Origin of the sequence: Pseudomonas khavaziana (genome assembly GCF_019145205.1) — a bacterium.
GTDB lineage: Bacteria > Pseudomonadota > Gammaproteobacteria > Pseudomonadales > Pseudomonadaceae > Aquipseudomonas > Aquipseudomonas khavaziana.
The window spans coordinates 390,351-505,693 of record NZ_JAHSTT010000004.1; the positions used below are offsets into that span (position 1 = coordinate 390,351).

At 61.2% G+C, this 115,343-nt stretch carries 100 protein-coding genes (2 of these 100 cut by a window edge); 29 read left to right on the top strand and 71 right to left on the bottom strand.

All coding sequences use genetic code 11. The annotated features are described in order from the left end of the window. Nucleotides 1-398: the beginning of a sensor histidine kinase gene (locus KVH01_RS12910; protein ID WP_217881710.1), read on the bottom strand. It extends 925 nt beyond the left edge of the window; 398 of the gene's 1,323 nt are visible here — the first part of the coding sequence; its start codon is at nucleotides 396-398; its stop codon lies off the left edge, out of view. Continuing rightward, nucleotides 395-1,075: a response regulator gene (locus KVH01_RS12915; protein ID WP_057011751.1), complete on the bottom strand. Its 681-nt coding sequence runs from the start codon at nucleotides 1,073-1,075 to the stop codon at nucleotides 395-397. Before KVH01_RS12915 ends, KVH01_RS12910 begins: the two co-directional genes overlap by 4 nt. A 177-nt stretch (nucleotides 1,076-1,252) precedes the next feature. Here KVH01_RS12915 and dsbD point away from each other — a divergent pair, with 177 nt between their 5' ends. The 3 genes from dsbD to dsbG are packed head-to-tail and all read left to right on the top strand — an operon-like array spanning nucleotide 1,253 to nucleotide 4,577. Next, nucleotides 1,253-2,980 carry a protein-disulfide reductase DsbD gene (dsbD, locus tag KVH01_RS12920; RefSeq protein ID WP_217881711.1) on the top strand — a complete coding sequence of 576 codons (1,728 nt, stop codon included), beginning with the start codon at nucleotides 1,253-1,255 and terminating at the stop codon, nucleotides 2,978-2,980. Next, nucleotides 2,980-3,825 (top strand): TlpA disulfide reductase family protein, encoded by an 846-nt coding sequence (locus KVH01_RS12925; protein WP_043049825.1) that lies wholly within the window; start codon nucleotides 2,980-2,982, stop codon nucleotides 3,823-3,825. The genes dsbD and KVH01_RS12925 overlap by 1 nt, the downstream gene beginning before the upstream one ends. Beyond that, nucleotides 3,801-4,577 (top strand): thiol:disulfide interchange protein DsbG, encoded by a 777-nt coding sequence (gene dsbG / locus KVH01_RS12930; RefSeq protein ID WP_217881712.1) that lies wholly within the window; start codon nucleotides 3,801-3,803, stop codon nucleotides 4,575-4,577. The genes KVH01_RS12925 and dsbG overlap by 25 nt, the downstream gene beginning before the upstream one ends. A 911-nt stretch (nucleotides 4,578-5,488) precedes the next feature. Here dsbG and KVH01_RS12935 read toward each other — a convergent pair. Then, nucleotides 5,489-18,385: a non-ribosomal peptide synthetase gene (locus KVH01_RS12935; RefSeq protein ID WP_217881713.1), complete on the bottom strand. Its 12,897-nt coding sequence runs from the start codon at nucleotides 18,383-18,385 to the stop codon at nucleotides 5,489-5,491. A gap of 67 nt (nucleotides 18,386-18,452) precedes the next feature. Beyond that, on the bottom strand, nucleotides 18,453-19,205 hold the full coding sequence (locus tag KVH01_RS12940; protein ID WP_217881714.1) for a thioesterase II family protein: 753 nt from the start codon (nucleotides 19,203-19,205) through the stop codon (nucleotides 18,453-18,455). Nucleotides 19,206-19,505: 300 nt separating this feature from the next. Between KVH01_RS12940 and KVH01_RS12945 the strand changes: the two genes are divergently transcribed. Beyond that, a complete protein-coding gene (locus KVH01_RS12945) occupies nucleotides 19,506-20,057 on the top strand; it encodes an RNA polymerase factor sigma-70 (protein ID WP_043049829.1) in 552 nt (183 codons plus the stop codon). Nucleotides 20,058-20,243: 186 nt separating this feature from the next. On the opposite strand, the gene KVH01_RS12950 is transcribed toward KVH01_RS12945, so the two are convergent. Then, a complete protein-coding gene (locus tag KVH01_RS12950; RefSeq protein WP_217881715.1) occupies nucleotides 20,244-21,032 on the bottom strand; it encodes a substrate-binding periplasmic protein in 789 nt (262 codons plus the stop codon). Between the two features lie 93 nt (nucleotides 21,033-21,125). Continuing rightward, nucleotides 21,126-21,749, bottom strand: a complete 624-nt coding sequence (locus KVH01_RS12955; RefSeq protein WP_043051074.1) for a TetR/AcrR family transcriptional regulator — start codon at nucleotides 21,747-21,749, stop codon at nucleotides 21,126-21,128. Between the two features lie 153 nt (nucleotides 21,750-21,902). Between KVH01_RS12955 and KVH01_RS12960 the strand changes: the two genes are divergently transcribed. The 8 genes from KVH01_RS12960 to ppnP all read left to right on the top strand — a co-directional run bounded on the left by KVH01_RS12960 (nucleotide 21,903) and on the right by ppnP (nucleotide 31,210). After that, on the top strand, nucleotides 21,903-23,681 hold the full coding sequence (locus tag KVH01_RS12960; RefSeq protein ID WP_217881716.1) for an acyclic terpene utilization AtuA family protein: 1,779 nt from the start codon (nucleotides 21,903-21,905) through the stop codon (nucleotides 23,679-23,681). Nucleotides 23,682-23,693: 12 nt separating this feature from the next. After that, a complete protein-coding gene (locus KVH01_RS12965; protein WP_217881717.1) occupies nucleotides 23,694-24,566 on the top strand; it encodes an SDR family oxidoreductase in 873 nt (290 codons plus the stop codon). Between the two features lie 4 nt (nucleotides 24,567-24,570). Beyond that, entirely contained in the window at nucleotides 24,571-26,187 is a 1,617-nt protein-coding gene (atuC, locus tag KVH01_RS12970) for a geranyl-CoA carboxylase subunit beta (RefSeq protein ID WP_043051077.1), read from the top strand. A gap of 23 nt (nucleotides 26,188-26,210) precedes the next feature. After that, nucleotides 26,211-27,368 (top strand): citronellyl-CoA dehydrogenase, encoded by a 1,158-nt coding sequence (gene atuD, locus KVH01_RS12975; RefSeq protein ID WP_217881718.1) that lies wholly within the window; start codon nucleotides 26,211-26,213, stop codon nucleotides 27,366-27,368. Continuing rightward, nucleotides 27,365-28,126, top strand: a complete 762-nt coding sequence (locus tag KVH01_RS12980) for an enoyl-CoA hydratase/isomerase family protein (protein WP_043051079.1) — start codon at nucleotides 27,365-27,367, stop codon at nucleotides 28,124-28,126. Before atuD ends, KVH01_RS12980 begins: the two co-directional genes overlap by 4 nt. A 101-nt stretch (nucleotides 28,127-28,227) precedes the next feature. Next, nucleotides 28,228-30,111: an acetyl-CoA carboxylase biotin carboxylase subunit gene (locus tag KVH01_RS12985; protein ID WP_217881719.1), complete on the top strand. Its 1,884-nt coding sequence runs from the start codon at nucleotides 28,228-28,230 to the stop codon at nucleotides 30,109-30,111. A 75-nt stretch (nucleotides 30,112-30,186) separates the two neighbouring features. Continuing rightward, a complete protein-coding gene (locus KVH01_RS12990) occupies nucleotides 30,187-30,729 on the top strand; it encodes an exonuclease domain-containing protein (RefSeq protein WP_043051081.1) in 543 nt (180 codons plus the stop codon). Nucleotides 30,730-30,925: 196 nt separating this feature from the next. Continuing rightward, complete coding sequence (gene ppnP, locus KVH01_RS12995) at nucleotides 30,926-31,210, top strand: pyrimidine/purine nucleoside phosphorylase (RefSeq protein ID WP_003226701.1); 285 nt, start codon at nucleotides 30,926-30,928, stop codon at nucleotides 31,208-31,210. Between the two features lie 48 nt (nucleotides 31,211-31,258). On the opposite strand, the gene KVH01_RS13000 is transcribed toward ppnP, so the two are convergent. Together KVH01_RS13000 and KVH01_RS13005 are read right to left on the bottom strand one after the other, a co-directional pair. Then, entirely contained in the window at nucleotides 31,259-32,062 is an 804-nt protein-coding gene (locus KVH01_RS13000; RefSeq protein WP_217881720.1) for an MOSC domain-containing protein, read from the bottom strand. A gap of 38 nt (nucleotides 32,063-32,100) precedes the next feature. Continuing rightward, nucleotides 32,101-33,036 carry a chemotaxis protein CheV gene (locus KVH01_RS13005; protein ID WP_046071813.1) on the bottom strand — a complete coding sequence of 312 codons (936 nt, stop codon included), beginning with the start codon at nucleotides 33,034-33,036 and terminating at the stop codon, nucleotides 32,101-32,103. A gap of 550 nt (nucleotides 33,037-33,586) precedes the next feature. Here KVH01_RS13005 and KVH01_RS13010 point away from each other — a divergent pair. The 3 genes from KVH01_RS13010 to KVH01_RS13020 all read left to right on the top strand — a co-directional run bounded on the left by KVH01_RS13010 (nucleotide 33,587) and on the right by KVH01_RS13020 (nucleotide 35,933). After that, nucleotides 33,587-34,036 carry a hypothetical protein gene (locus tag KVH01_RS13010; protein WP_200893594.1) on the top strand — a complete coding sequence of 150 codons (450 nt, stop codon included), beginning with the start codon at nucleotides 33,587-33,589 and terminating at the stop codon, nucleotides 34,034-34,036. A gap of 347 nt (nucleotides 34,037-34,383) precedes the next feature. Further along, nucleotides 34,384-35,277, top strand: coding sequence for a sensor histidine kinase (locus KVH01_RS13015; RefSeq protein WP_217881780.1), 894 nt, complete (start codon nucleotides 34,384-34,386; stop codon nucleotides 35,275-35,277). After that, nucleotides 35,274-35,933, top strand: a complete 660-nt coding sequence (locus KVH01_RS13020) for a response regulator (RefSeq protein WP_217881721.1) — start codon at nucleotides 35,274-35,276, stop codon at nucleotides 35,931-35,933. Before KVH01_RS13015 ends, KVH01_RS13020 begins: the two co-directional genes overlap by 4 nt. Here the strand turns inward: KVH01_RS13020 and yegS are convergent. From yegS to KVH01_RS13100, 16 genes are all read right to left on the bottom strand, one after another. After that, entirely contained in the window at nucleotides 35,892-36,812 is a 921-nt protein-coding gene (gene yegS / locus KVH01_RS13025) for a lipid kinase YegS (protein ID WP_124378865.1), read from the bottom strand. The two genes, KVH01_RS13020 and yegS, sit on opposite strands and share 42 nt — an antisense overlap. 321 nt (nucleotides 36,813-37,133) lie before the next feature. Next, complete coding sequence (locus KVH01_RS13030; RefSeq protein ID WP_046071807.1) at nucleotides 37,134-37,526, bottom strand: DUF2802 domain-containing protein; 393 nt, start codon at nucleotides 37,524-37,526, stop codon at nucleotides 37,134-37,136. After that, a complete protein-coding gene (locus tag KVH01_RS13035) occupies nucleotides 37,527-38,009 on the bottom strand; it encodes a chemotaxis protein CheW (RefSeq protein ID WP_005790025.1) in 483 nt (160 codons plus the stop codon). It lies immediately after the preceding gene. Between the two features lie 80 nt (nucleotides 38,010-38,089). Continuing rightward, entirely contained in the window at nucleotides 38,090-38,881 is a 792-nt protein-coding gene (locus tag KVH01_RS13040; RefSeq protein WP_217881722.1) for a CheW domain-containing protein, read from the bottom strand. Next, a complete protein-coding gene (locus KVH01_RS13045; RefSeq protein WP_124378868.1) occupies nucleotides 38,881-39,669 on the bottom strand; it encodes a ParA family protein in 789 nt (262 codons plus the stop codon). The genes KVH01_RS13040 and KVH01_RS13045 overlap by 1 nt, the downstream gene beginning before the upstream one ends. A gap of 51 nt (nucleotides 39,670-39,720) precedes the next feature. Further along, nucleotides 39,721-40,608 carry a flagellar motor protein MotD gene (motD, locus tag KVH01_RS13050; protein ID WP_124412812.1) on the bottom strand — a complete coding sequence of 296 codons (888 nt, stop codon included), beginning with the start codon at nucleotides 40,606-40,608 and terminating at the stop codon, nucleotides 39,721-39,723. A 151-nt stretch (nucleotides 40,609-40,759) separates the two neighbouring features. Next, nucleotides 40,760-41,500 carry a flagellar motor protein gene (locus KVH01_RS13055; protein WP_043051091.1) on the bottom strand — a complete coding sequence of 247 codons (741 nt, stop codon included), beginning with the start codon at nucleotides 41,498-41,500 and terminating at the stop codon, nucleotides 40,760-40,762. Next, complete coding sequence (locus KVH01_RS13060) at nucleotides 41,500-42,624, bottom strand: protein-glutamate methylesterase/protein-glutamine glutaminase (RefSeq protein ID WP_217881723.1); 1,125 nt, start codon at nucleotides 42,622-42,624, stop codon at nucleotides 41,500-41,502. Before KVH01_RS13060 ends, KVH01_RS13055 begins: the two co-directional genes overlap by 1 nt. Before the next feature lie 48 nt (nucleotides 42,625-42,672). Beyond that, nucleotides 42,673-44,880, bottom strand: coding sequence for a chemotaxis protein CheA (locus tag KVH01_RS13065; protein ID WP_217881724.1), 2,208 nt, complete (start codon nucleotides 44,878-44,880; stop codon nucleotides 42,673-42,675). 11 nt (nucleotides 44,881-44,891) lie between these two features. Next, complete coding sequence (locus KVH01_RS13070; protein WP_043049702.1) at nucleotides 44,892-45,680, bottom strand: protein phosphatase CheZ; 789 nt, start codon at nucleotides 45,678-45,680, stop codon at nucleotides 44,892-44,894. Nucleotides 45,681-45,698: 18 nt separating this feature from the next. Further along, complete coding sequence (locus KVH01_RS13075; RefSeq protein ID WP_005790040.1) at nucleotides 45,699-46,073, bottom strand: chemotaxis response regulator CheY; 375 nt, start codon at nucleotides 46,071-46,073, stop codon at nucleotides 45,699-45,701. A 169-nt stretch (nucleotides 46,074-46,242) separates the two neighbouring features. Next, on the bottom strand, nucleotides 46,243-46,983 hold the full coding sequence (gene fliA, locus KVH01_RS13080) for an RNA polymerase sigma factor FliA (RefSeq protein WP_043049701.1): 741 nt from the start codon (nucleotides 46,981-46,983) through the stop codon (nucleotides 46,243-46,245). Continuing rightward, nucleotides 46,980-47,813 (bottom strand): flagellar synthesis regulator FleN, encoded by an 834-nt coding sequence (gene fleN, locus KVH01_RS13085; RefSeq protein WP_003192912.1) that lies wholly within the window; start codon nucleotides 47,811-47,813, stop codon nucleotides 46,980-46,982. Before fleN ends, fliA begins: the two co-directional genes overlap by 4 nt. Nucleotides 47,814-47,918: 105 nt before the next feature. After that, a complete protein-coding gene (gene flhF / locus KVH01_RS13090; RefSeq protein ID WP_005790047.1) occupies nucleotides 47,919-49,235 on the bottom strand; it encodes a flagellar biosynthesis protein FlhF in 1,317 nt (438 codons plus the stop codon). An 11-nt stretch (nucleotides 49,236-49,246) separates the two neighbouring features. Then, nucleotides 49,247-51,361, bottom strand: a complete 2,115-nt coding sequence (flhA, locus tag KVH01_RS13095) for a flagellar biosynthesis protein FlhA (protein WP_043049699.1) — start codon at nucleotides 51,359-51,361, stop codon at nucleotides 49,247-49,249. 313 nt (nucleotides 51,362-51,674) lie between these two features. After that, the gene (locus KVH01_RS13100) at nucleotides 51,675-51,875 is read right to left on the bottom strand and encodes a cold-shock protein (RefSeq protein WP_217881725.1); all 201 of its coding nucleotides are present in this window, start codon (nucleotides 51,873-51,875) and stop codon (nucleotides 51,675-51,677) included. A 516-nt stretch (nucleotides 51,876-52,391) separates the two neighbouring features. On the opposite strand from KVH01_RS13100, the gene KVH01_RS13105 reads away from it, so the two are divergent. Further along, on the top strand, nucleotides 52,392-52,646 hold the full coding sequence (locus tag KVH01_RS13105) for a DUF6124 family protein (RefSeq protein ID WP_043049696.1): 255 nt from the start codon (nucleotides 52,392-52,394) through the stop codon (nucleotides 52,644-52,646). Between the two features lie 158 nt (nucleotides 52,647-52,804). Here KVH01_RS13105 and KVH01_RS13110 read toward each other — a convergent pair whose 3' ends face one another. The 38 genes from KVH01_RS13110 to KVH01_RS13295 all read right to left on the bottom strand — a co-directional run bounded on the left by KVH01_RS13110 (nucleotide 52,805) and on the right by KVH01_RS13295 (nucleotide 90,885). Continuing rightward, nucleotides 52,805-53,014, bottom strand: coding sequence for a cold-shock protein (locus KVH01_RS13110; RefSeq protein ID WP_217881726.1), 210 nt, complete (start codon nucleotides 53,012-53,014; stop codon nucleotides 52,805-52,807). A 403-nt stretch (nucleotides 53,015-53,417) separates the two neighbouring features. Then, the gene (locus tag KVH01_RS13115; protein WP_217881781.1) at nucleotides 53,418-53,621 is read right to left on the bottom strand and encodes a cold-shock protein; all 204 of its coding nucleotides are present in this window, start codon (nucleotides 53,619-53,621) and stop codon (nucleotides 53,418-53,420) included. Nucleotides 53,622-53,993: 372 nt separating this feature from the next. Further along, on the bottom strand, nucleotides 53,994-54,170 hold the full coding sequence (locus KVH01_RS13120) for a cold-shock protein (RefSeq protein ID WP_124421754.1): 177 nt from the start codon (nucleotides 54,168-54,170) through the stop codon (nucleotides 53,994-53,996). A gap of 226 nt (nucleotides 54,171-54,396) precedes the next feature. Beyond that, nucleotides 54,397-55,533 (bottom strand): flagellar biosynthesis protein FlhB, encoded by a 1,137-nt coding sequence (gene flhB, locus KVH01_RS13125; RefSeq protein ID WP_043049695.1) that lies wholly within the window; start codon nucleotides 55,531-55,533, stop codon nucleotides 54,397-54,399. Nucleotides 55,534-55,536: 3 nt separating this feature from the next. Next, nucleotides 55,537-56,322 (bottom strand): flagellar biosynthetic protein FliR, encoded by a 786-nt coding sequence (gene fliR / locus KVH01_RS13130; protein ID WP_217881727.1) that lies wholly within the window; start codon nucleotides 56,320-56,322, stop codon nucleotides 55,537-55,539. 4 nt (nucleotides 56,323-56,326) lie between these two features. Beyond that, nucleotides 56,327-56,596: a flagellar biosynthesis protein FliQ gene (gene fliQ, locus KVH01_RS13135; RefSeq protein WP_003175300.1), complete on the bottom strand. Its 270-nt coding sequence runs from the start codon at nucleotides 56,594-56,596 to the stop codon at nucleotides 56,327-56,329. Nucleotides 56,597-56,614: 18 nt separating this feature from the next. Next, nucleotides 56,615-57,358: a flagellar type III secretion system pore protein FliP gene (fliP, locus tag KVH01_RS13140; RefSeq protein ID WP_043049693.1), complete on the bottom strand. Its 744-nt coding sequence runs from the start codon at nucleotides 57,356-57,358 to the stop codon at nucleotides 56,615-56,617. Next, on the bottom strand, nucleotides 57,358-57,795 hold the full coding sequence (gene fliO / locus KVH01_RS13145) for a flagellar biosynthetic protein FliO (RefSeq protein ID WP_043049692.1): 438 nt from the start codon (nucleotides 57,793-57,795) through the stop codon (nucleotides 57,358-57,360). The genes fliP and fliO overlap by 1 nt, the downstream gene beginning before the upstream one ends. Nucleotide 57,796: 1 nt before the next feature. Then, nucleotides 57,797-58,264 carry a flagellar motor switch protein FliN gene (fliN, locus tag KVH01_RS13150; protein ID WP_043049691.1) on the bottom strand — a complete coding sequence of 156 codons (468 nt, stop codon included), beginning with the start codon at nucleotides 58,262-58,264 and terminating at the stop codon, nucleotides 57,797-57,799. 42 nt (nucleotides 58,265-58,306) lie between these two features. Then, the gene (gene fliM / locus KVH01_RS13155; protein WP_043049690.1) at nucleotides 58,307-59,275 is read right to left on the bottom strand and encodes a flagellar motor switch protein FliM; all 969 of its coding nucleotides are present in this window, start codon (nucleotides 59,273-59,275) and stop codon (nucleotides 58,307-58,309) included. 9 nt (nucleotides 59,276-59,284) lie between these two features. Next, nucleotides 59,285-59,788: a flagellar basal body-associated protein FliL gene (gene fliL, locus KVH01_RS13160; RefSeq protein ID WP_043049689.1), complete on the bottom strand. Its 504-nt coding sequence runs from the start codon at nucleotides 59,786-59,788 to the stop codon at nucleotides 59,285-59,287. A gap of 221 nt (nucleotides 59,789-60,009) precedes the next feature. Beyond that, complete coding sequence (locus KVH01_RS13165) at nucleotides 60,010-61,317, bottom strand: flagellar hook-length control protein FliK (RefSeq protein ID WP_217881728.1); 1,308 nt, start codon at nucleotides 61,315-61,317, stop codon at nucleotides 60,010-60,012. Between the two features lie 161 nt (nucleotides 61,318-61,478). Then, nucleotides 61,479-61,835, bottom strand: coding sequence for an Hpt domain-containing protein (locus tag KVH01_RS13170; RefSeq protein WP_043049687.1), 357 nt, complete (start codon nucleotides 61,833-61,835; stop codon nucleotides 61,479-61,481). 30 nt (nucleotides 61,836-61,865) lie between these two features. Beyond that, nucleotides 61,866-63,584, bottom strand: a complete 1,719-nt coding sequence (locus tag KVH01_RS13175; protein ID WP_217881729.1) for a fused response regulator/phosphatase — start codon at nucleotides 63,582-63,584, stop codon at nucleotides 61,866-61,868. Continuing rightward, a complete protein-coding gene (locus tag KVH01_RS13180; protein WP_043049685.1) occupies nucleotides 63,581-63,886 on the bottom strand; it encodes an STAS domain-containing protein in 306 nt (101 codons plus the stop codon). The genes KVH01_RS13175 and KVH01_RS13180 overlap by 4 nt, the downstream gene beginning before the upstream one ends. Before the next feature lie 200 nt (nucleotides 63,887-64,086). Continuing rightward, nucleotides 64,087-64,536, bottom strand: a complete 450-nt coding sequence (gene fliJ / locus KVH01_RS13185; protein WP_043049684.1) for a flagellar export protein FliJ — start codon at nucleotides 64,534-64,536, stop codon at nucleotides 64,087-64,089. 3 nt (nucleotides 64,537-64,539) lie between these two features. After that, the gene (fliI, locus tag KVH01_RS13190) at nucleotides 64,540-65,898 is read right to left on the bottom strand and encodes a flagellar protein export ATPase FliI (protein ID WP_043049683.1); all 1,359 of its coding nucleotides are present in this window, start codon (nucleotides 65,896-65,898) and stop codon (nucleotides 64,540-64,542) included. Further along, a complete protein-coding gene (gene fliH / locus KVH01_RS13195; protein ID WP_124378884.1) occupies nucleotides 65,888-66,652 on the bottom strand; it encodes a flagellar assembly protein FliH in 765 nt (254 codons plus the stop codon). Before fliH ends, fliI begins: the two co-directional genes overlap by 11 nt. 10 nt (nucleotides 66,653-66,662) lie before the next feature. Further along, nucleotides 66,663-67,679, bottom strand: a complete 1,017-nt coding sequence (gene fliG, locus KVH01_RS13200) for a flagellar motor switch protein FliG (protein WP_003192957.1) — start codon at nucleotides 67,677-67,679, stop codon at nucleotides 66,663-66,665. Beyond that, nucleotides 67,672-69,447: a flagellar basal-body MS-ring/collar protein FliF gene (gene fliF, locus KVH01_RS13205; protein ID WP_043049681.1), complete on the bottom strand. Its 1,776-nt coding sequence runs from the start codon at nucleotides 69,445-69,447 to the stop codon at nucleotides 67,672-67,674. Before fliF ends, fliG begins: the two co-directional genes overlap by 8 nt. 16 nt (nucleotides 69,448-69,463) lie before the next feature. After that, on the bottom strand, nucleotides 69,464-69,793 hold the full coding sequence (gene fliE, locus KVH01_RS13210; RefSeq protein ID WP_005790083.1) for a flagellar hook-basal body complex protein FliE: 330 nt from the start codon (nucleotides 69,791-69,793) through the stop codon (nucleotides 69,464-69,466). Nucleotides 69,794-70,052: 259 nt separating this feature from the next. Further along, nucleotides 70,053-71,429, bottom strand: coding sequence for a sigma-54-dependent transcriptional regulator (locus tag KVH01_RS13215; protein ID WP_217881730.1), 1,377 nt, complete (start codon nucleotides 71,427-71,429; stop codon nucleotides 70,053-70,055). A 7-nt stretch (nucleotides 71,430-71,436) separates the two neighbouring features. Further along, nucleotides 71,437-72,648, bottom strand: a complete 1,212-nt coding sequence (locus KVH01_RS13220; protein WP_225924173.1) for a sensor histidine kinase — start codon at nucleotides 72,646-72,648, stop codon at nucleotides 71,437-71,439. Nucleotides 72,649-72,916: 268 nt separating this feature from the next. Beyond that, nucleotides 72,917-74,389 carry a sigma-54 dependent transcriptional regulator gene (locus tag KVH01_RS13225; RefSeq protein WP_043049678.1) on the bottom strand — a complete coding sequence of 491 codons (1,473 nt, stop codon included), beginning with the start codon at nucleotides 74,387-74,389 and terminating at the stop codon, nucleotides 72,917-72,919. Nucleotides 74,390-74,558: 169 nt separating this feature from the next. Then, on the bottom strand, nucleotides 74,559-74,855 hold the full coding sequence (locus KVH01_RS13230; RefSeq protein ID WP_043049677.1) for a hypothetical protein: 297 nt from the start codon (nucleotides 74,853-74,855) through the stop codon (nucleotides 74,559-74,561). A gap of 25 nt (nucleotides 74,856-74,880) precedes the next feature. Next, on the bottom strand, nucleotides 74,881-75,270 hold the full coding sequence (fliS, locus tag KVH01_RS13235; protein ID WP_217881731.1) for a flagellar export chaperone FliS: 390 nt from the start codon (nucleotides 75,268-75,270) through the stop codon (nucleotides 74,881-74,883). Nucleotides 75,271-75,398: 128 nt separating this feature from the next. Further along, nucleotides 75,399-76,766 (bottom strand): flagellar filament capping protein FliD, encoded by a 1,368-nt coding sequence (gene fliD / locus KVH01_RS13240; protein WP_057023034.1) that lies wholly within the window; start codon nucleotides 76,764-76,766, stop codon nucleotides 75,399-75,401. An 82-nt stretch (nucleotides 76,767-76,848) separates the two neighbouring features. After that, nucleotides 76,849-77,196 (bottom strand): flagellar protein FlaG, encoded by a 348-nt coding sequence (locus KVH01_RS13245; protein WP_217881732.1) that lies wholly within the window; start codon nucleotides 77,194-77,196, stop codon nucleotides 76,849-76,851. A gap of 76 nt (nucleotides 77,197-77,272) precedes the next feature. Next, nucleotides 77,273-78,991, bottom strand: a complete 1,719-nt coding sequence (locus tag KVH01_RS13250) for a flagellin N-terminal helical domain-containing protein (protein WP_057023036.1) — start codon at nucleotides 78,989-78,991, stop codon at nucleotides 77,273-77,275. Between the two features lie 399 nt (nucleotides 78,992-79,390). Further along, nucleotides 79,391-80,320 carry a ketoacyl-ACP synthase III gene (locus KVH01_RS13255; RefSeq protein ID WP_046071783.1) on the bottom strand — a complete coding sequence of 310 codons (930 nt, stop codon included), beginning with the start codon at nucleotides 80,318-80,320 and terminating at the stop codon, nucleotides 79,391-79,393. 276 nt (nucleotides 80,321-80,596) lie between these two features. Further along, nucleotides 80,597-82,207 carry a flagellar hook-associated protein 3 gene (locus KVH01_RS13260; RefSeq protein WP_217881733.1) on the bottom strand — a complete coding sequence of 537 codons (1,611 nt, stop codon included), beginning with the start codon at nucleotides 82,205-82,207 and terminating at the stop codon, nucleotides 80,597-80,599. 14 nt (nucleotides 82,208-82,221) lie between these two features. Beyond that, nucleotides 82,222-84,267: a flagellar hook-associated protein FlgK gene (flgK, locus tag KVH01_RS13265; RefSeq protein WP_217881734.1), complete on the bottom strand. Its 2,046-nt coding sequence runs from the start codon at nucleotides 84,265-84,267 to the stop codon at nucleotides 82,222-82,224. 10 nt (nucleotides 84,268-84,277) lie between these two features. Beyond that, nucleotides 84,278-85,543 carry a flagellar assembly peptidoglycan hydrolase FlgJ gene (gene flgJ / locus KVH01_RS13270; RefSeq protein WP_124378893.1) on the bottom strand — a complete coding sequence of 422 codons (1,266 nt, stop codon included), beginning with the start codon at nucleotides 85,541-85,543 and terminating at the stop codon, nucleotides 84,278-84,280. A gap of 4 nt (nucleotides 85,544-85,547) precedes the next feature. Continuing rightward, on the bottom strand, nucleotides 85,548-86,636 hold the full coding sequence (locus KVH01_RS13275; protein WP_162252765.1) for a flagellar basal body P-ring protein FlgI: 1,089 nt from the start codon (nucleotides 86,634-86,636) through the stop codon (nucleotides 85,548-85,550). A 27-nt stretch (nucleotides 86,637-86,663) separates the two neighbouring features. Beyond that, entirely contained in the window at nucleotides 86,664-87,359 is a 696-nt protein-coding gene (gene flgH, locus KVH01_RS13280) for a flagellar basal body L-ring protein FlgH (RefSeq protein ID WP_005790104.1), read from the bottom strand. 52 nt (nucleotides 87,360-87,411) lie between these two features. After that, the gene (flgG, locus tag KVH01_RS13285) at nucleotides 87,412-88,197 is read right to left on the bottom strand and encodes a flagellar basal-body rod protein FlgG (protein ID WP_003192986.1); all 786 of its coding nucleotides are present in this window, start codon (nucleotides 88,195-88,197) and stop codon (nucleotides 87,412-87,414) included. A gap of 57 nt (nucleotides 88,198-88,254) precedes the next feature. Then, entirely contained in the window at nucleotides 88,255-88,995 is a 741-nt protein-coding gene (locus tag KVH01_RS13290) for a flagellar basal body rod protein FlgF (protein WP_043049669.1), read from the bottom strand. 327 nt (nucleotides 88,996-89,322) lie between these two features. Next, nucleotides 89,323-90,885, bottom strand: coding sequence for a sigma-54-dependent transcriptional regulator (locus tag KVH01_RS13295; protein ID WP_217881735.1), 1,563 nt, complete (start codon nucleotides 90,883-90,885; stop codon nucleotides 89,323-89,325). 256 nt (nucleotides 90,886-91,141) lie between these two features. Between KVH01_RS13295 and phhA the strand changes: the two genes are divergently transcribed. The 3 genes from phhA to KVH01_RS13310 all read left to right on the top strand — a co-directional run bounded on the left by phhA (nucleotide 91,142) and on the right by KVH01_RS13310 (nucleotide 93,581). Then, nucleotides 91,142-91,933, top strand: coding sequence for a phenylalanine 4-monooxygenase (phhA, locus tag KVH01_RS13300; RefSeq protein ID WP_217881736.1), 792 nt, complete (start codon nucleotides 91,142-91,144; stop codon nucleotides 91,931-91,933). 98 nt (nucleotides 91,934-92,031) lie between these two features. After that, on the top strand, nucleotides 92,032-92,388 hold the full coding sequence (locus KVH01_RS13305) for a 4a-hydroxytetrahydrobiopterin dehydratase (protein ID WP_217881737.1): 357 nt from the start codon (nucleotides 92,032-92,034) through the stop codon (nucleotides 92,386-92,388). Next, entirely contained in the window at nucleotides 92,388-93,581 is a 1,194-nt protein-coding gene (locus KVH01_RS13310; protein ID WP_217881738.1) for an amino acid aminotransferase, read from the top strand. The genes KVH01_RS13305 and KVH01_RS13310 overlap by 1 nt, the downstream gene beginning before the upstream one ends. An 897-nt stretch (nucleotides 93,582-94,478) precedes the next feature. Here the strand turns inward: KVH01_RS13310 and KVH01_RS13315 are convergent. Continuing rightward, nucleotides 94,479-95,288 carry a UDP-2,3-diacylglucosamine diphosphatase gene (locus KVH01_RS13315; RefSeq protein ID WP_217881739.1) on the bottom strand — a complete coding sequence of 270 codons (810 nt, stop codon included), beginning with the start codon at nucleotides 95,286-95,288 and terminating at the stop codon, nucleotides 94,479-94,481. Nucleotides 95,289-95,425: 137 nt separating this feature from the next. On the opposite strand from KVH01_RS13315, the gene KVH01_RS13320 reads away from it, so the two are divergent. Both KVH01_RS13320 and KVH01_RS13325 read left to right on the top strand, forming a co-directional pair. Beyond that, entirely contained in the window at nucleotides 95,426-96,175 is a 750-nt protein-coding gene (locus tag KVH01_RS13320) for an AraC family transcriptional regulator (RefSeq protein WP_217881740.1), read from the top strand. Between the two features lie 98 nt (nucleotides 96,176-96,273). After that, the gene (locus KVH01_RS13325) at nucleotides 96,274-97,155 is read left to right on the top strand and encodes a DMT family transporter (protein WP_217881741.1); all 882 of its coding nucleotides are present in this window, start codon (nucleotides 96,274-96,276) and stop codon (nucleotides 97,153-97,155) included. Between the two features lie 2 nt (nucleotides 97,156-97,157). Here KVH01_RS13325 and KVH01_RS13330 read toward each other — a convergent pair whose 3' ends face one another. Further along, on the bottom strand, nucleotides 97,158-97,445 hold the full coding sequence (locus KVH01_RS13330; protein WP_217881742.1) for a SelT/SelW/SelH family protein: 288 nt from the start codon (nucleotides 97,443-97,445) through the stop codon (nucleotides 97,158-97,160). Nucleotides 97,446-97,529: 84 nt separating this feature from the next. Here KVH01_RS13330 and KVH01_RS13335 point away from each other — a divergent pair, with 84 nt between their 5' ends. Next, a complete protein-coding gene (locus KVH01_RS13335) occupies nucleotides 97,530-99,719 on the top strand; it encodes a patatin-like phospholipase family protein (RefSeq protein WP_217881743.1) in 2,190 nt (729 codons plus the stop codon). 128 nt (nucleotides 99,720-99,847) lie between these two features. On the opposite strand, the gene KVH01_RS13340 is transcribed toward KVH01_RS13335, so the two are convergent. Further along, nucleotides 99,848-100,282 (bottom strand): MarR family transcriptional regulator, encoded by a 435-nt coding sequence (locus KVH01_RS13340; RefSeq protein WP_043049659.1) that lies wholly within the window; start codon nucleotides 100,280-100,282, stop codon nucleotides 99,848-99,850. Nucleotides 100,283-100,403: 121 nt separating this feature from the next. After that, nucleotides 100,404-102,533 (bottom strand): DNA helicase RecQ, encoded by a 2,130-nt coding sequence (gene recQ, locus KVH01_RS13345; RefSeq protein ID WP_217881744.1) that lies wholly within the window; start codon nucleotides 102,531-102,533, stop codon nucleotides 100,404-100,406. Between the two features lie 275 nt (nucleotides 102,534-102,808). Between recQ and KVH01_RS13350 the strand changes: the two genes are divergently transcribed. From KVH01_RS13350 to KVH01_RS13360, 3 genes are all read left to right on the top strand, one after another. Further along, nucleotides 102,809-103,396 (top strand): UPF0149 family protein, encoded by a 588-nt coding sequence (locus tag KVH01_RS13350; protein WP_005790129.1) that lies wholly within the window; start codon nucleotides 102,809-102,811, stop codon nucleotides 103,394-103,396. A gap of 20 nt (nucleotides 103,397-103,416) precedes the next feature. Continuing rightward, nucleotides 103,417-103,800, top strand: coding sequence for a YbaN family protein (locus KVH01_RS13355; RefSeq protein ID WP_043049656.1), 384 nt, complete (start codon nucleotides 103,417-103,419; stop codon nucleotides 103,798-103,800). Nucleotides 103,801-103,917: 117 nt separating this feature from the next. After that, complete coding sequence (locus tag KVH01_RS13360) at nucleotides 103,918-107,388, top strand: hybrid sensor histidine kinase/response regulator (protein ID WP_217881745.1); 3,471 nt, start codon at nucleotides 103,918-103,920, stop codon at nucleotides 107,386-107,388. Nucleotides 107,389-107,616: 228 nt separating this feature from the next. Here the strand turns inward: KVH01_RS13360 and rmuC are convergent, their stop codons facing one another. Beyond that, nucleotides 107,617-108,981, bottom strand: a complete 1,365-nt coding sequence (gene rmuC / locus KVH01_RS13365) for a DNA recombination protein RmuC (RefSeq protein WP_217881782.1) — start codon at nucleotides 108,979-108,981, stop codon at nucleotides 107,617-107,619. A gap of 175 nt (nucleotides 108,982-109,156) precedes the next feature. After that, nucleotides 109,157-109,480 carry an SEL1-like repeat protein gene (locus KVH01_RS13370; protein WP_217881746.1) on the bottom strand — a complete coding sequence of 108 codons (324 nt, stop codon included), beginning with the start codon at nucleotides 109,478-109,480 and terminating at the stop codon, nucleotides 109,157-109,159. Between the two features lie 457 nt (nucleotides 109,481-109,937). Here KVH01_RS13370 and KVH01_RS13375 point away from each other — a divergent pair, with 457 nt between their 5' ends. The 4 genes from KVH01_RS13375 (at nucleotide 109,938) to KVH01_RS13390 (ending at nucleotide 113,096) form a co-directional block, all read left to right on the top strand. Further along, on the top strand, nucleotides 109,938-110,243 hold the full coding sequence (locus tag KVH01_RS13375; RefSeq protein ID WP_124412829.1) for a hypothetical protein: 306 nt from the start codon (nucleotides 109,938-109,940) through the stop codon (nucleotides 110,241-110,243). A 440-nt stretch (nucleotides 110,244-110,683) separates the two neighbouring features. Beyond that, the gene (locus KVH01_RS13380) at nucleotides 110,684-110,908 is read left to right on the top strand and encodes a hypothetical protein (RefSeq protein WP_005790139.1); all 225 of its coding nucleotides are present in this window, start codon (nucleotides 110,684-110,686) and stop codon (nucleotides 110,906-110,908) included. 278 nt (nucleotides 110,909-111,186) lie between these two features. After that, on the top strand, nucleotides 111,187-111,669 hold the full coding sequence (locus KVH01_RS13385) for a hypothetical protein (RefSeq protein ID WP_043051626.1): 483 nt from the start codon (nucleotides 111,187-111,189) through the stop codon (nucleotides 111,667-111,669). Nucleotides 111,670-111,815: 146 nt separating this feature from the next. Continuing rightward, complete coding sequence (locus tag KVH01_RS13390) at nucleotides 111,816-113,096, top strand: OmpP1/FadL family transporter (protein ID WP_217881747.1); 1,281 nt, start codon at nucleotides 111,816-111,818, stop codon at nucleotides 113,094-113,096. Nucleotides 113,097-113,161: 65 nt separating this feature from the next. On the opposite strand, the gene KVH01_RS13395 is transcribed toward KVH01_RS13390, so the two are convergent. From KVH01_RS13395 to KVH01_RS13405, 3 genes are all read right to left on the bottom strand, one after another. After that, nucleotides 113,162-113,710, bottom strand: coding sequence for a glutathione peroxidase (locus KVH01_RS13395; RefSeq protein ID WP_198720712.1), 549 nt, complete (start codon nucleotides 113,708-113,710; stop codon nucleotides 113,162-113,164). Between the two features lie 150 nt (nucleotides 113,711-113,860). After that, a complete protein-coding gene (locus KVH01_RS13400) occupies nucleotides 113,861-115,060 on the bottom strand; it encodes an MFS transporter (protein WP_161796528.1) in 1,200 nt (399 codons plus the stop codon). 62 nt (nucleotides 115,061-115,122) lie between these two features. After that, nucleotides 115,123-115,343: the 3' portion of a MarR family winged helix-turn-helix transcriptional regulator gene (locus KVH01_RS13405; protein ID WP_217881748.1), read on the bottom strand. 184 nt of this gene lie beyond the right edge of the window; the window shows 221 of its 405 coding nt (coding positions 185-405); the start codon falls outside the window, past its right edge — the gene reads right to left on this strand; its stop codon occupies nucleotides 115,123-115,125.

Genomic DNA, 115,343 nt, shown 5'->3' on the forward strand with positions numbered 1-115,343 from the left:
GTGATCAGCAAGTCACCCCGCGACAAGGTGAAACTGCGCCAGCCCACGCCATCGATCATCTGGTCGCGAAAACCGCTTCTGCGCGACTCCAGCCCTTCCTCCGGCGTGGTGTGGCTGCGCGCCAGGATCTCGCCGCGCAGGGAGCTGACCTGGCACGCCATGCCCCCTGGCACATTCAGCTGTTCAGTGCGCAAATGGGTAGCGGCGCTGACACTGGCCAGCCCCGGCATCTGCTCGGTCAGCCCTGCCACCATGCGCGCCGAAGCCACCAAGCGCTGGTCGAGGGAAAACATCATCTGGTTGCGCAAATCGTTGAGCATCCAGGCGGCCGCCAGCACCCAGATCAGCACAAAAGCGGCGCCCAGCTTGAACGTCAGGCGCAGGCGCAGGCTCTTCACTTGCTGTTCTCTCCAGCATCCGCCGGGCCCAGGCGATAACCGAGGCCGCGCACGGTCTCGACGATGCCATTGCCCAATTTGCGCCGCAGGTGATGGATATGCACATTGAGCGCATTGCTTTCCAGTTCGTCGCTGAACCCGTAGACGCTGTCCTTGAGTTGCTCGCTGGACAGCACGCGGCCCTTGTTGTGCAGCAACGCCTGCAACAGCGCCTGTTCGCGACGGGACAGGTCCACCGGCTGGCCACCCAGGAAGGTTTCACGGCTGCTGGGGTCGTAGGCCAGCCGCCCGTGCTCGATCAGATTGACGCTGCGCCCCGCCACCCGGCGCAACAGGGTTTGCAGGCGGGCGGCGAGTTCGCGCAGGTCGAAGGGCTTGAGCAGGTAGTCATCGGCGCCGGCTTGCAGGCCATCGACGCGGTTAGTGACTGAATCCCGCGCCGTGAGGATCAGCACCGGAATCTCCAGGCCCTGGCTGCGCTGTTGTTGCAACAGCTTGAGGCCGTCTTCGTCCGGCAGGCCGAGGTCGAGCACCATGATGTCGAAGGCCGCCGCCTTGAGCATCGCCCGCGCAGCGGCCGCCGTGGCCACGCGTTCCACGGTAAAGCCCTGGGCGGTGAGGCCGGCCACGATGCCGCTGGCGATCAGTTCGTCGTCTTCGCAGACCAGTACGTGCATGCTGAGCCCTTCATAAAAGATGCGGGTGATTAGAAAAGGCACGGATTAAGCGCGCATTATGCCGTCAAAGTTCACAACATCAGATTATCCCTACACTCTAGAATAGCGTCCGGTTAATCATCGGTTAATCAGCGCCACACATTGTGTGCCTCACTTGCATCGAACTAAGGCTTGACCATGCGGCATCTGTTTATCTTTCTGCTGGTGTTGTTCGCGGGATTCGCCCAGGCAGCGCCGGGCAACCCCTTCGAAACCAAACCTGATTTCCTCCCGGTGGGCAAGGCCTTCACCTTTACCTCCGAACGTCTTGAAAGTGGCGAAACCCAGCTGTATTGGCAGATTGCCGACGGTTACTACCTGTACCAGCAGCGCATGAAGTTCGAGGGTTTGGCCGAGCAACCGGTGCTGCCCCAGGGTGAAGCCCATAGCGATGAGTTCTTCGGCGAGCAGCAGGTGTATCGCCAAGGCCTGGAAGTGAAGATCCCCGCCGGCGCCACCGGCCAGATCAAGCTGGGCTGGCAAGGCTGTGCCGATGCCGGCCTGTGTTATCCGCCGCAATCGATTACCGTGGACCTGGGCGGCAACCCGGCTGTAGCCGCCACCGCGCAGGCCCAGGACCAGAGCCTGGCCAGCGGCCTGCAACAGCGCAGCCTGGGCTGGAGCCTGCTGGTGTTCTTCGGCCTGGGCCTGCTGCTGGCGTTTGCGCCCTGCTCGCTGCCGATGTTGCCGATTCTTGCTGGCCTGGTGGTTGGCAGTGGCGCCAGCCCACGGCGCGGCTTTGCCTTGGCCGGCAGCTACGTGGTGTGCATGGCGCTGGTGTATGCGGCCCTGGGGGTGATGGCCGCGTTGCTCGGCGCCAACCTCGCCGCGCTGCTGCAAACCCCGTGGATTCTCGGTAGTTTTGCCGCGCTGTTCGTGATCCTCGCCTTGCCGATGTTCGGCTTCTTCGAACTGCAACTGCCCGCCTTCCTGCGTGACCGCCTCGACAACGTCAGCCGCCAGCAAAGCGGTGGCAGCCTGGTGGGTGCCGGCATTCTCGGCGCATTGTCCGGCCTGCTGGTGGGCCCCTGCATGACTGCGCCCCTGGCCGGCGCCCTGCTGTATATCGCCCAGAGCGGCAATGCGCTGCACGGTGGGCTGATCCTGTTCGCCATGGGTATCGGTATCGGCATTCCGCTGTTGTTGCTGGTCACCGTGGGCAATCGCTTCCTGCCCAAGCCGGGCACCTGGATGAACGTGCTCAAGGGCATCTTCGGCTTCCTGTTCCTGGGCACGGCCGTGCTGATGATTCGCCCGGTGGTCGGCGACAGCCTGTGGATCGGCCTGTGGGGTGCCTTGGCCCTGGTAATGGCTTATTGCGGCTGGACGCTGGCCCGTGAGTCCGGCCTGGCAGCCAAGGTGTGTGGCGCAGGCTCCCTGGTACTGGGCCTATGGGGCGCGGTACTGGTGGTGGGCGCGGCCGGTGGCAGCGATGAGCTGTGGCAACCGTTGAAGGTCTACAGCGGCTCACGGGTCGCCAGTGCCCCGAGCGCCCACGATGCGTTCACTACCATCAACGACCCGGCCGCGCTGCAAAGCCAGCTCGAGAGTGCCAAGGCACAGGGCCAATGGGTATTGCTGGACTACTACGCCGACTGGTGCGTGTCGTGCAAGATCATGGAGAAACAGGTATTCGGCAAACCTGAGGTGATGGCCGCGCTCAAGGACGTGCGCCTGCTGCGCCTGGACGTCACCGCCGACAACGCCGCCAGCCGCGAGCTGCTGGGCCGCTACAAGGTGCCGGGGCCACCGAGCTTCGTGTGGATCGGCCCGGACGGTGAAGAACGCCGTGCCCAGCGCATCACTGGCGAAGTCGATGCCGCTGCCTTCCTGCAACGCTGGACCCAGACCCGAGACGCCCTTTGATGCTGACCTTCACCATCGGCACCTTCGCCATCGCCCTGAATCACCTGCTGCTGATCAGCGCGTTGATGCTCGCCACCCTGGTGGGCTGGCGGGTGGCCAAGCGTGGTGGTGAGAACCCGGAGTCGGTGCTGTTCAGCCTGTTCCTGCTGGGCCTGCTCGCCGCCCGTGTCAGCTTTGTGCTGATGTACTGGAGTTATTACAGCGACGATTGGGTGGAAATGGTCGATCTGCGTGACGGTGGCTTTCTGGCCTGGCCCGGGATCATCACGCTGATCCTCGGCTCGCTGGTCTACGGCTGGCGTCGCCCGGCCCTGCGCAAGCCGCTCAGCGCCGGGGTGGTCACTGGCCTGCTGTTCTGGGGCATGACCAGCCTGTCCCTCAGCGTCTACGAAAAAGGTACGCGCCTGCCGGATATCACCCTGCGCAATGCCAATGGCGAGGTGGTGCAATTGGCGGATTACCAGGGCGGCCCGTTGGTGATCAACCTGTGGGCCACCTGGTGCCCGCCGTGCCGGCGCGAAATGCCGGTGCTGGAAAACGCCCAGCGCATGCGTCCCGACGTGACCTTCCTGTTCGTCAACCAGGCCGAAAGCATGCAAAGCGTCAGCACCTACCTGGCCACCCAGGGCCTGAACCTCGACAACGTGCTGTTCGACGCCAGCGGCCGCCTCGGCCAGGCCGTGGGCTCCATGGCCCTACCCACCACGCTGTTCTACCAGGCCGATGGGCGCCTGATCAACAGCCACCTGGGCGAACTCTCCGATGCCAGCCTGGCCCGCGCCATGGAACCCTTCGACAACACCCAGACAAGGAAACCGACATGCCTCGCCTCCGCCACTTGCTGACCCTGCTGCCTTTGACCTTCTTGTCACTCAGCGCAACCGCCACCCTGGCCCAGGCCGAAGACTGGCCGGCGCCGATCAAGCAGATCGAAGCCAAGGGCGCCAAGATCCTCGGCAAATTCGACGCCCCCAGCGGCCTCACCGGCTACGCTGCCCAGTACCAGAACCGTGGCATGGCCCTATACTTGACCTCCGACGGCAAGAACGTCATCGCCGGCAACCTCTACGACGCCCAAGGCAATGACCTGAGCAGCGCGCCCCTGGAAAAACTGGTGTACGCGCCGATGGCCAAGGAAGTCTGGGCCAAGATGGAAAAAAGCAGCTGGATCCAGGACGGCGATAAAAACGCGCCACGTATCGTCTACCTGTTCAGCGACCCCAACTGCCCCTACTGCAACATGTTCTGGGAGCAGGCCCGCCCGTGGGTCAAGGCCGGCAAGGTGCAGTTGCGTCATATCATGGTCGGCATCATCCGCGAAGACAGCCCAGGCAAGTCCGCCGCCCTGCTCGCCGCCAAAGACCCGCAAAAAGCCTTGCAGGAACACGAAGCCGCCGGCAAGGGTAGCCAGCTCAAGGCGTTGGAGAAGATCCCGGCTGATGTCGAGGCCAAGCTCGATGGGAATATGAAGTTGATGGATGAACTGGAGCTGTCGGCGACGCCGGCGATTTTCTATCTGGATGATAAAGGTGGGTTGCAGCAGCAGCAGGGGGCGCCGTCGCCGGATAAGTTGGTGAAGATACTCGGGCCGAAATAAGCGCTGCCTGAACTGACGCCATCGGGAGCTTGCTCCCGTGGCGGCCTGACAGCCGAGCAGGATGTTGGTTTTCGTCCTCGGTACATATCCGTTATTTGGGCAACGGCCACTTAGGGTTCCGCTTTTACAGCGGCTCACTTTTGAACAGCCGGAATGCCGGCCCAGGCAAAAGTAAGCAAAACGCTCTTGCCCCACCACTCGGCACCTCGCCCAGGCTCGGTGTGCCCTCTCTCCGGCCAGCGTGGTTTAACGGGGCGCCTGAGATCAAGATCAAGCGACTCGCTGCGCATCGCAGATACGCTGGCGGCGCTTCTGCTTTTCTGTAGGAGCGAGCTTGCTCGCGAAAAACCTGAGAACGCCGCGTTCTTTCTGGTTTCCCGCGTCACCGTTAACGACCTTCGCGGGCAAGCCCGCTCCCACAGGGGTACGCGCAAGCTTCAACGATCAGGTCGGCTATAAGGCCGCCTCGCTGTGTTTTTGATCTTAGGCGCCCCGTTAAACCACGCTGGCCGGAATTCGACAGGGATTGGGGGGTAAACCGGCAGGGATGCCGGTTTAGCCGCCCCGCGCCATGGATGGCGCGTGGCGGCGGCCCCCCAAATCAATGTCGGATTACGGGCACACCGAGCCTGGGCGAGGTGCCGAGTGGTGGGGCAAGAGCCTTTTGCTTACTTTTGGGCTCTTTTCAAAAGTGACCCGCTGTAAAAGCGGAACCAATAGTGGCCGTAACCTAAATAACGGATATGTACTCGCCCCAACAACCCAACAACCCGGTCACATCGTCGACGTGGCGCCGTCGTGCAGCAACCTGGGCCGCCTCCAAAATATCCGGCGTTAAGACTAAATTTTAACTTTTTAAAATCAGTAGCTTAATTGAAGTTTGATAAGAGGAGCTTGGCTGGTAACGACTATTACAAGCCCTCCAACTCCGCCATCAGATCACTCAACCGGTCCACCTTCTCGGCACTGATCTCGTTGGCCGCCAACCCGTCGATATACTCGGCCAATTGCGCCACCGTGCTGCATTCGAACATCGCCCGCAGCGGCACATCGCGCTGCAGGTTTTTCTGCACCCGTGACGCAATCTGTGTTGCCAGCAACGAGTGCCCGCCCAGCTCGAAGAAGTTGTCCTGTACCCCAACCCGCTCAACCTTCAACACCTCGGCCCAAATCCCGGCCAGGGTGGTTTCCAGTTCATTGCGCGGCGCCAGGTAGTCCTGGCTGTGCAGTTGGCCGATCTCCAGGGCCGGCAGGGCTTTGCGGTCGAGCTTGCCGTTGGCGTTTAGCGGCAGGCGTTCAAGCCATAGCCAGTGCAGCGGCACCATGTACTCGGGCAGCTCGGCACGCAGGCGCTGCTTGATGCGATCCAGGCGCTCGCCAGCGTTCAACGTCTGGTCGGCTGCCACCAGGTAGCCAACCAGATGCTTGCCGTTGACGCCCTCCTGAACGCCGACCGCCGCGTCACGCACTTCGGGTTGTTCGTGCAGGCGCGCTTCGATTTCACCCAGTTCGATGCGGTAGCCGCGAATCTTCACTTGATGGTCGATACGCCCGACGTATTCCAGCACGCCATCACTGCGGCGCCGCGCCAGGTCACCGGTACGGTATAAGCGCTCGCCCGGCGCACCAAATGGGTTTAGCACAAAGGCCTGGGCAGTGCGCAGCGGATCGCTGACGTAGCCGCGGCCGACACCCGTACCGGCGACACACAGCTCACCGACCGCGCCCTGGGGCACCAACTCAAGCGCACCATCGAGCAGGTACAAACGGTTGTTGTCGGTCGGCGTACCAATTGGCAGGTAGGTGCCACGGGTCGACGCCAGGTCGACGCGGAAGAACGCCACATCATCCGAGCACTCCGCCGGGCCGTAGGCATTGACCAAACCTATATCCGGATAGCGCAACAGCCACTGGTGGGCCAACTCCGGAGGCATGGCTTCGCCTGTCGGCAACATCCAGCGCAGGCCGTCGAGGCTGATGCGCTCCTGGGCCAACATGCCCTGGATCAGCGACGGCACACTCTCCAGCACGGTGATGCCGTGGGCTTGAACGTATTCCAACAAACCTTGCGGATCATGGGCAAGGGTGTTCGGCACAATATCCACCCGCGCGCCAAACAGCGGCGCGGCGAGGAACTGCCAGACGGAAATGTCGAAGCTTTGCGAGGCAGTCTGGGCGATCACATCCGCGTCAGTCAGATCCAGGTACGGCACCTTGCTCAACTGGTTATTAAGCATGCCGCGCTGTTCGACCATCACGCCCTTGGGCAAGCCGGTGGAGCCCGAGGTGTAGATCACGTAGGCGAGGTTGTCCGGGCCGCTGTAGACACCTGGGTTCTCACCACGGGCGGGCACTTCCTCCCACACCAGCAACTGGCAATCAACCCCTTCGAGCAACTCGATGGCCTGTTCGCGGCACGCCTCGGTACAGACCAGCAACGGCGTACGGCTCAGGTCAATGATGCGGCTCAAACGCTGGTTTGGCAGACCCGGATCCAGCGGCAAATAGCCGGCACCGGCCTTGAAGCTGCCGATGATCATGCCCAGCAAATCGAGGCTACGTTCCGCCAGCAACGCCACCGGTTGGTCCAGGCCGACACCCGCCGCGACCAGCGCGTGGCCCAGGCCGTTACTGCGGCGGTTCAGCTCGTCGTAGCTCCATTGCTGGTCGAGACAACGGGCGGCGATACGCTGCGGATGTTGCCCCACCTGTTCTTCGAACAGCTCAATGTAACTGCGCTCCAACGGGTAGCTGCGCTTACTCTGGTTGCAGCCGTTCACCAGGAACTCACGCTCCTGCTCGCCAATCAGCGGCAGCTCGGCCATGTCGCCATGGAAGCCCTGCACCAGCGCCAACAGCAAGCGCTTGAACTCGCCGAGCATGCCTTGCACGGTGCTTTCGTCGAAGTAACGCTGGTCGTAGGACAGGTGCAAGCCAAGGTCATCGCCTGGATAGCACACTGCGGTGAGCGGGAAGTTGGTGTGGGTGCGGCCGGAATCCGAGGTGGCATTCAGGCTTTGCGCACGATCAAGCACCGAGACCTCAACCGGGGCGTTCTCGAACACAAACAGGCTGTCGAACAGCGGCTGCCCCTTGGGCAATTCGCTGTGCTCCTGGATAGTCACCAGCGGCAGGTATTCGTACTCGCGCAGCTGCATATTGCTGTCGAGCAACCCGCTCAACCACTGGCGCACGCTGCAACGCTGGTCATCCTCAGGCAGCTTCACCCGCAACGCGATGCTGTTGATAAACAGGCCGACGGTGCGTTGCATCGGCGGCATGTCTACCGGGCGCCCGGCCACGGTGACGCCGAACAGCACGTCACGCTCGCCGCTCAAACGGCGCAGCACCAAGGCCCAGGCCGCCTGGGCGAAGGTGTTGACGGTGAGCTGGTGGGCCTGGGCCAATTCACGCAATTGCGCACCATCGTGGGCATCGAGACGGGTGTAGCAGTCGCCCACCACCATGCCGCCGCTGCCGCCGGCATGTTCGCGCAGGAACGGGCGGTCGCTGGGGATCGGCGTAGCGCGTTCGAAACCTTGCAGGTTGTGCTGCCACCACTGGCGCGCCTCATTGAGGTCCTGGCGTTGCAGCCAGGCAATGTAGTCGCGGTAGCGTGGCGGCGTGGCCAGTTGCGCTTCGCGACCTTCGCCCAACGCCATGTAGATATCGAAGAAATCATTCATCAGCAGCGAACGGCACCAAGCATCGATAAGGATGTGGTGGTTGCTCATCATGAACCAGTAGCGCGCCTCACCCACGCGGATCAGGCGCAGGTGGAAAGGCGCCTGGTTGAGCAGGTCGAAGCCGGCTTCGCGCTCCGCCTTGAGCAGCGCTTGCAGGCGCGGCTCCTGCTCATCCTGCGGGTCGGCGCTCCAGTCCAGGTACTCAATCGGTGTGCTGCCGGGTTTGTGGATCACTTGCAGCATGTCTTCGCCAACGTTCCAGCAGAACGATGCGCGCAAGGCTTCATGCCGGGCGATCACCGCTTGCCAGGCCTGGGCAAAACGCTCGGGGTCCAGGGCGCTGTTGATGCGGTAGCGGTCCTGCATGTAATACAAGCCGGTGCCCGGTTCAAGCAGGGTGTGCAGCAGCAGGCCCTCTTGCATCGGGGTCAGCGGGTAGACGTCTTCGATGGCGCTGGCTGGCACCGGCAAGGTATCCAGTTGCGCCTGGGTCAGGTGGGCCAGGGGGAAGTCGGACGGCGTGAGGCCGCCGGCATCGTCCTGCAGGCAATGGGCGATCAGGCTGTGCAATTCGGCCAGATATGCCTCGGCCAGATCGGCAATCACCTGTTGATCATGACGCTCACGGCTGAAGGTCCAACGCAGCACCAGCTCACCGCCGAACACCTGGCCGTCGACGCTCAACTCATTGGGTAACGGCGCGTCTGGATCATGGGCCAGCCCGGCGGACTCTTCCAGCGGGTGGAACAATGCATCGGTGCCAAAGCTCTGGTCGAACTGACCCAGGTAGTTGAAGGTAATCGGCGCGCTCGGCAGTGCGGCCATGTTCTGTTTGCACAGGTCATCGGCCAGGTAGCGCAGCACGCCATAGCCCAAGCCTTTGTGCGGCAAGGCGCGCAGTTGCTCCTTGATTGCCTTGATCGAGTCGCCCTGCCCGGCCTGCGGTGTCAGGCGCAACGGATAGGCACTGGTGAACCAGCCGACGCTGCGGGTCAGGTCGATGTCATCGAACAGGGTTTCGCGGCCATGGCCTTCCAGCTGGATCAATGCCGAGTCGTGCCCGCTCCAGCGGCACAGCACGCGGGCCAGGGCGGTCAGCAGCAGGTCGTTGACCTGGGTGCGATAGGCGCTCGGTGCCTGTTGCAGCAACTGGCGGGTGTGTTCGGCATCCAGGCGAACGCTGACGGTTTCGGCATCGCGATTGCGCAGTGCGCCTTGTGGGCGTTGCACCGGCAAGGCCACGGCCGGGCCGGCCAACTGCGCCTGCCATACGCTCAACTCTTCGCGCAGGGATTCACTCTGGGCATAGGCCTGCAAGCGCGCCGCCCAATCGCGCAACGCGCTGGTCTTGGTCGGCAGGCTGACGGACTGGCCTTCACTGAGTTGGCGGTAAACGTTTTGCAGGTCTTCCAGCAACACACGCCAGGACACGCCATCCACCACCAGGTGATGGATCGCGATCAGCAGACGCTGCTGGCCTTGCGGCCCGTCTACCAACAGGGCACGCAACAACGGCCCGTGTTCCAGATCGAGGCTAAGCTGGGTGTCGGTGAACAGTGCGGTGCACTGTTGCATATCACCCACCTGGGCTTGCATCAGCACGCCGCCTTCCGGCACGGCCAGGTGTTCGGCGTGCCACTGCGCTCCGCGCTGGGTGAAGCTCAGGCGCAGGGCGTCGTGGTGTTCCAGCACCGCCAGCAGGGCTCGCTCCAGGCGATGGGGGTCGAGCAGCTGCAGGGGCTTGAGCACCAACGCCTGGTTCCAGTGCTGGCGTGCAGGAATGTCAGTGTCGAAGAACCAGTGCTGGATCGGCGTAAGCCCGGAGCTGCCGGTCAATACACCTTGATCGGCGGTGACCTGCTCCGAACGGGTGGCGACGGCAGCCAGGGTCTGTACGGTCTGGTGCTGGAACAGGTCACGGGGGCTGAAATGAATCCCGGCCTGGCGCGCACGGCTGACCACCTGGATCGACAGGATCGAGTCGCCGCCGAGCTCAAAGAAGTTATCGTCGAGGCCGACTTGCTGCACATTCAACACCGCGCACCAGATCGCCGCCAGGGTGTGCTCAAGCTCATTGCGCGGCGCCACGTAGTATTGGCGATTGGCTTGTGGATCCGGCTCAGGCAAGGCGCGGCGGTCGAGCTTGCCATTGGCGGTCAGCGGCATGCTGTCCAGCACGATCAAATGCGCCGGCACCATATAGTCCGGCAGTTGCGCCTTGAGGTGGGCCTTCAGCGCTTCGCGCAGCGCGCCGTGTTCGACATCGCTGACCAGGTAGGCCACCAGCTGTTTGCCACTTGGCGCATCCAGCGCCAGCACTACCGCCTCGCGCACGGCGGGATGTTCCAGCAGGCGCGTTTCGATCTCGCCCAGCTCGATGCGGAAACCGCGGATCTTCACCTGATGGTCGATGCGCCCCAGGTATTCCACCAGGCCATCGGCGCGTTGGCGCACCAGGTCGCCGGTGCGGTACAGACGCCCGCCATTGGCGGCAAACGGGTCGGCGACAAAACGCTCCGCCGTCATGCCCGGGCGGCGGTGATAACCCTGGGCCAGGCCGGCGCCGCCGATATACAACTCACCACCGGCGCCTTGGGGCACCAGCGCCAGGTCGGCGTCGAGAATGTAGGCCACGCGCTCACCGATGATGCTGCCAATCGGCACGCTGCCCGCGCCCTCCTCCAACTGCTGCGGTGCCAGGCTGGCCAAGGGCATCACCACCGTTTCGGTCGGGCCATAGGCGTTGAAAACCACCTCGGGCATGAACGCCGCCCGGATGCGTTGCAGGTGCTCCCCGGTCAATGCCTCGCCACCGGTGATACACATGCGCACCGGCAAGGTCTGCTGCTGAGTCGCCAGCCACTGGGCCAACTGGCTGCCGTAACTGGGGGTGAAGCCGAGGATATTGATGCGATGGGTGCGAACCAGTGCGCAGATCTCTTCGGCATCCCACTGCCCCTGGGCGCGCAGCACCACCTGCGCACCACTGAGCAGCGGCACCAGCAAACGCTCGGTGGCGGCGTCGAAGTTGATTGAATAGAAGTGCAGTTCGCAGTCATCGGCACGCATGCCAAACCGCTCGATCACCGCCTGACAATGCATGGCGATTTCACCGTGGGACACCACCACGCCCTTGGGCTTGCCGGTGGAGCCCGAGGTGTAGATCAGATACGCCTGGTGTTGTGGCAGGCTGACAAACGGCAGTTCATCAGCAGGGTAATTTGCCAGTACCGGCAGGTCATCTTCCAGGCACCAGCACGCCACCGTCGCCGGCAGTTCGCCGAGGGCTTCGAACATCGCCGCATCACTGAGCAGCAGGCCGATGTCGCTGTCCGCGATCATGTAGTGCAGGCGGTCCAGCGGGTATTCCGGATCCAGCGGCACATAGGCGCCACCGGCCTTCAGAATCGCCAGCAGGCCAATGACCATTTCCAGCGAGCGCGGCAGCGCCAGGCCGACACGCACCTGCGGGCCCACGCCGCGTTCGCGCAGCATCCAGGCCAGGCGGTTGGCGCGGGCGTCCAGCTCAGCATAAGTCAGGGTCACACCGGCAAAGGTCAGCGCCGGTGCATCGGCCCGCTGGCTGGCCTGCTGGCTGAACAACTGATGGATACACTGGTCGAGGCGATGTTCGCCCTTCTCCACCCCCAGGCTGTCTTGCAATGCGCGCTGTTCATCTGTGCTCAGCAACGGCAATTCGCTCAGACGTTGCTGCGGATTGGCGATCAAACCTGCCAACAGATTGCGCCAATGCTCGGCCATGCGAGCAATGCGCGGTTCATCGAACAAGTCGGTGCTGTAGGTCAGGCAGCAACCCAGGCGATGGTCGAGGTCGGTGACTTCCAGGTTGAGGTCGAACTTGGTTGCCCGTGCATCGTTGGCCAGGTACTCGACGCTCATGCCCGCCAGTTGGCGGCGCTGCTGGAACTCCCAGCGCTGCACGTTGCACATCACTTGGAACAGCGGGTTGTACGCCGCGCTGCGCGGCGGTTGCAGGGCTTCGACCAGATGGTCGAACGGCAGGTCCTGATGAGACTGGCCCTCGATCACGGTGTGGCGCACCTGCTCGAACAACTCGGCGACACTCATCTGCCCATTGAGCTGGCAACGCAGCACCTGGGTATTGAGGAACGCGCCGATCAGCCCTTCGCTTTCCGGGCGAATGCGGTTGGCCACCGGGGCGCCGATGCGCAGGTCGGTCTGGCCGCTGTAGCGGTAGAGCAACACGGCCAGGGTCGCGGTCATGGTCATGAACAGGGTCAGGCCGCGCTCGGCATTGAAGGCGCGTACACGGGCGGCCAACTCATCACTCAGGTCGAAGCGGTACAGCTCGCCCTGGTGGCTTTGTACCGCTGGCCTTGGGCGGTCGGAGGGCAGCTCCAGCAACGGGTGTTCAGTGCCCAGTTGCGCGGTCCAGTAATCCAGCTGGCGTTGGCGCTCGCCGGACTCCAGCCACTGGCGCTGCCACACGCTGTAGTCGAGGTACTGCACCGGCAGCGGCGCCAGCGGCGAGTCGCGTTCGTCGATAAAAGCTTCGTACAAGGCGCTGAGTTCACGGGCAAAGATGTCCATGGCCCAGCCTTCGGTGACGATATGGTGCAGGGTCAGCACCAAGTAGTGTTCCTGCTCGCCGGCCTTGACCAGGCAGGCCCGCAACAGCGGCCCGGTTTCCAGGTTGAACGGCGTGTGCGCTTCTTGAGCCGCCAGTTGCTGCAAACGCTGTTGGCGCTCGGTTTCGCTCAGCGCCGAGAAGTCCTGCCAGTCCATGCGCACAGCGGCCTGCGGCGACACCTTCTGGCATGCCACGCCGTCGACGCTCGGGAAGGTGGTGCGCAGGGTTTCATGGCGCATGATCAACGCCTGCAACGCTGCTTCGAAACGCTGCACATCCAGCACGCCGCGCAGGCGCGCCATGCCGCCGACGTTGTAGGCCGGGCTGTCGGGCTCCATCTGCCAGAGGAACCACATGCGCTGCTGGGAATAGGACAACGGCACCGGCGCGCTGCGATCGACCTTGGCGATTGCCGTCTGTTGGTTGCGTTGGCCCGCGGCCTGGATCAGCCCGACTTGCTCGACAAAGGCGCCCAACTCGCTGGCTTCGAACAGGGTGCGCAACGGCAGCTCGACGTCACAGGCCTGGCGGGTGCGGGAGATGATTTGCGTGGCCAGCAACGAGTGCCCGCCCAAGGCGAAGAAGTCATCGCCCAGGCCGATACGTGGCAGGCCAAGCACTTCGCGCCAGATCGCGGCGATTTGCAGCTGCAACGCTGTGTGCGGTTCGATGTGTTCGCGGGTGTGCCAGACCGGCTCCGGCAAGGCGCGGCGGTCAAGCTTGCCGCTCGGGCTCAGGGGCATGGTGTCCAGGCGCATCAGCAGCGCCGGCACCATGTACTCCGGCAACTCGGCGGCCAGGGCGGCCTTGAGTTGTTGTGCGTCCAGTTCGGTGTGGGCGGTGTAGTAACCGATCAATTGCGCATCGCGTACCAGCACCACGGCTTGGGCGATGCCATCAAGGGCCAGCAGCCGCGCTTGAATTTCTTCCGGCTCCACACGGAAACCACGCAGTTTGACCTGCTGGTCCAGGCGCCCGAGGTATTCAAGTACGCCATCGGCATTCCAGCGTGCGCGATCCCCGGTGCGATACAGGCGTGCACCCGGCGCGCCCAAGGGGTCTGCGACAAAGCGTTCAGCGGTCAGCCCGGCACGGCCAAGGTAACCCCGGGCCAGGCCGATGCCGCCGATGCACAACTCACCCGGCACACCGGCCGGCAACGGGTTGAGCTGCTCGTCAAGCACGCGGCAGGTCACATTGCCCAAGGGCCGACCAATCGGCGAGCGTTCGCCATCGGCGGCAGTGCAATGCCAATGGGTGACGTTGATCGCGGTCTCGGTGGGGCCATAACGGTTATGCAGTTGCACTGCGGGTAATTGCGCGAGGACGCGGTTACGCAACTCGGCGGGCAAGGCTTCGCCACCGCAGAACAAGCGGCGCAGGCTGGTGCATTCGGCCACCAACGGCTCGTCGATAAATACCTGCAACAGCGGCGGCACGAAGTGCAACGTGGTCACGCCATGTTCCTGCACCAACTGCGCGATGCGGTGCGGGTCGCGATGCTCACCCGGCCCCGCCAGCACCAGGCGGCAACCGGTGATCAGCGGCCAGAAGCATTCCCACACCGACACGTCGAAACTGATCGGCGCCTTTTGCATCAGCACATCGGTTTCATTCAGTTGGTAAGTGGCCTGCATCCACTGCAAACGTTCGGCCAGCGCGCCATGGGTGTTGCCCACGCCCTTGGGTTGGCCGGTGGAACCGGAGGTATAGATCACGTAGGCAAGGTTGTCGCCGTGCAGGTGCAGGCCCGGTGCCTGGGTTGGCCAACGGTCCAGGTGCAAGCTGTCCATGGCGATCACGCAGACGCCTTCGGCAGTCGGCAACTGCGCCAGCAACGCTGTCTGGGTCAGCAGCAGATGCACGCCGCTGTCCTTGAGCATGTAGGCCAGGCGCTCGGTGGGATAATCCGGGTCCAGCGGCACGTAGGCGCCACCGGCCTTGATGATCGCCAGCAGGCCGACCAGCAGTTGCGGCGAACGCTCGGCGGCGATGGCCACGCACACGTCCGGGCCAACGCCCTTGTCGCGCAAGTAATGGGCCAGGCGATTGGCCTGGGTGTGCAGCTGGGCGAAGGTCAGGCTGCCGTCCTGCCAGACCAGCGCGGTGGCGTCCGAGACCTGTTGGTTGAGCAGCTCGGGCAACCATTGCCGGGCCGGCTCACAAGGTGCTGCGCTCCAGGCGTGCTGTTCGTCGGCCAGCATCAACGGCAGGTCGCCGAGGGCTTGCTGGGGTTGGGCGCACACAGCTTGCAGCAGGTGGATGAAATGCTCGGCCATGCGCTGGATGGTCGCGGTCTCGAACAGCTCGTCGGCGTAGTCGAACGACAGGCTCAAACGCCCGTTGCGGTCTTCTTCGCTGTGCAATTGCAGGTCGAACTTGGCTTCGCGGCTGTGCCATGGCAGTTCATCGGCGAGCAGGCCCGGCAGGCGACGCAAGGCGCTGAGGTCACGTTGCTGGTGGTTGAACATCACCTGGAACAGACCCTGTTCGCGGGCCTGGGGGAAGGCTTCCAGCAGTTGTTCGAAAGGCAGGTCTTGATGGGCCTGGGCGGCCATTGCCGTCTCGCGCGTGGCCGCCAGCAGCTGGTCGAACGGCAAGCGCCCATCCAGTTCGGCACGCAGCACCAGGGTGTTGATAAAGAACCCGATCAGGCCCTGGGTTTCGTGGCGCGGGCGGTTGGCATTGGGCACGCCGATACGGATATCGTGCTGCCCGCTGTAGCGATAAAGCAAGGTCTGGAACGCCGCCAACAACAGCATGAACGGCGTCGACTCGTGGGTCTGGGCGGTCTGGCGGATCGCGGCGCTGAGGCGTGCATCCAGGCGCACGCGATGGCGCGAAGCACTGTGCCGATGCTGGGCAGAACGCGGGTGATCAGTGGCCAGGTCCAGGGCGGGATGCTCTTCACCCAACTGCGTTTTCCAATACGCCAGTTGTCGCTGGCCCTCGCCTTCGGCCAACCATTGGCGCTGCCAACTGCCGTAGTCGGCGTAGTGCAAGGTCAACGGTGGCAGGTCCAGGTTCTGGCCTTGGACGGCAGCGGCGTACAGCCGCGAGAACTCGTCGATGAGGATATTCAGCGACCAACCATCAGCGATGATGTGGTGCAGCGTCACCAGCAGTTGATGGTCTTCATCATCCAGGCGTACCAGGGTGACCCACAGCAGCGGGCCTTTTTCCAGGTCAAACTGGGTATGCGCCTCGTCTTCGCGGATCTGTTGCGCACGGGCTTCGCGCTCGGCGTGTGGCAGGTCGCTGAGGTCGATGACTTGCAGCGCGAAATCCACCTGCGGTTCTACACGCTGGAAGGCTTGCCCACCGCGTTCGTAAAAGCGTGTGCGCAGGGCCTCGTGACGCTGGATCAAGTGCTGGAAGCTTGCGCGCAGCGCGTCTTCATCCAGCTCGCCGCGCAGGTGCAAGGCGCCGGGAATGGTGTAGGCGCTGCCGTGTGGATCCAGTTGCCAGGTGATCCACAGACGGTTCTGGGCCAGGGATTGGGGCAGGTCTTCTTGACGTGACAGCGCGTGGATTGCGCCTTGGGCAACGCCGCCGTCCTGTTGCAATTGCGCCACAGCGGTGGCGAACGCAGCAAGTGTCGGCGCTTCGAACAGCAGGCGCAGGTTCAGCTCCAGGCCCAGGGTTTCGCGCAGACGCGCGACCACTTGCGTCGCAGTGATGGAGTTGCCGCCGAGCAGGAAGAAGTGATCGTCGGCGGCCACGCTGGTCAGTTGCAGTTGCTCACACCAGATCGCCGCGATCTGCTGTTGCAGGTCCGATTCCAGCGCCACTTCGCTCGCCTGCCCCTGCTGCCCGGGGAATTGCGCGTAGCTGTCGAGGCTGCCATCGGCATGGCGAATCGCGCAGGCTGCACGTTGTACCTTGCCGCTGGAGGTCTTCGGCAACGCACCGGGGTTGAGCAACACCACCACGCTCGGGGCTTCTTGATAAGCCTCGGCCACGGCTTGGCGGATCGCCTTGATCAGCGCTTCGGGTGGCAGGATTTTCTGCACGCTGCGGCTGATTTCCGCCGCGATGCCGATGCCTTCCACGCCCTGGTCATTCACCGCAAACGCGGCGACCCGGCCCTTGCGCACCACTTCCACTTCGCGCTCGACGGTCTGTTCGATGTCCTGGGGGTAGAGGTTGTGACCACGCACAATCAGCAGGTCTTTGAGGCGACCGGTGATGTACACCTCGCCGTCGCGGATAAACCCCAGGTCACCGGTACGCAGCCAAGTGTGGCCGGCGTGCTGGACGAAGGTCCTGGCGCTGGCTTCGGGGTTGCGCCAGTAGCCGTGGGCGATGCTCGGGCCCGTGGCCCAGAGTTCACCGACGCGGTTGTCGGCAAGCTCCGCCAGGGTATGAGGATCGACGATCAGCACGGCGTGGTCCGGCTGGCTGGTGCCGCAACTCATGATCGCACTGCCCTGTCCGGGTTCGGCGCGGTTGGCGGCCAGGGCCTGTTCGTCCACGCGCAGCGCAGGGATGCCGCGGCCACGAGTACCGCCGGCGACAAACAGGGTCGCTTCGGCCAGGCCGTAGGAGGCAAAGAAACTGTTCGAGATGAAACCACAGGGGGCGAATTTTTCTGCGAAGCGTTCCAGGGTATCGAGGCGAATCGGCTCAGAGCCAGAATAGGCCACGCGCCAGCGGCTCAAGTCCAGACGCTCCAGGGCCGATTCACTGACCCGTTCGCTGCACAGGCGGTAGGCGAAATCAGGACCGCCGCTGATGGTGCCGCCGTATTCGCTGATCGCTTCCAGCCAACGCAATGGGCGGCCGAGGAAGTAGGCCGGCGACATCAACACGCAGGGCACGCCGCTGAAAATGGGTTGCAACAGGCCGCCGATCAGGCCCATGTCGTGGTACAGCGGCAGCCAGCTGACTATCACGTCATCGGGGTTGAGGTCGATGCCGAAGCCACGTCGGATCAATACTTCGTTGGCGACCAAATTGCCGTGGCTGACCTGCACGCCCTTGGGCAAGGCGGTAGAGCCGGAGGTGTATTGCAGGAAGGCGATGTCGTCAGCTTGCAGCTCGGGCTCGAGCCAGTGCTCGGCCTGCTGTGCATCCAGGCTGTCGACGCTCAATACCGGCGGTGCATTTTCGATCTGCGCCAGGCCTTCGCTGAGGCTGGCAATGGTCAATAGCAGGCGCGGCTCGGCGTCCTGGATGATCGACAGCAAACGCTCCTGGTGATGACGGCGCGTGGACTCCGGCGGATAAGCCGGCACCGCGATCACCCCGGCGTACAGGCACCCAAAGAACGCCGCGACGTAGTCCGGGCCGCTGGGGAACAACAGCACCGCACGCTCGCCCGGGCCGGCCATGGCTTGCAAGGCGGCGGCGATGGTGCGGGCGCGCAGGTCCAGATCACGGTAGCTGAGCACCACGCTCTGCTCGGCCGACTCGGCCAGGAAGCGCAGAGCCACCTGGTCCGGTGTCTGCGCAGCACGGCGTTGAAGGGACTGGACCAAAGTGCGGGGGAGTTCGAAGGCGTCCATCATGGGGTTCCTGCCTGAAATCGGCTTACGGGAAATTCGGCTTACTTGAAAAATCAACAGTGGGGAGCGCTCAGACGGCAAGCCGTTGCCGCGCCGCGTCGATGCGCCAGCGCGCCAGATGTTCCTCGGCATAGCGGCGCACGCAACGCAGCACGGCGCTTTCGTGCTGCACGAGGAAGAAGTGGTGGCCGTCAAACATGTCCAGGGAAAAACCGCTGGCGGTGTCGAGCTGCCAGTCGAGCAACTGATCGGCGCGCACGCTGTCCTGCTTGCCGCCGAACACATGGATCGGCAGGCCCAGGGGCTTGCGCTCGCCATAGGTGAAGCTGCCGCACAACAGGAAGTCGGCGCGCAGGATCGGCAGCATCAACTGCATTAACTCGGGGTTGGCCAGGGCTTCTTCGGCGGTGCCCTGCAATTGGCGCAAGCGGGCGATCAGTTCGGCATCGTTTTTTTCGACGGCGTATTCACTGACATCGCGTCGCGCCGGCCCGGCGGTGCCGGAAGCGAACAGCGCCAGGGGCGCCGGCACATTGCGCGCACTCAAGGCATGGGCCAATTCAAAGGCCAGCAACCCGCCAAGGCTGTGGCCAAACAGGGCATAGGGGCCGTCAAGGTCATGGCTGATTTCCTCGGCCAACTGCACCGCAAGGGCTTTGATATCGCGCTGCAACGGCTCGTCCATGCGCAGACCGCGCCCGGGCAATTCCAGCGGGCACACCTGCAGCCAATCCGGCAGGGCGCGACGCCAGCGGGCGTAAACCGAGGCGCTGGCGCCTGAGTGGGGCAGGCAAAACAAGCGCAGCCGGGTTGGCGTACTCATCGCTTGAGCGCTCCAGACTGAAACGCGCTGTTTGCACGGTAGAAACCCATGTCGCCCTCCTGCGGGTGCTGATCCCTGGCCGTTTTGCTAACGGACCTGTCACCCAAGAGAACGGACGAAGTCAGCAATTAATTAGTAGGAAGGGGCAACCAAGACCAGTTCACACATCTGACGGGAGCGTAAGATTAGTTCGTTTTCTCATTTGACAATCATTATCATTCAGCATAATTTGTTGCCCGATGTGTAGGAGGCCTCAGCAGGGACGCCCTCCCCTAACCTAATAGCAGTAAGGTGATTTCCATGACGGAACAAGTATCCACAGGCAGGTGCGATTCACCCCTTCTCCAGGCGTTTGTCGACAACCGGCTCATGCTGGTGAAGATCGCGGCACGTATCACCGGTTGCCGCTCCCGCGCCGAAGATGTGGTTCAAGACGCCTACTTCCGATTGCAGTCTGCGCCGACGATCACTTCATCGTTCAAGGCCCAGCTGAGCTACTTGTTCCAGATCGTGCGCAACCTGGCCATCGATCACTACCGCAAGCAGGCCCTGGAGCTCAAATACTCCGGGACCGAAGAGGAAGGCTTGAATGTGGTTATTCACGGCGCTTCACCGGAAACCTCCCACATCAATTTCAACACCCTGGAAAACATCGCCGACGCCCTGACGCAATTGCCCCAACGCACCCGCTACGCGTTCGAGATGTACCGCCTGCATGGCGTGCCGCAAAAGGATATCGCCAAGGAACTCGGGGTGTCGCCGACGCTGGTGAACTTTATGATTCGCGACGCGCTGGTGCATTGCCGCAAGGTGTCGGGCAGTCATAGCGATACGTTTGCGCGCAGGGTTTGAACGCGGCGCAAACACATGTGGAAGGAGCGGCGCGGGGACTCAACTGGTCTCTGATAACAGATGTCGAACTCGATCAATGTGGGAGGGGGCTTGCCCCCGAAGACGTCAGCCCAGCAAACATTGACGTTGGCTGACCCACCGCTATCGGGAGCAAGCCCCCTCCCACATTTTGCCCCCCGTGAGATCTCAGGGCAGCGGTGTTACATCAATGCGATAAGGCTCAAAGATCTTCAGCATCTGGCCATTGTCCCGAAGGCCCTTGAGCAACGCGGAAAACGCATCACCCGTGATCGGTGCCTTGGGACGCAGCAATGCGTAATGGTGGTAAACCTGGTCAATGCGCTCCGACACCAGGAACTGCCCGGCCATGCTCGCGTTGCGCACCATGAAATCACTCAGGTAAGAACGGGTGACCAGCGCGATATCCGCACGCCCACGGGCCACCATCAGCAAGTTGCTGTCATGGGAATAGGTCAACGTGGCGTTGAAGTGTTCGGCCATGTTTTTGGGGTCGGGGTTGAAGTTGGCAAAGGCGTAGTGATACCCACTGAATACCGCCAGGCGTTTGCCGGTGAGATCGGCGAAGTAACTCTGGTCGCGCCCGGCCTGGCGTTGGGCGACGAAGATTTCTGCGTCTTCCAGGCCCATGTCGACGCTGGTATGGGCTATCTCCTGCCAGCCCCAGGTGGGGTTTTCGAAGATCGCCATATCGACCCGACCTTGCTCGAAGTCGCGAAAACGCCGGGGGATAGAGGTGGGTACCAGTACAAACTGATAGTCGCTTTGCTCAGCGTTCAGCGCCTCGAGCAATTGCGGCAGCAAACCGGTGTCGGCCCCTTGCTCGGGACGTACGGTGTAGGGCGGAAAGTGCGCCGCACCGACCCTCACCAATTGCGCAGCACCCGCCTGCGTCCAGGCGGCGCTGCCCAGTGCCCATAATGTAAATCCTGCAGCCAGCCGCCATGGCGAAAACATCGAGGCACACACCGTTGAATTCTTTGATGGCGATAAGCTAGGCGTTTTTATCTGGAGAGACAACTTTCGCCATCAAATTTAATAACTTGCGCCTCAGTCTGACTTAAGCACCATCAGCAAGGCCTCTTCAGCCAACTCTTCAAGGGTCAGGCTGCCCTGGGCGCGGAACCAGGTGGTGGTCCACGACAGCGCGCCGGTCAGGAAGCGTCGGGTGATAAACACGTCGCCCCTGATATAGCCGGCGGCCTTGGCCTCACCCAAAACCTGCAGCCAGATCTGCTCGTACACGTCACGCAGGGCCAGCACCTGGGCCTGGCCTTCAGCCGACAGCGAGCGCCATTCGTAGACCAGCACCGCCATGGCCTCGCCACTGCCGCCCATGATCGACTGCAACTCACAGCGAATCAGCGCCAGCACACGCTCGCGTACGTTAGTCGCTTCCTCCAGCGAAGCACGCATCAACGCGGTGTTGTAACGGATGGTTTCTTCCATCACTGCCCGCAGGATCTCATCCTTGCTCTTGAAGTGATGAAAGATGCTGCCGGACTGGATGCCCACGGCGCTGGCCAGATCCCGCACTGTGGTGCGCTCAAAGCCCTTGTTGCGAAACAAGTGAGCTGCGGTTTGCAGCAATTTGCCCCGCGCACTTTCCGGGTCGGTCAATTGGCCACCGTCGACCATGGTGCGCATCACCCCCAGGGCTTTGTGCTCATCCACGCTACTCTCCTTCACTTCTGCTGACGTCTTGGGCGGCAATTTAGGCCGTGGCAGCTACCCAAGCAAGCGCTTGGGTAAAACTTGTGACCGGAGTTTACAAACCAAGCGCTTGCTTGGTAGTCTCGACACCAGCCATTAGAGCAAGGATTTCTCATGAGCAAGACGGTTCGTATCGGCTGCGCCAGCGCCTTCTGGGGCGACACCTGCACCGCTGCCGCCCAGCTGGTGCATGACGGTGCCTTGGATTACCTGGTGTTCGACTATTTGGCCGAGGTCACGATGTCGATCCTGGCCGGTGCGCGCATGAAAGACCCCAAGGCCGGTTACGCCACGGATTTTGTCGAGGTGCTCACGCCCTTGCTGGCGGATATCCAGCGCCAGGGTATCCGCGTGATCAGCAATGCCGGCGGCATCAACCCCCAGGCATGCGCCGCCGCGCTGCAAGCGGCCTGCGACCAGGCCGGCAACGGGCTGAAAATCGCTGTGTTGCTCGGCGATGACCTGCAACCCCAGCTCAAGCACCTGGCCACGGTCACCGACATGTTCACCGGTGCCCCTCTGCCGCCTCTGTGCGTATCCGCCAATGCCTATCTCGGTGCGCCAGGCATCGCCCAGGCCCTGGAGCTGGGCGCCGATATCGTTATCACCGGCAGGGTGGTCGACAGTGCAGTGGTCAGCGCAGCACTGGTGCATGAATTCAACTGGTCATGGCAAGACTACGATCGCCTGGCGCAGGCCGCCCTGGCCGGGCATATCATCGAATGCGGCGCCCAGTGCACCGGCGGCAACTTCACCGATTGGCGCGATGTGCCGGACTACGAGCACATCGGTTTCCCCATCGTCGAAGTCAGCGCCGACGGCCAGTTCACCGTGAACAAGGTCGAGGGCAGCGGCGGACTGATCAGCGAACTGAGCGTGGCTGAACAGCTGCTGTATGAAATCGGCGACCCGCGTGCCTACCTGCTGCCGGACGTGATCTGCGATTTCAGCCAGGTCGAATTGCAGCAACAGGGCAAACACTCTGTACGCCTGCATGGCGCCAGGGGACTGCCACCCACCGATCAGTACAAGGTCAGCGCCACCTACCCCGATGGCTTTCGCTGTACCGCCAGTTGCCTGCTTGCAGGCATTGACGCAGTGGCCAAGGCCGAGCGGGTCAGCGAGGCGATCATCAACAAGACCTCGGAGCTGTTCAGCCAACGTGGCTGGGCGCCCTACTCCGAGGTCAATATCGAACTGCTCGGCAGCGAAGCCACCTACGGTACCCATGCACGGCGTGAGGATTGCCGCGAGGTGGTGGTCAAGCTCGCCGTACGGCACCCGAGCAAGCAGGCGCTGGTGCTGTTCGCCCGCGAGATCGCCCAGGCAGCCACCGGCATGGCGCCGGGGTTGACCGGCATCGTCGGCGGGCGGCCCACGGTGTATCCGCTGATCCGGCTGTTTTCGTTCCTGATCGACAAATCGTGCTGCGAAGTGGTCATCGACTACCAAGGCCAACGCCATACTGTCGAACTGCCCGCCTCTGCCGCCATGCTCACCCCGGCCGCACCCATTGAGCCCGCCAAACCCAAGGGTCGCGCCGACGCCAATGTACCGCTGGTGAAACTTGCCGTGGCGCGCTCCGGTGACAAGGGCAACCACAGCAATATCGGCGTGATCGCCCGCCACCCCGACTACCTGCCGTGGATCGCCGAAACGCTGACCCCGGAGGTGATCGTCGACTGGATGGGCCATGTGCTCGATCCGATCTGTGGCCGTGTAGAACGCTGGTATTTGCCCGGCAGCCACAGCCTGAATTTCCTGCTGGAAAATGCCTTGGGCGGTGGCGGCATCGCCAGCCTGCGCATCGACCCGCAAGGCAAGGCCTTCGCCCAGCAGTTGCTGGAAATTCCCATCGCCGTGCCGCAGCACATCGCCGATCAATTGACCTAAAGGACCCTCGCCGTGGCCTTCAACTCGATCTTCAAAGCCGACCTGTTCCAGGGGCAAACCGTGATTGTCACCGGTGGCGGCAGTGGCATTGGCCGCTGCACCGCCCATGAACTGGCGGCCCTTGGCGCCCTTATCATCCTGGTGGGGCGCAAGACGGACAAGCTGCAGAAGGTCGCGGCGGAAATTGCCGAAGACGACGGCATCGCCCATTGGCTGGCCTGCGATATCCGTGATGAAGAGGCGGTGAAGACGTTAGTCGCCCAGGTCATGCACGATCACGGCCCGATCCATGGCCTGGTCAATAACGCGGGCGGCCAATATCCGTCGCCCCTGGCCGCGATCAATCAAAAAGGCTTTGAAACCGTACTGCGCACCAACCTGGTGGGCGGTTTCCTGATGGCGCGGGAAGTGTTCAACCAGTCAATGAGCCAACACGGCGGCGCCATCGTCAACATGCTCGCCGACATGTGGGGCGGCATGCCCGGCATGGGCCACTCCGGCGCGGCGCGCTCAGGCATGGACAACTTCACCAAGACCGCTGCGTTTGAATGGGGTTATGCCGGGGTGCGTGTGAACGCCGTGGCCCCCGGTTGGATCGCCTCCAGCGGCATGGATACCTATGAAGGCGCGTTCAAGGCGGTGATCCCGACCCTACGCGAACATGTACCGCTCAAGCGTATCGGCACCGAGTCGGAAGTCAGCGCCGCCATCGTGTTTCTGCTCAGCCCGGCCGCGGCCTTCGTCAGCGGCAGCACCCTGCGCATCGACGGCGCCGCCAGCCTGGGCAGCCGGGCGTGGCCGCTGCACAAGGCGCAGGCGCCGAGCGAACCGTTCAATGGTTTCCACCGCGCCTACCTGCCGGATGTACTCAAGGTGGAGCGATAACCCTATGCCAATGATTGAAAGCCTGATCGACACCCACAGCCCGCAGTTCGCGCAAAACCGCGAGGCCATGTTGGCCACCATCGCCCAGTTGCGCCAACTGGAGCACACCCTGCTTGCCAAGGCCCAGGAAGCCAAGCCCAAGTTCGACAAGCGCGGCCAACTGCTGCCCCGCGAGCGCCTCAACCTGCTGCTCGACCCCGGCGCGCCGTTTCTCGAATTGGCCAGCCTTGCCGGCTACAAACTCCACGACGACAAGGATGGCAGCGCCGCCGGTGGCGGGCTGATTGCCGGTATCGGCTATGTCAGCGGTGTACGCATGCTGGTGGTGGCCAACAACAGCGCAATCAAGGGCGGCACCATTTCTCCCTCCGGCCTGAAAAAATCCCTGCGCCTGCAACAGATCGCCATGGAAAACAAACTGCCGGTGGTGACCCTGGCCGAAAGCGGCGGTGCCAACCTCAACTATGCCGCCGAGATTTTCGTCGAGGGCGCGCGCAGCTTCGCCAACCAGGCGCGGATGTCGGCCATGGGCCTGCCGCAGGTCACGGTGGTGCACGGCTCGGCCACCGCCGGCGGTGCGTATCAACCGGGCTTGTCGGATTACGTAGTGGTGGTGCGCGGCAAGGCCAAGCTGTTCCTCGCCGGACCACCGCTGCTCAAGGCCGCTACCGGCGAAATCGCCAGCGACGAGGCACTGGGCGGCGCCGAGATGCACGCGCAAACCGCGGGCACTGCTGAGTACCTGGCGGAAAACGATGCCGACGGTGTGCGCATCGTGCGTGAAGTTGTCGGCTTGCTGGCGTGGAATCAGCGTCTGCCCCTCGCGCCCAAACGGGCCTACGCAGAGCCGCTGTATCCCATTGAAGAGTTGCTGGGGCTGATCCCCGATGATCCGAAAAAACCCTACGACGTGCGCGAGATCCTCGCACGCCTGGCCGACGGCTCGCACTTTCTTGAATTCAAGGGCGAGTTCGACGCCCACACCGTCTGCGGCCACCTGCAGATCCAGGGGCGCGCCGTCGGCGTGATCGGCAACAACGGTCCCATCACGCCCAAGGGCGCGAGCAAGGCCGCGCAGTTTATCCAGCTGTGTGACCAGAGCCGCACACCATTGCTGTTCCTGCACAACACCACCGGTTTCATGGTCGGCACCGAGTCTGAACAACAAGGGGTGATCAAGCACGGCGCAAAGATGATCCAGGCGGTGGCCAACGCCCGCGTGCCGAAGCTCACCATTGTCGTCGGCGGTTCCTACGGTGCCGGCAACTATGCGATGTGCGGCCGCGGCCTGGACCCACGCTTTATCTTTGCCTGGCCCAACAGCCGCACGGCGGTGATGGGCGGCGCGCAGGCCGGCAAGGTGCTGCGCATCGTCACCGAAGCCAAGCAGTTGAAGGATGGCCTGGTACCCGATCCCAAGGTGCTGGACATGCTCGAACAGGTCACCGCGCAGAAGCTCGACAGCCAATCCACCGCGCTCTACGGCAGCGCCAACCTGTGGGACGACGGGCTGATCGATCCACGGGATACCCGTACCTTGCTCGGGTTTCTATTGGATATCTGTGATGAAGCCGAACGGCGGCAACTGCAACCGAACAGCTTTGGTGTAGCGCGTTTCTAACGACGGCCAGGAGAACCATAAAAATGATCTTCACCCAGGAACACCAGGAACTGCGCCGCACCGTGCGCGCCTTCGTCGACCGCGAGATCAACCCCCATGTGGATGAATGGGAAAAAGCCGGGCGTTTTCCTATCCATGAAATCTTCCGCAAAGCCGGCGACCTCGGTCTGCTGGGCATTTCCAAGCCGGAGCAGTTCGGCGGCATGGGCCTTGACTACAGCTATTCCATCGTCGCTGCGGAAGAATTCGGCAGCATTCGCTGTGGCGGCATCCCCATGTCCATCGGCGTGCAGACCGACATGTGCACCCCGGCCCTGGCCCGCTTCGGCTGCGATGAACTGCGCGACGAATTCCTGCGCCCGGCCATCAGCGGCGAACAGGTCGGTTGCATCGGTGTTTCGGAAGCCGGCGCCGGCTCCGATGTGGCCGGGCTCAAGACCCATGCGCGCAAGGACGGCGGCGACTACGTGATCAACGGCAGCAAGATGTGGATCACCAACTCGCCCAGCGCCGACTTTATCTGCCTGCTGGCCAACACCTCCGATGACAAGCCGCACATCAGCAAATCGTTGATCATGGTGCCGATGAACACCCCGGGCATCAGCGTCAGCCCGCCCCTGGAAAAGCTCGGCATGCACAGCTCCGAGACCGCCCAGGTGTTCTTCGACGGCGTGCGCGTGCCGCAGCGCAACCGCATCGGCCAGGAAGGTGCGGGCTTCATGATGCAGATGTTGCAATTCCAGGAAGAGCGCCTGTTTGGCGCGGCCAATATGATCAAGGGCCTGGAGTACTGCATCGACAGCACCATCGCGTACTGCAAGGAGCGCCAGACCTTCGGCAAAGCGTTGATCGACAACCAGGTGATCCATTTCCGCCTGGCCGAACTTGCCACTGAAATCGAATGCCTGCGCGCCTTGGTCTACCAAGCCACCGAGCAATACATCAAGGGCCAGGACGTCACTCGCCTGGCGTCGATGGCCAAGCTCAAGGCCGGGCGGCTGGGCCGCGAGGTCAGCGACAGCTGCCTGCAATATTGGGGCGGCATGGGCTTCATGTGGGACAACCCGGTGGCCCGCGCCTATCGCGACGTGCGCCTGGTGTCGATTGGCGGCGGCGCCGACGAAATCATGCTGGGCATCATCTGCAAACTGATGGGCACCCTGCCCGGTAAAAAGCCATGAACACCTTGCTGCTCGAAGCCCATAACGGCGTGCTGCATATCACCCTCAACCGGCCCGAATGTCGCAATGCGATGAGCCTGGCAATGGTCAAGGAACTGCGTGCGGTATTGGCGCAGCTGGACAGCCAGGTGCGCGCCGTGGTGATCAGTGGTGCGGGCGGGCACTTTTGCGCGGGGGCCGATGTGAAGGACTTGGTCGGCGCAGGCGCTCAGTTGCAAGGGTTGAACCGGGCATTTGGGACTTTGCTGCAAGAGATAGAGGCGCTGCCGCAGGCAGTGATTGTGCTGGTGCAAGGCGCCGTGCTGGGCGGCGGCTTTGGCTTGGTGTGCGTGAGTGATATTGCGATCGCCGACCACCAGGCCCAGTTCGGCTTGCCCGAGACCCGCCTGGGGTTGCTGCCAGCGCAGATTGCGCCGTTTGTGGTCAAGCGTATCGGGCTGACCCAGGCACGCCGACTGGCACTGACGGCGGCACGGTTCGATGGGGTTGAAGCCGAGCGGTTGGGGGTAGTGCATTTTGTCGAGCTCGATGCCCAAGCACTGGCTCAGCGTCTGGACGAAGTGCTTGGACAAGTGCTGCAGTGTGCGCCGGCGGCTAATGCGCGGACCAAATCCCTGTTGCTGGCCAGCGTGGATGAGCCGCTTGGTGCCGTGCTGGACCGCGGGGCGCAGTGGTTTGCCGAGGCAGTGGCGAGCGAGGAAGGGATTGAGGGCACACAGGCGTTTGTGCACAAGCGCAAGCCTCGGTGGGCTCGCTGAATGGGGTGGATATTTACCGGATGTACGCAGACCGAAATGTGGGAGGGGGCTTGCTCCCGATGAGGCCAGAACAGCCAATCCATCCTTCAAGGAATAGACCAATGCCCGCCTTCAGCAAAATCCTGATCGCCAACCGCGGCGAAATCGCCTGCCGCATCCAACGCACCGCCCAGGCATTGGGTTACCGCACCGTCGCCGTGTACAGCGACGCCGACAACCACGCCCTGCACGTGCAGATGGCCGACGAAGCCGTGAACATCGGCCCCGCCCCCGCCCATCAGTCCTACCTGAACATAGCTGCCATCCTCGACGCCGCCCAACGCACCGGCGCCGACGCCATCCACCCTGGCTACGGCTTCCTCTCGGAAAACCCCGACTTCGCCCGTGCCTGCCAGAACGCCAATATCACCTTCATCGGCCCCAGCGTCGAAGCCATCGAACTGATGGGCAGCAAGCGCCTGTCCAAGCTCGCCATGCTCAATGCCGGCGTACCCTGTATCGCCGGCTACCAAGGCAGCGCCCAGGACGATGCCACCCTGCAACGGGAAGCCGAACGCATCGGTTTCCCCTTGATGATCAAGGCCAGCGCCGGTGGTGGCGGGCGTGGCATGCGCCTGGTGCAGCAACCCGAACAGCTGCTGGAGCAACTGCGCACCGCGCGTTCCGAAGCGGTGAACGCCTTTGGCAGCGCTGAACTGATCCTTGAACAGGCCCTGATCGACCCGCGCCACGTCGAGGTCCAGCTGTTCGGCGACAGCCATGGCAACCTGATCTACCTCGGTGAGCGCGATTGCTCGGTCCAGCGCCGCCATCAGAAAGTCATCGAAGAAGCGCCCTGCCCCGTGATGACGCCCGAACTGCGCTACGCCATGGGCGAAGCGGCACTGCAGGCCGGGCGGGCGGTGCATTACGTCGGCGCCGGCACCGTGGAGTTTCTGCTCGACCGCAACGGGCGGTTCTATTTCCTGGAAATGAACACGCGCCTGCAAGTCGAACACCCGGTGACCGAACTGATCACCAGCCTCGACCTGGTGGCCTGGCAACTGCACATCGCCGCCGGCCAGCCCTTGCCGTTGGCACAAGCCGATGTCGCCCTCAACGGCCATGCCATGGAGGTGCGCCTGTACGCCGAAGACCCAACCCAGGGCTTCCTGCCGCAAACCGGTGATGTGCTGCGCTGGGAACCCGCCCCCGACGCGCGCATCGACCATGGCTTACGCGAAGGCGAAACCATCAGCCCGTTCTACGACCCGATGCTGGCCAAGATCATCGCCCACGGCGCCAGTCGCGAAGAAGCACGCCGTAAATTAGTGCGGGCAGTGGAAGACACCGTGCTACTGGGTGTCACCACCAATCAGCGGTTGTTGGTCGATTTGCTCAAGCATCCGGATTTTATCGCCGGTGAGTTCGGCACAGCCTTTATCGCCGAACACTTCGGCCAGATACCGCCCCAGGCCCCATCGACTGAACAGCTCAGCCTGGCAGCGGCGCTGTTTTACCAACACAGCGCCGCCTCACATCCTCAAGGTCTGGCGGGATGGCACAACGGCGCCAATGTTTCGTGTACCTATCGCCTTGAGGTCAATGGCGAAATCCACACCGTGAGTGTCGACGCCCTGCAACTCACCACCGACGGGCGTTGGGCCACATGGGTACTCAATGGTATCCGCCGGCGTATCGCCTACCACCTTGACGACACCCAGTTGTGGTTGCCCGGCATGAAGGTGGTCAACCGCACCCAGCAAGTCGCCAGCCGCCGGGCCGACGCCAGCAGTGGCACGGTCAAGGCCCCCATGGACGGCGCCATCGTCGACATACGCGTCAGCGTCGGTGAGCGGGTCAGCAAAGGCCAACTGCTGCTGGTGCTCGAAGCAATGAAAATGGAGCACCCGCTGAAAGCCGGCATCGATGGCATCATCAAGGGCGTGCAGGTCGTGACGGGCGATCAAGTGCGCAATCGCCAGGTTTTGCTGGAAATCGAATAACGGCCCTGGGCGGAACTACATGGCCCGGCTACGCTCTATCCCCATCAGGAAGGGACGAGTACGGGAACCTGCACCATGCCTCATTGGCTGATTATTGACCTTGAAGCCACAACGGATGACGGCGGCTGGCCCGTGACGGAGATGGAAGTCATCGAGATCGGCGCCAGCCTGGTCAACCGCCAGGGTCGCGAACTGGATCACTTCCAGCGCTTTGTGCGGCCACTGCGACGGCCATTGCTGACGCCCTTTTGCCGCAAACTGACCCACATCACCCAGGCCAATATCGACGCAGCTGCACCGATCACCGAGGTGTGGCCGCTGTTCGAGCGCTGGCTGGGCCAGCATCAGGCACGCCTGGAAGGCTGGGCCAGCTGGGGGGATTACGATCGCGTGCAGCTTGAGCTGGAATGGCAACGCCATGGCCTGGGCAGTGCGCTTGGCCAAACGCCCCATGTGAACCTCAAGCAACGCTTTGCCAAGGCCCGGCGCCTGGACAAGCCGCTGGGCCTCAATGGCGCGCTGCAATTGGCGGGGATGCAGTTCCATGGCCAGCAGCATCGCGCGTTGGAAGATGCGCGCAACACCGCACGCCTGTTGCCGTTGATTTTGCCGGTCTAGGCAGCGCTTGCAGCCTTGGGCATACTGGACAACCACTTTCCTTGATGCTGCCCACCTGTAGGAGCGAGCTTGCTCGCGAAAAACCTGAGAGCACCGCGTTTAACCGGATGCGCAGCGTTATCGTTGACGATCTTCGCGAGCAAGCCCGCTCCTACAGTGGTGGCGTAAGCCTTGACCCTTTTTTGAGGATTCACCCATGTTCAAAGTCAACGAGTACTTCGACGGCACCGTCAAGTCGATCGCTTTCGGCACCGCAGAAGGGCCGGCGACCATCGGCGTGATGGCCCCGGGTGAATACGAATTCGGCACCGCCCAGCGTGAAATCATGCACGTGGTCTCCGGCGCCCTGACCGTCAAGCTGCCCGACAGCAGCGACTGGGAAACCTTCGCCGCCGGCAGCCAGTTCAACGTACCGGCCAACAGCAAGTTCCAGTTGAAGGTCGCCGTGGACACCGCTTACCTGTGTGAATACCGCGGCTAAGCATCACCGGCAAACAAAAATGCCCGTCTCCAGCGAGACGGGCATTTTTTATTCCAGCAGCGTCACCGGCATGCCGACTTCCAGGCGCCCGATGCCGTCGTTAACCAGGTTCTGGCCGAACATCGCGCCCTTCTCTGTCTTGCGATAGGTCTCCAGCGTCGCGAAAGGCTCTCGGTCGGGGCTGCGCTCGCCGGTCTGCGGGTCAATGGTGGTGAGGATGCAACGCGAGCACGGCTTAACCACCCGAAACTCCACGTCGCCGATGCGCAAGCGTTTCCAGCCATCTTCGGCGAAGGCTTCGGCGCCCTCGATCACCAGGTTGGGACGAAAGCGCAGCATTTCCATCGGCCGGCCGATATGCGCGCACAGGTCGTCCAGAGAAGCCTGGCCGATCAGCAGCAAGGGGTAACCGTCGGCGAACCCCACCTGATCGTGATCCTGGCCATAACCGGAGTCGGTTGAACGCGCACGCTCCAGGGGCATATGCACCAGGCGCGTGGGTTTGCCGATGAACGCACTGACCCAGGCCGCCGCTGCATCGCCCGCATCCGGTACGCGCAGGGTGTCGCGCCAGATGGTGACACCGCGTAAGTCCTCGTCGCCGGGCAAAGCCACCTCCAGCGGCGCATGACCGGGCGAACTGAGGGTCAGGCCGCCCATGCTGTTCCACAGCGCCGACAGTTGGCTCATCTTCGCCACGGCCCGCTGCGTCAGGAACCGCCCGCTGGCTTCGTCCACCAGCATCCAGCGTCGATCCCCCTGCAACCCGAGTTTATCCAGGCCGATCTGCTGCAAGGGTTCGCCCTTGCCGGATTTCAACGGGTAACGGTACAACGCACTGAGACGAAGCATGGGCCTGCATTCCTAGGACACAAAGTGTCATCCTAACCTCAGGCAGGCACTTCGTCCAACATCAGTCGTTGGCGCACCACATCCACCAGCTTGTCCGGCTGGAATTTGGAGAGGAAATTGTCGCAGCCGACCTTCTTGACCATCGACTCGTTGAAGCTGCCCGACAGTGAAGTGTGCAGCACCACGTAGAGGCCACGCAGGCGCGGATCATTGCGAATTTCGGTGGTCAGGCGATAGCCGTCCATCTCCGGCATTTCGGCGTCGGTGAAGATCATCAGCAGCTTGTCGGTCATCACCTGGCCCGTGTCAGCCCAGGCCTTGAGCATGTTCAGGGCCTTGAGACCATCACTGGCGATGTGCATCTTCACGCCCAACTGGCCGAGGGTGTCACGCAACTGCGACAGCGCCACGTTGGAGTCGTCCACCAGCAGCACTTCGCGGCCACGGGCACGCTCCAGGATCGGGTCCTCGAGTTTTTCCCGGGAAACCTTGGCGTTGTAGGGCACGATCTCGGCGAGCACTTTCTCCACGTCGATGATTTCCACCAACTGGTCATCGACCTTGCTGATGGCGGTAAGGTAATGCTGGCGTCCGGCGCTGGTCGGCGGCGGCAGGATGGCTTCCCAGTTCATGTTGACGATGCGGTCCACGCCGCCCACCAGGAAAGCCTGCACCGAACGGTTGTATTCGGTGACGATGATGGTGCTGTTGGGCCCTGGCACCAGAGGGCGCATGCCGATGGCCTGGGACAGGTCGATCACTGGCAGGGTCTGGCCACGCAGGTTGACCACCCCGCACACGAAAGGATGGCGCTGGGGCATCAGGGTCAGCTTGGGCAGCTGCAGCACTTCCTGCACCTTGAACACGTTGATGGCGAACAACTGCCGCCCAGCCAGGCGGAACATGAGAATCTCCAGGCGATTCTCCCCCACCAATTGCGTGCGTTGATCTACCGTGTCGAGAATGCCGGCCATTGAAAGCTCCTGGTGTGCTGGGGGTATGCAACGGATGCGTGCGTCGCTCTTAAAGTGGGTTATCGGCGGCGCGCGCCAGACCTTGACCCACGTAAAATGCCACGCAAACGCATTGATGTCACACTGACATCATGCTTTACTGCAACGGCCTCTCCATATGACAGTAACGAGCCTTGCGCGACATTCAAATCGACGCGAGGTTCCGCCATGTAAGGGATTCCCCTAGGCACAATCAGGCCCAACCTGATATTCGCGATATCTAATAGCCATTAATGTGACGCCATTCTCATTGCATGAATGGAGTCAGGCTTTTGTTTGCCATCCCAAGCCCACGACCTACGGGTCTTTCAGGCACTTACATACCGGCAACTGAAGTTGTGCAATCGCCTTGGATCATGAGGGCCATGCAGGGCGCTCGTATGTATTCAAATAAAATTCCTACTAAATTATCGGAAGCGACCTACAGATCCCCGTCAAATTTCAGCGCTAGTTTTAAGCTATTCGCCCGGTGCGACATCTCATCACCCGACCTTAAGTTGTGGAGACTTGCATGATGAATAGCGCAAACGAATGGCAAACAGCACTTCCCGATTTTCTGCTGGAAGCTGAAATGCTGTTGGCCAAGTCTGAAGAATGCCTGAGCCACCTGCACCTGATCCGCAACGACAGCGACGCCATCGACTGCATGAAGGCCAACCTGGCGAAACTGGCTGAAAAAGCCGACGGCCTGGCCTTGCAGGCGATCAGCGAGTTCTCCCGGCATATCCAGTACCTGATCGCCAATGCTGTGAGCCCCGTGCAGTTGCATGACCAGGCACTGGATGCGCTGCATGACTGCCTGACACTGCTGGCCTGGCAACTGGAGCTGATCGACATCCGTACCGGCGAATTGGGCCTGGATGACAGTGAGCAGGTATCGCTGATTGCAACGGTGACCTCGCAGATCCCGCAAAAAGATCATGCCCCTGACTTGCAGTCTCGTTTGCAACAGGGACCGTGAGCCGCAAAGGTCGTATTTAATACCTGAGCTATCTGAAAACGACCGCTTTTGCTCAAACGATGAAACCCACTTAGCCCCCCCCATTTCAGTAGTTGTACAAACTACTCTAATTCATACAACTGGCTATCTTTGAACTCTGGGACTATTGCTCAGGGTGTTGACGTGGCCAATACAACCAATACGGAAAGTGCCAGGCGACCAACGGTAATAGTGGTGGTACTATGCCCCGCTCGAAGTGACTTAACTTCATCATGGATAAATACGATTCGGCAGCGCATTCCCAACAGAGCCCAGTCAACCGCCATGACCGGTCTTCCCGCAGCGAACCCTCATTGGCTCCATCCGCTATGTACGCCAGCCTCAAGTCACTCATCGCAAGGTCCGTGTCGGGCATTCATGCACGTCGCGTAGTCCTCGCCCTGTGCCTGTGCGCAACGCTGGCCAGTCTATGGGCCTACGTGCAGGACGCGCCGCTGCTGTTATTGATCCTGCTGCTCAACCTCGCCACGCTGGTAGTGGTCGGCTTGCAACAGTGGCGCTCGCGCAAAGCCATCAAGTTTGAGCCCCAGGAACTGGCCGACCGCCTGCTGCAAGTCCAGGAAAACGAACGCCACCGTCTCAGCCGCGAACTGCACGACGATATTGGCCAACTGCTGACCGCCGCCAAATTGCAAAGCGAATGGCTGCAACGCCGCCTGCCCCAAGACCTGCAAAACCATTGCTCGGTGCTGTGCAATACACTCAACGAAACCCTGGCCAAGGTGCGCGACGTGTCCGCTATCCTCAACCCTCGCCAGTTGGCAAGCCTGGGCCTGGAAGCCAGCCTGCGTGCGCACCTGCTCAAGGTCTTGGAGAACACCCAGGTGTGCTGGAGCCTGGAGTGCCAGCAACGGCTGACCGGCATCCCCGAAGAAATGGCCGTGGCGGCCTTTCGCATCACCCAGGAAGCCGTCACCAATATGCTTCGCCATGCTCAGGCGCACAATCTGCTGGTGCGCCTGCAACGCCTGCCCGAAGGCTTGTCGCTGATGATCTGCGATGACGGCCAAGGCTTCTCGCCTGCCACCGACCCCGCCCGGGAAGGCCAACGGGGCATGGCAGGCATGACGGAGCGAACCGATCAGTTGGGGGGCAGCTTGACCGTCAGCAGCCAGCCAGGCAAAGGCACACGCATCGACGCACTTTTCCCCTGGGCGCCCCGCACCCTCAAACGGGCCAGCGCCCCTAAGGTTCTCGAGTGACCTGCACTTTACTTCTGGTCGATGACCACGCATTGATTCGTGCCGGTGTGCGTGCGCTGATCCTGGATATCCCCGGCTACAGTGTGGTCGGCGAGGCCAGCGATGGTGCGCAACTGCTTGAGCAATTCACTGCCCTGCAGCCGGACATCGTGTTACTCGACCTGTCGATGAAACATACCGGCGGCCTGGATGCCTTGCAGCAACTCAAAAATGCCTACCCCAAGTGCAAGGTGCTGATCCTGTCGATGCACACCGACCCCGAGCTGATCATGCGTGCGCTGGAGTCTGGCGCCCATGGCTACCTGCTCAAGGACACTACCGCCAGCGAGCTGGAGCATGCCCTGCTGGCCCTGCGTAACAACGAACGCTACCTGAGCCCCGCCATCGCCCATACGGTGATCAACCAGGCGCTGATCCACAGCCAGGGTCAGAGCGCCCCCGTTGCCCACAGCCACAACCTGACGGCGCGGCAGTTGGAAATCCTGCGCCTGATCGTACGCGGCAAGTCCACCCGGGAAATCGCCCACGGCCTGGGCTTGAGCATCAAGACCGTGGAAGCCCATCGCTCGCAGATCATGAAGCGCCTGCAGATTTTCGACGTGGCGGGCCTGGTGCTATTCGCCGTGCGCGAGCAGATCATCAGCCTGGACGACTAACGGCGATCCCAGCGGCAGGTGCACGCGCAGGGCCTTGGGCAATGCCTCGAAATGCAGGTCATCGCCTTCCAGCGGCTCACCATCGAGGTTGATATACAAGCCTTGCGCGACCTTGATATTGACCCATGGCAGGCGTGCCCGGACGAACATGGTGTCCAGGCCCCAGCCGTTGTTCATCAACTCACGCAGCGTACCGACCACCTCCTGGGGGGCCGGCAGGATGCTGACGTCGAGCAATCCATCATCGGCCAATGCGCCGGGGCACAGGACATGCCCGCCACCGGCCTGACGCCCGTTGCCGATACCCAGTGCGAGCAGCTCGCCCTTCCAGTGGAAATCCGGGCCTTCCAGCTCCCCGTAGGCGGCCTTCAATTCACTGAAGCGCGATAAACCGGTGAACAGGTAGGCGGCACCGCCGAGGACTTTCTTCAGGTCTTCGGAGGTGTTGGCGGTGACCTGGCTGCCGAAACCACCGGTGGCCATGTTCAGGAAGATCTGCCCGCCCACCTGGCCAAGGTCGATAGCCCTGGGTTGAACGTCAAGCAAGGCCAATGCGCCAGCCGGTTCCAACGGCACGCCGGCGGCCTTGGCGAAGTCATTGGCGGTGCCCAGGGGCATCAGCACCAGGCTGGCATCGGTCTTGGCCAGCGCCATGGCCTCGGCCACATCGCGCAGGGTGCCGTCGCCGCCACCGGCGATGATATGGGTATACCCGCCATCCAGTGCTTCGTTGACCAGGCGCTGGGCATCACCACCTTCCCAGGTCACTCGCACCGCCAGTTCCCAACCCTGCTCACGTCGGGCCAGCACGGCGGCACGCACGTCCTCGTTCAGGGCTTGTTTGCCATGGAGGATCAACAGGGCTTTGGGGGTGGTCATTTGGGGGTATCTCCTGGGTCAGGGTGCTTGAAGGATGTTGACCCTTGGGGAACAGGAAAAGTCTGTGGCTGGAGAAAATTGACTGATGTATGGCGATCAAAAGGTGGGAGGTGGCATGCCCTAATGCCAGTCAGTTAAACGTACATCGCCCTCTGTAGGAGCGAGCTTGCTCGCGAGAAACGTTAACGATAACGCGTGCTTCCTGAATCAATGCGGCGCCTATGAGTTTTTCGCGAGCAAGCTCGCTCCTACAAAAAGCCTTAAATGACTGGCATTAGGGCAAGCCCCCTCCCACTTTGAACCCAGCAAGCCCAGCCCCCATCAGCTCTTGTGCAACTTACTCATCAACTGCGCCTCAGCCTGGGTCAACCCGCAGGACTGCGTCAGCTCATCCACGGTCGCGCCCATGCCCACCAGCTTGGCGGCCTGGGCAAACGACAGGTTCGAAGGATCGCGCTGCTCCAACTGCACCAACTTATCCGGCAATGGCGCAAGAATCGCGCGCAGCTCATGCACTTCATCCCCGACCCGCACGGCACTTTGCTGAAAGTGGTCGACCCGCTTGACCAGCTCCAGGATGCGCCGGTCGCGCACCGCATCGCGTTCGGCCTGTTGCAGGGCCAACTCCCGTTGCTGGCGTACATAGCGCAGCACAAACGCCAAGGTCCCGGCCCACAACAGGGCCAGGACAATCACCGCTGCCTCAAGGAACAATCAGATGCTCTCCAGTTCCGACCATTCTTCTTCGCTCATCATCTTGTCCAGCTCAACCAGAATCAACAGTTCGTTGTTCTTGTTGCACACGCCCTGGATGAACTTGGCCGACTCTTCGTTACCGACGTTCGGCGCGGTTTCCACTTCCGATTGGCGCAGGTAGACCACTTCGGCCACGCTGTCGACCATGATCCCGACCACTTGCTTGTCGGCTTCGATAATCACAATGCGCGTATTATCGCTGACTTCGACCGTGTCCAGGCCGAAGCGCTGGCGGGTGTCGATCACGGTCACCACGTTGCCGCGCAGGTTGATGATGCCCAGCACGTAGCTTGGCGCACCCGGCACTGGCGCGATTTCGGTATAGCGCAGCACTTCCTGCACACGCATGACGTTGATGCCGTAGGTTTCGTTGTCCAGTTTGAAGGTAACCCATTGCAGGATCGGATCATCCAAACCTTGTGCGGACGCTGACTTGTTCATCTCTCTGACCCCTTCAAGTGCCGTTCGACACGGCGTATAGGCTGCTCTGACCGCACTCGCGCGCGGACCTTATTGTTCAATCAACTGCGTTTGTTCTGTGGCATCGCCTTGACCGCTCCGCTGGCGATCAACTCGGCCAGTTCAGCGACATCCAGCAAGGCGCACATGTGTTCGATCACGGTGCCCGCCAACCATGGCCGCTGGCCGCGATGGCTGCGCCATTTGATTTCATTCGGGTCCAGGCGCAGCGAGCGGCTGACTTGATGCACCGCCAGCCCCCACTCGTAGCCCTGCACCGAGATCACGTATTGCAAACCCTGGCGGAAGTCGTCGCGGTAGCGGTCGGGCATGACCCAGCGCGCGGTATCCAGCACCTTGAGGTTGCCGGCCTGGCTGGGCAGGATGCCGAGGAACCACTCCGGCTGGCCGAACAGCGGCGTCAGTTCGTGGCCTTCCAACGAATAGATCGAGCCCAGGCACACCAGCGGCACCGCCAGGGTCAACCCGGCGACATCGAACAGCAGGCACTCGAACGGCTCGGCAGCCCATGCAGGGCGACCATCGCCGGTCATCGGCGGCGGCGTGATGCTCGGCGGCAAGTGCACTTCAACCAATGGCTCGGCCATCACGGGCGGAACCGGGTCTGGCGTGACCGGCACCACCACAGGTGCAGCCTCGGCAAGTGCATCGCGGGCCTGCTCCTCGAGCACCGCCAGCTGGAATTCATCCAGCGTGCCGGGGGGTTCGACAGCAGGTTCCAGCACCAGAATCGGCTCCGGCAGCTCTTCCTCGGTCGCATCCTGCAGCAAGGCATCCAAGTAGGATTGCAGTGCCAGTTGCGGCCGGGTCTTGAGGTCGACGGGACGGTTCATCACGCCACCTGCGCCACAAGCTGCTGCGACAGCAGATGCTTGAGCAACGCACGGTAAGCCAGCACCCCACGGCTCTTGCCGTCGAACTGCGATGGCGTGAGCCCGGCGCGGCTGGCGTCACGCAGGCGTGTGTCCACGGGGATATAGCCGTTCCAGATCGTCTCCGGGTACGCATCACGCAATACCCGCAGGGTGCCGAGGGACGCCTGGGTACGACGGTCGAACAACGTGGGCACAATGCTGAATGGCAGCGCCTGCTTGCGCGAGCGGTTGATCATCGCCAGGGTGCTCACCATGCGTTCCAGGCCCTTGACCGCCAAGTGTTCGGTCTGCACCGGAATCACCAGTTGCTGGCTGGCCGCCAAGGCGTTGACCATCAGCACGCCAAGCAAAGGCGGGCTGTCGATGATTGCGTAGTCGAACTCCTGCCACAGCTGCGCCAGGGTCTTGGCGATCACCAGGCCCAGGCCACTTTGCCCCGGCGACTGGCGCTCGAGGGTGGCCAGGGCGGTGCTCGACGGCAACAGCGAAATGCTGTCGTTGCTGGTGGGCAGTAACAGTTGCCCAGGCAAATCCGCCGCCACGCTGCCCTTGTGCAGGAACAGGTCATAGCAGCTGTGTTCCAGCGCATCCGGGTCATAGCCGAAATAGCTGGTCATGGAACCGTGGGGGTCCAGGTCGACCACGACCACACGCTTGCCCGCCTCGGCCAGCAAGCCGGCTAAGGCGATGGAAGTGGTGGTCTTGCCGACCCCACCCTTTTGATTGGCAACTGCCCAGACTCTCATTCGGTTGGTTCCTCCCGGTGGGCATAGGCGCGACCGAGACATTGCATAAGGTTATTGAGCCGGCGACGGAGAATTGACGTTACTCGATCTGACCGGCGACTTGACTACGGGCGGTGCAGTTTGTGTGCCAGCACGCTTCAACGCCGCATCCGGGGTTGCATTGGCGGTGCCGGTGCCGGTCAGGCTGCGGCGTACATCCAGGTTGCGCGACACCACCAGCACTACCCGGCGATTGCGTGCACGACCTTCCACCGTGGCGTTATTGGCCACCGGCTGGAATTCACCATAGCCCACCGACGCCAGGCGCTGGGGGTTGACCCCCTGCATGGCCAGCATGCGCACGATGCTCGACGCTCGGGCGGATGACAGCTCCCAGTTGGTCGGGTACTGCGCGGTGCTGATGGGAAAATTGTCGGTGAAGCCTTCCACGTGGATCGGGTTTTCAAACGGTTTGAGAATCGACGCCACCTTGTCGATGATGGTAAACGCCTGGTCGCTTGGCAGCGCATCGGCGCTGGCGAACAACAGGCTGGAGTTCAGCTCGATCTCCACCCACAGCTCGTTGCCGCGTACGGTCATCTGGTTGGAGCTGATCAAGTCGCCAAACGCGGCGCTGATGTCATCGGCGATGCTTTTGAGCGGATCACTGGTGCCACCGACGCCGGCGGCGGTTTCATCGCTGTCGTTGACCAGTGGCTTGGCCGGCGTCACAGTCTTGGGCCGCTCGTCGCCAATGGGAATCGGCTTGAGGGCACGTTCGGTATCGTTGAACACGCCCACCAGCGCCTGGGAAATGATCTTGTATTTGCCTTCGTTGACCGACGAGATGGAGTACATCACCACGAAAAACGCGAACAGCAAGGTGATGAAGTCCGCGTAGGACACCAGCCAGCGTTCATGGTTGACGTGTTCCTCAGGCTCGCGACGGCGACGGCTCACAGGCAGTTACCTCCACACACCGACCCCACTGTAGGAGAGAGCTTGCTCGCGAAGAACGTCAATAAAAACGCAGGCATTCTGGATGCACGCGGCGCTCTCAGGTTATTCGCGAGCAAGCTCGCTCCTACGGGGATATGGGTGTTCATGTGCATCAATCCATGAAGCCCTGGAGCTTCAATTCGATGGAGCGCGGGTTCTCGCCCTCGGCGATCGACAGGATGCCTTCAAGCAGCATCTCGCGATAACGCGACTGGCGCATGGCAATCGACTTGAGTTTGCTGGCCACCGGCAGCAGCACCAGGTTGGCACTGGCCACGCCATAGATGGTGGCGACAAACGCCACGGCGATGCCGCTGCCCAGCTGCGAGGGGTCGGCCAGGTTTCCCATCACGTGGATCAGGCCCATCACCGCACCGATGATGCCGATGGTCGGCGCGTAGCCGCCCATGCTTTCAAAGACTTTGGCGGCGTTGATATCACGGCTTTCCTGGGTGTAGAAATCCACCTCGAGAATGCTGCGGATCGCTTCGGGCTCGGCGCCGTCTACCAGCAATTGCAGGCCTTTGCGTGCGTAGTTGTCCGGCTCGGCATCAGCCACGCCTTCCAGGCCCAGCAGGCCTTCCTTGCGTGCGGTGAGGCTCCAGTTGACCACGCGGTCGATGCCGCCTGGCAGGTCGACCCGTGGCGGGAAAATGATCCAAACCAAAATCTGCATGGCACGCTTGAACGAGCTCAGCGGCGACTGCAACAGTGCCGCGCCCACGGTGCCGCCGATCACGATCAGCGCCGCCGGGCCATTGGCCAAGGCGCCAAGGTGGCCGCCTTCCAGGTAGTTGCCGCCAATGATGGCGACAAACGCCATGGTGATGCCGATCAGGCTCAAGACATCCATCAGAGGCAGGCCTCCACCAGATGCTTGCCGATGTCGTCCAGGCTATAGACCGCGTCGGCCAGGTCAGCCTTGACGATGGCCATCGGCATGCCATAGATCACGCAACTGGCCTCGTCCTGGGCCCAGATGGTACTGCCACCCTGCTTGAGCAGGCGTGCGCCTTCACGGCCGTCGGCGCCCATGCCGGTAAGCACCACCGCCAGAACTTTGTCGCCGTAGGACTTGGCCGCCGAACCGAAGGTGATATCCACGCACGGTTTGTAGTTCAGGCGCTCGTCGCCCGGCAGGATCTTGATCGCGCCACGGCCATCCACCATCATCTGCTTGCCACCCGGGGCCAGCAGCGCCAGGCCAGGGCGCAGGATGTCACCATCCTCGGCTTCCTTGACGGTGATGCGGCACAACTTGTCCAGGCGCTCGGCAAATGCCTTGGTGAACGCGGCGGGCATGTGCTGCACCAGTACGATCGGCGCCGGGAAGTTGGCCGGCAATTGCGTCAACACCCGCTGCAAGGCCACCGGGCCGCCGGTGGAGGTGCCGATGGCGACCAGTTTGTATGCCTTGCGCTTGGGCGCTGGCGAATGGGCGCTCGGTGCCGCTGCGGTACGTACCGGCGCCACCGCAGGCCGAGCCACGGGCGCAGGCGCCGGGCGTGCAAACGACGAACTCGGCGCAGGCGCTGCGGGTGCAGGTGCAGGTGCAGGTGCGCTGAACAGGCTGCGACGGTTGCTGCGGGAAATGCTGTGCACCTTCTCGCACAGCATCTGCTTGACCTTCTCGGGGTTGCGCGAGATGTCTTCGAAATTCTTCGGCAGGAAGTCCACCGCGCCGGCATCCAGTGCGTCGAGGGTCACTCGCGCGCCTTCGTGAGTCAGCGAGGAAAACATCAATACCGGGGTGGGGCAGCGCTGCATGATATGACGTACGGCCGTGATGCCATCCATCATCGGCATCTCGTAGTCCATGGTGATCACGTCCGGCTTCAAGGCAATAGCTTGATCGATCGCCTCTTTGCCGTTGGTGGCCGTGCCGACCACCTGGATTGTTGGATCGGCGGAAAGAATTTCCGAGACGCGGCGGCGGAAGAAACCCGAATCGTCCACCACCAGGACCTTGACTGCCATAAACACTCCGTTAGGCGGGGCAGGCGTGACCGCCCTGCCCCACCAGAATCAAATACGCCGTGCGGCGTAACGCTTGAGCATGCTCGGAACATCGAGAATCAGCGCGATGCGACCGTCACCGGTGATGGTGGCGCCCGACATGCCCGGGGTTCCCTGCAGCATCTTGCCCAAAGGCTTGATCACCACTTCTTCCTGGCCCACCAGCTGGTCGACCACAAAGCCGATGCGCTGGGTGCCCACGGACAGAATCACCACATGGCCTTCGCGCTGTTCTTCATGGGCAGCCGAAGCCACCAGCCAGCGCTTGAGGTAGAACAGCGGCAGCGCCTTGTCGCGCACGATCACCACTTCCTGGCCGTCCACCACGTTGGTGCGCGACAGGTCGAGGTGGAAGATCTCGTTGACGTTGACCAGCGGAAAAGCGAACGCCTGGTTGCCCAGCATCACCATCAGGGTCGGCATGATCGCCAGGGTCAACGGCACCTTGATGACGATCTTGGAACCCTGGCCCTTGGTCGAGTAGATATTGATCGAGCCGTTGAGCTGGCTGATCTTGGTCTTCACCACGTCCATGCCCACGCCACGGCCGGACACGTCGGAGATCTCGGTCTTGGTCGAGAAACCCGGGGCGAAGATCAGGTTGTAGCACTCGGTGTCGGTCAAGCGGTCGGCGGCGTCCTTGTCCATCACGCCGCGCTTGACGGCGATGCCCCGCAGGATATTCGGGTCCATGCCTTTGCCGTCATCGGTGATCGACAGCAGGATATGATCGCCTTCCTGCTCCGCCGCCAGGATCACCTTGCCGTTACGGGACTTGCCCGAGGCTTCGCGTTCTTCCGGGGTTTCGATGCCATGGTCGACGGCGTTGCGCACCAAGTGGACCAGCGGGTCGGCCAGGGCCTCGACCAGGTTCTTGTCGAGGTCGGTTTCTTCGCCCACCAGTTCCAGGTTGATTTCTTTCTTGAGCTGGCGTGCCAGGTCGCGGACCAGGCGCGGGAAACGGCCGAAGACTTTCTTGATCGGCTGCATCCGTGTCTTCATCACGGCGGTCTGCAAGTCAGCGGTGACCACATCGAGGTTCGACACGGCCTTCTGCATGGCTTCGTCGCCGCTGTTCAGACCCAGGCGCACCAGGCGGTTACGCACCAGCACCAGTTCGCCGACCATGTTCATGATGTCGTCCAGGCGCGCGGTGTCGACGCGCACGGTGGTTTCGGCTTCACTGGCGGGCTTTTCCGCCGCCGCCGGTGCCGCTGCGCGCGCAGGTGCCGGGGCGGCCGCTGGGGCCGGGGCTGGCTTGGCGACCGGCGCGGCAGCTTTGGCGGCGACCGGTGCGGCGGCGACCGCAGCCGCGGCAGCCGGGGCTACCTCGGTGAACTTGCCTTTGCCATGCAACTCGTCCAGCAAGGCTTCGAACTCGTGATCGGAGATCAGTCCGTCGCCGGCCGGTGCGGCGCTGCTGGCCGCTGGAGCCGCTGGAGCCGTTGGAGCTGCGGCAGCAGTGGCGGCGACTTCCGGCAGGGCTTCGGCTGCAAACGTGCCCTTGCCATGCAGTTGGTCGAGCAGTGCCTCGAATTCATCGTCGGTAATGTCGGTGCTGGCACTGGCAACCGGCGCTTCTGGCGCAGCGGGTGCCACGGCATCGGCGGCGAACTGGCCTTTGCCATGCAACTGGTCGAGCAGGGATTCGAATTCTGCGTCGGTAATGTCTTCGCTGGTCGGCGTGGCGACAGGCGCCGCCGGGGCTTCGGCTTCGGCCTTGACCGCATTGAGCGAATCGAGCAGCTGTTCGAACTCGCTGTCGGTCACGTCCGCCTCGGCTTGCGCCACAGGTTCCGGCTCAGCTTGTGCTACCGGCGCAGCCGCAGCCGGTTCTGCCAGGCGCGCCAGGGCCGCCAGCAGTTCCGGAGTGGCCGCAGTGATCGGCGCACGTTCGCGCACTTCGCTGAACATGCCGTTGACCGCATCCAGTGCTTCGAGAATCACGTCCATCAGTTCCGAGTCGACCTGCCGCTCACCCTTGCGCAGGATGTCGAACACGTTCTCGGCGATGTGACAGCACTCCACCAGCTCATGGAGCTGGAGGAAGCCGGCGCCCCCTTTTACAGTGTGAAAACCGCGAAAAATTGCATTGAGCAGGTTCGCATCATCCGGTCGGCTTTCCAGCTCGACCAGTTGCTCGGACAGTTGCTCTAGAATTTCGCCGGCCTCTACAAGGAAATCCTGAAGGATTTCTTCATCGGCGCCGAAGCTCATGGGTGTGCTCCTTAGAAGCCTAAACTGGATAACAGGTCATCTACGTCATCCTGACCTGACATAACGTCTTCACGTTTATCGGCATGAATCTGCGGACCTTCACCCTTGGCGAGATGTTTTTGTGGATCTTTTTCCGAGAGGATCGCTTCACGGTCATGCTCGATGCCGGCAAAACGGTCGACCTGGCCGGCCATCAGCACCAATTTGAGCAAGTTGCTTTCCACTTCGGTGACCAACTGGGTCACGCGCTTGATCACCTGGCCGGTGAGGTCCTGGTAATCCTGGGCGAGCAGGATGTCGTTGAGGTTGCTGGCCACCGTGCGGTTTTCCTGCTCGCTGCGCGACAGGAAACCTTCGACCCGACGGGCCAATTCCCGAAACTCTTCAGCCCCCACTTCGCGGCGCATGAAGCGGCCCCAGTCAACGCTCAAGGCCTGGGCTTCGCTGGCCATGCCATTGACCAACGGCGTGGCGTTTTCCACCAGGTCCATGGTGCGGTTGGCCGCCGCCTCGGTCAGCCTGACCACATAGGACAGGCGTTCGGTGGCGTCGGTGATTTGCGAAATCTCTTCGGCCTGGGGCATGCGCGGGTCAATCTGGAAATTGACGATCGCACTGTGCAGCTCGCGTGTGAGCTTGCCCACTTCCTGATACAGGCCGCGATCACGGGTCTGGTTAAGCTCATGGATCAACTGCACCGCATCGGCGAACTGGCCTTTTTCCAGGCTGTCGACCAAGCGGTGAGCATGTTTTTTCAGGGTCGACTCGAAGTCGGCCTGCGATGATTCGTTATGCTCCATAGCTCCCCCGTGGCAGCATCAATGACCGATGCGTTCGAAGATTTTTTCAATCTTCTCTTTCAAAGCCAGTGCAGTGAATGGCTTGACCACGTAACCGTTGACCCCGGCTTGGGCGGCTTCGATGATCTGTTCACGCTTGGCTTCAGCGGTCACCATCAACACAGGCAGGCTGCGCAGTTTTTCATCGGCACGTACATGGCGCAGCAGATCGATACCGGTCATGCCCGGCATGTTCCAGTCGGTTACCAGAAAATCGATGCTGCCGCTGTTGAGGATCGGAATCGCCGTGATGCCGTCATCCGCCTCGACCGTGTTGGTGAACCCAAGGTCACGCAACAGGTTTTTTATGATCCGCCGCATCGTTGAGAAGTCATCAACGATGAGGATTTTCATGTTCTTGTCCAATTCGACCTCCAAGCAGTCTTAAACGCGCCCAGCACCTGGACGCGCCATTTCAATCAACAGGCGTTACACAAAAAGGACTGCCGGGGGCACCACGGGCCAAACCCGCGAAGGCCTATCACCTTCGCGGTATCGCGTTGCAGTGTCCCCACACTGCCTGTCAGCGCGCGCGCCACTCTCCCAACCGCCCCCGCAAGCGGGCCGCGCACTGGCTGTGCAACTGGCTGACACGCGACTCACTGACCCCCAGGACCTCACCGATTTCCTTGAGGTTCAGCTCTTCGTCGTAGTACAGCGCCAGCACCAGCCGCTCACGTTCCGGCAAGTTGGCAATCGCATCGGCCAGCGCGCCCTGGAAACGTTCGTCTTCCAGGTCGCGCGAAGGCTCCATGTGCGTACTCGCGCCGTCCTCGTGCAGCCCTTCGTGTTCGCCGTCCTGCAAGAGGTCGTCGAAACTGAACAGGCGGCTGCCCAAGGTATCGTTCAAAATCCCGTAATAATCGTCGAGACTCAATTGGAGTTCGGCCGCAACTTCATGATCTTTAGCGTCACGACCGGTTTTTGCTTCAATTGCACGAATTGCATCACTGACCATGCGCGTATTGCGGTGTACCGAACGCGGCGCCCAATCCCCTTTACGCACTTCATCGAGCATCGCGCCACGGATGCGGATGCCCGCATACGTCTCGAAACTCGCACCCTTGCTCGCGTCGTATTTGGTCGACACTTCGAGCAGGCCGATCATGCCAGCCTGGATCAGGTCCTCGACCTGCACACTGGCCGGCAGGCGCGCCAACAAGTGATAGGCAATGCGCTTGACCAGGGGCGCGTAACGCTCGATCAGTTCGCCCTGGCTGTCACGTGCCGACTTTTTGTAAAGGTTGTAGCCGCTGGATGTCATAGCACCGGTCCTGCGCTCGTCTGATGCACCAAACGCTCGACGAAAAATTCCAGATGCCCCCGGGGGTTGGCGGGCAACGGCCAGGTATCGACCTTCTGGGCAATGGCCTTGAACGCCAGTGCGCACTTGGAACGAGGGAACGCTTCGTAGACCGCACGCTGCTTTTGCACGGCCTTGCGCACACACTCGTCATAGGGAACTGCGCCGACGTATTGTAAAGCCACATCGAGGAAGCGGTCCGTGACCTTGGTCAACTTGGCGAACAGGTTGCGCCCTTCCTGCGGGCTTTGGGCCATGTTGGCCAGCACGCGGAAGCGGTTCATGCCGTAGTCACGATTAAGCAGTTTGATCAACGCGTAGGCGTCGGTGATCGAAGTGGGTTCGTCGCACACCACCAGCAGCACTTCTTGCGCGGCGCGCACAAAACTGACCACCGACTCGCCGATCCCGGCGGCAGTGTCGATCACCAGCACGTCGAGGTTGTCGCCGATATCGCTGAAAGCCTGGATCAGCCCGGCATGCTGCGCGGGGCTCAGGTGCACCATGCTCTGGGTGCCCGAGGCCGCCGGCACGATGCGGATGCCACCGGGGCCCTGGAGCAGCACATCGCGCAGCTCACAGCGGCCCTCGATCACATCGGCAAGGGTGTGTTTGGGTGTCAGCCCCAGCAGAACGTCCACGTTCGCCAAGCCCAGGTCAGCATCCAGCAGCATGACGCGACGGCCAAGCTCTGCCAGGGCCAGGGACAAATTCACTGACACGTTAGTTTTGCCGACGCCACCTTTGCCGCCGGTCACCGCGATCACCTGTACGGGATGCATGCTGCCCATTTTATTTCTTTACCTTGTCTTGCTTAGACGCAGGCTACATGGCTTGGCCGCGTGAATCGCTTGCAGACCATCGATGTAGGTACATTTCACGGTGTTCATCCTGCCTTAACCGACCCGTTTAGCCGGGTGGTGGTAAAGGTCGGCGAACATATCGGCCATCGCTTCCTCGCTAGGCTCTTCTTGCATTTGCACACTTACGGCACGGCTGACCAACTGATGACGGCGCGGCAGATGCAGATCATCCGGGATCCGCGGCCCGTCGGTCAGGTAGGCGACCGGTAATTCATGGCTGATGGCCAGGCTCAACACTTCGCCCAGGCTCGCAGTTTCATCGAGCTTGGTGAGGATGCAACCGGCCAGGCCGCAACGCTTGTAACTGTGATAAGCAGCGGTAAGAACCTGTTTCTGGCTGGTGGTTGCAAGCACCAGGTAATTTTTCGACTTGATGCCACGCCCGGCCAGGCTTTCGAGTTGCATGCGCAGCGCCGGGTCGCTGGCTTGCAGGCCGGCGGTATCAATCAGCACCACGCGCTTGCGCAGCAGCGGGTCGAGGGCATTGGCCAGGGACTGGCCCGGGTCGACGTGGGTCACAGGCACATTGAGGATGCGCCCCAGGGTCTTGAGCTGCTCCTGGGCGCCGATGCGGTAGCTGTCCATGCTCACCAGGGCGATATTCTGTGCGCCGTACTTGAGCACATACCGGGCGGCCAGCTTGGCCAGGGTGGTGGTCTTGCCCATGCCGGCGGGGCCGACCATGGCAATCACACCGCCCTCTTCCAGAGGTTCGATTTCCGGCGTCGCGATCATGCGTGCCAAGTGCGCCAGCAGCATGCGCCAGGCCTGGCGGGGTTCTTCGACTTCGGCGGTCAAAGCCAGCAAATCGCGGGACAACGGGCCGGACAGGCCGATGCGTTGCAGGCGACGCCAGAGGTTGGCCTGTTGCGGCTTGCTGCCCTGCAGTTGCGTCCAGGCCAGCGAGCCCAGCTGCACTTCGAGCAATTCGCGCAGACCGTTGAGTTCAAAGCGCATCGAGTCGAACACACGTTGGTCGACAGCGGCGGCCGGGGCTGGCGCAGCTGGACGCGGTGGCTCGACGAACGTCGGTTCTACCAGCGGCTCGGCGGCCGTCAACGGCAGGCCGGCGAACAATTGGCGATTGGTGCTGGCGTCGCTGTCGCCACGCATGCTCAGTTCAGCCTGGGCCGACACAATGCGCGAGGCAGTCTTGCGCAGCTCGTCTTCGAGTTCCATGTTCGGCACACGCGGGGCCAGGGCCTGGGGCGTGTAATCCAGCGCAGCCGTCAGCTCGACACCGCCGGCAATCCGACGGTTACCGATAATCGCGGCGTCGGCGCCCAGCTCATCACGGACCAGTTTCATGGCCTGACGCATATCGGCGGCGAAAAAACGCTTAACTTGCATAACCCACTACCTCAGCCATTGGGCCCTACTGTCGCGACGATAGTCACTTGCTTATTGTCAGGAATTTCCTGGTAAGCCAACACGTGCAAATTCGGTACAGCCAGGCGTCCAAACCGCGACAACATCGCCCGAACAGGACCGGCCACCAAAAGAATGACCGGGTTGCCCTGCATTTCCTGGCGCTGCGCGGCGTCGATCAACGAACGCTGCAGCTTTTCAGCCATGCTCGGCTCCAGCAAAACACCTTCTTCCTGGCCCTGACCGGCCTTCTGAATACTATTGAGCAATATTTGTTCCAACCTTGGCTCCAAGGTGATAACAGGCAGCTCGGACTCAATGCCTACAATGCTTTGCACGATTGCACGGGACAATCCGACGCGCACCGCCGCCACCAGCGCGGCAGTATCTTGACTCTTGGCGGCATTGTTGGCGATGGCCTCGGCAATGCTGCGAATGTCGCGCACCGGCACCTGTTCGGCCAGCAGCGCCTGCAATACCTTGAGCAATTGCGACAGCGTCAGCACGCCCGGCACCAGCTCTTCGGCCAGTTTCGGCGACGACTTGGCCAGCAAGCCCATCAATTGCTGGACTTCCTCATGGCCGATCAGCTCGTGGGAGTGCTTGTAGAGAATCTGGTTGAGGTGGGTGGCGACCACCGTACTGGCATCGACCACGGTGTAACCCAGGGACTGCGCCTGGCTGCGCTGGCTGACTTCGATCCACACCGCTTCAAGGCCAAAAGCCGGATCTTTGGCGGTGATGCCGTTGAGGGTACCGAACACCTGGCCGGGGTTGATCGCCAGTTCGCGGTCCGGGTAGATCTCGGCTTCGGCCAGGATCACCCCCATCAGGGTCAGGCGGTAGGCACTGGGGGCCAGGTCTAGGTTGTCGCGGATATGCACGGTGGGCATCAAAAAGCCCAGGTCCTGGGACAGCTTCTTGCGCACGCCCTTGATCCGCGCCAGCAATTGCCCGCCTTGGTTGCGGTCCACCAACGGGATCAGGCGGTAGCCGACTTCCAGGCCGATCATGTCGATCGGGGTCACGTCATCCCAGCCCAACTCCTTGGTTTCTTGGGCGCGGGCCGGGGATGGCAGCAGCTCCTGCTGGCGTGCAACCTCCTGCAGGGCCTGGACCTTGACCTGGTTCTGCTTTTTCCAGAACAGGTAAGCACCGCCACCGGCCAAGGCGGCCATGGTCAGGAACGACACGTGGGGCATGCCCGGCACGATGCCCATGATCGCCATGATGCCCGCCGCCACGGCCAGGGCCTTGGGAGACGCGAACATCTGCCGGCTGATCTGCTTGCCCATGTCTTCGGAGCCCGAAGCACGGGTCACCATGATGGCCGCCGCTGTGGATAACAACAGTGATGGCAATTGCGCCACTAAACCGTCACCGATGGTCAGCAAGGCGTAGACCTTGCCGGCATCGCCGAAGGTCATGCCGTGCTGGAAGATGCCGACTGCAATACCGCCGATCAGGTTGATAAACAGAATCAACAGGCCGGCGATGGCGTCACCGCGCACAAATTTGCTCGCACCGTCCATGGAGCCGTAGAACTCGGCTTCCTGAGCCACTTCCAGGCGGCGGGTCTTGGCTTGGTTCTGGTCGATCAGGCCGGCATTGAGGTCGGCGTCGATGGCCATCTGCTTGCCGGGCATCGCATCGAGGGTAAAGCGTGCGCTCACCTCGGAAATCCGCCCGGCGCCCTTGGTCACCACCACGAAGTTGATGATCATCAGGATCGCGAACACCACGATACCGACCACGTAGTTACCGCCGATCACCACCTCACCGAAGGCCTGGATCACCTTACCGGCGGCGGCGTGGCCGTCCTGGCCGTGGAGCATCACCACCCGCGTCGACGCCACGTTCAGCGCCAGGCGCAGCAGGGTCGCAATCAGCAGGATAGTGGGGAATACCGCGAAATCCAGCGGCCGCAGCGCATACACGCAGACCAACAGGACCACGACGGACAGGGCGATGTTGAAGGTAAAGAACACATCGAGCAGGAACGGCGGCATCGGCAACATCATCATTGCCAGCATCACCAGCAACAACAACGGCACCCCCAGATTGCCCCGCGACAGGTCAGTCAGGGTGCCACGGGCCGTGTTGAGCATTTGAGAGCGATCTACCACCGGTATTCCTCGTGTCCTTGAAGCAAAGTTTTGACGCTGGAAGGCGACTTGAAGGCGGTATTGCAAGAAGCCTTCCAACTTTGCTTTTGGGCCCGGAGAACCTCGCAAACACCCCAGGTCACCGGGTGTAAATCAATCCAAATGTGGGAGGGGCGGTGCTATCGAGGAAATTTCTGACAAGGATTCGGGGTTGCCCCTAGAAAACCGGCTCTTTAGTCTCCGTACACCGCTGCAAACGCAGTGTTCGGGCACTGATCGTTCCCACACAGGAGCGCGGGAACGATCAATCAGGCTTTCAAAGGACTCTTACCTCCGTGGCCACAGGGCCTTTTGTGCCCTCCACTAATTCAAAGCTCACTTTCTGCCCCTCACGCAAAGTTTCGTTCTTGTTTTGCAACTCCCTCGAACGCACATAAACATCCTTCCCCCCACCATTCGGGGCTATAAAACCAAACCCCTTCTCCGCGTTAAACCACTTCACAGTACCCTCGCTCATTACCGTTCTCCTCACATCTATCGACTTGCTCAGATAAAGTGCTGCCTACCCATGACACCGTGAGAAGAGACTGCTGACTACTGTCAAACCTGACAGGTTGCTGATGATTCCGATGATCGGCGTAGGCGTAACGCGCTCGACAATCAACTGAACTTATCTGAGTTGAAATCAGCCCCCCTCCCACATTTGAGCTGTGGACAGCCAGTGCTACCGAGGAAATTTCTGACAAGGATTTGGGGTTGCCCCTAGGAAACCGGCTCTTTAGTCTCCGTACACCGCTGCAAACGCAGCGGACGGGCGTCGCGGCCCGGTTTACCAATGCGCAGAAGCGTCATTGTCCGCTTTCAGTCAGCGATTTTTTGTCGTCTACTGTGCGGCCTTATGGTGGCTGTGCGCGGGATACCTTCGGGTATGCCGGGTTCCTTGGTAACCGGTCCGCGAACCTGCGCACAGCTGCCACCCTCCATCGCGTCGCGGCGATCTGTGGCAGCTCCACCTTTACCGAGGAACTTCACAATGATCAAACCCACCCCAAATCCCCCCATCCGGCTGTTTACCGTAGCCGACGGCATCAGCAGCGAAGACCTGCTGGTCAACCTCAGTGAAACACTCGCTTCGGCCAATGCCCTGAGCTGCGACCTGGCATTTGACCTGGAAGGCCCTAAACGAGAGGAGTTGCTCGGCGTTGCGCAGTTGATCGAACTGGCGCAATTACTGGCTGATCGCGTGCACGCTGGCGCAGAACCGGCGAGCGCCGCAAGCAGCGGATAACACGGCTGAAAATGTGGGAAGGCTTACCTCCTATTGCTGCGTGTCAGGCAATAAACCACTGATGACAAATTCTGATCGCCGCCGTCAAACCAATCATTCCCGCGCGCGAGCGTGGGAATGACTTGAATACCGATTGATTTTTGATTGACAGTTAATGCTTAACTCACGCGTTGAAGATTTACCGCAGAGTCCTTTTCCGAAACCCCCTTTTCGAGATCGTATTGCACCTTTTGCCCTTCCGAAAGCTCTCCCAAACCCGAATTCTTAACTGCTGAAACATGAACAAAAACTTCCGCTCCACCGTTGTCCGGAGTGATAAATCCAAACCCTTTAGTTGCGTTGTAGAACTTGACCGTGCCCATTGCCATGATGGCTCCCCTCGACTCATTCCATAGCCGCACATCCGCGTGCGACATCACAACCTTATCTAACCGTAAAAGCATGGGCTGGACTACTGTCAAAGTTGACAGTGGGTTAATGATTCCAGTAACCGGATACGGCAGCCTGGACGGCAATCCCGCCCCTAAAATTTGGACATGTGTACAACGGGCACCGATGAAATATCCGACAAGGATTCGGGGTCGTCCCTAGGAAACTCGCTCTCTAGTACACCGCTGCAAACGCGGGGTGGGGCGTTTGTTGGCAGAGCGGGTGTTGGATGACAGCACCGTCAACCGAGGCCGGGCCGGGTAAACCCTAACCGCCCCCCCACACTGATCGTTTCCACGCGGGAGCGTGGGAACGATCAAGGCCCCTGCCACATTTGAGCCTTTAAAGAGGTCGTATATTCACGGCCTGAGGACCTTTTGGTCCTTGCGTTATATCAAACTCAACTTTTTGGTTTTCTTGCAAGCTTTTGTATCCAGCCGTCGCAATTGCCGAGTAATGGGCAAAAATATCCGCCCCTCCATCATCCCGGGTAATAAAACCAAAGCCCTTCTCCACGTTAAACCACTTCACAGTACCCGTTGCCATTGCCCTTCTCCTTACACCTATAGACCCGCCCTGGCTGCTCGCGCTGACGGGAAGCGCATAAACGCCCTTAGGTTTATTGATCATCTGAAACATTATCTGCTCACCAATCGATAGCGCAGCCCAATGCCAATCGCTCCAATCGACGAATACGCATTCTTCCTCATCATCCAACGCAATCAACCACTCTCCCCGGGCCAACTCATAGGATTTGACAGTACCTGTAGCCAGCTTCAATACCGCTCTCCCCCTGCATCCGGTTTACTACATGCGCGAAGTGCTTGTGATCTGTACTAAACAACGGCACGCGCCCTTTGGCTACTGTCAAAGTTGACAGGTAGACGTGAGCAGCCGATGGGTGCTAAAGCCGTCGAATCATGTATCCAGTGATTTTTTCCGCTTGCGGGGTTTTCGTCGCTTGGGCGCGGCGGGCGGAACTTCAGCGTTCTTAGCGCCTTTGGACTCAACAGCAACCTCATTGCCATCACGGTCTCGGGCAATAAAGCCAATGCCCTTGACCGCATCGAACCACCTGACCGTGCCCTTATCCACCTGTACCTCCCGAGGCGCGCATGGCTGCGCGCCCCATCGCTGTATCAAACAGTGAAGGCGGCGTCATGGCTACTGTCAAAGTTGACAGGTAATGGGCACCCTCCTGTAAGAGCGAGCTTGCTCGCGAAGGTGGGTAACGATAACGCGGGAATCAGGATGAACGCGACGGCCCTGAGTTTTTCGCGAGCAAGCTCGCTCCTACAGAGGCAGGCATAAAAGCGCGTTTTCAGGAATCGCGACGTAAATCCGGCGGGATTGGCAGGTCTTTGAGCGGATCCGGGCGCTTGCCCTTGCCGGCGCGGTATTGGCGGATCTGGTAGACGTACGCGAGCACCTGGGCCACCGCCAGGTACAACCCGGCCGGGATTTCCTGGTCGAGGTCGGTGGAGTAGAAGATCGACCGCGCCAGCGCCGGGGATTCCAGCAGCAGGATGTCGTTGGCCACGGCGATTTCGCGGATTTTCAGCGCGGTAAAGTCGCTGCCCTTGGCCAGCAACATCGGCGCGCCGCCCTTCTCGGGGTCGTACTTGAGGGCCACGGCGTAGTGGGTCGGGTTGGTGATGATCACATCGGCGTCGGGCACCGAGGCCATCATCTTGCGCTGGGACATTTCCCGCTGCAGTTGGCGGATGCGTTGCTTGACCTCGGGGCGGCCTTCCTGGTCCTTGTGTTCGTCGCGCACTTCCTGCTTGGTCATCAGCAGTTTCTTGTGGCTTTCCCACAGCTGGATCGGCGCATCCACCGCGGCGATGAGGATCAGCCCCAAGGCCATCCACAGGGAACTCCAGCCCACTACTTGCACGCTATGGATGATCGCGGATTCGAGCGGCTCATGGGCGATGCGCTGCAAGTCATCGATGTCGGACGACAGGACGGCCAGGGCCACGAACAGAATCAGGATGAACTTGGCCAGGGCCTTGAGCAGCTCCACCAGGGCCTTGGCGGAAAACATGCGCTTGAGCCCGGCGCCGGGGTTCATGCGGCTGAATTTGGGCGCCATGCTGCCAGCGGCGAACAACCAGCCGCCGAGTGCCACCGGGCCGATCAACGCGGCGAGCAACAGGGTGATCAGGATCGGTTGCACCGCCAGGATCGCGATCTGGCCCGAATGCAGCAGGTACTGGCCCATGGCCCCGGGGCTGAGCAATACCTCACGGGGCAGGCTGAAGTTGTGCTTCATCAATTCCATCAGGTCCAGCGCCAGGCCACCGCCATAGATCAGCAAGGCACCGGCGCCGGCCATCATGGTGGCGAAGGTATTCAGCTCTTTGGAGCGTGCAATCTCGCCCTTTTCCCTGGAGTCCTTTTTACGTTTCTCCGTGGGGTCTTCTGTCTTGTCCTGACCACTCTCGCTCTCGGCCATGGCTCAGCGCGCCCGTGCCAGATCACGTAAGAACTGCAAGGCATCGGTGGCCAGCGGTTGATACTGATTGAGAATGTCAGCCAGGCCGATCCAGAAAATCCCCATGCCCAACACCAGGGTCAAGGGGAAACCGATCGAAAAGATGTTCAGTTGCGGCGCCGCACGGGTCATCACGCCAAACGCAATGTTAACCACCAACAGCGCGGTGATCGCCGGCAGCACCAGCAGCAGCGAGGCGCCCAGCACCCAGCTGAGGCGTCCCACCAGCTCCCAGAAATGATTGACCACCAGCCCCGAGCCCACCGGCAAGGTGGTAAAACTCTCGGTGAGCACTTCGAATGCTACCAAATGGCCGTTCATGGCCAGGAACAGCAAGGTCACCAGCATGGTCAGGAATTGCCCGATCACCGCCACCGACACACCGTTGGTGGGGTCGACCATCGAAGCGAAGCCCATACCCATCTGGATCGAGATGATTTGCCCGGCGATTACAAACGCCTGGAAGAACAGCGTGAGTGAGAACCCCAGGATCACCCCGATCAGTATTTGTTCGGCAATCAGCAACAGCGCACTCAGGTCCAGCGCGTTCACCGGCGGCATCGGCGGCAAACCGGGCACGATCACCACGGTAATGGCGACAGCGAAATACAGCCGCACACGCTGCGGCACCAGGGTAGTACCGAACACCGGCATGCTCATCAACAGCGCCGCCACGCGAAACAGCGGCAGGATGAACGAAGCCACCCAGGTGCTGATCTGGGTGTCGGTGAGAGCCAGCAAGGACTGCATCAGGTCAGCCGATCAACTGCGGAATACTGCCGTACAGCTGCAGGATGTATTCCATGAAGGTTTGCACCAGCCAAGGGCCGGCGACGATGAGGGTGACGAGCATCACCAGCAGGCGCGGCAGGAAGCTCAAGGTCTGTTCGTTGATCTGGGTCGCGGCCTGGAACATCGCCACCAACAGGCCGACCAGCAGGCTGGGCACCACCAGCACGGCGACCATCATGGTGGTCAGCCACAGCGCTTCACGGAACAGGTCGACGGCGACTTCTGGGGTCATGCTGCTTCACCTAACAAATCACACGCCTCCGAAACTGCCGGCCAGGGTGCCGATAATCAGCGCCCAGCCGTCCACCAGCACAAACAACATGATCTTGAACGGCAGCGAGATGATCAACGGCGACAGCATCATCATACCCATGGCCATCAGCACGCTCGCCACCACCAGGTCGATGATCAGGAACGGGATAAAGATCATGAAACCGATCTGGAACGCAGTCTTCAACTCAGAGGTGACGAACGCCGGCACCAGGATAGTCAGCGGTGCCTGATCCGGGGTGGCGATGTCGGTGCGCTTGGACAGGCGCATGAACAGCTCAAGGTCGCTGGAGCGGGTTTGCGACAGCATGAAGTCCTTGATCGGGCCCTGTGCCTTGTCGATCGCATCCTGGGCGTTGAGCTTTTCCGCGAGGTAAGGTTGCAGGGCTTGCTGGTTCACCTTGTCGAACACCGGCGCCATGATGAACAGCGTCAGGAACAAGGCCATGCCGGTGAGGATCTGGTTCGACGGCGTCTGTTGCAGGCCCAGGGCCTGGCGCAGGATCGAGAAGACGATGATGATCCGCGTGAAGCTGGTCATCAGCATGACAAACGCCGGGATAAAACTCAGCGCGGTCATGATCAGCAGGATCTGCAGACTGACCGAATACTCCTGGGCACCGGCCGCGTTGGTGCCCAGGGTGATCGCCGGGATCGACAACGGGTCGGCCCCCAGGGCCATCGGCGCGGCCAGCAACAGCATGAGCGTCAAGAAAACGCGCATTACTTCTTATCCTTCTGATCCTTGCCCAGCAACTCCATCAGGCGCTGGGCGAATTCTGGCGTGGCGGCCTCGGTCTTGGCCGCGTCCACCGGTGTCTTGAGTACGTGCAGCGGGGTGATGCGGCCGGGAGTGATGCCGAGCAGGATCTGCTCCTCGCCGACCTGCACCAGCACCAGGCGATCCCGTGGGCCGAGGGCGCGCGAGCCTACCAGCTCGATGACCTGGGCATTGCCCGGGCCGATGCCCTGCACGCGGCGCATCAGCCAGGCCAGCACGAATATCAAGCCGACCACCAGCAACAGGCCCAGCACCAGCTGGGTCAATTGCCCGCCGACGCCGCTGCCGACCACCGGCGCCGCAGCCGCCTGGGCAACCGGCTCCGCCGCCAGGGCGCTCAATGGCAGCGCCAGCAACAGTCCCGCCATCGAATACTTCATCTCAGCGCAACTTCTTGATGCGTTCGCTCGGGCTGATCACGTCCGTCAGGCGAATGCCGAACTTCTCGTTGACCACCACCACTTCGCCGTGGGCGATCAGGGTGCCGTTGACCAGCACGTCCAGGGGCTCACCGGCCAGGCGGTCCAGCTCGATCACCGAGCCTTGGTTGAGTTGCAGCAGGTTGCGGATGTTGATTTCGGTGCTGCCCACTTCCATGGAGATCGATACCGGGATGTCGAGGATCACATCCAGGTTCGGACCATCGAGGGTCACCGGCTCATTGTTCTTCGGCACGCTGCCGAATTCTTCCATCGCCAGGCGATTGCCAGCCGGTGCGGTGGCGGCGTCGGCGGCCAGCAGCGCGTCGATGTCGTCCTGGCCGACATCGCCGGTTTCTTCCAGGGCCGCAGCCCACTCGTCAGCCAGGGCCTGGTCTTCGGCGGAAGTGTTTTCGTGTTCGGTAGCCATTACATGTCCTCGGCGAAGCAAACATTCATAAATAGGGGGGCATCAGCGGCGGGTGATCGGCTCGACCACCTGCAGCGCCAGGTTGCCCTTGTGGGAACCGAGCTTGACCTTGAACGACGGCACGCCGTTGGCACGCATGATCAGTTCTTCCGGCAACTCGACGGGGATGATGTCCCCCGGTTGCATGTGCAAAATATCCCGCAGGCGCAACTGGCGACGAGCCACGGTGGCGCTCAGGGGCACGTCGACGTCCAGCAGGTCTTCGCGCAGGGCCTTGACCCAGCGCTCGTCCTGGTCGTCGAGGTCGGACTGGAAGCCGGCGTCGAGCATCTCGCGCACTGGCTCGATCATCGAGTACGGCATGGTCACGTGCAGGTCGCCGCCACCACCATCGAGCTCAATGTGGAAGGTCGACACCACAATCGCCTCGCTGGGGCCGACGATGTTAGCCATGGCCGGGTTCACTTCCGAGTTGATGTACTCGAAATTGACTTCCATGATCGCCTGCCAGGCTTCCTTCAAGTCGATGAAGGCTTGTTCCAGCACCATGCGCACTACACGCAGTTCGGTGGGGGTGAACTCACGCCCTTCGATCTTGGCGTGACGGCCGTCGCCACCGAAGAAGTTGTCCACCAGCTTGAACACCAGCTTGGCGTCGAGGATGAACAGTGCGGTGCCGCGCAACGGCTTGATCTTGACCAGGTTGAGGCTGGTGGGCACGTACAGCGAGTGCACGTATTCACCGAACTTCATCACTTGCACGCCGCCCACCGCCACGTCCGCCGAACGGCGCAGCATGTTGAACATGCTGATGCGGGTATAGCGGGCAAAGCGTTCGTTGATCATTTCCAGGGTCGGCATGCGTCCACGGACGATGCGATCCTGGCTGGTCAGGTCGTAACTTTTGACGCTGCCGGGTTCGGCAGCCATTTCGGTCTGTACCAGACCATCGTCCACGCCGTGCAACAGCGCGTCGATTTCATCCTGGGACAGCAGGTCCTGCACGGCCATGTCGTGATCCTACTGCAATACGAAGTTAGTGAAGAGCGCCTGCTCGACCACGACTTTGCCGAGTTCTTTCTGGGCCACTTCCTGCACGCTTGCAGTGACCTTCTGACGCAGCATTTCCTGGCCGACCGGGGTGGCGAGACTGTCGAAGGCCTGGCCGGAGAACAGCATCACCAGGTTGTTACGGATCACCGGCATATGCACCTTGAGGGCATCCAGGTCCGCCTGGTTGCGCGCCAGCAAGGTGATACTCACCTGCAGGTAGCGCTGACGACCGTTGACGTTGTAATTGGCAACAAACGCTGGAAGCATCTGTTCGAAGATTGCCGGTTGCTTGACGTTGGTGGCGGTTTCAGCGGCGGGCACCGGCTTGCTTGCACTGCTGTGCATGATGTACCAGGTGCCGCCAATCGAGGCGCCGATGGCCAGGAGCAGGCCCAGCACAATCAGCAGGATCAGCTTGAGCTTGCCTTTGCCTGCTGCGGGGGGAGTTGCTGCGTCGTCGCTCTTCGCCATGCCAATAATCCGTCACTATTCGGGGATTCATAGATCTACGGGAAGGCAAGAGCAAGTGTTATGCCAGAGTTGTCTGGCAATACGGGAAGAACCAACACCACGAAACAAATGTGGGAGGGGGCTTGCTCCCGATAGCGGTGTGTCAGTCAACAAATCCATTGCTGCCACACCGCTATCGGGAGCAAGCCCCCTCCCACATCTGGATCTCTATCTGACTCAGGTCAGGCGTAGTAGTCGACGGCGCTGGAGCCGATCACGATTGAGGTCACTGGCGCTGCAACTTCAGCCACGTCAACTTGACCGCCAGTGTCAGCGCTATCACCACGCCGACCGCCACTGCCCACGCCCCGCGCCTGGCCCTGCTGTTGCTGCTGGTCCTGCCCCCGCGATTGGTCGGACACGTTCACATCCACCTGCCCCATGCCCTGCTGGGCAAACATCTCCCGCAAGCGGCCAGACTGGCTTTCCAGCGCTTCGCGCACCACCGCATGGCCGCTCATGAAGTTGACCTGTGCTTGCTGGTCCGCCGTCATATTGACCTTGATATCCAGACGCCCCAATTCAGCCGGCTGCAACTGGATCTCCGCCGACTTGAGGTTGGCGCTGGAGAGGTACATCACGCGGTTGACCACTTCTTCGGTCCAGCCGCTCTGGTGCATGGCCAGCGGCGCATTGGTGACCGGCGGCAAGGCATTCGCGGTTTTCGGCGTGGCGGCCTGGGTCAGCGCGGCCAGGCGGTTGGCGAAATCATCCACGCGGGTGTCGCTGTTGGCGTTCTTGAGATCCTTGAGGCCGTCATCGATCAGCGCGCCAAACGCCTTGTCGCCACCCTGGTCGGTGCTGTCCTTGGTGGCTTGCTGGTCGACCATAGTGGCCAGGCCGGCGGCAAAGCTCTGCGCGGCGGTCGGTTGATCCTGGGGCGCGGTTTTCTGCGCCGCCTGGCTGCTGGCCGACACGTGACCGCCCTGCTCCATCGCCAGGCGCACAGCGGGCATCGCATCCAGGGGGTCAGCCTCCGGGTCGAAGGCCGTTGGCTTGGCTTCATCGGTCACGGCGACCGGCAGGGCCGCGTCATCGGCGGCCACGGCGGGAGCCGAGGCTTGCACGGGCACAGGCACGGGCGTCACTGCAGCGATCACCGCCGGATCGACCACCGGGTCAACCGGGGGTTGTTGCGCCTGGGACGGGTCGGTGGCTTTGTCGCCGTCGCTGCCAGCGCCGTCGTCGGTCTTGGCCGCCGGCTTGGCAGGCAAGGAATTGCCGTTATCGGCAACCGCTGGTTTGCTGGCGGCAGGCGTATCGCTATCGGCAGCCGGTTTGGCGTTGGTATCAGCAGGCTTGTCACGGGTGACTTTGCCTGGGCTGTCGCCGACCTTCGGCGCCGGCTTGGGACCTTGGTTGGCAAACACTTGAGCAAAGCCAGCACCCTTGTCACGCGGGGCCGCAGCCGCTACCGCCGGGGTGGCGACAGGCGCTTGAGGCTTGGTCGCGGGGGCAGCCTGTAGAAGCGAATTGGGAGCGACTGGCATAAGTAAGGGTCTCCACTGCATGAAGGTCGGGGATGCAGTCCATGGAGATAGAGCAAGAGTCGGGCCAGGTTTACAAAATGCCTGGATATATCAGATTCAATGTAGGAGCGAGCTTGCTCGCGAAAAACTCACAGGCGCCGCATTCATCCAGGAAGCACGCGTTATCGTTGACGTTTTTCGCGAGCAAGCTCGCTCCTACATTCATACAGTGGCTTGACCAGCGCGAACTCATGATCAATCTGATCAACCAGAGCGCCTAAATCCGAGGCCGCCTCGACGGCCTCGGTCTCCAGCAACTCACACAATTGGGCCAAACGCACCGCCCCAAGATTGCCGCTGCTGCCTTTGAAACTGTGGGCAATCCGTCCCAACGTTTTGGCGTCGCCCCCAGCCTTGCGCAGTGCTGCGACGCGCTCTTGCGAGTCCTCAATAAAGGTGTCGAGCAACGTCGGGTACTCGCTCTCCATCACTTCCTGCAGGTCCGACAACACGTCGGGGTCCAAATGAATCTCAGCCACTTGCTCGCTCCTTGATCAAGAATCGGCGGATTATGCCAGAGCCTCCCAACAAAATTCCACGCAGACACTGCGCCCGCCATCAGACCAGCTTACGGCGCTGCTCAATTGACGCACCAGACTCAAGCCCCGGCCAGACAGACGGTCGACGTCCACCGGCCGCGCCAATTCCTTGTCTACGTCAAAACCCGACCCGCTGTCTTCAACCCGCAAGGTCATGGTGCCGCCCTGGTCGGTCGGCGCCACCTGCACATGCACGCGCACATAGCCGCTGTTCAATTGGGCCAACCGTTCGTTGCGCTGGCGATAATACTGCGCAAAACCCTGCGCATCGCGCTTGAGCGCTGAATCCAGGCCGAGCACGCCATGCTCCAGGGCATTGGAATACAACTCCGCCATCACGCTATAGAGCGCCCCGCCCTGCTCGCGCAGGCCGTGGACCTCCAGCAGCAGCTGCAGCAAGTACGGCAGCGGGTTGTAGTTTTTGAGAGTCTGGGCGCGAAACTCGAAACTCACCGACCAGTCCAGCGGGCTCGACTGGCCGCTGTCGGCATACATCGGCTCAGCCACCCGCAGCGGCGGAGCGGACAGCAAAGTGATCTCGACCATGCTCACATCGTCCCGCGCCTGGCCGCGAAATGCTGCCAAGGCCTGTTCGATATCCTCGAACAGGCGGTCGGGCTCGCGGTTGGCGGCGAACACCTGTTGCAAGCGGGCGGCACCGAACAACTGGTCGTTGGCGTCAGCGGTATCCAGCACGCCATCGGAAAGCAGGAACACCCGGTCGCCCAAGGCCATGGGCCAGACCTCGGTGCTGTCATCGAACGCCTCCGCCGACAACACACCCAAGGGCAGATGTCGCGATATCAACGGCGTGCGCCGGCCCGTGGCGACTTCATGCACATAGCCTTCGGGCATACCGCCGTTCCACACCTCCACCGCCCGCCGCTGGGCGCTCAGGCACAGCAAGGTGGCACAGCAGAACATATCCACCGGCAGGATACGCTTGAGCTTGGCGTTCATCTCTCGCAGCGTCTGGGTCAGGCCATAACCCTTGGCGGTCATGCCGTAGAACACCTCGGCCAGGGGCATGGCGCCGATGGCAGCAGGCAGCCCATGGCCGGTGAAGTCGCCGAGCAACACATGCATGTCACCGGACGGTGTGTAGGCCGCCAGCAGCAAGTCACCGTTGAACAGCGCATAGGGCGATTGCAGGTAGCGGATATTCGGTGCGGCGTTGATACAACCGGAATGGGCAACCTTGTCGAACACCGCCTTCGCCGCCCGCTGCTCATGCAGCAGGTGTTCGTGGTGCCTGGCGATCAGGTCACGCTGTTGCAGGACCGTGGCCTGCAGGCGCCGCAGGCGGTCCATGGCGTTGATCTTCGCCGCCAGGATCAGCGGGTTGTAGGGTTTGGGCAGGAAGTCGTCGCCACCGGCATCCAGGCACTGGGCCAGGGCTTCGCTCTCACGCAACGAGGTGAGGAAGATAATCGGCACCAGCGCCTCCCCCGCCAGTTGCTTGATCTGCCGGGCGGCTTCGAAGCCATCCATCACCGGCATCAGCGCATCCATCAACACCAGTTGCGGGCGCTCGTGGGCAAAGATCTCGACCGCCTCGACACCATTGCCGGCGGTCAGCACCCGGTGCCCCTGGCGACGAATGATGGTCGACAGCAACAGCCGGTCGGCGGCGCTGTCTTCGGCGATCAGGATGGTCAGCGCCTCAAGGACCGGGGCCAGGGCGCTCAACTGATGTCGAACAGCTTGTCGAAGTTGGAAATGGCGAGGATCTTGCGCACGTCGGAGTTGCTGTTGAGCACACGGACCTCAGCGTCCTCTCCGCCGGCGTGATCACGTAGCAGCAGGAGCATGCCCAAGGCAGAACTGTCCATATAGGTGGTTTCCTTGAGATCGACAATATAGGTCTCGGGCACCTTGTAGAAACGCTCGTAGGCGTCCCGAAACGCCTGATGACTGCCGAAATCGAACCGGCCCTTGATTGCGATCGTCAACTTCTTCCCGTCCAGGGATACTTCTGACTCGACTGACATGTGACTGCTTCCTTGTCGTTGGCACTGTGCAACAAGGTGTAGCAGGCGAACCGGATCCAAGCAACACATCGGATCAAATGTGCGAGGGGGCTTGCTCCCGATTGCAGTGTGTCAGTCAACAAATCCATAGCTGACACACCGCTATCGGGAGCAAGTCGAATCGTCGCACCGCCCCTCCCACATTTGTCCTGCGTCGTCAGTTAGAACTGTTCGTGGCGGGGCAGGCGCTGGGACAATTCATCGAGCAGCTTTTGCTCGCGTTTGTCTTCGATGGCCCGGGCCTCGTCGATATAGCGCTGCACCAGCTTGCGCAGCCCTTCGACACGGGCGAACGCCGCTTGCCAGGCCTCACGGGCCTTGTCGAGGTTGTTTTGGTGCCAGGCCAGGCTCTGGCGCTGTTGGCCGACGGCTGTTTCAAGCTGATTGAGAAAGCCCTGGTAACCCATCAGCCACTGGCCGGACACGCCCTTGCTGCCGCGTTCGATCCACTGTTGCTGGTATTCGACGCGAAAGCGCTCCAGGTCGCCCAGCTTGCTTTCTGCCAGGCGCACCTGGCCCTGGAAATAACCCAGGCGCTGCACGGCGGCTTTTTCGGCCTTCTCGGCCATGTCCACCACCGGGGCCAGGCGCGCGGCGCGGCTGTTGGCCATGGCTTAGCCGCCCGGCGCGGGGGCGAAGATGGACTGCAGATGCGCCTGGCTTTCGGCCATGCTGATCTTGTCGTTGAGGCCCTGGCGCAGGTAGGTCACCAGTTGCGGTTGCAAGGCGATGGCCAGGTCGGTGTCGCGGTCGCCACCGGCCACATAGGCACCGACGCTGATCAGGTCGCGGCTCTGCTGGTAGCGTGACCACAGCTGCTTGAATTGCTGGGCACGGGCCATATGCTCGGGCGTGACCACCGACGGCATGACCCGGCTGATGGACGCTTCGATATCGATGGCCGGGTAGTGCCCCTCTTCCGCCAACCGCCGCGACAGCACGATATGTCCGTCGAGCACGCCTCGCGCCGAGTCAGCAATCGGGTCCTGCTGGTCGTCGCCTTCGGATAGCACCGTATAGAACGCCGTGATCGAGCCACCGCCGGCCTCGGCATTACCAGCGCGTTCCACCAGTTTGGGCAACTTGGCGAATACCGACGGCGGGTAGCCCTTGGTAGCGGGCGGCTCGCCGATGGCCAGGGCGATTTCCCGCTGGGCCTGGGCGAAACGCGTCAGCGAATCCATCAGCAACAGGACATTCTTGCCCTTGTCGCGAAAATATTCAGCGATGCGGGTGCAGTACATGGCGGCGCGCAGGCGCATCAGCGGCGCATCGTCCGCAGGCGAGGCCACTACCACCGAACGCTTGAGCCCTTCTTCGCCGAGGCTGTGCTCGATGAACTCCTTGACCTCACGCCCCCGCTCACCGATCAAGCCCACCACAATGATGTCGGCCTCGGTAAAGCGCGTCATCATGCCCAGCAACACCGACTTACCCACGCCGGTACCGGCGAACAGGCCCAGGCGCTGGCCGCGACCTACCGTCAATAAACCGTTGATGCTGCGAATGCCCACGTCGAGCGGCACGCTGATAGGGTTGCGCTTGAGCGGGTTGATGGTGGGCCCGTCCATCGGCACCCAGTCTTCGGCTTTCATGCCGCCCTTGCCGTCCAGCGCGCGCCCGGCGCCGTCGAGCACACGGCCGAGCATGCCCATGCCCATGGGCAGGCGACCGGTATCGGCCAGCGGCACCACGCGGGCGCCGGGGGCGATGCCGGCCAGGCTACCCACCGGCATGAGAAAAATCTTGCTGCCGGAAAAGCCCATTACTTCGGCTTCGACCTGCACCGGGTGGTAACTGTCGTCGTTGATCACCATGCAACGACTGCCCATGGCGGCGCGCAGCCCCTCGGCTTCGAGGGTCAGGCCGACCATGCGCAACAGGCGCCCTTCGAGGATCGGCTGGCCGGGCAACTCGGTCGCTTCGGCGTAGCTGCCCAGGCGCTTGGCGAAACTGGTGCGATCAAGGCGCATCGGAGGCGTCCAGGTCAACGCTCAAGTCCGGCTCTGCCGGGTGCAGGGCTTGCTCATGCAGTTGGTCGAGTAATTTGGCCATGATCTGGCTGATGCGGGTTTCCACCGTGGCATCGATGCGGCTGTGTTCGGTCTCGACGCGGCACCCACCGGGCAGCAACGCGGCATCCTCGACGATGCGCCAGGTTTCTTCATGGCGCTCGCGCAGGGCTTTGACCTGCTCGAAATCCTGCGGGTTGATGTACAAGCGCACATTGCCGACCCCCAGGGGCAGCAGCTTGAGGGCTTCGCGCATCACGCTTTCGATCTGGCTGGAATCGAGCACCAACTCGCGCTGGATCACCTGGCGGGTGATGTGCTGCACCAGGCCGACCATGGCTTTTTCCAGCTGCGTGTCCTGTTCGGCAATGGGGTCGAACAGGTTGGCCATCAGGCGTTCCAGGCTGGCCACTTGGGTAGCCAGCGCCGCCTCGGCTTCCTGGCGGACCTTGAGGGTGGTGCTGCGAAAACCGTCTTTTTCACCCGCGGCAAAGCCTTCGTTGTAGGCCTCCTGGCGGATGGCCTCCAACTCGTCGAGGGTCAGTGGCTGGACTTCATCCAGCGGCACTTCTTCCATTTCCGCCGGTGCTTCCTCGACCGGTTCAGGCTCAGGCTGCGGCACATGGGGATCGAAGCTGGGCAGCGACCAGATGTCGAACCCACCGACATCCCGCGCGCGAATCAGATCGCTGGGCGTCTCATCTTTGTTCGACATGGGAGGCGCCTTAGATCATTTCTTCGCCGCCCTTCCCGCCGAGAACGATTTCTCCGGCTTCGGCCATACGGCGGGCAATGGTGAGGATTTCCTTCTGGGCGGTTTCCACGTCGCTGACGCGCACCGGACCCTTGGCTTCCAGGTCGTCGCGCAACAGCTCCGAGGCGCGCTTGGACATGTTCTTGAAGATCTTCTCCTTGACGTTTTCGTCCGAACCCTTGAGGGCCAGCACCAGCACGTCGGAGGATACTTCGCGCAGCAACGCCTGGATGCCACGGTCGTCGACATCGGCAAGGTTGTTGAACACGAACATCAGGTCTTCGATCTGGCCGGACAGGGTGTCGTCGATCTCGCGGATCGAGTCCATCAACTGGCCTTCGACCGAGCTGTCGAGGAAGTTCATGATGTCGGCCGCGCGCTTGATGCCACCCAGGGTGGTGCGCGAGGCATTCGAGTTACCCGAGAATTGCTTCTCGAGAATCGTGTTGAGTTCTTTCAGCGCCGCCGGCTGCACGGTGTTCAGCGACGACACGCGCAGGATGATGTCCAGGCGCACTTTGTGGTCGAAGTGGCCGAGCACTTCACCGGCCTGGTCCGGGTCCAGGTAGGCCACCACGATCGCCTGGATCTGCGGGTGCTCGTAGCGGATCACGTCAGCCACCGCACGCGGCTCCATCCATTTGAGGCTGTCCAGGCCACTGGTGTTGCCACCCAGCAGGATGCGGTCGATCAGGCCGTTGGCCTTGTCTTCGCCCAGGGCCGAGGTGAGCATCTTGCGGATGTAGCTGTCGGAGCCGACGCCCAGGCTGGTCTGGTCGCCGACGATCTCGACGAATTCACTCATCACCTGCTCGACTTGCTCGCGGTGCACATTGCGCATCTGCGCCATGGCCACGCCTACACGCTGGACCTCTTTAGGGCCCATGTGGCGCAGCACTTGGGCGGCATCGGTTTCACCCAGGGACAGCAGCAGCACTGCGGCTTTGTCGACCCGGGAAAGCTTGGCCACAGCGGCTCGATCATTCATCTGCGTTAATCCACTCTTTCACGACCTGGGCTACACGGCCCGGGTCTTCTGCTACCAGACTCTTGATTGCGTTCAACTGAGCGTCATAGCCTTCGCTCGGGCTTGGCAACAGGATGCTTTGCGGGCCACCGAGGCTGACGCGGTCGTTGGCCAGTTCGCCGTCCAGGCCGCCCATGCCACCCAACTCGACATCACCACCGGCCAGGGCCAGCTGTTTCTTGCTGCCGCCGGTGATGTTATTGAGCACCGGGCGCAGCACGCCGAACACCAGCACCAGGATGAACAACACCCCCAGCACTTGCTTGACGATGTCCCAGAACCAGGGCTGGGTGTAGAACGCCGGGTCAGCAATCACTTCGCTGCGTTCGGCGGAGAACGGCATGTTGATCACGCTGACGCTGTCACCACGGCTGGCGTCGAAACCGACGGCGTCCTGCACCAGGCGCGTGAAGCGCGCCAATTCGTCGGCGGTCCAGGGTGCACGGGTGACGGCACCGTCAGCGGCGTTGACCTTGACCTGGTCATCGACCACCACCGACACCGACAGGCGATTGATCTTGCCCTGTTGCTGCTTGGTGTGGCTGATAGAACGGTCGAGTTCGAAGTTCTTGGTGGACTGGTTACGCTTGTCCGCAGGATACGGTGCAAGCATCGGCTGGCCGGTGGCCGGGTCCATGATCTGCTGGCCGTTGGCATCCAGCAGCGGCTGGCCGGGCTGGATCGCGCCAGCAGTGGCAGCAGCGCCCCCAGTGGTCTGCGGTGCCGAGGCGGCCGACGGTGGCTGGTTGCTCAAGGCCCCCGGCACACCTTGCGGGCCATTGGCGGCGGTGCGCTGCTCGCTGGTGGACTGCTCGCTGCGCAGCGCCGGCTGGTCAGGGTTGAACTGCTCGGAGGTGGACTCAACAGCGCTGAAGTCCACGTCGGCAGACACTTCCGCCTTGTAGCGGTCGTTGCCCAGCACCGGCTGCAGAATGTTGTGCACGCGCTGGGTGAGCATGCTTTCCATGCGGCGGCTGTAATCGAATTGCTTGCCGGCCTGGGTCAGCGCGGAGTTTTCCGCCATGTCGGAGAGCAGGTTGCCCTTTTGGTCGACCACGGTGATTTGCGACTTGCTCAATTCGGGCACGCTGGTGGCCACCAGGTTGACGATCGCCAGCACCTGGCCAGGCTCCAGGGAGCGGCCGGAAAACAGTTCCACCAGTACCGAAGCGCTGGGCTTGCGTTCGTCACGCACGAACACCGAGCTTTTCGGAATTGCCAGGTGCACACGGGCGCCCTTGACGTTATTCAGGCTGGAGATGGTGCGCGCCAGTTCGCCTTCCAGGCCACGACGGTAGCGAGTGGCTTCCATGAACTGGCTGGTCCCCAGGCCCTGGTCCTTGTCGAGGATTTCAAAACCAATATTGCTGTCGGACGGTGTCACGCCTGCAGCAGCCAATTTCATCCGCGCACGGGCCACATCATCGGCCTTGACCAGCAGCGCCCCGGAGTTGGGCTCCACGGTGTAGGCGATGTCAGCGGCGGCGAGGGTTTCCATGATCTGCTTGGAATCCATGCCCGCCAGGCTGCCGTACAGCGGACGGTAATCAGGTTGTTGCGACCACAACACCACGGCAAAACCGATCGCCACGCTGGCCGCCAGGCCGACCATCAGGCCCACCTGACGCAGCATGGTCATTTCCGAGAGGTTTTCCAGGAACGACAGGCCAAACAGCGGCGGTTTGCCGTCTGTCTTGGCGGGGAGGTTGTCGGAGAGTGCTTCAGCCATGACTTAAATCTCGTCCTTAAACCGGCATCTGCATGATGTCTTGGTAAGCCTGAACCAGCTTGTTACGCACTTGGGTCAAGGCCTGGAAGGACACACTGGCCTTTTGCGAGGCAACCATCACATCGGTGAGGTCCACGCCGCTTTTACCGATCTCGAACGCAGTGGCCAACTGGCTGGACGCCTGCTGGGTGTCACTGACTTTATTGATTGCCTGGCCGAGCATGTCGGCAAAACTGCTTTGGCCCAATTCCGGTGCTGGCGCGACGGATTTCGGCTGAGCCATGGCGTCCATTTGCATGGCGCGCATATCCAACATCAACCGATTGAACTCAATACCCTGGCTCATGAACTTCTCTCTCCGACAACCCGCATTTTTTTGACGCTACACCGCTCTTACAGGGGAGGTAGCAACAAGGGTGCCAGCTCTGTGACAACTCGTAAGAAAAGGCGACAAAGCTTGTCGAACTTGTTACCGCACGTTTTTTGTAGGAGCGAGCTTGCTCGCGAAGAACTCATGGACCCCGCGAGCATCCAGGAAGCACGCGTTATCGTTGACGTTTTTCGCGAGCAAGCTCGCTCCTACAAAAAACGGTATTGGCGCGAAGTCAGGTGGCGAACAGATACGCTTCCACATCCATTCCCGCGTCGCGCATCTGTGCCAGCTTGTAGCGCAAGGTGCGCGGGCTGATGCCCAGGCGCTCGGCCGCTTCTTTGCGGCGGCCGCGTTCGGCGCGCAGGGTGTCGATGATCATCTGGAATTCGCGGCGGCGCAGGTCATCGCCCAGGGCACCGGCCGATTCCGCCTCGGCAACCACCGGCGTCGGCGCCAGGCTCGGCAACGGCGCCGCGCCATTGCCCATGGCCAGGCAGAAGTCCTGGGGCTGGATCAGGCCGCCCTGTTGCAAAATCAGCGCGCGCTGGATCGCGTTGTCCAGTTCGCGCACGTTACCCGGCCACGGGTAGCTGACCAGGCAGGCCTGGGCCTCGGCCGACAGGCGCGCCTGGGCGTGCTTCATTTTTTTGACGTGGTTGTTCAGCAGGCGCTCGGCCAGCGGAAGAATGTCCGCCGGGCGTTCGCGCAACGGGCGCCAGGCCAGCGGAAACACCGATAGCCGGTAGAACAGATCTTCACGGAAGCGCCCCGCCGCTACCTCGCTGGCCAGGTCGCGGTTGGTGGTGGCGACCACGCGGATATCCAGCTGGATCGGCTTGCGCGCGCCCACCCGCTCCACTTCGCGCTCCTGCAACACGCGCAGCAACTTGGCTTGCAGGCCCAGGGGCATTTCCGAGATTTCGTCGAGCAGGATGGTGCCGCCGTCGGCCTGTTCGAACTTGCCTGCCTGGGCCGCGATGGCGCCGGTGAACGAGCCCTTTTCATGGCCGAACAAGGTGGCTTCAAGCATGTTGTCGGGGATCGCCGCGCAGTTGATCGCAATGAAGGGTTGCTTGGCACGGCTGGATTGCTGGTGAATGTAACGCGCCAGCACTTCTTTACCGGTGCCGGACTCGCCGGAAATCAGCACGGTGGAATCACTGCGCGCTACCCGCGCCGCCAATTCCAGCAATTGCGCGCTGGCCGGTTCAAAGGCAATCGGCCCATCGCCCTCGCCCGCCGAAATCACACCCAGGGCATGCCTGGCCACCAGTTCGATCAATGCCTTGGGCTCGAAAGGCTTGACCAGGTAATCCGCCGCGCCCTGGCGCATGGCGTCCACCGCCCGCTCCACAGCACCGTGGGCGGTCATCAGCAGCACCGGCAGCTGCGGCTGGCGTGCGCGCAGCAGGCCGAGCAACTGGTGACCGTCCATGCCGGGCATGTTCACGTCGCTGACCACCAGGCTGAAGGCCTCCTGCTCGACCGCCTCCAAGGCTTCCTCGGCAGAGCCGACCGCACGGTAGTCATGGCCCGCCAACAGCAGCGTGTCAGCCAATGCCTCACGCAGGGCGCGATCGTCTTCAACCAATAAAACCTTGATAGCCATAGTCGTTTTACTCCGCGCTCGCCGCACTGGAAAACAGCGGCAAGGTCATCAATGCACAGGTGCCACGCCCCAGGCGGGAACGCAGCTGCAATTGTCCCTGATGGGCCCGGGCCACCGCCTTGACCACGGTCAGGCCCAGGCCAGTACCGTTGGCCTTGGTGGTAAAAAACGGTTCGCCCAGGCGTTGCAACACCTGCGGCTCGATGCCGCTGCCGCTGTCGCTGATACACAGGCGCAGGGTTTGTTCACGGGTATAGAGGTGCACTTTCAGGCGTGCGCCCGGGCCGCTGGCCTGGGTGGCATTTTCGATCAGGTTGAGCAGCGCGCCGACCAGGGTGTCGCGGTTGCACAGCAACTCGCCCTGGTGGCTGTCACACTGCCAACGCAGGTTGGCGTCCTGGACATGGGTGGCCGCCGCCGCTTGCAGGGACTGCATCAGGCCGGCAGGCGTGACGCGGTCGGTCAGCGGCAATTCGCCGCGGGCAAACACCAGCATGTCGCGCACCTGGTGCTCCAATTCATGCAGGCGCTCCTTGAGGCGCCCGGCAAAACGCTGGTGGGTGGCGGCCGGCAATTGCTCATCAGTCAAATGACTGGCGTAGATCAACGCCGCCGACAACGGCGTGCGGATCTGATGGGCCAAGGATGCGACCATCCGCCCCAGCGACGACAAGCGTTCGTGGCGGGCCAGTTGGTCCTGCAGGTGACGGGTTTCTGTCAGGTCGTTGAGCAGCACCAATTGGCCCGGCTCGGCGTCCAGGGAACGGGTGGCAATAGAGAGGCGACGCCCGTCCTTGAGGGAGACTTCATGGCCGTCGTCTTCACGCGGCGCAAAGCAGCGCGTGATGACTTCACGCCACAGCTCGCCTTCCAGCGGCAGGCCGAGCAGGTCGCAGGCGGCCGGGTTGGCTTCGCGCACGCGGCCCTGGTCGTCAATGACGATCACGCCACCGGGCAGCAGGTCCAGCAGGTTTTGCAGACGGTTGGCCAGGCGCTCTTTCTCGGCCAGCTCTTGCATACGCTGGGCGCTGACCACCGCCAATTCGCCTTTAAGCTCGGACACCCGGGCTTCGAGCAGACTGTAGGAGTCGGTCAGTTGGCTCGACATCTGGCTGAACTGTGAGAACGCTTGCTCCAGGCCCTGGCGGGTCGGCGGTTCTACAGGCGAAACCAGCCCCTGGATGGCAGGGGCCGAAGCTAGTTGGGCGGCGTGGGGCATGATGCTCTCTCGCTGGGCTGACCGTCAGTTAAACGGAACGTTGCGAGGGTTGTAGCAATACCCGTGCCGAAAAAATCGCCGGTGTCCGACCTCGCCAATACAGTTCCGTTTTGACGAGTGACTGTTGCTGTCAGACAAGGCGCCGCGACGACTCATAGCTCGCTATGGGGAGGAGCGGCAACGCAGTATGACGGCAACAGGCACCGTCATAAACTGAACAGTATTGGTGAGGTCGGGCACCCTAAATCAATGCGTTGAAAAACAGGCGTCAATCATCCGCCTGTTCATCACCTTCTTTGCGGCTCATACCGTACTTGCGCATCTTCTCCACCAGAGTGGTTCGACGAATACGCAAACGCTCGGCAGCACGGGCGACGATGCCATGGGCGTCGTCCAGGGCCTGTTGGATCAGCCCCTGTTCCAGGTTGCCGAGGTAGTCTTTCAGGTCCAGGCCTTCGGGCGGCAACAGCGCGGTGGCGCCGAAGTCCGGAGTATGCCCGTTGATCGCCACGCGCTCTTCCATGTCACTGCGCAGGCTGTCCAGTTGCTCGTCTTCATCGTCGACGTAGCGGAATTTCTTCGGCAACTCGACCACGCCGATCACACCGTAGGGGTGCATGATCGCCATGCGCTCCACCAGGTTGGCCAATTCGCGGACGTTGCCCGGCCAGCCGTGGCGGCACAGGGACATGATCGCGGCGGAGTTGAAGCGAATCGAACCGCGTTTCTCATGCTCCATGCGCGAGATCAGCTCGTTCATCAGCAACGGGATGTCTTCCACGCGCTCACGCAGCGGCGCCATCTCGATGGGGAATACGTTGAGGCGGTAATACAGGTCTTCGCGGAAGCTGCCGACCTCGATCATGCTTTCGAGGTTCTTGTGGGTGGCGGCAATGATGCGCACGTCGACGCTCTGGGTCTTGTTGCTGCCCACGCGCTCGAAGGTACGCTCCTGCAGCACGCGCAGCAGCTTGACCTGCATCGGCAGTGGCATGTCGCCGATTTCGTCAAGGAACAGGGTGCCGCCATTGGCCAGCTCGAAACGCCCGGCACGGCTGGTGATCGCCCCGGTAAAGGCGCCCTTCTCGTGGCCGAACAGTTCGCTTTCGAGCAGCTCTGCCGGGATCGCCCCGCAGTTGACCGGCACGAAAGGCCCGTCGCGGCGCTTGGAGTGATAGTGCAGGTTACGTGCGACCACTTCCTTGCCGGTGCCCGACTCGCCGAGGATCAGCACACTGGCGTCGGTATCGGCCACTTGCTGCATCATCTGGCGCACGTGCTGGATCGCCCGGCTGGTGCCGACGAGGCTGCGGAACAGGTTGGGTTCACGGTGACGGCCGCGCTCGCGGGCCTGGTCGTACATCTCGCGATAGACCTGGGCGCGGTGCAGGGAATCGAGCAATTTGCTGTAGCTGGGCGGCATTTCCAGATTGGAAAGCACACGGCGGCGCTGGTCTTCCGGCAGGTCCACGGAAGAAATATCGCCCATCAGCAACACTGGAAGGAACTCATCCCAGGTTGACAGTGTCTTTAACAAGCCCAGAACTGCGCCAGGAGCGTTTACCGTCCCGATCAACACACAGATGACTTCACGGCTCGACGCCAACGAGCTGACCGCCTGCTGCCAATCGTGGCTGCCGCAGGGCAAATTTTCTTCACCGAGAAAATTTAAAATCACCGCTAAATCGCGGCGGCGGACGCTATCGTCATCGATCAGCAGAATTTTGGTTTCACGCCACATGCAATAGCAACTTCCCTAGTAAAACTTCCTGCCCCGGAATGAGGGCAATCAAGACGCTTGTAAGATTTCTTACTTACTAGACGTCTGAAATCTGAAAACAGCACTAGTTAAGTCAAAAATGCTGGCACAGTCAAATATATGACGCACCGTTCGGACCAACTGAGCCCATTCAGCCGAACAGATGGTAAACCTTTGACGCATTTTTAGCTTGGTTGATCTGCGACATCTCTTCGAAAATCGCCTGGCGCTCGCCGGTCGTGACTTCCAGCAACTGCTGGTACACCACCAACAAACTTTCCAGTTTCTCGCGCAACGCGCCCTCGTCTACCGGTGCCTCATTGAGCACCTCATCAATCACCGCACGGCAACCCAGGTCCAACTCGCCGACAGCTTCCCAATTACGCTCAGCCAGCGCGCCGAGAAGGGCTTCGCGGGTTTCGTCGATGCGTTGCAGTGCATGGCTCATGATGTGTACCTCAAGGCGATCGGCCTTATTGTGGAGCGATGGCATCCCAGCCGGTCTTGACGGTGATCAGCAAGCGCGCGACTTCGTCGATCATCTCGGCGTCATTGACACGGTTCGCCTCGACCAAGCGGTTGCCCATGTAGTTGTACAAGGCATCCAGACGCTGGATCGCTGCCGGGTCTTCGGCCTTCTCCGGCTCCAGACCATCGCGCAGGCCAGAGATGATTTCGATCGCCTTGCCCAGCATCAGGCCTTTTTGCGCGACGTCACCGCGACTCAACGCCCCCTTGGCCTGTGCCAATCGATCGAGGCCACCTTCCATTAACATCTGCACCAGACGGTGCGGGCTGGCTTCGGAGACCTGCGCATGGGCATTGACCTTCTGGTACTGACGAAGGGCTCTCATTGGGTTCATGTTGCTACCTCGTAACTGGTGACAATCGAATCGGTTTGCTTAACCAGTTTTTCGACCGTGGCGACGAAAACTTTAATCCAGAACCCTGCGCCAGGGCCCCCAAACAGGGCCTGCAGGCGCGCCGTCCATCAATTCGACTTCGGATTGTTCAGCGAGTTGAGGGTGGTCATGATGCTGGAGCTGCTGGCGTTGATCTGCGCGATCATGGTGTCCATGGCGGTGTATTTGGCGCTCAGGGACTTCTGCAAGGCATCCATGCGCCGCGTCAGGTCGTCCGTCTCCTTGTTCAAGTCAGTCAACTTGTTATTGAGATCGGTGGCACGGGTGGCCAGGGTGCCAGTGGTGCCGACGTAGCTGCTGGTCGCCTTGTTCATGCGGGTGATCAAACCCGTGTCGCCGGTGAACAGCTTGGCGATATCACCGGCGCCCTTGACCACAGCCTTGTCCCACGTCTTGTCATCCAGGCTCAACAGACCGGTTTTCTGGTCAGTGGTGATGCCCATCTGTGCCAGGCTGGTCATGGTGCCCGCGCCGGAGCCATTGACCAACTCGGAGCGCAGGCTGTTGACCAGTTGACGCATCGAAGCATCGCCAGTCAACGCACCCGCCGTGGTGGTAGAGGCATCACCGGTGGCGGTGACTTTGGTCTGGGTGTTGATCGCCGTCATCAGCGTGTTGTAGGCGCTGACGAAGGACTGCACCGAGGTTTTCAGGGTGTCCGTGTTGCTGGCCACGGTAATGGTGGTCGGCTTGGTGGTATCAACCGTGTCCAACAGGTCGAGGGTCACGCCGCTGATTGCCGAGGTGATTTTGTTGCTGCTGGATGACATTTCAATGTCATCAATGGAGTACTTGGCGTTGGTCGGCGCCTTGCCCTTGTCATACCCGGTGGCCAGCTGCGAGTCGCCGCTGAGGGTGATGTCGGTGCCTTCGCCCATATTAGTCGACGTCAGTACCAACCGCGCGCCATTGGAGTCGCTCAGCACGTTGGCGCTGATGCCTTGGGACGAGAGCTGGGTATTGATGGACTCGCGCACCTGCTGCAGGGTCGCGCCGCCGGGGATCACCACATCGTAGCTTTTGCCCGACTGATTGATGGTCAGCGTCTGGTCTTCGTCCGTGCTGTTAGCCTTGCCGGTTGCGCCGTCAACATTCACCGCAGTGGTGACTTTCGAGGCGGTCGCCAGATTAGTGACTTTCAACACGTACTTGCCGCTGGATGCGCCGTCACCGAGGGTAACCTTGGCGTTTTTCTCTTCCGAAGAAGTCGCCGCCAGCCCATTGAAAGCCGAGGCATTGTTCAACTTTGTGATTGCCGCCTGGTAGGCTTCCAACGCCGTCTTGACCGAACCGACAGCCGACAACTGCACGGTGGCTTTTTTCTGCTCGTTGGTGATCTGAGCCTGCTTGGGTGCCTGCTCGGCACCAACCAACGCCTTGACGATAGCCTGGGTGTCGTAGCCCGAACCAGGGCCGGAAATCGTTGAACTAGCCATTTGTCATTCTCCTTGTCCTGCGGCGGCCGTTTTTTGGCGCTTAAACGCTTAGACCGCAATCAGAAACATGTTTCGTGCCAACTCAAGCCTTGCTATCGAACAGCAGGCTGCTGGCATCGCTCAGGTTCTGCGCCAGTTTCAGCGCGGTCTCCGATGGTATCTGTCGAATCACTTCACCACTGTCAGTGGCAATCACCTTGACCACTACCTTGCCGGTGGAGTCATCGATGGAAAAATCCAGGTTGCGCTGGGAAGCCTGCACAAACTCACGTATATCGGTAACGGCCTTTTCCAGCGCTACTCGCTGCGGCTCTTCGACCTTGGCCGGCTCACTGCTGGCCGCAGGCTTTACCGGGGCCATTACAGCGCCAAGACTGGCCTGTGCCGTGCTTGCGGGGTAAGACGGGTTCAGCTTGATGCTCATGTCCATGTCACCACCTCCAAACTGAAAAAACGGAAGGGCACGTCGTTAAACGCACCCTCCCGTTATTTAACCGCTAGCGCTATTACTGAAGCAGCTTCAGTACAGCGGATGGCAGTTGGTTGGCCTGGGACAGGATCGCAGTGGAAGCCTGTTGCAGGGTTTGTTGCTTGGTCAGTTCAGCGGCTTCAGAAGCGAAGTCAGCGTCTTCTACGCGGCCTTTGGCAGCGGAGGAGTTCTGCGAAATGCTCTGCAGGTTGGCCACGGTGCTGGCGAAGCGGTTTTGTACGGCACCCAGCTGCGAACGCTGACTATCGATCTGCTGCATGGCGTCGTCCAGAGCCTGGATGGCCTGCTGCGAAGAAGCGGCAGTCAGGATGCTCAGGTCGGAAACGCTGGTTTCCATGGTAACGGCGGCTTTAGTACCGGCGCCAGCAACGGTAGTCAGACCCAGTGCAGCCAGGCCGGTACCGGCGCTGCCGTCTTTGATGGTGATGTCTTTGTCAGCGAACAGGTTCAGGGTGCCGTCAGCGTTTTTGCTGGCTTGAACACCAGTGCTGGCGCTGTTGATCGAAGAAACGATCGCGTCAGCGGTGTCACCCTTCTTGAACTTGACTTCAACGCCGTTCACATCGATGGAGGTGTCAGCGGTCAGCTTAGCTTGGGAGGTACCCGCAGAGAGACCAAGTTGCGACAGCGAACCGCTATTGGTGTTCGCAAGTTTGATGTCCTTACCTTCACCGGAGGTCAAAATTACACGGCCTTCCTTGAATTCTGCTTTGGCACCAGCGCCAGCCTCTGCTTTAACCAAGTTCAGAACTTCGTCAATTGTATTCGCATCAGTCCAAGCCACAGCATTACCATTGACGGTAATAGCGCCGGCGGAGCCCAGTACAGTGGAGCCGGTAATCGCTACTGCTGCAACAGGCGTTGCGGAACTGGTCAAACCAAGCTTAGCGGCGCTGCCCGCGACCGCATCCTCAACGGTGATGGCGGACTTCGAAGTAAGGGTCAATTCACCACTAGTCGCATCAGCCTTAGCTGTAACGCCTGTGAGAGCAGTTTGCTTGTTGATCTCTGTTGCAGCAGCTGTACCCGCGGCTAAAGCCGTGGCAGCCGTAGCAGTCAGCGAAATTACTACACCGTTAATGCTGATCTTATCGGTGTTTGCAGTACCCGCCGCCGTAGGCGTACCGGTTACGGTAGCTTTCGTACCGCCGATGTTGGTACCAGTAGCAGTAGCAGCCAAACCTGTCATCGCTGCGCCATCTACTGCAGCTTCTTTGTAGTTACCCTTCAGCGCAGTCGAGCTGATATCAGTCATGCCGAACGAGATAGTCTCGTTAGCGTTGGCACCGATCTGGAAGGCTACGTTGCTGAACGAGCCGTCCAGCAGGTTACGACCACCGAAGGTGGTGGTGCTGGCGATACGGTTCAGCTCGCCCACTTTAGCGGTGAATTCCTGCTGCAGGGAAACACGGTCAGCGTCGCTTTTATCACCGTTGGCCGCTTGCAGGGCGAGTTCACGCAGACGCTGCAGGGTGTTGGTGGATTCTTGCATCGCGCCTTCAGCGGTCTGGGCAATCGAAACGCCGTTGTTGGCGTTGGCGATGGCAACGTTCAGGCCTTTGACCTGGTTGTTCAGACGGTTGGCGATCTGCATGCCGGCAGCGTCGTCTTTGGCGCTGTTGATTTTCAGGCCGGACGACAGGCGGTTCATCGACTGGCTCAAAGCATCGGACGCTTTGTTCAGGTTCTTCTGGACGCCCAGGGAGGTGATGTTGGTGTTTACGGACATTGCCATGACGAAATCCTCGTTGGTTGGATACTGCGGCTTCCGGCCCTGGCGACCGCCGGGTGTGGCCTAGAGAACCTACGTAATAGTTATCGTCGTAGTAGCCGGTTGCTTGAGGATTTTTTTGATTTTTTTTAGTAGCCCAGTGCCAGCCCTTGTATTTCAAGGCCTTATAGAGGCGTGAAACGCCAGTAATCACGGGTTACTGGCGTCAAAACTTCGCCTTCAAGACAGCCCCCTTGTAGGAGCGAGCTTGCTCGCGAAGATCGTTAACGATGACGCGGGCATTCAGGATGCACGCGGCGGTCTCAGGTTCTTCGCGAGCAAGCTCGCTCCTACAGGGGTGGGGCACAAAAAAACGCCGATGATCGTGCGATCATCGACGTTTTTTGTGAAGCGGTTAAAGCATCACGGACGATAGAGAATCGCCGAGCCCCACGACAGGCCCACACCAAAACCACTGATCGCCACACGCTTCCAGGTGGCGTCCATCACGTGCTTTTCCAGCAGCAACGGAATGCTCGACGACACGGTGTTACCGGTCTCGACCATGTCCTTGATGAACTTGTCCACCGGCGCTTCTTCAAAGCGGCGTGCCACGGCGTCGACGATGGCCGCACTGCCTTGGTGGATACAGAAGGCATCGATGTCATCGGCCTTGAGGTCCGACTCGGCGAGCAGCTCGTGCAAGTGCGCCGGCACCTTGAGCAAAGCGAAGTTGAACACCTGGCGGCCATTCATGAAGAACACGCCATCACTGACCTTCAGGTGCGGCGCGCCGGAGCCGTCGGTGCCGAACTTGGATTTGCCCAGCAACCAGGGTGCATCTTCGCCCATCCAGGTGGCGGTGGCGGCATCGCCGAACAGCATGGTGGTGTTGCGGTCTTCCGGATCAACGATCTTCGAATACGGGTCGGCGGTGATCAGCAGGCCGTTTTTCAGGCCGGCGGCTTCCATGAAGCCCTTCATCGCATAGATGCCATAGACGTAGCCGGAGCAGCCCAGGGAGATATCGAAGGCTGCCACGTGGGTCGGCAGACCCAGTTTGTCCTGGACGATGGCTGCGGTGTGAGGCAAGCCCTCTTCATCGCCGTTCTGGGTGACGACGATCAGCGCGTCGATGGATTCGCGCTTCAACGCCGGGTTGTTGGCAAATAAAGCGTTGACCGCTTCGACACACAGGTCGGACGTCTCCTGTGCCGCTTCCTTGCGCGGCAGGAACGCCGAACCGATCTTGCCGATGATGAACTCTTCATCCTTGGCGAATTTGGCACCCTGGGCGTAGTTATCGATCCCGTCTGCCGGCACGTAACTGGCGATGCTTTTTATGCCAATCATTATGGCTTCCCAATACTAAATAGCTGGAGAACACCCCTCGGGCTACGCCGGGAGTGCTGACAATAAAGGGGATAACCCCATGAAAATCTCGCTGAAAGCCGCCGCGCAAGGACCCTGCGACGACTTATCCTTTTCACACGATACAGTGAAGATGCGCTTTATGACTCACAGGTCACTCAATTTTGTGTGCTTTGTGCAAAACCTTTCGACAATTAAACCCCATAAACGACAACGGCCCGCCCTGTTTCCAGAGTAGGCCGCTTGACTAAAAGCCGTTTACATCTTGTTGAACAGGCTCAACTGCGAGATTTTCACAAAGGCCAGCTGCGAGGCCTGCAACATGGTCTGCTGCAAGCTCAGGTTGATGGCCGCTTCGGCGAAGTCGACGTTGCCCAAGGCATTCATGGTGGTGGTATTGGCCAGGTCCAGGCTGACGTTTTCCTTGGACTGAATGTCCAGGCCATTGAGGCGCGCACCCAGGGAGCCGCGCGCCTGGTCGATCTGGCTGTAGGCATTGGTCAGGTTGCCAATGGACTTGGCCACCACATCCTTGAGTTCCTTCTGCGCCGCCGGATTGCCGTCTGACGGCGTTTCCAGGATTTTGCGCAAATGGCTCAGGGTGTCGAGGACGTTTTCGTTCTTGTTGCTGGTGGCGCCGATCGAAAACTGGTCGCCGGCGGCTGGAGCTGGCGCGGTGGTGACATCGAAGGTCACCCCTGCCGCCGTGATCGAGGTTGCACCGGCCGCCAGGGTACCGCTGGCGATGGATTGGCTGTCTGCCGTATAAGGCTGCGCGTACAGGTCATAAGCGCCGGCCGCACCGAACTTGACGATGACACCGGAGTTGGGAAAGGTACTGGCGTAGGCCGCCGGATCGCTCACCGTGCCGCCACTCAGTTGTGCAGTGGAGGGGTTACTCGGGGTGCGCGATACGCTGAAGGTGTCCGGCTTGACCGACAGGCTGAACTCCCGATCCTTGACAATGGCGTCCGCTGGCGCGCCGGGCAGTATGTCCTTGCCCAGCGCGTCCTTGCCCAGGTTCAAGCCAATGTCGAACTTGACCCCGCGCAGCTTGATACTCGATCCGCCTTCCTTGGTGGCATCGAAAGTGCCGTTGCCCGGAATCTCAGAGGTAATGTCTTTGCCGGCATTGTCGGTTACTACATATTGGGTGCTGCTGGTGAACGTCAGCTTATACGGCTGGCCATCCGAAAAGCTGCTGTCGTAGTTGGAGTTAGCCGCAATCAGGCCAGCCGATACCGTGACCTTCCCATCATCGACCGCTGGCGGCACAAGGATAGGTGCTGTTTGCGTACGGCCAGTGTTCGCCGAGCTTTCCAGCATGCTTTTGGCGGTATTGCCCATGGCTACCGACAGGTTCTCCGCAACCTTCAGGCTCAACGGCGTGTCATCGCCCTGGTAGCTGTAGGTGCCATCATTGTTACGGGCGTAGGGAGGCGTGTCGGTCTTGCTCCCGGAGAACATGTAATTACCACTGGCGTCCTTGGTATTGAGCAAGCCCAGGACCTGGTCTTCAATGGCGCCGATCTCCGCGGCGGTCGATTTACGATCCGCGTCACTGATGCCGACGTTACCCGCTTTGAGCGCCAACTCGCTGGCCCTCTGAATCGCGATATTGATATTTTCCAGCACGCTTTCCTGGGTGGTCAGCGAGTTTTTCAGGGTGTCGATGTTGCCATTGAACTGCCCCAGCATGTCTTTCTGCTGCTGCAGCATCAGCAAACGCGCCGCCGCTACCGGATCATCCGCGGCGGTTTGCACACGAACACCGGTGCTGGCCTGGTCCTGGGCCTTGACCACACTGGAATAGTTGTTCTGATACTTGGCAGAGCTGGTCTCGAAATACTGCTGTGTAGAAATACGCATCGTCCCAGCCTCCTTTAAAGGGCATTCATCAGTGTGGTGAAGGTTTCCTGCGCAGCCTTGATGATCTGCGACGACGCGGTGTAGTACTGCTGGAACTTGATCATGTCGCCCGCTTCGTCATCCAGGTTGACCCCGGACACCGAGTTGCGCGCTTCCTTGTTGGCGCTCAGCAAGGCGCCGGTGGCGGCGGTGTCGACTCCGGCCTGGCTGGCCTTGGCCCCTACTTGCGAGACCAGCTTGCTGTTGGCCCCCACCAGGCTGGTGCCGCCATTGCCATCGCCCATGCCGACGGTGGCCTTGGTTTGCAGGTTCAGCAGTTCCTGGGCGTTGCGGCCGTCGGACTTGCCGCCACTGTTGAAGGCGAAGGTGGTGCTGTCGCCTTCTGCCGGTGAGCCGTTAATGGTGGTATCGAACTTGAAGCTCTTGCCAGGGATAGCGGCACCGCTGGCGTCGCGCATCGGCACGTCCACGGTGATCTTGTTGCCCTGCCCCGGAATAATCGAGCCGGTGCTGATCGGGTTGCCCTTGGCATCGCTGATCGTGTAGGACTGCGTACCATCGGCGGCCGGTTTGGCAAAGACCATTTTCACCGGCATCGAGTTTTCAATACCGGCGCGCAACTGTGCGGTGTCGGCGCCGCCATTGATATCCAGCGGTACTGTCAGGGACGGCTGGGTGAACGTGCCCGTGCCACTATTGGTATTACTGCTGGTACCCGCCAACGGGCCGGCGAACGCCAGCTTGTTCGCATCGGTGAGTGCCACGCCAATACCGCTGGCCCCGGTGGCGGTCGGGCTGACCTTGAAACTGTCGCCATAGGCCATCGTGCCCTTGCCATCCAGTGCCAGGGTAAAGCCGTCCATGGTCGGCGGCGGCGTAGAGGACATATCAAAAGTGCCCATGGCCTTGCCGTCCGAGCGCAGCACTGTGACCTTGTTGGGGTCGGTCTTGTCGTTGAAGCTCACGGTGTAGTCGAACGCGGACAACTTGCTGCTGTCCTTGATCGTCACATTCAGGTTGCTTGCCCCGGCACTGTTGCCCGATGCCCCCTGGCTGCGCGACGCAATGGCGACGGCACTGTTGATGTCTTTGAACAACGAAACGCCGAAGTCACCATTGAGGTCCAGGCCTTGGCCCAGTTGATTGTTGATGGTGTCTGCGGTGGCTATGGCGATACGGCCCAGGTCGTTGATAGCCGGCATCAAGGCATCACTGCGATAACGCAACAGGCCGCCGATGCTGCCGCCACTGATCACGCCACCCAGGTCCATGGGGGTGCCGTTGTTGTCCAACTGAATGGTGTACTGGCTGTTATCGGTTTTGCTCGGCACTGCAGAAATCGTATTGGAGATCCCGCCTTCTACCAGGGACTGGCCGGTGCCGGTGGTCACGCTGAACTGGCCGTTCTTCTCGGTGGCTGTTACGCCGATCAGCTCATTGAGCGAGCGTACCGCCTCGTTACGCGAATCCAGCAGGTTGGCCGGCGCATTGCCCGACGCGCCTTGCACCTGGGTGATCTGCTTGTTGAGCGAGGCAATCGAGGCGGTCAATTGATTGACCTGCTCACTCATGCTGCTCAGTTGGTTGTTGATGGTCTCTTTCTGCTGGGTCAACTGCGTCGAGATCGCGTTGAAACGACTGCTCAGGGTCTGGGCGTTGGTCACCAGCAGTTGCCGCGCAGACAGATCATTGGGGTTGGACGCCGCGGTCTGCAGGGTGGCGAAGAACGAACTGAGCACCGAGGACAAACCGGTGGTCTTGTCCGACAACACTTTGTCGACGGCACCGACCTGATCCAGATATGCCTTGGCATCGTTGTTCAGGGCCGTGCTGTTCTGGTAGGCGGTGTCGAGGTATTCGTTGTACACCCGGCGCACGTCAGCCAGGGTGGTACCGGTGCCGATGAACACACCGCCGAACGGGTTCGACGCGTTGGTATTCTGCGTGGTCTGCTGACGCGAGTACCCTGGGGTATTAACGTTGGCGATGTTATTACTCAAGACCGACAGCGATCCTTGAGCGGCGTTGAGCCCTGACATCCCGATACTGAGCAAACTCATGGTTCAGACCTTATAAATGTGTGGTTGCGCCAGCGGCAGCGTAGTTCTGGTAACTGTTCATATTTTTTGCGATCTGCGAAATCTTGCTGGCGTAAGCCGGATCGGTTGCATAACCGGCTTTTTGCAACTCGCGTACAAACTGTTCCGGGTTATCGGCTGATTTCACAACTTCTTTATAGCGATCATGGCTTTGCAGCAGAGTCACGAGGTCGTGGAAGCTGTCCTGGTAGGAGCTGTAGGAACGGAACTGCGCCGTTTCCTTGACCATCGCGCCATCGCGGAACTCGCTGGTGATCGCACGGGCCTGGCCGCCCTGCCAACTCTGGCCGGCCTTGATGCCGAACAGGTTGTGGCTGCTGCTGCCGTCCTCGGCGCGCATCACCGATTTGCCCCAGCCGGTTTCCAGTGCGGCCTGGGCCACCAGGTACTTGGGATCGATACCGATACGCGCGGCGGCCGCCTTGGCCATCGGCAGCATGGTGGCGACGAATTCGTCCTGGGAGCTGAAGGCTTTTTTCGCCGGCGCCAGCGGTGGCTGGGCAATGGCGCGGCCATAGACCTGCATTTGTCCGCTTGGCACGGCAAAGCTGCGGGCGGCGCTGCTGACCACATTGTCGTCGGCGGCACTGTTGCGCAGGGGCGCGCTTTTGGCTTCGGCAGTGACCGGGGCGCTCGGCACGATGCCCGCCAGCAGGCGGTCGGCCAGTTTGCTTGGCAAGGCGATACGGCGCTGGTTCATCAGCTCCATGTCGTTGGTGTGCGCACTGGTGCCCTCAGGAACCGCCACGCGATACGCCCACAAAGGCCGCTGACCATTGGAGCGGCCCAGCGGCCCGTCGGCCTGGGTACCGGCGCCAATCTCGGTCGGCACATCGACTTTCTTCACCGGCACATCCGCTGCCGGGCCTTGCAAGGTGGCGGCCTGGGCCTGCACCGGCTTGTTCTTCTGCATCTGGCGCATCAGCACGTCGGCCAGGCCGATACCGCCGCCTTCGCGGGACATCGAGACCGCCAACTGCTGGTCGTACATTTCCTGATACTGCTTGGCCGCCGGGGTGTTCAGCGGGTTGTCCTTGCCCAGGGCGTCGGTGGCCGAGCGCATGGACTTGAGCATCTCATTGAGGAACAGCGACTCGAACTCCTGCGCCACCTTGCGCATATTGCCTTCGCTGTTCTTGTCGGCGCCGACTTTGAGCTGGTTAAGCCGGTTCAAGTCGGAGTAAGACCCCGAGTCCGCCGTGCTGCTGATGCCGCTTTTGCGCATATCCATGGCCATGGCCTCAGATCACAATGAGGTCGGCTTGCAAGGCGCCGGCCTGTTTCAAAGCTTCAAGGATCGCCATCAAGTCACCGGGCGCTGCGCCCACCTGGTTCACCGCGCGGACAATCTCGTCCAGGGTGGTGCCGGGGCCGAACTTGAACATCGGCTTGGCTTCTTGCTGGGCGTTGACCCGCGAACGCGGGACCACGGCGGTCTGGCCGTTGGACAGCGGCCCCGGCTGGCTGACGATCGGGTCTTCGGTGATGGTCACCGTCAGGCTGCCGTGGGTCACCGCTGCCGGCGAAACCTTGACGTTCTGACCGATCACGATAGTGCCGGTACGCGAATTGATAATGACTTTTGCCACGGCCTGGCCGGGGTCGACCTCAAGGTTTTCCAGGATCGACAGGTAGTCCACGCGCTGGCTTGGGTCCAGCGGCGCGGTGACGCGGATCGAGCCGCCGTCGATGGCCTGGGCTACACCAGGGCCAAGCATATCGTTGATCTTGTCGACCACGCGCTTGGCGGTGGTGAAGTCGGAACGGTTGAGGTTCAGGGTCAGGCTGTTGCCCTGATTGAAACCGCTCGGCACGGTGCGTTCAACCGTGGCGCCACCAGGGATACGCCCCGCCGACGGTACGTTGACGGTGATCTTCGAGCCGTCGCGGCCTTCAGCGTCAAACCCGCCCACCACCAGGTTGCCCTGGGCGATGGCGTAGACGTTGCCGTCGATACCTTTGAGCGGCGTCATCAGCAAGGTGCCGCCGCGCAGGCTCTTGGAGTTACCCATGGACGAAACGGTGATGTCCACCACCTGGCCCGGCTTGGCGAACGGCGGCAAATCGGCGCTGATCGACACGGCGGCGACGTTCTTCAACTGGACGTTGCCCGAGCCTGGCGGCACCTTGATGCCGAACTGCGAGAGCATGTTGTTGAAGGTCTGCAGGGTGAACGGCGTCTGGGTGGTCTGGTCACCCGTGCCGTTAAGCCCCACCACCAGGCCATAGCCGATCAACTGGTTGGAGCGCACGCCGGAAATACTGGCGATGTCCTTCAGGCGTTCGGCCTGGGCCACAGCGCTTAAGGCCAGCAAGAGTGCCGTCGCCATCAGCTGTTTGAAGTTCAAAGTGGCCACCTAGAAAGGGAACAGCGGGCTAAGGAAGAACCGGTCGAACCAGCCCGGCTGACTGGCATCAGCAAACGAACCCGTACCCGAGTAGGTGATGCGTGCATCGGCAATCCGCGTCGAAGGCACGGTGTTGTCGGTGGAAATATCATCGGCGCGGACCATCCCGGCAATGCGCACCAGCTCATCGCCGGTGTTGAGGGTCATCCACTTTTCACCGCGTATGGCGATGATGCCGTTGGGCAATACGTCGGCCACGGTCACGGTGATCGAACCGGTCAGGCTGTTGCCCTGCCCTGCCGCACTCTTGCCATTGGTGGCGCGGTCGCCGCTGTAGCCGGCGTCCAGGCTCAGGTCACCGCCGCCCAAGGGGTTGTTGGTGTTGAGGCCGCCGCCGAACAACGAGGTCAGGCCGATGCTGGTCTTGCTGTTCTTGCCGATCTGCGAGTTGGCGTTCTTGCTGGCCTGGGTCTTCTCGTTGAGGGTGATGGTGATGATGTCACCGACCCGGAACGCCTTGCGGTCGCTGTACAGGTTCTGTTCGAAACCGGCCTGGTAGATCGAGCCATTATTGGCCGCCGCCGGCAATGGCGTGCGCGGCAACACCGGCGCGTAGTACGGGTCATTGGGCTTTGGCGTCGGGGCAACACACCCCGCGAGCACGGCGATCCCACTCAATGCCAAAACGGAAACATAGCGATTCATGACCCTTACCTCATGGTGTTGCAGGCGCTTCTTGAAAGCGCCCCAGACTGGATTACAGATTCTGCGTAACGAACGAAAGCATCTGGTCGGCGGTGGAAATCACCTTGGAGTTCATCTCGTAGGCGCGCTGGGTGGTGATCATGTTGACCATCTCCTCAACGGTGCTGACGTTGGAGGTTTCCAGGGTGCTTTGCAGGGTGGTACCGAAACCGTTCAGGCCAGGGGTGCCGATTTGCGGGGCGCCGCTGGAGGCGGTTTCCAGGAACAGGTTGTTGCCCATCGCCTGCAGGCCGGCCGGGTTGATGAAGTCAGCGGTTTGCAGGTTGCCGATCACTTGGGACGCCGGGTTGCCAGCGACGGTGATGGACACGGTGCCGTCGTTGCCGACGGTGAAGGTCTTGGCGTCGGGTGGAACCACGACAGCAGGCTCCAGGGCGAAACCGTTGGCGGTGACGATCTGGCCATTGGAGTCCAGGTGGAAGGTGCCGTCACGGGTGTAAGAGGTGGTGCCATCCGGTTGCAGCACCTGGAAGAAACCACGGCCGTTGATGGCCATGTCCAGCGGTTGTCCGGTTTGCTGCAGGTTACCGGCGCTGAAGTTTTTCTGGGTGCCGACGATCTGCACACCGGTACCCAGTTGCAGGCCCGATGGCAATTCGCTGTCCTGGGTCGACTGGGCACCTGGCTGCTTCTTGATCTGATAGAGCAGGTCCTGGAACTCGGCGCGATCACGTTTGAAGCCCGTGGTCGAGACGTTCGCCAGGTTGTTGGAAATGGTGGTCAGGTTGGTGTCCTGGGCGGACAGGCCTGTCTTGGCAACCCATAGAGCCGGAAGCATGCTGTTCTCCTTCGTGCGCCTGTTTGTTGGCGCCGTGCGACTAAATTAGTTAGGGACTTAGCTCATCTGCATGACGCGAGTCATGGCCTGGTCGTCTTCTTTAGCGCTGTTCATCATCTTGATGTGCAGCTCGAACTGCTTGGAAAGCGCCAGCACCGCGGTCATTTCCTCTACCGCGTTGACGTTGCTCGCCTGCAGGAAGCCCGAGGTCAGGGTGACGTTCGCGTCGGCTTGGGCCGGCTGGCCATCCTTGGTGTGGATGGTGCCGTCCAGGCCCTTGGTCATGTTCTTGAGGTCGGGCTGGACCAGCTTGATGCGGTCCACTTCCGCCATCACCCGTGGGCCTTCGCCCATGGCGCGAATACTGATGGTGCCGTCTGCACCCACTTCGATTTTTTGCTGGGGTGGCACGGCAATCGGGCCGCCGTTGCCCATGATCGGCATACCGTTGCCGGCACGCAGCACGCCCAGGGCATCCACATTCATGCTGGCGCTGCGCACGTAGGCTTCGCCGCCATCCGGGGTTTGCACGGCCATCCAACCGTCGCCGCTGACGGCTACATCCAGGTCACGACCGGTTTCGATCATCGCTCCCGGGGAGAAATCAGTGGCCGGCCGCTCGGTCATGGCAAATGCCCGCGCCGGAAAGCTGTCACCGAACACCGGCATCGAACGCGCCTGCTCCAGGTCACGCTGGAAGCCGTTGGTGGAAATGTTCGCCAGATTGTTGGCATGGGCCTTCTGCGCCAGTGCGTTCTGGCTGGCGCCGGTCATTGCCACATAAAGGTATTTGTCCACGCTCTATCCTCTTTCTGACGGACGCTTGCCGCCCACCGCTGTACTGATGAGGCTTAAGCAATTTGCGAACCAACTTTTAAAAAGAGGCTGAAGTCCAGGCGCGGCGGGGGTTTGCGGCGGAGCAGGATGATTTGAGGCTTGAGAGCGAGTCGAAAAAACGGCGGACTACTGCCGCCTGCGGCAATCACCGACCTGGAAAACGACGAAGATCAAATGTGGGAGGGGCTTGCTCCCGATGGCGGTGTATCAGCCAGCTCACCTGTAGCTGACACACCGCCATCGGGAGCAAGCCCCCTCCCACATTTTTGACCGCGTAGTGTCAGCGAATTATTTGTCGGCCTTGAGAATTTCGTAGTCGCGCAGCTTATTGGCGATGGTGGTGTGCGACACGCCCAAGCGTTTGCCAAGCTGCCGACTGCTGGAATGTTCGGCATAAAGGCTTTCCAGCACGGCCTTCTCGAACCGTCCAACAATCTCCTCCAACCCGCCCTCCAGGGAAAAATCCCCAAGGGGCTGGCGCACCCCGTAGTCCGGTAAGCGAATATGCTCGGCCTTGACCACCCCACCGTCGCACAGCGACACGGCCTGGAACAGTACGTTTTCCAGCTGTCTTACGTTGCCCGGCCAGTGGTAGTGACTCAAGCGATCCATCGCCGCGGGCGCAAGCTTGGGCAAAGGGCAGCCAATCTGTCGGCTGGCCTGGTCGAGGAAGTGCTCAACCAGTGGCACCAGGCCGTCGAGGCATTCGCGCAACGGCGGGATATGCAACGACAGCACATTGAGCCGATGATAAAGATCCTGGCGAAACTCACCTCGGGCGCAGAGTTCCGACAAGTCCACCTGAGTGGCGCAGATCACCCGCACATCCAGGTAGACCTCTTCGTCACTTCCGACCCGACGAAAGCAGCCGTCCTGCAGAAATCGCAGCAGTTTGACCTGCAAACGCGCGCTCATTTCCCCCACTCCATCGAGGAACAAGGTGCCGCCCGCAGTCAGCTCCAGCAGGCCGAGTTTGCCTTCGGCCCGCGCGCCTTCAAAAGCCCCGGGGCCGTAGCCGAACAGTTCGGTCTCGGCCATCGACTCGGGCAACCCTGCGCAGTTGAGCGCCATCAGCGGTGATTGCCCACGGGGACTGGCCAAGTGGCAGGCACGGGCCAGCAACTCTTTACCGGTGCCGGTTTCACCTTCTATTAATAGAGGCGCGTCCAGCGGCGCCATGCGCCGCGCTTCGCGGACCACCGCGGCCATGATCTTGGAGCTTTGGAAGATACTGTCGAAACCACGCAGCTCCTGCTTGCGCACGTTATAGATACGCTCACCGACGCGGTCGGCGCGATGCAAGGTGAGCACAGCGCCAGCCATGGCTTCGCTGTCATCGTGTTCGGAGGATTGCAGCGGCGCGATATCCGCCAGGAACACGTCCCCCTTGACCTTGACCCGCAGGCCATTGATGCGCGACTTGCTGGCGCGCACCAACTCCGGCAAGTCGAAGTCCTCGGCGTAGCGCGACAGCGGAATGCCTGGCACTTCGTCCACCCGCACCCCGAGCAACTGCGCCGCCGCGCGGTTGGCGGCCACGATGGAGCCGCCCATATCGATGGACAGCACCGGAAACTCCAGGGCGCCGAGCAGCGCATTGAGTTCCATATGCCGCCGCTCGCTGGGCATCAGCCCCACTCGCTTGACGCCGAACACGCCGCCAATCGCTTCGAACTGCGGGCGTAGTGCCTGGAACTGCATGTTCACCAGGTTCGGGCAAAACAGGTAGATGGCATTGCCATGCTCCCCCCCGACCTCGCCCTTGGCGACGTTGACGCCGTACTCCACCAGCAGGTTGAGGATGTCCCGCAGGATGCCGATGCGGTTCTGGCAATGCACTTTGATACGCATGAAAAGGCTCGAAAGGTAGGTAGGCGCCGCGTCTTTTTGCCGCCGGGCGCAGATAGTCGTCAAGATTATGTGACAGAGCGTAGGAGTTTCCCAGCCCATAGCGCGGATAAGTCATCCATCCGTAACGAATACTTTACGAAAAACTGTAATTTTTCCTACATACCCAGGGGCAATGTAGATGGAATCCTGCGCTCACCGGGTTATCAATAGTGCATCGCAGGACATAACAAGAACGAATGCCTAGCAGGAGAGCCGTATGAAGCAGACGCACTACGTGGCCCGCGAGCCCGATGCGCAAGGTTTTATCCACTACCCGCCGGAAGAACACGCGGTGTGGAATACCCTGATCACTCGTCAACTCAAGGTGATCGAGGGTCGCGCCTGCCAGGAATACCTGGACGGCATCGACAAGCTCGGCCTGCCCCTGGATCGCATCCCCCAGTTGGGCGAAATCAACAAGGTGCTGGCCGAAACCACCGGCTGGCAAGTGGCCCGCGTGCCGGCGCTGATTCCCTTCCAGACTTTTTTTGAATTGCTTGCCAGCAAGCAGTTTCCGGTGGCGACGTTCATTCGCACCCGCGACGAATTGGACTACCTGCAAGAGCCGGACATTTTCCACGAGATCTTTGGGCACTGCCCTTTGCTGACCAACCCCTGGTTCGCCGAATTCACCCACACCTACGGCAAGCTCGGCCTGGCGGCGACCAAGGAGCAACGGGTTTACCTGGCGCGCCTGTACTGGATGACCATCGAGTTCGGCCTGGTGGATACGCCCCAAGGGCGGCGCATCTACGGTGGCGGCATTCTGTCGTCGCCTAAAGAAAGCGTGTATTGCCTGTCGGACGAGCCCGAGCATCAAGCCTTCGACCCGCTGGAAGCGATGCGCACGCCGTATCGTATCGACATCCTGCAACCGCTGTATTTCGTATTGCCCGAACTCAAGCGCCTGTTCGACGTGGCGCAGGAAGACATCATGGGCATGGTCGAGCGCGGCATGGAATTAGGGCTGCACGCCCCGAAATTCCCGCCGAAACCAAAAGCCGCGTGAACCTCAGGTTTTAACGCCAGGTGAGTCTGTTCCCTGGCCCCGCGTTGCTTTAGGGTAACGCCACTGACCTTCAAACATTCGAATTCAGGACACCTCCCATGACCACCTTGAACCAAGCCCACTGCGAAGCCTGCCGCGCCGATGCCCCGCAAGTCAGCGATGAAGAACTGCCGGTGCTGCTCAAGCAGATCCCCGACTGGAACATCGAAGTGCGCGACGGCGTCATGCAGTTGGAAAAGGTTTTCCTGTTCAAGAACTTCAAATTCGCCCTGGCCTTCACCAACGCCATGGGTGAAATCTCCGAGGCCGAAGGCCATCACCCTGGCCTGCTCACCGAATGGGGCAAAGTCACCGTGACCTGGTGGAGCCACTCCATCAAGGGCCTGCACCGCAACGACTTCATCATGGCCGCGCGCACCGACGAAGTGGCCAAAGCTGCCGAGGGCCGCAAGTAATGCATTTCGATGCCATTGGCCGCGTGCCCGGCGACCCGATCCTCGGGCTGATGGACCTGTATGCCCAGGACGCCAACCCGAACAAATTCGACCTGGGCGTGGGCGTGTATAAGGACGACCAGGGCCTGACGCCGATTCCCCGCTCGGTCAAGCTTGCGGAGCAGCGCTTGGTCGATACCCAGGTGACCAAGACCTACATCGGCGGCCATGGCGACGCAGCTTTTGGCCCCCTGATCAGCGAGCTGGTGCTCGGTGCCGATTCGGCCTTGCTTCGCGAACGCCGTGCCGGCGCCACCCAAACCCCGGGCGGCACCGGAGCCCTGCGTTTGAGCGCCGATTTTATCGCCCAGAGCCTGCCTGGCCGCGGCGTGTGGCTGAGCAACCCGACCTGGCCGATCCACGAAACCATCTTCGCCAAGGCTGGCCTCAAGGTCAGTCATTACCCTTACGTTGGCAGTGACAACCGCCTGGATGTGGCGGCGATGCTGGCAACCCTGGAGACGGTGCCCGAGGGCGATGTGGTGCTACTGCACGCCTGCTGTCACAACCCGACCGGCTTCGACCTGTCACAGGATGACTGGCGCCAGGTGTTGCAGATCGTGCGCGAACGCCAGTTGCTGCCGCTGATCGACTTTGCCTACCAGGGCTTTGGCGATGGCCTGGAGCAGGACGCCTGGGCAGTGCGGTTGTTCGCAGCTGAACTGCCGGAAGTGCTGGTCACCAGTTCCTGCTCGAAGAATTTTGGTTTGTATCGTGATCGTGTGGGCGCGTTGATCGTATGTGCAGCGGATGCGGAAAAACTCATCGATGTGCGCAGCCAACTGGCGAATATCGCCCGTAACCTGTGGTCGACACCGCCGGATCACGGCGCCGCCGTGGTGGCGACCATCCTCGGTGATACCGAGCTGAAAAAACTCTGGAGCGAGGAAGTCGAGGCCATGCGTTCGCGGATCGCGCACTTGCGTTCCGGGTTGGTGGAAGCCTTGGCGCCCCATGGCTTGGCCGAGAAGTTTGCCCATATCGGCGCACAACGCGGGATGTTTTCCTATACCGGTTTGAGTGCCGATCAAGTCAAGCAACTGCGCGAGAAGCACAGCGTGTATATGGTCAGTTCAGGCCGGGCCAACGTGGCCGGGGTGGATGCGACACGTTTGACAGTGCTGGCCCAAGCTATCGCCGACGTTTCCAACTGAAAACCCCGGGACCCAATGTGGGAGGGGGCTTGCCCCCGATGGCGGTGGGTCAGCTAGAAATAAGCTGACTGACCCAACGTTATCGGGAGCAAGATCCGTTGCTTAGGTAACGGCCACTATAGGTTCCGCCCTTACGGCGGCTCACTTTGCAAAAGCGGCAAAGTAAGCAAAACGCTCTTGCCCCACCACTCGGCACCTCGCCTAGGCTCGGTGTGCCCGTAATCCGCCATGGATTTGGGGGGCCGCCGCAACGCGCCATCCATGGCGCGGGGCGGCTAAACCGGCATCCCTGCCGGTTTACCCCCCAAATCCCTGTCGAATTCCGGCCAGCGTGGTTTAACGGGGCGCCTGAGATCAAAAACACAGCGAGGCGGCCTTATAGCCGACCTGATCGTTGAAGTGTGCGCGTACCCCTGTGGGAGCGGGCTTGCCCGCGAAGGTCGTTAACGATGACGCGGGAAACCAGAAAGAACGCGGCGTTCTCAGGTTTTTCGCGAGCAAGCTCGCTCCTACAGAAAAGCACAAGCGCCGCCGGCGTATCTGCGATGCGCAGCGAGTCGCTCTTGATCTTAGGCGCCCCGTTAAACCACGCTGGCCGAACGCAGGCTTGAAGCCGGAGTGAGGGCACACCGAGCCTAGGCGAGGTGCCGAGTGGTGGGGCAAGAGCGTTTTGCTTACTTTTGCCTGGGCCGGCATTCCGGCCTTTCAAAAGTGAGCCGCTGTAAAAGCGGAACCATAAGTGGCCGTTGCCCAAATAACGGATATGTACCCAGGACGAAAACCAACATCCTGCTCGGCTGTCAGGCTGCCACGGGAACAAGCTCCCTAGTTTGCGGCGCGACAGCGTCACATCAAAGAGGTGGTGGCGGCTCCCACATTTTTACCGAGGCGAGGCTTTTAGCCAGTGACCATTTCAGCCTTGAGCTGCGCCTCCCTGGCCTGGGCATCCGCCAACCGATACAACTCGATATGCCCATCCCAGTGCTCGATCAACGCCGTGCATGACTCCACCCAATCTCCGCAATTGAGGTAATCCACCTCCCCCACCTTGCGAATCTCGGCATGGTGGATATGCCCGCACACCACGCCATGCAGTTCACGCTTGGTGACTTCGCGGGCAATCGCTTCTTCGAAATCACTGATGAAGCTTACGGCGGTTTTCACCTTGTGCTTCAAGTAGGCCGACAACGACCAGTACCCGTAGCCATAGCGCGCACGCCAATGATTGAGCCATCGGTTCAGCGTGAGGGTGAATTCATACGCGGAGTCACCAAGGAACGCCAGCCAGCGGTGATAACGGGTGATCACATCGAACTGATCGCCATGGATCACCAACAGGTGCCGACCATCGGCGGTCACATGCACCGCCTCGTCCACCAACTGGATATTGCCCAGGATCAGCTTGGAGTAACGCCTTAAAAACTCATCATGGTTGCCAGTGACGTAGATCACCTCGGTGCCGCGCTTGGCCATGGTCAGCAGGCGACGGATCACATTGGTGTGAGCCTGGGGCCAATACATGCCGCCGCGCATTTTCCAACCGTCGATAATGTCGCCCACCAGGTAGACCTTGTCGGCGTGGTAGCCCTTGAGAAACTGTGACAGGTGTTCGGCCTGGCAATCCCGGGTACCCAGATGCACGTCGGAAATCCATAGGGTTCGCACCCGTTGCTTGCGGCTGGGCTTGGTGAACTCGGCATGGGTCATGGGCATCCCTCGACGCTGTTTTCGCGAGCTTGCGCCTTGGCGATTAATAGCCCATGACAGCTGTGCGTCAATCTCATGACAGCGCTCGATGCCCGCAAAGCGTTGTAGACTGGCGCCTTGCCGCCCTGGAGACCGCGATGAGCCCGAGCCTCACGCTACGCCACTACCTCGAAGCGCCCATCGCCCACAGCCATGATCACGCGCAGTTGGTGTTCGGACTGTCCGGGCACCTGGACCTGGAAGTCGATGGCCGTGGCAGCCAGGTACGCGAAAGCAGCGTGATGGTGCTGCCCTTCTCCACCCACCACGCCTGCGGCAGCCGTGATGGCAGCCGTTGCCTGGTGCTGGATGTGCCAAACGAGCATTGGGTGGTGCAATCTTTGGGTGAGCATGCCGATGCCAGTCGTCGCTTGCTGGGGCAACCGTCGCGACTGACGCTGGATCCCAGGCAAAGCCAACTGGTGGAGTGGCTGGCGCACAGCCCGGTGCACGACCCGCTGATCGTCCAACAAGGTGCTGTGCTGTTACTGGCCAGTCTCAATCATCCCCAGGCCCAAGCGCTGCCAGGACGACGCTTGCCTTATGCGGCGCTCAATGCCCATATCCAGCGCCACGCTGCGCACCCGTTGCAGGTGGCTGACCTTGCGCGTATCGCCGGGCTTAGCGTGGCGCGCCTGCATGCACGCTTCATGGCCGAATGCGGGCAGACGCCGATGGATTATCTTCGCAGTCGTCGCCTGCACATGGCGCTGGAGCTTTTGCGCGGCACACCGCTGGCCATTGGTGAGGTTGCCGAGCGCGTTGGCTATGCCTCGCAAAGCGCATTCAGTGCAGCCATGCTGCGCGAGTTTGGTGCCTCCCCTCGCGCCCTGCGCCGGGGCGACTGACGAGAGTCCCACGCTAAAAGATGCGAGGTTGGCGACAGACGTCCGCGAACCAACCCTCTAGACTGCGAGGCTGTTACCCTGTTGGTTCAAGGATCGCAATGACTCCCCGCTCAGCCCTTGGCGCCCTGCATATCGGCGCACTGATGTTTGGCCTCACCGGCGTATTCGGCAAGCTCGCGGCGGCCTCCCCCGCCATCATCGTATTTGGGCGTGCCGCGTTTGCCGTGCTTGCCCTGGCGGTGTTTGCCCGCTTTGCCAGCAACGCGTCCTGGAAGAAACTGGAGATGCGCGACTGGCGCCGCCTGTTGGTCAGCGGTGTGTTGCTGGCCGCCCATTGGGTAACGTTCTTCATTGCCGTCAAAGTCGCCGGTGTAGCCGTGGCGACCCTGGGGTTCACGGCCTTCCCGGCCTTTACCGTGATCCTTGAAGGGTTGATCTTCCGCGAGCGCATTCGCGCCAATGAAATGCTGCTGGTGGCCCTGGTCAGCGTTGGCCTGGTGCTGGTCACCCCGGATTTCAACCTTGCCAGCGAAGCCACGGGCGGGTTGCTGTGGGGGATCGCTTCGGGATTGTTGTTCTCCTTGTTGTCGTTGAACAATCGCGCCAGTTCCGGACGCATTCCTGCTGTGCAGGCAGCGCTGTGCCAGAACGTGGTGGTCGCAGCCTGTCTGCTGCCGGTGGCAGCCCCGGGGCTGGCGGATGTGCGCGCCATTGACTGGCTATGGATCGGGCTGCTGGGCGTGTTTTGTACGGGCCTTGCCCATAGCCTGTTTGTCGCCAGCCTCGCCGTGATCAAGGCGCGCACCGCCTCGGTGGTGTTTGCCATGGAACCGGTCTACGGCATCAGCGTGGCCTGGCTGCTGTTCGCCGAAACGCCGACCTTGCGCATGCTGCTGGGCGGCGCTTTGATCATCGTCGCCATCGTGCTTTCCGGCTTGATGGGCAGCGCCAGCCAGGCGAAACAGCCGGCGGCTGTCTGACGTCACACCGTACGGTCGTTATGCCCGAGGTCGCGCTGCGGATCGATCTGATCGCGCACCCGCTGTTTAAGCACTTTAGCTTCGGGAAAGCCGCCGTCGACCTTGCGTTCCCAAATCTGCACCCCATCGCAGGTGATACGAAAGGCGCCGCCGGTGGCCGGTTCCAACGCCACGCGCCCCAGGTCATCGGCAAAGGTACTGAGCAGCTCCTGGGCCAGCCAGGCAGCGCGCAGCAGCCACTGGCACTGGGTGCAATAAGTGATAACGATCTCGGGTTTGCTTGCAGACATAATTTAAGCGGCTCCTGACATGACGGGCCCGACGCATCGGGTGGCTATAATAGCGGCCTTTATCGCCCAGCCTCGAGATTGATGATGCGCCGCCTGTTGTCCTGCCTGCTCCTGTGCCTTGTCCCCCTGCTTGCCGACGCCTTGGAAACACCACGCCCCAAAATCGGCCTGGTGCTGTCCGGCGGTGCCGCCCGCGGCCTGGCGCATATCGGCGTGCTCAAGGCACTTGAAGAACAGGGCATCCACATCGACGCGATTGCCGGCACCAGCATGGGCGCGGTGATTGGTGGGCTGTACGCGTCGGGCTACAAGATCGACGAGCTGGAAAAGCTGGCGCTGGGTATCGACTGGCAGCAGGCACTGTCGGACGCTCCACCACGGGAAGACGTACCGTTTCGACGCAAACAGGACGACCGCGATTTCCTGGTCAAGCAGAAACTCAGTTTCCGCGACGACGGCAGCCTCGGCCTGCCGCTGGGCGTGATCCAGGGCCAGAACCTGGCACTGCTGCTGGAAAGCATGTTTGCCCATAGCAGTAACACCCGTAACTTCGACAAGCTGCCGATCCCGTTCCGCGCCGTGGCCACCGACATCACCACCGGCGAAAAAGTCGTGTTCAGCAAGGGCCACCTGCCCCAGGTGATACGCGCCAGCATGTCGATCCCTGCCGTATTCGCCCCGGTGGAGCTCGACGGGCGCCTGCTGGTGGACGGCGGCATGACCGACAATATTCCGTTGGATGTGGCGCGGGAGATGGGCGTCGACATCGCCATCGTGGTCGATATCGGCACCCCGCTGCGCTCGCGCAAGCAACTGGCAACCGTGGTGGACGTGCTCAACCAATCCATCACCCTGATGACCCGGCGCAACTCCGAAGAACAACTCAAGGCCCTGAACCCCAAGGATGTGCTGATCCAGCCGCCCCTGGCCGCCTATGGCGTGACGGACTTCGGCCGTGCCAAGGACATGATCGACGCCGGCTACCGCGCCACCCGCGCCCTTGATGTACGCCTGGCGCACCTGCGCCCCGCCGAGCCCATCGACCCTGAGTTGGTGGCTGCTCGCACACCGGGCGAACGCACCCCGGTGATCACCGCGATACAGGTGGAAAACGACTCCAAAGTCAGTGACGACGTGATCCGCTACTACATCCGCCAGGGGTTGGGCGAGCCGCTGAACCTCGGTCGCCTGCAAGCGGACATGGGCACCTTGTACGGCCTGGATTACTTCGAGCAGGTGCAATACCGCGTGGTGAAAAAAGGCCAGGACAATACCCTGGTGATCAGCGCGCGCGGCAAACGCAGCGGCACCGATTACCTGCGCCTGGGCTTGAACCTGTCGGATGACATGCGCGGCGACAGCGCCTTCAATCTCGGCGCCAGCTATCGCGTCAACGGTATCAACCGCCTCGGCGCCGAATGGCTGACGCGGGTGCAGATCGGTGATCGGCAAGAGCTGTACAGCGAGTTCTACCAGCCGATGGACACCGGCTCGCGTTACTTTGTCGCGCCGTATATCAGAGCCGAGGCGCAGAACGTAGAGCTGGTCCTGGACAACGACCCCATTTCCGAATATCGCCTGGAACGCTACGGCTTCGGCTTGAACGTGGGCCGGCAGATCGGCAACAGCGGCGAGATCCGCTTCGGCGTTGGCGAAGCCTGGGGCAAGGCAGACGTACGTATTGGCGACCGCGACCTGCCGAGCGTGAGCTTCAGCGAAGGCTTCTATGAACTTAAATATTCATTCGACTCCTTTGACAACGTGTACTTCCCCCATAGCGGCGAAGACATCGGCCTGGCCTATCGTGAGTTCGAACCGGGGCTGGGCTCGGACCAGCGCTACCGCCAATGGGAGTTCAAGCTGGACAAGGCCATGAGCCACGGCCCGGACACGTTGATACTGGGCGGTCGTTACGGGCGCACCCTGGATGATTCGGATGTGGTGATTTCCGCCTTCCAGCTGGGGGGAGCGCGGCAACTGTCGGGCTTTCGCCAGGATGCGATCTCGGGGCAGAACGTCAGCCTGATGCGCGCGGTGTACTTCCGCCGGCTGACCCCGCGCTCATACCTGCCGCTGGACTTCCCGTTGTACCTGGGCGCCTCACTGGAACGGGGTCGGGCGTGGAACAACGACAATGAGTTCGACAGCGGCTATATCAACGCCGCGAGTATCTTCCTCGGGTTTGATACGCCGTTGGGGCCACTGAATTTCAGCTATGGCTTTAATGATGATAATCAGAAGGCGGTGTACCTGAACCTGGGCCAGACCTTCTGACACAGCACCGAACTAATGTGGGAGGGGGCTTGCTCCCGATGGCGGGGTATCAGTCAACAATTCTGTAGCTGGCCCACCGCAATCGGGAGCAAGCCCCCTCCCACATTTGATCCTCGGCAAATTAGGAATCAGGACTTTTCCAGGTTCGCCAGAATGTGCTCATGCACACGCATGCACACGCGCAGATCCTCTTCATTCACCCCAACGAACAGCTCATGGCGCAACGCCGTAGCAATGGTCTCGATCTGGTCAATCAGCGGCTGGGCGGTATCACACAGCAGGATGCGTTTGGCGCGGCGGTCTTCCACCACGGCTTGGCGTTGCACCAAGCCCTGGCCTTCCAGGCTGTCGAGCAGGCGCGCCAGGGTCGGCCCTTCCACGCCGACACTTTGTGCCAATTCGCGCTGGGTAGGGGCTTCTGCAAAACGGGCCAAATGCAACAGCACCAGCCAGCGCGCCTGGGACAAGCCCAGCCCCGCCAGGCGGCGGTCCAGCTCGGCGCGCCAACCTCGGGACATTTGCGCCAATTGCATGCCAAAACGGTGTTGATCGGTTAACGGCATAAAAAACTCATGTTTAAGACTGAAAATAAAGTATGGCTAATTATTAGTCAGCTAAGCATGAGCCATGTCAGTAGGCAAGGCCCGGTATGTACTGATTCGTTACATTGTCGTAATTGGCACACTAAATTTCGAATTCCGACTGCAAAGCGGCACGTACGCAGTACAAAACGCCCTCAGGAACGCGCCCAGTGAACAATGGAGCGATCTCCGCGACAGGTGGCAATTCGCCTTCTCCATCGAGAAATGCATCCTGAATTTCGCCGAGCAAATCCTCAGGCAAATCAAGAGCCTGCTCCAACGACAGTTGCTGCTTGCCAATGGCTTCGGCGAGCAAGGTATACACATTTTTTTCCGAGCATTGCAGCTGGCCGGCGATCTGGATCGGGGTCATGCCGGCGCGGGCCAGGCTGATCAGTTCGTGGCGAATATCGGCCACTTCCTTCGGTGCTTCGGCCTGGCCACCGAGCACTTCGAGGAACGCCTGGCCGTAACGCTCCAGCTTGCGCGCACCCACACCGCTGACCCGGGCCATTTCTGCCATGGTGGTGGGTTGTTCGCGAAGCATTTCCAGCAAGGTGGAGTCGGGGAAGATAACGTAGGGCGGCACGCTGTGTTCCTGCGCCAGTTTGCGCCGCAAGGTGCGCAGGGCTTCCCACTGTTCGCGCTCCTCGCCCCGCACAAGCTGGCTGGCCTGGCTGGTGCTGCTGCTCTTGGTGGTGGTCTGCGGCTTGAGGTCACGGCGCAGCTCCAGGCTCACTTCACCCTTGAGCAACGGCCGGCAACTGTCATTCAGGCGCAGCCCGCCATAGCCCTCGATATCGATGTCGACAAGGCCACGGGCAACCATCTGCCGGAACAGCGAGCGCCACTCGCCTTCGGCGCGGGCCTTGCCAACGCCGTAGACCGAGAGTTTCTCGTGGCCGAAGCTGCGGATTTTTTCGTTGTCCTTGCCCAGCAATACATCCACCAGGTGGCCCACGCCATAGCGCTGGCCGGTGCGGTAGATCGTCGACAATGCCTGGCGCGCCGGTTCGGTGGCGTCCCAGGTCTGCACACCGTCGATGCAGTTATCGCAGTGGCCGCAGGGCTCGGGCATGTCTTCGTCGAAATAGGCCAGCAGCGTCTGGCGCCGGCAGCGGGTCTCTTCACACAACGACAGCATGGCATCGAGCTTGTGTTGCTCCAGACGCTTATGGCGTTCGTCGCCTTCGGAGTTCTGCAGCATCTGCTTGAGCATCACTACGTCCTGCAGACCGTACACCATCCAGGCATCCGCCGGCAGGCCATCACGACCGGCGCGCCCGGTTTCCTGGTAATAGGCCTCCAGGGACTTGGGCAGGTCCATGTGTGCAACGAAACGCACGTTGGATTTGTCGATACCCATGCCGAAAGCGATGGTCGCCACCATGATCAGGCCCTCCTCGTTGAGGAAGCGCTTCTGGTGATAGGCACGCAGATCGTTCGGCAGGCCGGCGTGGTAAGGCAACGCCGGATAGCCCTGTTCGCAAAGGAACGCGGCGACTTCGTCGACCTTCTTGCGCGACAGGCAATAGACAATGCCCGCATCGCTGCGCCGCTCGGACAGGAACGCCAGCAACTGTTTGCGCGGCTGCTCCTTGGGCACGATGCGGTAGAAAATATTCGGTCGGTCAAAGCTCGACAGGAAACGCTCGGCGTTCTGCAAATGCAGGCGCTCGACGATCTCTTCGCGGGTACGTTTGTCGGCGGTGGCGGTCAGGGCGATGCGCGGCACGTCGGGGAACAGTTCCGCCAACTGGCCAAGCTGCAGGTATTCGCGGCGGAAATCGTGCCCCCATTGCGATACACAGTGGGCTTCGTCGATGGCGAACAGGGCAATGTCCAGGCTCTGCAGGAAGGACAGCATACGCGGCTGCACCAGGCGCTCGGGTGCCAGATACAGCATCTTCACCTCGCCACGCTTGATGCGGGCGGCCAGGTCACGCTGCTGCTCGGCGCTGAGGGTGGAGTTCAACGACGCAGCGGCGACACCGAGTTCTTCAAGGGTGGCGACCTGATCGTCCATCAGCGCAATCAGCGGTGACACCACCACGGCCAGGCCATTGCGCAACAGCGCCGGCACCTGGAAGCATAACGATTTGCCGCCACCGGTAGGCATCAGCACCAGGGCATCGCCGCCATTGGCCACGCGCTCAATGATCGCACCCTGGCGGCCACGAAAACTGTCGTAGCCGAAGATGTCCTTGAGGACGCGTTGAGCCTGCTCGAGCATGTAAAACTCCAAAATGGTGCCGAAATCCCTCTGTACAGGCTGGCCGAAAAAATACGCTTTCACGGAAAATAATCCGTAAGCGAAGTTTTCCCGGATTGGCGCTAAGCCTGCAGGGGCATCACAAAACGCGGCAGTATACCCGAGCGTCATCGGCCAAAGGGCGCGACTGACGAATAGACGCCTGCTCTAAAACCGGGCAAATATGCCGTGCGGCTGGCCTGGGCGCTCAAGAAAGCCTAGAATTCAGCATCGTTTATTCCCAAGGTAGCCCTTCAATGTCCTTCGCTGAGCAACTAACCCGCCTGCAAGCCTTCCTCGACGCCGATGAGCTGCATGACGAGGCGCTGGACTACGTGGCCGCCCACGGCTACCTGACCGCCCTGTCGATCTGCTCCGAAACCGTCCCGGACCGTGAATGGATCGACGCGCTGTTCGCTGAAGAGCCTCATTACAGCGACGCCGCCCAGCGCGAAGAAATCGAATCCACCCTGATCGCCCTCAAGGCCCACATTGCGCGCCAACTGGCCTCCGACGAAGAGTTCGAGCTGCCATGCGACCTCGACCTGGGCGACGACCCGGACGACTCCGACCTGCGCGGCTGGTGCATCGGTTTCATGGAAGGCGTGTTCCTGCGTGAAGCCGCCTGGTTCGAGACCGCCGAAGAAGAAGTCAGCGAAATGCTCCTGCCGATCATGGTTGGTTCGGGCCTGTTCGAAGAAGAAGCAGAGTTCTCCGACATCGCCGCCGATGCCAACCTGATGGACGACATGATCGTGCAGATCCCGGAAGCCCTCACCGCGCTGTACCTGCTGTGCAACGCGCCTGACGAAAAACCGGCGATCCTCAAGCCACGTCACCACTGAGTCGCTTGCCCGTGGCACCCATGGGCAACCGCTCGCCGCTCCTGCGCTACGCGCTGCTGGCCATTGGCTGGCTCAGTGTAGCGCTGGGAGTGATAGGCATTTTCCTGCCGGTGTTGCCGACCACGCCCTTCCTCCTGCTTGCCGCCGCCTGCTTCGCTCGAAGCTCCCCGCGTTTCTACCACTGGCTGGTAGAGCACCCGCGCCTGGGCCCCTGGATCCGTGACTACCTGGACGGCAATGGCATCCCGCTCAAAGGCAAGGTCTACGCCATCGGCTTGATGTGGTTGAGCATCGCGATCTCCTGCTACCTGGTGCCCCTGCCCTGGGCACGCGGCTTCATGCTGACCAGTGCGGTACTGGTGACGATCTACATCCTGCGCCAGAAAACCCTGCCACCGCGCTGACGCACCTGCGACATTAGATCCCACACGACCTTGGTCGACACTGACTAACCCCAGGCATCATGCGAGACTGTCCAGCCGGGCCTGGAGTGCCCGGGTGTTCTTATGCTCGGAGTTACCATGACGCTGTCCAGCGGGCTGATTGCCGCCGTTGCCCTGGCCTATATGGCCATTATGTTTGCCATTGCCTTTTACGGTGACCGCCGCCATGCGCCGCTGCCACCGCGTGTGCGTGCGTGGGTCTACAGTTTGTCGCTGGCCGTGTACTGCACCAGCTGGACTTTCTTTGGCGCTGTAGGCCAGGCCGCCGAACAGTTGTGGGCATTTTTACCGATCTACCTGGGACCGGTGCTGCTGCTGGTGTTGGCCCCCTGGGTGCTGCAAAAGATGATTCTGATCAGCAAGCAGGAAAACATCACCTCGATTGCCGACTTTATCGCCGCCCGCTACGGCAAATCCCAGTCCCTGGCGGTGGTGGTGGCGTTGATCTGCCTGGTCGGCGTGCTGCCCTATATCGCGTTGCAACTCAAAGGCATCGTACTGGGGGTGAACCTGTTGATCGGCGCCGGCCCTGACACCACCGGCACCCGGGCCCAGGACACGGCCTTGATCGTGTCCCTGGTGTTGGCGCTGTTTACCATTGTGTTTGGTACGCGCAACCTCGACGCCACCGAACACCATCGCGGCATGGTGCTGGCGATTGCGTTTGAGTCCCTGGTCAAGCTGTTTGCTTTTCTTGCCGTCGGTGCGTTTGTCACCTACGGCTTGTACGACGGTTTCGGCGATCTGTTCAGCCAGGCAATGCTCGCGCCACGCCTGGAGGAATACTGGAAAGAGACCATTAACTGGCCATCAATGGTGGTACAGACCGGCGTCGCCATGATGGCGATCATCTGCCTGCCGCGGCAATTCCATGTGACCGTGGTTGAAAACATCGACCCCCAGGATCTGCGCCTGGCCAAATGGGTGTTCCCGGCCTACTTGATCCTGGCCGCACTGTTCGTGGTGCCCATCGCCCTCGGCGGCAAGATGCTGCTGCCTGGCTCGGTGCTGCCAGACTCCTATGTAATCAGTCTGCCGATGGCCCAGGCCCATCCGGCGCTCGCGGTGCTGGCATTCATTGGCGGCGCCTCGGCCGCCACCGGCATGGTGATCGTGGCCAGCATCGCCTTGTCGACCATGGTTTCCAACGACATGCTGCTGCCCTGGCTGTTACGGCGCTCCAGCGCCGAGCGGCCATTTGAAGTGTTCCGCCACTGGATGCTCTCGGTACGCCGGGTGAGCATCGTGATCATCCTGCTGCTGGCGTATGTGAGCTACCGCCTGCTGGGTTCCACCGCCAGCCTGGCTACCATCGGCCAGATCGCCTTTGCCGCCGTGACCCAACTGGCCCCGGCAATGCTCGGCGCACTCTACTGGAAGCAGGCCAACCGCCGGGGCGTGTTCGCCGGCTTGGCCGCGGGTACATTCCTGTGGTTCTACACCTTGGTCCTGCCAGTTACCGCGAAAAGCCTGGGTTGGTCGCTCAGCCTGTTCCCCGGCCTGACCTGGATGCATTCCCACCCGTTCGGGCTGTCGGTGACGTCGCTGACCTTGGGCACCGTGTTTTCCCTGGCGGGTAACTTCACCTTGTTCGTGTGGGTTTCAATGCTGTCACGCACACGGGTGTCCGAACACTGGCAGGCTGGGCGTTTTATCGGCCAGGAAATCAGCCAGCGCGCCAATGCCCGGTCCATGTTGTCGGTGCAGATCAGCGACCTGCTCAGCCTGGCGGCACGCTTTGTCGGCGAAGAACGTGCCCAGCAGAGTTTTATCCGCTTCGCCTATCGCCAGGGCAAAGGCTTCAACCCCAACCAGAATGCCGACAACGATTGGATCGCCCATACCGAACGCTTGCTGGCGGGCGTACTGGGTGCCTCTTCTACACGAGCTGTGGTGAAAGCGGCGATTGAAGGGCGGGAAATGCAACTGGAGGACGTCGTACGGATCGCCGACGAGGCCTCCGAGGTACTGCAGTTCAACCGTGCCCTGCTGCAAGGCGCCATCGAGAACATCACCCAGGGCATCAGCGTCGTGGACCAGTCCCTCAAACTGGTGGCTTGGAACCGACGCTACCTGGAGCTGTTCAACTACCCGGACGGCCTGATCAGCGTCGGCCGGCCAATTGCCGACATCATTCGCTACAACGCCGAGCGCGGCTTGTGCGGGCCTGGCGAGGCAGAGGTGCACGTGGCGCGCCGCCTGCACTGGATGCGCCAGGGCCGTGCGCACACCTCCGAGCGCCTGTTTCCCAATGGTCGGGTAATCGAGCTGATCGGCAACCCGATGCCCGGCGGCGGCTTTGTCATGAGTTTCACCGACATCACCGCGTTTCGCGAAGCCGAACAAGCGCTGACCGAGGCCAACGAAGGCCTGGAGCAGCGGGTCACCGAGCGCACCCATGAACTGTCGCAGCTCAACGTGGCCCTCACCGATGCCAAGGGCGTGGCCGAGTCCGCCAGCCAATCGAAGACGCGATTCCTGGCGGCGGTGAGCCACGATCTGATGCAACCGCTGAACGCCGCGCGGCTGTTCTCCGCCGCCCTCTCCCACCAGCACGATGGGCTGTCCAGCGAGGCCAGGCAGTTGGTGCAGCATCTGGACAGCTCGTTGCGTTCGGCCGAAGACCTGATCAGCGACCTGTTGGATATCTCCCGCCTGGAAAACGGCAAGATCAACCCCCAACGCCAGCCCTTTGTACTCAATGAGCTGTTCGACACCCTGGGCGCTGAATTCAAGGCGCTGGCCCATGAGCAAGGCTTGCGCTTCCGTTGGCGCGGCAGTCGCTTGCGGGTGGACAGCGACATCAAGCTGCTACGGCGGATCCTGCAGAACTTTCTGACCAACGCCTTCCGTTATGCCGACGGCCCAGTGCTGCTTGGCGTGCGTCGACGCCAAGGCGAACTGTGCCTGGAAGTCTGGGATCGCGGCCCAGGCATTCCGCTGGATAAACAAAAGGTGATTTTCGAAGAGTTCAAGCGCCTGGACAGCCACCAGACCCGGGCTGAAAAGGGTCTGGGCCTGGGCCTGGCGATTGCCGACGGCTTGTGCCGCGTGCTGGGCCATCAATTGAGCGTGCGCTCCTGGCCGGGCAAGGGCAGCGTCTTCAGCGTGTGCGTGCCGCTGGCGCGCAACCAGGCCATCCCGCAACCCAAGGCGCCGGCGGAAAACGGCCTGCCTCTGAGCGGCGCACGGGTGCTGTGCGTGGATAACGAGGAGAGCATCCTGATTGGCATGCGCAGCCTGCTCACACGCTGGGGCTGTGAAGTCTGGACCGCAGCCAATCAGGCCCAATGTGCGGCACTGCTGGCCGAGGGCATGCGCCCGCAACTGGCACTGGTGGATTACCACCTGGACCACGGCGAAACCGGCACCGAGCTGATGGGCTGGCTAAGGGCACAATTGGCCGAGCCGATCCCCGGCGTGGTGATCAGCGCCGACGGGCGCCCGGAGATGGTCGCCGAGGTGCATGGCGCGGGGTTGGATTACCTGGCCAAGCCGGTGAAACCGGCGGCGTTGCGGGCACTGTTGAGCAGGCATCTGCCACTGTAAAGGGTCGTACTCGGTGAAAATGTGGGAGGGGGCTTGCCCTAATGCCAGTCAGTTAAGGCTTTTTTGTAGGAGCGAGCTTGCTCGCGAAAAACTTACAGGCGCCGCGTTCACTCAGCAAAGACGCGTTATCGTTGACGTTTTTCGCGAGCAAGCTCGCTCCTACAGAAGGCGATGACCGCTTAACTGACTGGCATTAGGGCAAGCCCCCTCCCACACTTGGCCACAGGTCTATTCGGGGAGATGCGCCACGCCATCCGAATCTGTCATCGCCCGTTCCAGCAGATCCGCCGGCAGGCTCTTACTGGCACGGGCACCGAGCAGCCTTAGTTGCTCGGTACGACTGACCAGATTCCCGCGTCCATCCGTCAGTTTGTTTCGTGCCGCGCTGTAAGCCTTGTCCAATTGCTGCAACCGATTGCCCACCTCGTCCAGATCCTGGATAAACAGCACGAACTTGTCGTACAGCCACCCGGCACGCTCGGCGATTTCCCGGGCGTTCTGGCTTTGGCGCTCCTGCTTCCACAGACTGTCGATCACCCGCAGGGTAGCGAGCAAGGTGGTGGGGCTGACAATCACGATATGGCGGTCGAAGGCCTCCTGGAACAGGTTGGGCTCGGCCTGCAATGCCGCGGAAAACGCTGCTTCGATCGGCACGAACAACAGGACGAAGTCCAGGCTGTGCAAACCTTCGAGGCGCTTGTAATCCTTGCCGGCCAAGCCTTTGACGTGATTACGCAGAGACAGCACGTGCTGCTTGAGCGCCGCCTGGCCAATTACCTCATCATCCGCCGCGACGTATTGCTGATAGGCGGTCAAGCTGACCTTGGAATCGACCACCACCTGCTTGTCGCCCGGCAACATGATCAGTACGTCCGGCTGGAAACGCTCGCCATCCGGGCCCTTGAGGCTGACCTGGGTCTGGTATTCACGGCCTTTTTCCAGGCCCGCATGTTCCAGTACCCGCTCAAGGATCAGCTCGCCCCAGTTGCCCTGGGTTTTCTGGCCCTTGAGGGCTCGGGTCAGGTTGGTGGCTTCATCCGACAGGCGCAGGTTCAGTTGCTGCAAGCGCTCAAGCTCCTTGGCCAGGGAAAAACGCTCGCGGGCTTCGTTCTGGTAGCTTTCTTCGACTCGCTTCTCAAACGACTGGATGCGCTCCTTAAGCGGGTCGAGCAGTTGGCCCAGGCGTTCCTGGCTGGTTTCAGCAAAGCGCTGCTCACGCTCATCGAAGATTTTGCCGGCCAGCTCGGCGAACTGCGCACGCAGCTCATCCCGTGAGCCTTGCAGGTCAGTGAGACGTTGTTGATGGCTGTCTTGTTGCTCGCGCAGTTCCGCGCTCAGGGCCGCCGCCAGGGCGTCGAGACGCCGCAGCTCGGTTTCCTTGGCACTGCGGTCGAGGTTCCAGGCGTGGGCGGCATCGCGGGCGTTATCGCGGTCGATCTGCAACAATTCGACTTCGCGGCGCAAGGCAGCCAGGTCGGCCTGCTTGGCGGCATTGGCGTGGCTCAGGTCACTGATCTCATCGCGACTGGCGTCCAACTGGGCAGCGAGCCCCTCCTGGGCCAGTTGCGCGGTCGCCAGGCGCTCTTCCAGCAGTTCCCAGCCGGTAGCGCGTGCGCTCAGACGTCGCTGGAGTTGCCAGCACAGCGCCAATAAAGGTACTGCTGCGCCAACAAGCCCCAAGGCGATACTGGTCCAGTCAACTACCATAGCCATTTCTGCCATCACCGAAAAAAAACAAGGGTAACCAAGCGCAGGGCTGGAGGACAGCTCAGTCTTCGACCTGGCCCAGTTCGCGCTGGGCGCGACGGTCGCCGGCGCGAGCGGCAGAACGCAACAGGTCGTGGCCTATACGGCGGTCGCGGGCGTTCCCGCATTCGCGGCACATCAGTTGGCCGAGACGACTCTGCGCGGCAACCACGCCTTCACGGGCGGGCTGTTTGAGCAAGCGTCCAGCGAAGTGCTTGATATTGCTGCTCTGCCCAAGGCGCGGGCTGTCGAGCAGCCACAAAGCAACCTTCAAGGAAAAACGCTTGGGAGTGGTAACAGTTTGGGCAGTGTCGGTAACAGAAGGTGGTACTGAGCGAAACTTCATAAAGCACTGTGGGACAGAACGGAAGGCGCGCCACTCTACTCTTTTTTTCGTACAGGTAAAGCTGAAAAAACCCGGCACGCCCGTTCTAGAGCAAGCGCTCGGGACAATCCACAGAAGCTGTGGATAACTCAGTGGACAACCCCCCTTGAACTGGCTCAAAGGCCCATGGAATGGGGCCTCAGGTCAAACTGACGATTTTTTCACCAATAAAAAAAAGCGAGATTTTTCATTGACTTAAATTTTGATTACAGGCAAATGAGCGCTGTCCAAGGTGAGGAACAGAAGGGTTACACACGTCGCAACCAATGTGCACAAGTACCCGCGTGGGGGTTATAAGGTCAGCGTTTTTTGATTCAACATGCCTTAAACATGTTACTGCCCGGACAAACCCAGGGACTTTCCAAATGTGTCGCATCTCGCCACACTGCCCCACCGACAACGCAACCCTGTAGGGCCGATGAAAGGAATTCTGTTATTCGCCTTGCTGCTATTGGCCGTCTGCGCGACCTCCCTGGGCATCAATGCCGCGCTACCTTCCCCGGACGGCGCGCTGTTCGCCAGCGCGATCCTGATATCGGCCACCTTTACCGCCGTGAGCCTGTGCATTGAATTGGGTGACGGCAGGATCAATGACATGCACGAGGTCATACGCGTGATCGAGACCAGGCAGTCTCTACGCTTGACGCTTGCGGCCTACGGCTTGGGTTGCGCTCTGGCAGCGTCAATGACGGTACTGGTCTTTCGCGGGTGGCTCGGCGGCTGATGAAGTTTTTTTGACGTTGCCCTTCCCTTCCCCATTTCGATCCGTTACTATCCGCGGCGTTAGTACCAAGCTGAAAGTCAATTCTGGTCGAACAATCCCCTGAACACATGGGATCGACCACCTCGATGGTTTCCAGGTATTCCTTGCGACGACACAGCCTTTGAACAAGCAAAGGGTGTCGCGAAGATTCAATACTCTGACCGAACCAACCTGCAAATTGATCAGGATCTTCACCCTGGGCCCAGAACCTTTGCCCCTGTTGTGTTGCCTGCCCTCCTAAGTACCTACCTGCCAGCCCAAGCGCGCCTAATTTATCAGCGCTTCAAACTGGCTGCTTTGTTCCAGTCAGGTTCTTCGCTTGATCAATGGTGATCAGCGTTACTGGAACGTTTTAACGTTGCACGGTTCTTATCCGTGTCATTTGTAGGAACACCAATAATATGAACGCTCAAATCCATACTCAGGATGCCATTCGCACCCTCACTAACGCTTTTGCCCCAATGAACTGCCTGATCATGGCCGCTCGCAAAGGCTGCTTCAGCTTCACCCTGGTCAACGAACACGGCATCGCACGTCACAGCGAACGCCTGTACCCCGATCAATACTCCAGCGCAGAGCCGCTGCAGGCCGTGATCGAGCGTACCCGCCAGGCACTGACTGCCTGATCGACCCGAGTCGCTGAAATACAAAAACCCTGTCTGAAAAACAGGGTTTTTTATTGCCTGGAATTTGGCCAGCATGCCGTTGAATTAAGTACAAATAGATATAAACGTTATAACCGAATGAAGAAGATGTTTTAAAAACAGTCCTTTACATCATGAATATGACACTACACTTCAACTCGAGCGGCATGATCCGCTTGCGACGGGCCTGAGATCCGATTCACCGCTGCCAAGCCCTCCCTTCTCAGGCTCGTCCACCCCTTTATTGGACTGAGGCTTCTATGGGTATTGCCGCCAGCGAATTGTGTCGTTATGTGATAAGGCCGACGTTGATGTACCTCGGCCGTCATGACGCGGCAGCCGAATCCCTGTTGCTGGGCATTGCCGCCAGCCAGTCGGAACTTGGCTCGGCCCTGCATGATAGACGCGGCCATGGCCTATACCGCATCACCGAACCACGCCACCGCGCCCTCTGGGATGACTACCTGGCCCTGGACCCCGAGCGGGCCAGCCTGGTACGCGGACTCGCCAGCCAACATGCTTTCCTCACTGCGCCCCAGTTGGAGTTGACGGTAAATCTGCGCTACGCCACCGCCATCGCCTGGCTGCTGGTGGAGCAGAATAGCCCCGCCTTGCCCACACCCGGCGATGTGCTCGCCATGGCGCGTATCTGGAAAGAAATTTTCCACCCGCAAGGTCGTCTGCGAGATTTTACCCAGGCGTGGCAAACCTGCGTCTGCCCCATAAAACAGGTGGCATGCTGACCGGGCAAAATGCAAGATTCGGCAAAAAACCTGAATTTTGGTCGGATTGTCCTACAAAACCGCTCTATCTCCAGCGTTACAGCCTATAGCGCGATGCGAAATTTATTGATACTTTCCGCAGCGGTGATCACCACGGAGTTCTAATAATGAAAAAAGTAATGCTCAAGACCACACTTAGCCTCGCCGTTGCCATGGCATCCTCCCAACTGTTCGCCAGCGGCTTTGCCCTGAACGAACAGAGCGTCAGCGGGATGGGTACCGGTTTCGCAGGTCGCTCGTCCTCTGCCGATGATGCAAGCACTGTGTTCGGTAACCCTGCCGGTATGGCACGCCTGGAAGGTCAACAGATCACCGGCGGCGTTGCTGCCATTGATGCCTCCACTGATATCAGCGACGTCAGCGGCCGCTCCCGCGGTAGCAACAAAGGCGACATGGTGCCTTTCACTGCCGTCCCTTTCGGTTTCTACACCAATAAACTCAACGATCAGTGGGCTGTCGGTTTCGGCGTCTATGCACCGTTCGGCCTGGTGACTGACTACGAAAGCGGCTTCCAGGGCCGCGGCTTTGGCAGCAAAAGCGAAGTAAAAGTCATCACCTTCCAACCGACGGTCAGCTACGCCTTCAATGATCGCGTTTCCGTAGGTTTTGGCCCGACCATCAACCGCATTGCCGGCACCCTGGAATCGGACCTGACGCTAAACCCCGCCGCGCCAGACACCAATATCAAGATCAAAGGCGACGACACCGCGCTGGGCTTCAACATCGGTGTGCTGGTACAAGCCACCGACACCACCCGCGTCGGCCTGACTTATCACTCCAAGGTCAGCTACAAGCTGGACGGCCACACCGAAGTCAGTGGCCCGGCTGCGACCGCTGGCGCCCTGCGCAGCAACCGCTACGATGCGTCGCTGAAGATCGATACGCCAGAGTCCTACGACCTGTCGGTCACCCAGGACCTGACTGACGCCTGGAAACTCTACGCGGGTGCAACCTGGACGCGCTGGAGCCGCTTGAAAGACATCACCGTCAAGAACGAGGGTGTCGTCGGCGGTGCTTCCGGCGGCATACTCGCCCCTGCCCTGGTCGGCACCATCAAGGAAGACCAGAACTGGCATGATACCTGGGCCTACGCCGTGGGTACTTCGTACCAGCTCACCAAGCAAGTGGTGTTGCGTACCGGCCTGACCTTCGACCAATCGCCAACCAACAATACGGATCGTTCGCCACGTATCCCAACTGGCGACCGTACGATCTTCAGCCTGGGCCTGGGCTACGAGGTCATGCCGAACATGACCGTCGACCTGGCCTACTCCTACTTGAAGGAAGAAGACGTCAAGGTTTCGCGTTCCAACGCATTGGCCAGCTACAACGCCAAGTATGAAAACAGTGCCAACGGTTTCGGCCTGGGCATGACCTACCGCTTCTGATTCTCGGCGGTATAAAAAAGCCCCGCTCTCCTGCACAGGAGGCGGGGCTTTTCATTGGTCGCGGCTCAGGGCTTGGACGCCAATGCCTCTTCCACTGCCTTGATCAGGTCCGGGCTGTCCGGCTTGGTCACACTGGAAAAGTTGGCAATTACCTTGCCCTGGCGGTCCACCACGTATTTATAGAAATTCCACTTCGGCGCACTGCTCTGCTGCGCCAGCAGCTTGAACAGGTGTACCGCATCCGGTCCCCTGACCTTCTGCGGTTCGGTCATGGTGAAGGTCACGCCGTAGTTCACGTAGCAGACCTTGGCGGTCTCTTCGCCGGTCTTGGCTTCCTGCTTGAAATCATCGGACGGCACGCCGATCACTTCCAGGCCTTGATCCTTGTAACGCTGGTACAAGGCTTCGAGACCTTTGAATTGCGGGGCGAAGCCACAAAAACTCGCAGTATTGACGATCACCAGGGGTTTGCCGGCGAAGCGCTGGCACAGGTCAATGGACTCCTTGGCCCGCAACTTCGGCAACTGGCCCTCGAGCAAAGCGGGGCAATCGGCAGCCATGGCTATGCTGCCAACAGCCATGAGGACGGGTACAGCGAGCCAGCGCATCAGCATGATCAAATTCCTTGAGTCAGTTCAGGCATTGAACTTAACAGATCGCCATGCCCAGTTGCATCAACGCCAGACCGCCCTGTTGCCAACCCCACCAGGCCAGCAGCAACAGAGCCAACACCGCCGCCATGGCCATAACGCGCACCGCTAGCCTCATGCCGCCTCCATCTGCGCCTGCATACGCGCCACCGGGCGCTCACGCACCGGCCAGTTCAGGGCCGCAGCGAGCAGGCTGAGCAGAATCGCCACCTGCCAGATCAAATCGTAGCTACCGGTTCGATCATAGACCACCCCGCCCAGCCAACCACCGAGGAATGAGCCGAGTTGGTGGAACAGGAACACAATCCCACCGAGCATTGAGAGGTTGCGTACACCAAACAAGGTCGCGACAGTGCCGTTGGTCAGGGGGACGGTGGACAACCACAGGAACCCCATCGCCATGCCAAACAGATACGCGCTGACTTCGGTGACCGGCGCCCACAAGAACAATACGATCACCACGGCTCGCAACAGGTACAAACCGGTCAGCAGGCGCGGCTTGGACATGCGCCCGCCCAGCCAACCGGCCGTGTAGGTGCCGAACACGTTGAACAGGCCGATCAAGGCCAGCACCGTGGTGCCCACCGTGGCCGGCAGGTGCTGGTCGACCAGGTACGCCGGCAAGTGCACGCCGATAAACACCACTTGGAAACCACAGACAAAAAAGCCGAAGGACAGCAGCCAGAACCCTGAGTGAGAGCAGGCTTCCTTGAGAGCTTCGCCCAGGGTCTGCTGACCGACCGTGACCGGCAGCGGTCGATCCTTGAGCATCGCGACCAGCGGCAGGATCAACGCCACCATCAAGCCCAACGCCAGCAGTGCCGCAGACCAGCCCAACCAGCCAATCAAGCCGAGGGTGCCGGGGACCATGGCGAATTGGCCGAAGGAACCGGCGGCGCTGGCGATGCCCATGGCCATGCTGCGTTTTTCCGGGGCTACGGCGCGGCCGACCACACCAAGAATCACCGAGAACGAAGTACCGGACAGGCCAATACCAATCAGCAAGCCGGCACTCAGGGACAGCGACCACGCAGAGTCGGACATGCCCATCAGTACCAGGCCCGCGGCATACAACACGCCGCCGACAAACACTGCCTTGGTCGCGCCGAACCGGTCGGCCAGGGCACCGGTAAACGGTTGGGCCAGGCCCCAGATCAGGTTCTGCAAGGCAATGGCGAAGGCAAAGGTCTCACGCCCCCAGCCAAATTCGCTGCTCATGGGCGACAGGAACAGGCCGAAGCCATGCCGTACGCCCAGGGACAACGCCAGGATCAGCGCACTCCCCACAAGGATCCAACCGCTGGTGCGCCACATCGAGGTCATTTTTATTCTCCGCTCGCGGGTATATACCCGCTTATAGTCGAACAAACCGCGCTTCAGGCGAGTTCGTCCAGCAAGGCCAACAACATTTCGCGCTTTTCGGCGCCCAACTTATCAATCAGTTTCTGTTGCGCCGCTTCCCATGCCGGCAAGGCCGCGGCCAGTCGCTGCTGGCCTGATTCGGTCAACACCACCAGGCGGTTGCGCAGATCGTCGCCCTCGACCAACTGCACCAGCCCTTCGCCTTCCAATACACGCAGATTACGCCCCAAGGTAC

Bases quoted from the DNA above. Each gene is read 5' to 3' on its own strand.
- KVH01_RS12915 (WP_057011751.1), bottom strand. From the start codon at position 1,075: ATGCACGTACTGGTCTGCGAAGACGACGAACTGATCGCCAGCGGCATC.
- dsbD (WP_217881711.1), top strand. From the start codon at position 1,253: ATGCGGCATCTGTTTATCTTTCTGCTGGTGTTGTTCGCGGGATTCGCC.
- KVH01_RS12925 (WP_043049825.1), top strand. From the start codon at position 2,980: ATGCTGACCTTCACCATCGGCACCTTCGCCATCGCCCTGAATCACCTG.
- dsbG (WP_217881712.1), top strand. From the start codon at position 3,801: ATGCCTCGCCTCCGCCACTTGCTGACCCTGCTGCCTTTGACCTTCTTG.
- KVH01_RS12935 (WP_217881713.1), bottom strand. From the start codon at position 18,385: ATGATGGACGCCTTCGAACTCCCCCGCACTTTGGTCCAGTCCCTTCAA.
- KVH01_RS12940 (WP_217881714.1), bottom strand. From the start codon at position 19,205: ATGAGTACGCCAACCCGGCTGCGCTTGTTTTGCCTGCCCCACTCAGGC.
- KVH01_RS12945 (WP_043049829.1), top strand. From the start codon at position 19,506: ATGACGGAACAAGTATCCACAGGCAGGTGCGATTCACCCCTTCTCCAG.
- KVH01_RS12950 (WP_217881715.1), bottom strand. From the start codon at position 21,032: ATGTTTTCGCCATGGCGGCTGGCTGCAGGATTTACATTATGGGCACTG.
- KVH01_RS12960 (WP_217881716.1), top strand. From the start codon at position 21,903: ATGAGCAAGACGGTTCGTATCGGCTGCGCCAGCGCCTTCTGGGGCGAC.
- atuC (WP_043051077.1), top strand. From the start codon at position 24,571: ATGCCAATGATTGAAAGCCTGATCGACACCCACAGCCCGCAGTTCGCG.
- atuD (WP_217881718.1), top strand. From the start codon at position 26,211: ATGATCTTCACCCAGGAACACCAGGAACTGCGCCGCACCGTGCGCGCC.
- KVH01_RS12980 (WP_043051079.1), top strand. From the start codon at position 27,365: ATGAACACCTTGCTGCTCGAAGCCCATAACGGCGTGCTGCATATCACC.
- KVH01_RS12985 (WP_217881719.1), top strand. From the start codon at position 28,228: ATGCCCGCCTTCAGCAAAATCCTGATCGCCAACCGCGGCGAAATCGCC.
- KVH01_RS12990 (WP_043051081.1), top strand. From the start codon at position 30,187: ATGCCTCATTGGCTGATTATTGACCTTGAAGCCACAACGGATGACGGC.
- ppnP (WP_003226701.1), top strand. From the start codon at position 30,926: ATGTTCAAAGTCAACGAGTACTTCGACGGCACCGTCAAGTCGATCGCT.
- KVH01_RS13000 (WP_217881720.1), bottom strand. From the start codon at position 32,062: ATGCTTCGTCTCAGTGCGTTGTACCGTTACCCGTTGAAATCCGGCAAG.
- KVH01_RS13005 (WP_046071813.1), bottom strand. From the start codon at position 33,036: ATGGCCGGCATTCTCGACACGGTAGATCAACGCACGCAATTGGTGGGG.
- KVH01_RS13010 (WP_200893594.1), top strand. From the start codon at position 33,587: ATGATGAATAGCGCAAACGAATGGCAAACAGCACTTCCCGATTTTCTG.
- KVH01_RS13015 (WP_217881780.1), top strand. From the start codon at position 34,384: ATGTACGCCAGCCTCAAGTCACTCATCGCAAGGTCCGTGTCGGGCATT.
- yegS (WP_124378865.1), bottom strand. From the start codon at position 36,812: ATGACCACCCCCAAAGCCCTGTTGATCCTCCATGGCAAACAAGCCCTG.
- KVH01_RS13035 (WP_005790025.1), bottom strand. From the start codon at position 38,009: ATGAACAAGTCAGCGTCCGCACAAGGTTTGGATGATCCGATCCTGCAA.
- KVH01_RS13040 (WP_217881722.1), bottom strand. From the start codon at position 38,881: ATGAACCGTCCCGTCGACCTCAAGACCCGGCCGCAACTGGCACTGCAA.
- KVH01_RS13045 (WP_124378868.1), bottom strand. From the start codon at position 39,669: ATGAGAGTCTGGGCAGTTGCCAATCAAAAGGGTGGGGTCGGCAAGACC.
- KVH01_RS13055 (WP_043051091.1), bottom strand. From the start codon at position 41,500: ATGGATGTCTTGAGCCTGATCGGCATCACCATGGCGTTTGTCGCCATC.
- KVH01_RS13060 (WP_217881723.1), bottom strand. From the start codon at position 42,624: ATGGCAGTCAAGGTCCTGGTGGTGGACGATTCGGGTTTCTTCCGCCGC.
- KVH01_RS13065 (WP_217881724.1), bottom strand. From the start codon at position 44,880: ATGAGCTTCGGCGCCGATGAAGAAATCCTTCAGGATTTCCTTGTAGAG.
- KVH01_RS13070 (WP_043049702.1), bottom strand. From the start codon at position 45,680: ATGGAGCATAACGAATCATCGCAGGCCGACTTCGAGTCGACCCTGAAA.
- KVH01_RS13075 (WP_005790040.1), bottom strand. From the start codon at position 46,073: ATGAAAATCCTCATCGTTGATGACTTCTCAACGATGCGGCGGATCATA.
- fliA (WP_043049701.1), bottom strand. From the start codon at position 46,983: ATGACATCCAGCGGCTACAACCTTTACAAAAAGTCGGCACGTGACAGC.
- fleN (WP_003192912.1), bottom strand. From the start codon at position 47,813: ATGGGCAGCATGCATCCCGTACAGGTGATCGCGGTGACCGGCGGCAAA.
- flhF (WP_005790047.1), bottom strand. From the start codon at position 49,235: ATGCAAGTTAAGCGTTTTTTCGCCGCCGATATGCGTCAGGCCATGAAA.
- flhA (WP_043049699.1), bottom strand. From the start codon at position 51,361: ATGCTCAACACGGCCCGTGGCACCCTGACTGACCTGTCGCGGGGCAAT.
- KVH01_RS13100 (WP_217881725.1), bottom strand. From the start codon at position 51,875: ATGAGCGAGGGTACTGTGAAGTGGTTTAACGCGGAGAAGGGGTTTGGT.
- KVH01_RS13105 (WP_043049696.1), top strand. From the start codon at position 52,392: ATGATCAAACCCACCCCAAATCCCCCCATCCGGCTGTTTACCGTAGCC.
- KVH01_RS13110 (WP_217881726.1), bottom strand. From the start codon at position 53,014: ATGGCAATGGGCACGGTCAAGTTCTACAACGCAACTAAAGGGTTTGGA.
- KVH01_RS13115 (WP_217881781.1), bottom strand. From the start codon at position 53,621: ATGGCAACGGGTACTGTGAAGTGGTTTAACGTGGAGAAGGGCTTTGGT.
- flhB (WP_043049695.1), bottom strand. From the start codon at position 55,533: ATGGCCGAGAGCGAGAGTGGTCAGGACAAGACAGAAGACCCCACGGAG.
- fliR (WP_217881727.1), bottom strand. From the start codon at position 56,322: ATGCAGTCCTTGCTGGCTCTCACCGACACCCAGATCAGCACCTGGGTG.
- fliQ (WP_003175300.1), bottom strand. From the start codon at position 56,596: ATGACCCCAGAAGTCGCCGTCGACCTGTTCCGTGAAGCGCTGTGGCTG.
- fliP (WP_043049693.1), bottom strand. From the start codon at position 57,358: ATGCGCGTTTTCTTGACGCTCATGCTGTTGCTGGCCGCGCCGATGGCC.
- fliO (WP_043049692.1), bottom strand. From the start codon at position 57,795: ATGAAGTATTCGATGGCGGGACTGTTGCTGGCGCTGCCATTGAGCGCC.
- fliN (WP_043049691.1), bottom strand. From the start codon at position 58,264: ATGGCTACCGAACACGAAAACACTTCCGCCGAAGACCAGGCCCTGGCT.
- fliM (WP_043049690.1), bottom strand. From the start codon at position 59,275: ATGGCCGTGCAGGACCTGCTGTCCCAGGATGAAATCGACGCGCTGTTG.
- fliL (WP_043049689.1), bottom strand. From the start codon at position 59,788: ATGGCGAAGAGCGACGACGCAGCAACTCCCCCCGCAGCAGGCAAAGGC.
- KVH01_RS13165 (WP_217881728.1), bottom strand. From the start codon at position 61,317: ATGCCAGTCGCTCCCAATTCGCTTCTACAGGCTGCCCCCGCGACCAAG.
- KVH01_RS13180 (WP_043049685.1), bottom strand. From the start codon at position 63,886: ATGTCAGTCGAGTCAGAAGTATCCCTGGACGGGAAGAAGTTGACGATC.
- fliJ (WP_043049684.1), bottom strand. From the start codon at position 64,536: ATGGCCAACAGCCGCGCCGCGCGCCTGGCCCCGGTGGTGGACATGGCC.
- fliI (WP_043049683.1), bottom strand. From the start codon at position 65,898: ATGCGCCTTGATCGCACCAGTTTCGCCAAGCGCCTGGGCAGCTACGCC.
- fliH (WP_124378884.1), bottom strand. From the start codon at position 66,652: ATGTCGAACAAAGATGAGACGCCCAGCGATCTGATTCGCGCGCGGGAT.
- fliG (WP_003192957.1), bottom strand. From the start codon at position 67,679: ATGAATGATCGAGCCGCTGTGGCCAAGCTTTCCCGGGTCGACAAAGCC.
- fliF (WP_043049681.1), bottom strand. From the start codon at position 69,447: ATGGCTGAAGCACTCTCCGACAACCTCCCCGCCAAGACAGACGGCAAA.
- fliE (WP_005790083.1), bottom strand. From the start codon at position 69,793: ATGAGCCAGGGTATTGAGTTCAATCGGTTGATGTTGGATATGCGCGCC.
- KVH01_RS13215 (WP_217881730.1), bottom strand. From the start codon at position 71,429: ATGGCTATCAAGGTTTTATTGGTTGAAGACGATCGCGCCCTGCGTGAG.
- KVH01_RS13220 (WP_225924173.1), bottom strand. From the start codon at position 72,648: ATGCCCCACGCCGCCCAACTAGCTTCGGCCCCTGCCATCCAGGGGCTG.
- KVH01_RS13225 (WP_043049678.1), bottom strand. From the start codon at position 74,389: ATGTGGCGTGAAACCAAAATTCTGCTGATCGATGACGATAGCGTCCGC.
- KVH01_RS13230 (WP_043049677.1), bottom strand. From the start codon at position 74,855: ATGAGCCATGCACTGCAACGCATCGACGAAACCCGCGAAGCCCTTCTC.
- fliS (WP_217881731.1), bottom strand. From the start codon at position 75,270: ATGAACCCAATGAGAGCCCTTCGTCAGTACCAGAAGGTCAATGCCCAT.
- fliD (WP_057023034.1), bottom strand. From the start codon at position 76,766: ATGGCTAGTTCAACGATTTCCGGCCCTGGTTCGGGCTACGACACCCAG.
- KVH01_RS13245 (WP_217881732.1), bottom strand. From the start codon at position 77,196: ATGGACATGAGCATCAAGCTGAACCCGTCTTACCCCGCAAGCACGGCA.
- KVH01_RS13250 (WP_057023036.1), bottom strand. From the start codon at position 78,991: ATGGCAATGTCCGTAAACACCAACATCACCTCCCTGGGCGTCCAGAAG.
- KVH01_RS13255 (WP_046071783.1), bottom strand. From the start codon at position 80,320: ATGATTGGCATAAAAAGCATCGCCAGTTACGTGCCGGCAGACGGGATC.
- KVH01_RS13260 (WP_217881733.1), bottom strand. From the start codon at position 82,207: ATGCGTATTTCTACACAGCAGTATTTCGAGACCAGCTCTGCCAAGTAT.
- flgK (WP_217881734.1), bottom strand. From the start codon at position 84,267: ATGAGTTTGCTCAGTATCGGGATGTCAGGGCTCAACGCCGCTCAAGGA.
- flgJ (WP_124378893.1), bottom strand. From the start codon at position 85,543: ATGGCCATGGATATGCGCAAAAGCGGCATCAGCAGCACGGCGGACTCG.
- KVH01_RS13275 (WP_162252765.1), bottom strand. From the start codon at position 86,636: ATGGCGACGGCACTCTTGCTGGCCTTAAGCGCTGTGGCCCAGGCCGAA.
- flgH (WP_005790104.1), bottom strand. From the start codon at position 87,359: ATGAATCGCTATGTTTCCGTTTTGGCATTGAGTGGGATCGCCGTGCTC.
- flgG (WP_003192986.1), bottom strand. From the start codon at position 88,197: ATGCTTCCGGCTCTATGGGTTGCCAAGACAGGCCTGTCCGCCCAGGAC.
- KVH01_RS13295 (WP_217881735.1), bottom strand. From the start codon at position 90,885: ATGCGTATCAAAGTGCATTGCCAGAACCGCATCGGCATCCTGCGGGAC.
- phhA (WP_217881736.1), top strand. From the start codon at position 91,142: ATGAAGCAGACGCACTACGTGGCCCGCGAGCCCGATGCGCAAGGTTTT.
- KVH01_RS13305 (WP_217881737.1), top strand. From the start codon at position 92,032: ATGACCACCTTGAACCAAGCCCACTGCGAAGCCTGCCGCGCCGATGCC.
- KVH01_RS13310 (WP_217881738.1), top strand. From the start codon at position 92,388: ATGCATTTCGATGCCATTGGCCGCGTGCCCGGCGACCCGATCCTCGGG.
- KVH01_RS13315 (WP_217881739.1), bottom strand. From the start codon at position 95,288: ATGACCCATGCCGAGTTCACCAAGCCCAGCCGCAAGCAACGGGTGCGA.
- KVH01_RS13320 (WP_217881740.1), top strand. From the start codon at position 95,426: ATGAGCCCGAGCCTCACGCTACGCCACTACCTCGAAGCGCCCATCGCC.
- KVH01_RS13325 (WP_217881741.1), top strand. From the start codon at position 96,274: ATGACTCCCCGCTCAGCCCTTGGCGCCCTGCATATCGGCGCACTGATG.
- KVH01_RS13330 (WP_217881742.1), bottom strand. From the start codon at position 97,445: ATGTCTGCAAGCAAACCCGAGATCGTTATCACTTATTGCACCCAGTGC.
- KVH01_RS13335 (WP_217881743.1), top strand. From the start codon at position 97,530: ATGCGCCGCCTGTTGTCCTGCCTGCTCCTGTGCCTTGTCCCCCTGCTT.
- KVH01_RS13340 (WP_043049659.1), bottom strand. From the start codon at position 100,282: ATGCCGTTAACCGATCAACACCGTTTTGGCATGCAATTGGCGCAAATG.
- recQ (WP_217881744.1), bottom strand. From the start codon at position 102,533: ATGCTCGAGCAGGCTCAACGCGTCCTCAAGGACATCTTCGGCTACGAC.
- KVH01_RS13350 (WP_005790129.1), top strand. From the start codon at position 102,809: ATGTCCTTCGCTGAGCAACTAACCCGCCTGCAAGCCTTCCTCGACGCC.
- KVH01_RS13355 (WP_043049656.1), top strand. From the start codon at position 103,417: ATGGGCAACCGCTCGCCGCTCCTGCGCTACGCGCTGCTGGCCATTGGC.
- KVH01_RS13360 (WP_217881745.1), top strand. From the start codon at position 103,918: ATGACGCTGTCCAGCGGGCTGATTGCCGCCGTTGCCCTGGCCTATATG.
- KVH01_RS13370 (WP_217881746.1), bottom strand. From the start codon at position 109,480: ATGAAGTTTCGCTCAGTACCACCTTCTGTTACCGACACTGCCCAAACT.
- KVH01_RS13375 (WP_124412829.1), top strand. From the start codon at position 109,938: ATGAAAGGAATTCTGTTATTCGCCTTGCTGCTATTGGCCGTCTGCGCG.
- KVH01_RS13380 (WP_005790139.1), top strand. From the start codon at position 110,684: ATGAACGCTCAAATCCATACTCAGGATGCCATTCGCACCCTCACTAAC.
- KVH01_RS13385 (WP_043051626.1), top strand. From the start codon at position 111,187: ATGGGTATTGCCGCCAGCGAATTGTGTCGTTATGTGATAAGGCCGACG.
- KVH01_RS13390 (WP_217881747.1), top strand. From the start codon at position 111,816: ATGAAAAAAGTAATGCTCAAGACCACACTTAGCCTCGCCGTTGCCATG.
- KVH01_RS13395 (WP_198720712.1), bottom strand. From the start codon at position 113,710: ATGCTGATGCGCTGGCTCGCTGTACCCGTCCTCATGGCTGTTGGCAGC.
- KVH01_RS13400 (WP_161796528.1), bottom strand. From the start codon at position 115,060: ATGTGGCGCACCAGCGGTTGGATCCTTGTGGGGAGTGCGCTGATCCTG.